This is a genomic window from Chryseobacterium flavum (assembly GCF_003385595.1).
Lineage (GTDB): Bacteria > Bacteroidota > Bacteroidia > Flavobacteriales > Weeksellaceae > Chryseobacterium > Chryseobacterium flavum.
Window position 1 is genome coordinate 1 of record NZ_QNUE01000012.1, and the last position, 115343, is coordinate 115343.

Annotated in this window: 117 protein-coding genes and 2 tRNA genes (1 of these 119 running past the window's edge); 64 read left to right on the forward strand and 55 right to left on the reverse strand. The window is 36.4% G+C overall.

Features of this window, described 5'->3' with window-relative positions; all coding sequences use genetic code 11:
• Nucleotides 1–556: 556 nt before the first annotated feature.
• The 6 genes from DRF59_RS14455 to DRF59_RS14480 all read right to left on the reverse strand — a co-directional run bounded on the left by DRF59_RS14455 (nucleotide 557) and on the right by DRF59_RS14480 (nucleotide 9331).
• Complete coding sequence (locus DRF59_RS14455; RefSeq protein WP_115961543.1) at nucleotides 557–1378, reverse strand: class I SAM-dependent methyltransferase; 822 nt, start codon at nucleotides 1376–1378, stop codon at nucleotides 557–559.
• 109 nt (nucleotides 1379–1487) lie between these two features.
• Nucleotides 1488–3350 (reverse strand): tRNA uridine-5-carboxymethylaminomethyl(34) synthesis enzyme MnmG, encoded by a 1863-nt coding sequence (gene mnmG / locus DRF59_RS14460; protein WP_115961546.1) that lies wholly within the window; start codon nucleotides 3348–3350, stop codon nucleotides 1488–1490.
• Between the two features lie 146 nt (nucleotides 3351–3496).
• A complete protein-coding gene (gene ybeY, locus DRF59_RS14465; RefSeq protein ID WP_115961549.1) occupies nucleotides 3497–3916 on the reverse strand; it encodes an rRNA maturation RNase YbeY in 420 nt (139 codons plus the stop codon).
• 4 nt (nucleotides 3917–3920) lie between these two features.
• Complete coding sequence (locus DRF59_RS14470) at nucleotides 3921–6077, reverse strand: patatin-like phospholipase family protein (protein ID WP_115961551.1); 2157 nt, start codon at nucleotides 6075–6077, stop codon at nucleotides 3921–3923.
• A 2-nt stretch (nucleotides 6078–6079) separates the two neighbouring features.
• Nucleotides 6080–8527, reverse strand: a complete 2448-nt coding sequence (locus DRF59_RS14475; RefSeq protein WP_115961554.1) for a bifunctional UDP-N-acetylmuramoyl-tripeptide:D-alanyl-D-alanine ligase/alanine racemase — start codon at nucleotides 8525–8527, stop codon at nucleotides 6080–6082.
• Nucleotides 8528–8743: 216 nt separating this feature from the next.
• Nucleotides 8744–9331 carry a thymidine kinase gene (locus DRF59_RS14480; RefSeq protein ID WP_115961557.1) on the reverse strand — a complete coding sequence of 196 codons (588 nt, stop codon included), beginning with the start codon at nucleotides 9329–9331 and terminating at the stop codon, nucleotides 8744–8746.
• A gap of 61 nt (nucleotides 9332–9392) precedes the next feature.
• On the opposite strand from DRF59_RS14480, the gene DRF59_RS14485 reads away from it, so the two are divergent.
• The 4 genes from DRF59_RS14485 to fabG all read left to right on the forward strand — a co-directional run bounded on the left by DRF59_RS14485 (nucleotide 9393) and on the right by fabG (nucleotide 13971).
• Nucleotides 9393–10868: a hypothetical protein gene (locus DRF59_RS14485; protein WP_115961560.1), complete on the forward strand. Its 1476-nt coding sequence runs from the start codon at nucleotides 9393–9395 to the stop codon at nucleotides 10866–10868.
• 2 nt (nucleotides 10869–10870) lie between these two features.
• Nucleotides 10871–11545: a 16S rRNA (cytidine(1402)-2'-O)-methyltransferase gene (gene rsmI / locus DRF59_RS14490; protein WP_115961563.1), complete on the forward strand. Its 675-nt coding sequence runs from the start codon at nucleotides 10871–10873 to the stop codon at nucleotides 11543–11545.
• Complete coding sequence (locus DRF59_RS14495) at nucleotides 11546–13057, forward strand: WG repeat-containing protein (protein WP_115961566.1); 1512 nt, start codon at nucleotides 11546–11548, stop codon at nucleotides 13055–13057.
• Nucleotides 13058–13227: 170 nt separating this feature from the next.
• Entirely contained in the window at nucleotides 13228–13971 is a 744-nt protein-coding gene (gene fabG, locus DRF59_RS14500) for a 3-oxoacyl-[acyl-carrier-protein] reductase (RefSeq protein WP_115961569.1), read from the forward strand.
• A gap of 81 nt (nucleotides 13972–14052) precedes the next feature.
• Here the strand turns inward: fabG and DRF59_RS14505 are convergent, their stop codons facing one another.
• Nucleotides 14053–15093, reverse strand: a complete 1041-nt coding sequence (locus DRF59_RS14505) for a GMP reductase (RefSeq protein ID WP_115961572.1) — start codon at nucleotides 15091–15093, stop codon at nucleotides 14053–14055.
• A gap of 61 nt (nucleotides 15094–15154) precedes the next feature.
• Between DRF59_RS14505 and DRF59_RS14510 the strand changes: the two genes are divergently transcribed.
• Genes DRF59_RS14510 through DRF59_RS14520 form a run of 3 tightly spaced genes read left to right on the forward strand, consistent with a single transcriptional unit; the run spans nucleotide 15155 to nucleotide 17553 of the window.
• Complete coding sequence (locus DRF59_RS14510; protein WP_115961575.1) at nucleotides 15155–15910, forward strand: prolipoprotein diacylglyceryl transferase; 756 nt, start codon at nucleotides 15155–15157, stop codon at nucleotides 15908–15910.
• Entirely contained in the window at nucleotides 15907–16140 is a 234-nt protein-coding gene (locus DRF59_RS14515; protein WP_115961578.1) for a hypothetical protein, read from the forward strand. Before DRF59_RS14510 ends, DRF59_RS14515 begins: the two co-directional genes overlap by 4 nt.
• A gap of 9 nt (nucleotides 16141–16149) precedes the next feature.
• Complete coding sequence (locus DRF59_RS14520) at nucleotides 16150–17553, forward strand: radical SAM protein (protein WP_115961581.1); 1404 nt, start codon at nucleotides 16150–16152, stop codon at nucleotides 17551–17553.
• Nucleotides 17554–17629: 76 nt separating this feature from the next.
• Here DRF59_RS14520 and surE read toward each other — a convergent pair whose 3' ends face one another.
• Both surE and DRF59_RS14530 read right to left on the reverse strand, forming a co-directional pair.
• The gene (gene surE, locus DRF59_RS14525; RefSeq protein ID WP_115961584.1) at nucleotides 17630–18418 is read right to left on the reverse strand and encodes a 5'/3'-nucleotidase SurE; all 789 of its coding nucleotides are present in this window, start codon (nucleotides 18416–18418) and stop codon (nucleotides 17630–17632) included.
• 296 nt (nucleotides 18419–18714) lie between these two features.
• A complete protein-coding gene (locus DRF59_RS14530) occupies nucleotides 18715–18885 on the reverse strand; it encodes a lmo0937 family membrane protein (RefSeq protein ID WP_115961587.1) in 171 nt (56 codons plus the stop codon).
• Nucleotides 18886–19210: 325 nt separating this feature from the next.
• Here DRF59_RS14530 and DRF59_RS14535 point away from each other — a divergent pair, with 325 nt between their 5' ends.
• Nucleotides 19211–21340 (forward strand): carboxy terminal-processing peptidase, encoded by a 2130-nt coding sequence (locus tag DRF59_RS14535; protein ID WP_115961590.1) that lies wholly within the window; start codon nucleotides 19211–19213, stop codon nucleotides 21338–21340.
• 69 nt (nucleotides 21341–21409) lie between these two features.
• On the opposite strand, the gene DRF59_RS14540 is transcribed toward DRF59_RS14535, so the two are convergent.
• Entirely contained in the window at nucleotides 21410–21913 is a 504-nt protein-coding gene (locus DRF59_RS14540; RefSeq protein ID WP_115961593.1) for a superoxide dismutase family protein, read from the reverse strand.
• Between the two features lie 402 nt (nucleotides 21914–22315).
• Here DRF59_RS14540 and DRF59_RS14545 point away from each other — a divergent pair, with 402 nt between their 5' ends.
• From DRF59_RS14545 to DRF59_RS14580, 9 genes are all read left to right on the forward strand, one after another.
• Nucleotides 22316–23860 (forward strand): TonB-dependent receptor, encoded by a 1545-nt coding sequence (locus tag DRF59_RS14545; protein ID WP_241505602.1) that lies wholly within the window; start codon nucleotides 22316–22318, stop codon nucleotides 23858–23860.
• Between the two features lie 25 nt (nucleotides 23861–23885).
• Nucleotides 23886–24521 carry a hypothetical protein gene (locus tag DRF59_RS21130; protein ID WP_241505603.1) on the forward strand — a complete coding sequence of 212 codons (636 nt, stop codon included), beginning with the start codon at nucleotides 23886–23888 and terminating at the stop codon, nucleotides 24519–24521.
• A gap of 48 nt (nucleotides 24522–24569) precedes the next feature.
• Nucleotides 24570–25229 carry a hypothetical protein gene (locus DRF59_RS14550; RefSeq protein WP_115961596.1) on the forward strand — a complete coding sequence of 220 codons (660 nt, stop codon included), beginning with the start codon at nucleotides 24570–24572 and terminating at the stop codon, nucleotides 25227–25229.
• 140 nt (nucleotides 25230–25369) lie between these two features.
• The gene (locus DRF59_RS14555; RefSeq protein WP_115961598.1) at nucleotides 25370–26701 is read left to right on the forward strand and encodes a histidine kinase; all 1332 of its coding nucleotides are present in this window, start codon (nucleotides 25370–25372) and stop codon (nucleotides 26699–26701) included.
• Complete coding sequence (locus DRF59_RS14560; RefSeq protein WP_115961600.1) at nucleotides 26688–26993, forward strand: 2TM domain-containing protein; 306 nt, start codon at nucleotides 26688–26690, stop codon at nucleotides 26991–26993. Before DRF59_RS14555 ends, DRF59_RS14560 begins: the two co-directional genes overlap by 14 nt.
• Before the next feature lie 86 nt (nucleotides 26994–27079).
• Entirely contained in the window at nucleotides 27080–27649 is a 570-nt protein-coding gene (locus tag DRF59_RS14565; RefSeq protein ID WP_115961604.1) for a methyltransferase family protein, read from the forward strand.
• Between the two features lie 124 nt (nucleotides 27650–27773).
• Nucleotides 27774–28070: a 2TM domain-containing protein gene (locus DRF59_RS14570; protein ID WP_115961606.1), complete on the forward strand. Its 297-nt coding sequence runs from the start codon at nucleotides 27774–27776 to the stop codon at nucleotides 28068–28070.
• Nucleotides 28071–28099: 29 nt separating this feature from the next.
• Nucleotides 28100–28375: a 2TM domain-containing protein gene (locus DRF59_RS14575; protein WP_115961609.1), complete on the forward strand. Its 276-nt coding sequence runs from the start codon at nucleotides 28100–28102 to the stop codon at nucleotides 28373–28375.
• Nucleotides 28376–28435: 60 nt separating this feature from the next.
• Complete coding sequence (locus DRF59_RS14580; RefSeq protein WP_115961612.1) at nucleotides 28436–29179, forward strand: LytR/AlgR family response regulator transcription factor; 744 nt, start codon at nucleotides 28436–28438, stop codon at nucleotides 29177–29179.
• A gap of 87 nt (nucleotides 29180–29266) precedes the next feature.
• Here the strand turns inward: DRF59_RS14580 and DRF59_RS14585 are convergent, their stop codons facing one another.
• Entirely contained in the window at nucleotides 29267–30493 is a 1227-nt protein-coding gene (locus tag DRF59_RS14585) for a DUF6051 family protein (protein ID WP_115961615.1), read from the reverse strand.
• A 165-nt stretch (nucleotides 30494–30658) separates the two neighbouring features.
• Complete coding sequence (locus DRF59_RS14590; RefSeq protein WP_115961617.1) at nucleotides 30659–31555, reverse strand: hypothetical protein; 897 nt, start codon at nucleotides 31553–31555, stop codon at nucleotides 30659–30661.
• A 112-nt stretch (nucleotides 31556–31667) separates the two neighbouring features.
• Between DRF59_RS14590 and DRF59_RS14595 the strand changes: the two genes are divergently transcribed.
• Together DRF59_RS14595 and DRF59_RS14600 are read left to right on the forward strand one after the other, a co-directional pair.
• Entirely contained in the window at nucleotides 31668–32396 is a 729-nt protein-coding gene (locus tag DRF59_RS14595; protein ID WP_115961620.1) for a glycine-rich domain-containing protein, read from the forward strand.
• 12 nt (nucleotides 32397–32408) lie between these two features.
• Nucleotides 32409–32759 (forward strand): hypothetical protein, encoded by a 351-nt coding sequence (locus tag DRF59_RS14600; protein WP_115961623.1) that lies wholly within the window; start codon nucleotides 32409–32411, stop codon nucleotides 32757–32759.
• 237 nt (nucleotides 32760–32996) lie between these two features.
• Here DRF59_RS14600 and mnmA read toward each other — a convergent pair whose 3' ends face one another.
• Complete coding sequence (mnmA, locus tag DRF59_RS14605) at nucleotides 32997–34184, reverse strand: tRNA 2-thiouridine(34) synthase MnmA (RefSeq protein ID WP_115961626.1); 1188 nt, start codon at nucleotides 34182–34184, stop codon at nucleotides 32997–32999.
• 186 nt (nucleotides 34185–34370) lie between these two features.
• On the opposite strand from mnmA, the gene DRF59_RS14610 reads away from it, so the two are divergent.
• Nucleotides 34371–34898, forward strand: a complete 528-nt coding sequence (locus DRF59_RS14610; protein ID WP_115961629.1) for a hypothetical protein — start codon at nucleotides 34371–34373, stop codon at nucleotides 34896–34898.
• A 73-nt stretch (nucleotides 34899–34971) separates the two neighbouring features.
• Here the strand turns inward: DRF59_RS14610 and DRF59_RS14615 are convergent, their stop codons facing one another.
• Entirely contained in the window at nucleotides 34972–37509 is a 2538-nt protein-coding gene (locus tag DRF59_RS14615; RefSeq protein WP_115961923.1) for an ATP-dependent Clp protease ATP-binding subunit, read from the reverse strand.
• 151 nt (nucleotides 37510–37660) lie between these two features.
• Here DRF59_RS14615 and DRF59_RS14620 point away from each other — a divergent pair, with 151 nt between their 5' ends.
• The 5 genes from DRF59_RS14620 (at nucleotide 37661) to DRF59_RS14640 (ending at nucleotide 41453) form a co-directional block, all read left to right on the forward strand.
• Nucleotides 37661–37885, forward strand: a complete 225-nt coding sequence (locus DRF59_RS14620; RefSeq protein WP_115961632.1) for a uroporphyrinogen decarboxylase — start codon at nucleotides 37661–37663, stop codon at nucleotides 37883–37885.
• Nucleotides 37885–38979, forward strand: a complete 1095-nt coding sequence (locus tag DRF59_RS14625; protein ID WP_115961635.1) for a glycosyltransferase family 4 protein — start codon at nucleotides 37885–37887, stop codon at nucleotides 38977–38979. The genes DRF59_RS14620 and DRF59_RS14625 overlap by 1 nt, the downstream gene beginning before the upstream one ends.
• A gap of 186 nt (nucleotides 38980–39165) precedes the next feature.
• Nucleotides 39166–39585: a SufE family protein gene (locus DRF59_RS14630; RefSeq protein WP_101238760.1), complete on the forward strand. Its 420-nt coding sequence runs from the start codon at nucleotides 39166–39168 to the stop codon at nucleotides 39583–39585.
• Between the two features lie 2 nt (nucleotides 39586–39587).
• Nucleotides 39588–40553, forward strand: a complete 966-nt coding sequence (locus tag DRF59_RS14635; protein WP_241505604.1) for a glycosyltransferase family 9 protein — start codon at nucleotides 39588–39590, stop codon at nucleotides 40551–40553.
• A 3-nt stretch (nucleotides 40554–40556) separates the two neighbouring features.
• The gene (locus DRF59_RS14640; RefSeq protein WP_115961638.1) at nucleotides 40557–41453 is read left to right on the forward strand and encodes a glycosyltransferase family 2 protein; all 897 of its coding nucleotides are present in this window, start codon (nucleotides 40557–40559) and stop codon (nucleotides 41451–41453) included.
• A 66-nt stretch (nucleotides 41454–41519) separates the two neighbouring features.
• Here the strand turns inward: DRF59_RS14640 and DRF59_RS14645 are convergent.
• The 3 genes from DRF59_RS14645 to DRF59_RS14655 form a co-directional block, all read right to left on the reverse strand.
• Nucleotides 41520–41594, reverse strand: a tRNA-Val gene (locus DRF59_RS14645).
• Nucleotides 41595–41627: 33 nt separating this feature from the next.
• Nucleotides 41628–41702, reverse strand: a tRNA-Val gene (locus tag DRF59_RS14650).
• A 42-nt stretch (nucleotides 41703–41744) separates the two neighbouring features.
• Nucleotides 41745–42989 (reverse strand): bifunctional folylpolyglutamate synthase/dihydrofolate synthase, encoded by a 1245-nt coding sequence (locus DRF59_RS14655; RefSeq protein WP_115961641.1) that lies wholly within the window; start codon nucleotides 42987–42989, stop codon nucleotides 41745–41747.
• A gap of 185 nt (nucleotides 42990–43174) precedes the next feature.
• Between DRF59_RS14655 and DRF59_RS14660 the strand changes: the two genes are divergently transcribed.
• The 5 genes from DRF59_RS14660 to DRF59_RS14680 are packed head-to-tail and all read left to right on the forward strand — an operon-like array spanning nucleotide 43175 to nucleotide 47371.
• On the forward strand, nucleotides 43175–44497 hold the full coding sequence (locus tag DRF59_RS14660) for a TolC family protein (protein WP_115961643.1): 1323 nt from the start codon (nucleotides 43175–43177) through the stop codon (nucleotides 44495–44497).
• Between the two features lies 1 nt (nucleotide 44498).
• Nucleotides 44499–45089, forward strand: coding sequence for a SprT-like domain-containing protein (locus DRF59_RS14665; protein ID WP_115961646.1), 591 nt, complete (start codon nucleotides 44499–44501; stop codon nucleotides 45087–45089).
• 2 nt (nucleotides 45090–45091) lie between these two features.
• Nucleotides 45092–46174 (forward strand): mannose-1-phosphate guanylyltransferase, encoded by a 1083-nt coding sequence (locus tag DRF59_RS14670; RefSeq protein ID WP_241505605.1) that lies wholly within the window; start codon nucleotides 45092–45094, stop codon nucleotides 46172–46174.
• Nucleotides 46175–46206: 32 nt separating this feature from the next.
• On the forward strand, nucleotides 46207–46869 hold the full coding sequence (locus tag DRF59_RS14675) for a hypothetical protein (protein WP_115961649.1): 663 nt from the start codon (nucleotides 46207–46209) through the stop codon (nucleotides 46867–46869).
• Nucleotides 46838–47371: a GNAT family N-acetyltransferase gene (locus DRF59_RS14680; RefSeq protein ID WP_115961652.1), complete on the forward strand. Its 534-nt coding sequence runs from the start codon at nucleotides 46838–46840 to the stop codon at nucleotides 47369–47371. Before DRF59_RS14675 ends, DRF59_RS14680 begins: the two co-directional genes overlap by 32 nt.
• Nucleotides 47372–47436: 65 nt before the next feature.
• Here the strand turns inward: DRF59_RS14680 and bcp are convergent, their stop codons facing one another.
• Nucleotides 47437–47886, reverse strand: coding sequence for a thioredoxin-dependent thiol peroxidase (gene bcp, locus DRF59_RS14685; protein WP_115961655.1), 450 nt, complete (start codon nucleotides 47884–47886; stop codon nucleotides 47437–47439).
• Nucleotides 47887–47919: 33 nt separating this feature from the next.
• On the opposite strand from bcp, the gene nth reads away from it, so the two are divergent.
• A complete protein-coding gene (gene nth / locus DRF59_RS14690) occupies nucleotides 47920–48540 on the forward strand; it encodes an endonuclease III (protein ID WP_115961659.1) in 621 nt (206 codons plus the stop codon).
• 57 nt (nucleotides 48541–48597) lie between these two features.
• Here nth and DRF59_RS14695 read toward each other — a convergent pair whose 3' ends face one another.
• Entirely contained in the window at nucleotides 48598–49044 is a 447-nt protein-coding gene (locus DRF59_RS14695; RefSeq protein WP_115961662.1) for a DinB family protein, read from the reverse strand.
• 302 nt (nucleotides 49045–49346) lie between these two features.
• On the opposite strand from DRF59_RS14695, the gene DRF59_RS14700 reads away from it, so the two are divergent.
• Nucleotides 49347–49715 carry an Arm DNA-binding domain-containing protein gene (locus DRF59_RS14700; RefSeq protein WP_157967458.1) on the forward strand — a complete coding sequence of 123 codons (369 nt, stop codon included), beginning with the start codon at nucleotides 49347–49349 and terminating at the stop codon, nucleotides 49713–49715.
• Between the two features lie 14 nt (nucleotides 49716–49729).
• A complete protein-coding gene (locus DRF59_RS14705; protein ID WP_157967459.1) occupies nucleotides 49730–49987 on the forward strand; it encodes a phage integrase SAM-like domain-containing protein in 258 nt (85 codons plus the stop codon).
• Between the two features lie 300 nt (nucleotides 49988–50287).
• Here the strand turns inward: DRF59_RS14705 and DRF59_RS14710 are convergent, their stop codons facing one another.
• Nucleotides 50288–50602, reverse strand: a complete 315-nt coding sequence (locus DRF59_RS14710) for a hypothetical protein (RefSeq protein ID WP_123873698.1) — start codon at nucleotides 50600–50602, stop codon at nucleotides 50288–50290.
• A gap of 673 nt (nucleotides 50603–51275) precedes the next feature.
• Entirely contained in the window at nucleotides 51276–53072 is a 1797-nt protein-coding gene (locus DRF59_RS14720) for a DUF885 domain-containing protein (protein ID WP_115961932.1), read from the reverse strand.
• Between the two features lie 169 nt (nucleotides 53073–53241).
• Here DRF59_RS14720 and DRF59_RS14725 point away from each other — a divergent pair, with 169 nt between their 5' ends.
• From DRF59_RS14725 to DRF59_RS14740, 4 genes are all read left to right on the forward strand, one after another.
• Nucleotides 53242–53703, forward strand: a complete 462-nt coding sequence (locus DRF59_RS14725) for a hypothetical protein (RefSeq protein ID WP_115961677.1) — start codon at nucleotides 53242–53244, stop codon at nucleotides 53701–53703.
• A 169-nt stretch (nucleotides 53704–53872) separates the two neighbouring features.
• Nucleotides 53873–54577 carry a MotA/TolQ/ExbB proton channel family protein gene (locus DRF59_RS14730; protein WP_115961679.1) on the forward strand — a complete coding sequence of 235 codons (705 nt, stop codon included), beginning with the start codon at nucleotides 53873–53875 and terminating at the stop codon, nucleotides 54575–54577.
• 11 nt (nucleotides 54578–54588) lie between these two features.
• Entirely contained in the window at nucleotides 54589–54987 is a 399-nt protein-coding gene (locus tag DRF59_RS14735; protein WP_115961681.1) for an ExbD/TolR family protein, read from the forward strand.
• A gap of 35 nt (nucleotides 54988–55022) precedes the next feature.
• Entirely contained in the window at nucleotides 55023–55904 is an 882-nt protein-coding gene (locus DRF59_RS14740; RefSeq protein ID WP_115961683.1) for a ferric siderophore ABC transporter substrate-binding protein, read from the forward strand.
• A gap of 14 nt (nucleotides 55905–55918) precedes the next feature.
• Here the strand turns inward: DRF59_RS14740 and DRF59_RS14745 are convergent, their stop codons facing one another.
• The 9 genes from DRF59_RS14745 to DRF59_RS14785 all read right to left on the reverse strand — a co-directional run bounded on the left by DRF59_RS14745 (nucleotide 55919) and on the right by DRF59_RS14785 (nucleotide 63456).
• On the reverse strand, nucleotides 55919–56311 hold the full coding sequence (locus DRF59_RS14745; protein ID WP_115961686.1) for a hypothetical protein: 393 nt from the start codon (nucleotides 56309–56311) through the stop codon (nucleotides 55919–55921).
• A gap of 64 nt (nucleotides 56312–56375) precedes the next feature.
• Entirely contained in the window at nucleotides 56376–57779 is a 1404-nt protein-coding gene (locus DRF59_RS14750; RefSeq protein WP_115961689.1) for a nucleoside recognition domain-containing protein, read from the reverse strand.
• Between the two features lie 163 nt (nucleotides 57780–57942).
• Nucleotides 57943–58452, reverse strand: coding sequence for a DUF6973 domain-containing protein (locus DRF59_RS14755; protein ID WP_115961692.1), 510 nt, complete (start codon nucleotides 58450–58452; stop codon nucleotides 57943–57945).
• A gap of 54 nt (nucleotides 58453–58506) precedes the next feature.
• Nucleotides 58507–59361, reverse strand: coding sequence for an acetyl-CoA carboxylase, carboxyltransferase subunit beta (gene accD / locus DRF59_RS14760; RefSeq protein WP_115961695.1), 855 nt, complete (start codon nucleotides 59359–59361; stop codon nucleotides 58507–58509).
• An 87-nt stretch (nucleotides 59362–59448) separates the two neighbouring features.
• The gene (fbaA, locus tag DRF59_RS14765; RefSeq protein WP_115961698.1) at nucleotides 59449–60519 is read right to left on the reverse strand and encodes a class II fructose-bisphosphate aldolase; all 1071 of its coding nucleotides are present in this window, start codon (nucleotides 60517–60519) and stop codon (nucleotides 59449–59451) included.
• Nucleotides 60520–60589: 70 nt separating this feature from the next.
• Nucleotides 60590–61456: an NAD kinase gene (locus DRF59_RS14770; protein ID WP_115961701.1), complete on the reverse strand. Its 867-nt coding sequence runs from the start codon at nucleotides 61454–61456 to the stop codon at nucleotides 60590–60592.
• A 1-nt stretch (nucleotide 61457) separates the two neighbouring features.
• Nucleotides 61458–62111 carry a CBS domain-containing protein gene (locus DRF59_RS14775; protein ID WP_115961704.1) on the reverse strand — a complete coding sequence of 218 codons (654 nt, stop codon included), beginning with the start codon at nucleotides 62109–62111 and terminating at the stop codon, nucleotides 61458–61460.
• A gap of 188 nt (nucleotides 62112–62299) precedes the next feature.
• Nucleotides 62300–62830 carry an RNA methyltransferase gene (locus DRF59_RS14780; protein WP_115961707.1) on the reverse strand — a complete coding sequence of 177 codons (531 nt, stop codon included), beginning with the start codon at nucleotides 62828–62830 and terminating at the stop codon, nucleotides 62300–62302.
• 5 nt (nucleotides 62831–62835) lie between these two features.
• Entirely contained in the window at nucleotides 62836–63456 is a 621-nt protein-coding gene (locus DRF59_RS14785) for a toxin-antitoxin system YwqK family antitoxin (RefSeq protein ID WP_115961710.1), read from the reverse strand.
• 54 nt (nucleotides 63457–63510) lie between these two features.
• Between DRF59_RS14785 and DRF59_RS14790 the strand changes: the two genes are divergently transcribed.
• A complete protein-coding gene (locus tag DRF59_RS14790) occupies nucleotides 63511–64110 on the forward strand; it encodes a hypothetical protein (RefSeq protein ID WP_115961713.1) in 600 nt (199 codons plus the stop codon).
• 11 nt (nucleotides 64111–64121) lie between these two features.
• Here DRF59_RS14790 and DRF59_RS14795 read toward each other — a convergent pair whose 3' ends face one another.
• On the reverse strand, nucleotides 64122–65000 hold the full coding sequence (locus DRF59_RS14795; protein ID WP_115961716.1) for a bestrophin family protein: 879 nt from the start codon (nucleotides 64998–65000) through the stop codon (nucleotides 64122–64124).
• 166 nt (nucleotides 65001–65166) lie between these two features.
• Here DRF59_RS14795 and DRF59_RS14800 point away from each other — a divergent pair, with 166 nt between their 5' ends.
• Complete coding sequence (locus DRF59_RS14800; RefSeq protein ID WP_115961719.1) at nucleotides 65167–66045, forward strand: cupin-like domain-containing protein; 879 nt, start codon at nucleotides 65167–65169, stop codon at nucleotides 66043–66045.
• Nucleotides 66046–66049: 4 nt separating this feature from the next.
• Here the strand turns inward: DRF59_RS14800 and DRF59_RS14805 are convergent, their stop codons facing one another.
• A complete protein-coding gene (locus DRF59_RS14805) occupies nucleotides 66050–66580 on the reverse strand; it encodes a GNAT family N-acetyltransferase (protein WP_115961722.1) in 531 nt (176 codons plus the stop codon).
• 123 nt (nucleotides 66581–66703) lie between these two features.
• On the opposite strand from DRF59_RS14805, the gene mutS reads away from it, so the two are divergent.
• Complete coding sequence (mutS, locus tag DRF59_RS14810) at nucleotides 66704–69292, forward strand: DNA mismatch repair protein MutS (RefSeq protein ID WP_115961725.1); 2589 nt, start codon at nucleotides 66704–66706, stop codon at nucleotides 69290–69292.
• A 30-nt stretch (nucleotides 69293–69322) separates the two neighbouring features.
• On the opposite strand, the gene DRF59_RS20790 is transcribed toward mutS, so the two are convergent.
• From DRF59_RS20790 to DRF59_RS14820, 3 genes are all read right to left on the reverse strand, one after another.
• The gene (locus DRF59_RS20790; protein ID WP_157967460.1) at nucleotides 69323–69481 is read right to left on the reverse strand and encodes a hypothetical protein; all 159 of its coding nucleotides are present in this window, start codon (nucleotides 69479–69481) and stop codon (nucleotides 69323–69325) included.
• Between the two features lie 24 nt (nucleotides 69482–69505).
• Complete coding sequence (locus tag DRF59_RS20795) at nucleotides 69506–69667, reverse strand: hypothetical protein (protein ID WP_157967461.1); 162 nt, start codon at nucleotides 69665–69667, stop codon at nucleotides 69506–69508.
• A 320-nt stretch (nucleotides 69668–69987) separates the two neighbouring features.
• A complete protein-coding gene (locus DRF59_RS14820) occupies nucleotides 69988–70827 on the reverse strand; it encodes a hypothetical protein (protein ID WP_115961731.1) in 840 nt (279 codons plus the stop codon).
• A gap of 144 nt (nucleotides 70828–70971) precedes the next feature.
• Between DRF59_RS14820 and DRF59_RS14825 the strand changes: the two genes are divergently transcribed.
• The 3 genes from DRF59_RS14825 (at nucleotide 70972) to DRF59_RS14835 (ending at nucleotide 72600) form a co-directional block, all read left to right on the forward strand.
• Nucleotides 70972–71457: a TlpA family protein disulfide reductase gene (locus tag DRF59_RS14825; protein ID WP_115961734.1), complete on the forward strand. Its 486-nt coding sequence runs from the start codon at nucleotides 70972–70974 to the stop codon at nucleotides 71455–71457.
• A gap of 13 nt (nucleotides 71458–71470) precedes the next feature.
• The gene (locus DRF59_RS14830) at nucleotides 71471–72127 is read left to right on the forward strand and encodes a thioredoxin family protein (RefSeq protein ID WP_115961737.1); all 657 of its coding nucleotides are present in this window, start codon (nucleotides 71471–71473) and stop codon (nucleotides 72125–72127) included.
• Nucleotides 72128–72189: 62 nt separating this feature from the next.
• Nucleotides 72190–72600: a ribosomal maturation YjgA family protein gene (locus tag DRF59_RS14835; protein ID WP_115961740.1), complete on the forward strand. Its 411-nt coding sequence runs from the start codon at nucleotides 72190–72192 to the stop codon at nucleotides 72598–72600.
• A gap of 9 nt (nucleotides 72601–72609) precedes the next feature.
• Here the strand turns inward: DRF59_RS14835 and DRF59_RS14840 are convergent, their stop codons facing one another.
• Genes DRF59_RS14840 through DRF59_RS14860 form a run of 5 tightly spaced genes read right to left on the reverse strand, consistent with a single transcriptional unit; the run spans nucleotide 72610 to nucleotide 77139 of the window.
• Nucleotides 72610–73530: a YARHG domain-containing protein gene (locus DRF59_RS14840; protein ID WP_115961743.1), complete on the reverse strand. Its 921-nt coding sequence runs from the start codon at nucleotides 73528–73530 to the stop codon at nucleotides 72610–72612.
• Nucleotides 73527–74165 (reverse strand): DUF2306 domain-containing protein, encoded by a 639-nt coding sequence (locus DRF59_RS14845; protein ID WP_115961746.1) that lies wholly within the window; start codon nucleotides 74163–74165, stop codon nucleotides 73527–73529. Before DRF59_RS14845 ends, DRF59_RS14840 begins: the two co-directional genes overlap by 4 nt.
• Nucleotides 74166–74170: 5 nt before the next feature.
• The gene (locus DRF59_RS14850; RefSeq protein WP_115961749.1) at nucleotides 74171–74584 is read right to left on the reverse strand and encodes a hypothetical protein; all 414 of its coding nucleotides are present in this window, start codon (nucleotides 74582–74584) and stop codon (nucleotides 74171–74173) included.
• A 22-nt stretch (nucleotides 74585–74606) separates the two neighbouring features.
• Nucleotides 74607–75905, reverse strand: coding sequence for an alpha/beta fold hydrolase (locus DRF59_RS14855; RefSeq protein ID WP_115961752.1), 1299 nt, complete (start codon nucleotides 75903–75905; stop codon nucleotides 74607–74609).
• A gap of 31 nt (nucleotides 75906–75936) precedes the next feature.
• Nucleotides 75937–77139: a BaiN/RdsA family NAD(P)/FAD-dependent oxidoreductase gene (locus tag DRF59_RS14860; protein WP_115961755.1), complete on the reverse strand. Its 1203-nt coding sequence runs from the start codon at nucleotides 77137–77139 to the stop codon at nucleotides 75937–75939.
• 114 nt (nucleotides 77140–77253) lie between these two features.
• Here DRF59_RS14860 and DRF59_RS14865 point away from each other — a divergent pair, with 114 nt between their 5' ends.
• The 4 genes from DRF59_RS14865 to DRF59_RS14880 all read left to right on the forward strand — a co-directional run bounded on the left by DRF59_RS14865 (nucleotide 77254) and on the right by DRF59_RS14880 (nucleotide 81162).
• Entirely contained in the window at nucleotides 77254–77748 is a 495-nt protein-coding gene (locus DRF59_RS14865; protein ID WP_066690256.1) for an acyl-CoA thioesterase, read from the forward strand.
• 70 nt (nucleotides 77749–77818) lie between these two features.
• Entirely contained in the window at nucleotides 77819–78871 is a 1053-nt protein-coding gene (gene thiL / locus DRF59_RS14870; RefSeq protein ID WP_115961758.1) for a thiamine-phosphate kinase, read from the forward strand.
• A 97-nt stretch (nucleotides 78872–78968) separates the two neighbouring features.
• Nucleotides 78969–79790, forward strand: a complete 822-nt coding sequence (locus DRF59_RS14875; RefSeq protein WP_115961761.1) for a helix-turn-helix domain-containing protein — start codon at nucleotides 78969–78971, stop codon at nucleotides 79788–79790.
• A gap of 166 nt (nucleotides 79791–79956) precedes the next feature.
• Nucleotides 79957–81162 (forward strand): multidrug effflux MFS transporter, encoded by a 1206-nt coding sequence (locus tag DRF59_RS14880; RefSeq protein ID WP_115961764.1) that lies wholly within the window; start codon nucleotides 79957–79959, stop codon nucleotides 81160–81162.
• A gap of 7 nt (nucleotides 81163–81169) precedes the next feature.
• On the opposite strand, the gene DRF59_RS14885 is transcribed toward DRF59_RS14880, so the two are convergent.
• Nucleotides 81170–82993, reverse strand: a complete 1824-nt coding sequence (locus DRF59_RS14885; protein ID WP_115961767.1) for an acyltransferase family protein — start codon at nucleotides 82991–82993, stop codon at nucleotides 81170–81172.
• 166 nt (nucleotides 82994–83159) lie between these two features.
• On the opposite strand from DRF59_RS14885, the gene DRF59_RS14890 reads away from it, so the two are divergent.
• Complete coding sequence (locus tag DRF59_RS14890; RefSeq protein ID WP_115961770.1) at nucleotides 83160–84068, forward strand: DUF6268 family outer membrane beta-barrel protein; 909 nt, start codon at nucleotides 83160–83162, stop codon at nucleotides 84066–84068.
• A gap of 42 nt (nucleotides 84069–84110) precedes the next feature.
• On the opposite strand, the gene DRF59_RS14895 is transcribed toward DRF59_RS14890, so the two are convergent.
• The 6 genes from DRF59_RS14895 to pepT all read right to left on the reverse strand — a co-directional run bounded on the left by DRF59_RS14895 (nucleotide 84111) and on the right by pepT (nucleotide 88964).
• Nucleotides 84111–84845 carry a LytR/AlgR family response regulator transcription factor gene (locus tag DRF59_RS14895; protein ID WP_115961773.1) on the reverse strand — a complete coding sequence of 245 codons (735 nt, stop codon included), beginning with the start codon at nucleotides 84843–84845 and terminating at the stop codon, nucleotides 84111–84113.
• The gene (locus tag DRF59_RS14900; RefSeq protein ID WP_115961776.1) at nucleotides 84835–85896 is read right to left on the reverse strand and encodes a sensor histidine kinase; all 1062 of its coding nucleotides are present in this window, start codon (nucleotides 85894–85896) and stop codon (nucleotides 84835–84837) included. The genes DRF59_RS14895 and DRF59_RS14900 overlap by 11 nt, the downstream gene beginning before the upstream one ends.
• A gap of 78 nt (nucleotides 85897–85974) precedes the next feature.
• The gene (locus DRF59_RS14905) at nucleotides 85975–86571 is read right to left on the reverse strand and encodes a porin family protein (RefSeq protein ID WP_115961779.1); all 597 of its coding nucleotides are present in this window, start codon (nucleotides 86569–86571) and stop codon (nucleotides 85975–85977) included.
• Between the two features lie 156 nt (nucleotides 86572–86727).
• Nucleotides 86728–86964: a hypothetical protein gene (locus DRF59_RS14910; RefSeq protein WP_123873699.1), complete on the reverse strand. Its 237-nt coding sequence runs from the start codon at nucleotides 86962–86964 to the stop codon at nucleotides 86728–86730.
• A gap of 180 nt (nucleotides 86965–87144) precedes the next feature.
• Nucleotides 87145–87711 carry an energy transducer TonB gene (locus tag DRF59_RS14915; protein ID WP_115961785.1) on the reverse strand — a complete coding sequence of 189 codons (567 nt, stop codon included), beginning with the start codon at nucleotides 87709–87711 and terminating at the stop codon, nucleotides 87145–87147.
• A 5-nt stretch (nucleotides 87712–87716) separates the two neighbouring features.
• The gene (gene pepT / locus DRF59_RS14920; RefSeq protein ID WP_115961935.1) at nucleotides 87717–88964 is read right to left on the reverse strand and encodes a peptidase T; all 1248 of its coding nucleotides are present in this window, start codon (nucleotides 88962–88964) and stop codon (nucleotides 87717–87719) included.
• A 417-nt stretch (nucleotides 88965–89381) separates the two neighbouring features.
• On the opposite strand from pepT, the gene DRF59_RS14925 reads away from it, so the two are divergent.
• Nucleotides 89382–90230, forward strand: a complete 849-nt coding sequence (locus DRF59_RS14925; protein ID WP_115961788.1) for a hydroxymethylglutaryl-CoA lyase — start codon at nucleotides 89382–89384, stop codon at nucleotides 90228–90230.
• Nucleotides 90231–90367: 137 nt separating this feature from the next.
• Nucleotides 90368–91204 (forward strand): sulfurtransferase, encoded by an 837-nt coding sequence (locus tag DRF59_RS14930; RefSeq protein WP_115961791.1) that lies wholly within the window; start codon nucleotides 90368–90370, stop codon nucleotides 91202–91204.
• 45 nt (nucleotides 91205–91249) lie between these two features.
• On the opposite strand, the gene DRF59_RS14935 is transcribed toward DRF59_RS14930, so the two are convergent.
• Nucleotides 91250–91576, reverse strand: coding sequence for an SUF system Fe-S cluster assembly protein (locus DRF59_RS14935; protein ID WP_115961794.1), 327 nt, complete (start codon nucleotides 91574–91576; stop codon nucleotides 91250–91252).
• Between the two features lie 3 nt (nucleotides 91577–91579).
• Nucleotides 91580–92281: a 3'-5' exonuclease gene (locus tag DRF59_RS14940; RefSeq protein ID WP_115961797.1), complete on the reverse strand. Its 702-nt coding sequence runs from the start codon at nucleotides 92279–92281 to the stop codon at nucleotides 91580–91582.
• Between the two features lie 81 nt (nucleotides 92282–92362).
• Here DRF59_RS14940 and DRF59_RS14945 point away from each other — a divergent pair, with 81 nt between their 5' ends.
• Nucleotides 92363–93133, forward strand: coding sequence for a DUF4382 domain-containing protein (locus DRF59_RS14945; protein ID WP_115961800.1), 771 nt, complete (start codon nucleotides 92363–92365; stop codon nucleotides 93131–93133).
• Nucleotides 93134–93194: 61 nt separating this feature from the next.
• Here the strand turns inward: DRF59_RS14945 and DRF59_RS14950 are convergent, their stop codons facing one another.
• The 3 genes from DRF59_RS14950 to DRF59_RS14960 form a co-directional block, all read right to left on the reverse strand.
• Nucleotides 93195–93542 (reverse strand): tRNA-binding protein, encoded by a 348-nt coding sequence (locus DRF59_RS14950; RefSeq protein WP_115961803.1) that lies wholly within the window; start codon nucleotides 93540–93542, stop codon nucleotides 93195–93197.
• Nucleotides 93539–94048 (reverse strand): hypothetical protein, encoded by a 510-nt coding sequence (locus DRF59_RS14955; protein ID WP_115961806.1) that lies wholly within the window; start codon nucleotides 94046–94048, stop codon nucleotides 93539–93541. The genes DRF59_RS14950 and DRF59_RS14955 overlap by 4 nt, the downstream gene beginning before the upstream one ends.
• A 78-nt stretch (nucleotides 94049–94126) precedes the next feature.
• The gene (locus DRF59_RS14960) at nucleotides 94127–94459 is read right to left on the reverse strand and encodes a winged helix-turn-helix transcriptional regulator (RefSeq protein WP_115961809.1); all 333 of its coding nucleotides are present in this window, start codon (nucleotides 94457–94459) and stop codon (nucleotides 94127–94129) included.
• 118 nt (nucleotides 94460–94577) lie between these two features.
• Between DRF59_RS14960 and DRF59_RS14965 the strand changes: the two genes are divergently transcribed.
• On the forward strand, nucleotides 94578–95525 hold the full coding sequence (locus DRF59_RS14965) for an NADP-dependent oxidoreductase (RefSeq protein WP_115961812.1): 948 nt from the start codon (nucleotides 94578–94580) through the stop codon (nucleotides 95523–95525).
• A 101-nt stretch (nucleotides 95526–95626) separates the two neighbouring features.
• Here DRF59_RS14965 and DRF59_RS14970 read toward each other — a convergent pair whose 3' ends face one another.
• Nucleotides 95627–96451, reverse strand: coding sequence for a universal stress protein (locus DRF59_RS14970; RefSeq protein ID WP_115961815.1), 825 nt, complete (start codon nucleotides 96449–96451; stop codon nucleotides 95627–95629).
• A gap of 225 nt (nucleotides 96452–96676) precedes the next feature.
• Here DRF59_RS14970 and DRF59_RS14975 point away from each other — a divergent pair, with 225 nt between their 5' ends.
• The 12 genes from DRF59_RS14975 to DRF59_RS15030 all read left to right on the forward strand — a co-directional run bounded on the left by DRF59_RS14975 (nucleotide 96677) and on the right by DRF59_RS15030 (nucleotide 114181).
• On the forward strand, nucleotides 96677–97795 hold the full coding sequence (locus tag DRF59_RS14975; protein WP_115961817.1) for a sensor histidine kinase: 1119 nt from the start codon (nucleotides 96677–96679) through the stop codon (nucleotides 97793–97795).
• Entirely contained in the window at nucleotides 97792–98556 is a 765-nt protein-coding gene (locus DRF59_RS14980; RefSeq protein ID WP_115961820.1) for a LytR/AlgR family response regulator transcription factor, read from the forward strand. The genes DRF59_RS14975 and DRF59_RS14980 overlap by 4 nt, the downstream gene beginning before the upstream one ends.
• Nucleotides 98557–98817: 261 nt before the next feature.
• Entirely contained in the window at nucleotides 98818–99933 is a 1116-nt protein-coding gene (locus DRF59_RS14985) for an efflux RND transporter periplasmic adaptor subunit (RefSeq protein ID WP_115961823.1), read from the forward strand.
• A gap of 25 nt (nucleotides 99934–99958) precedes the next feature.
• On the forward strand, nucleotides 99959–103111 hold the full coding sequence (locus tag DRF59_RS14990; protein ID WP_115961826.1) for an efflux RND transporter permease subunit: 3153 nt from the start codon (nucleotides 99959–99961) through the stop codon (nucleotides 103109–103111).
• Nucleotides 103112–103155: 44 nt separating this feature from the next.
• Nucleotides 103156–104571: an efflux transporter outer membrane subunit gene (locus DRF59_RS14995; RefSeq protein WP_115961829.1), complete on the forward strand. Its 1416-nt coding sequence runs from the start codon at nucleotides 103156–103158 to the stop codon at nucleotides 104569–104571.
• 371 nt (nucleotides 104572–104942) lie between these two features.
• Nucleotides 104943–105524: a DUF4840 domain-containing protein gene (locus DRF59_RS15000; RefSeq protein ID WP_115961938.1), complete on the forward strand. Its 582-nt coding sequence runs from the start codon at nucleotides 104943–104945 to the stop codon at nucleotides 105522–105524.
• Between the two features lie 96 nt (nucleotides 105525–105620).
• Nucleotides 105621–106184 carry an RNA polymerase sigma factor gene (locus DRF59_RS15005; protein WP_115961832.1) on the forward strand — a complete coding sequence of 188 codons (564 nt, stop codon included), beginning with the start codon at nucleotides 105621–105623 and terminating at the stop codon, nucleotides 106182–106184.
• Nucleotides 106177–107520, forward strand: a complete 1344-nt coding sequence (locus tag DRF59_RS15010; RefSeq protein ID WP_115961835.1) for an outer membrane beta-barrel protein — start codon at nucleotides 106177–106179, stop codon at nucleotides 107518–107520. The genes DRF59_RS15005 and DRF59_RS15010 overlap by 8 nt, the downstream gene beginning before the upstream one ends.
• A gap of 41 nt (nucleotides 107521–107561) precedes the next feature.
• Nucleotides 107562–108524 (forward strand): T9SS type A sorting domain-containing protein, encoded by a 963-nt coding sequence (locus DRF59_RS15015; RefSeq protein ID WP_115961838.1) that lies wholly within the window; start codon nucleotides 107562–107564, stop codon nucleotides 108522–108524.
• A 218-nt stretch (nucleotides 108525–108742) separates the two neighbouring features.
• On the forward strand, nucleotides 108743–110278 hold the full coding sequence (locus tag DRF59_RS15020) for a YifB family Mg chelatase-like AAA ATPase (RefSeq protein WP_115961841.1): 1536 nt from the start codon (nucleotides 108743–108745) through the stop codon (nucleotides 110276–110278).
• A 354-nt stretch (nucleotides 110279–110632) separates the two neighbouring features.
• Nucleotides 110633–113740 carry a non-ribosomal peptide synthetase family protein gene (locus DRF59_RS15025; RefSeq protein ID WP_115961844.1) on the forward strand — a complete coding sequence of 1036 codons (3108 nt, stop codon included), beginning with the start codon at nucleotides 110633–110635 and terminating at the stop codon, nucleotides 113738–113740.
• A gap of 147 nt (nucleotides 113741–113887) precedes the next feature.
• A complete protein-coding gene (locus DRF59_RS15030) occupies nucleotides 113888–114181 on the forward strand; it encodes a hypothetical protein (RefSeq protein ID WP_115961847.1) in 294 nt (97 codons plus the stop codon).
• Here the strand turns inward: DRF59_RS15030 and DRF59_RS15035 are convergent.
• Both DRF59_RS15035 and DRF59_RS15040 read right to left on the reverse strand, forming a co-directional pair.
• Nucleotides 114178–114654 (reverse strand): YdeI/OmpD-associated family protein, encoded by a 477-nt coding sequence (locus DRF59_RS15035; RefSeq protein WP_115961850.1) that lies wholly within the window; start codon nucleotides 114652–114654, stop codon nucleotides 114178–114180. The two genes, DRF59_RS15030 and DRF59_RS15035, sit on opposite strands and share 4 nt — an antisense overlap.
• Before the next feature lie 78 nt (nucleotides 114655–114732).
• Nucleotides 114733–115343, reverse strand: partial view of a S46 family peptidase gene (locus tag DRF59_RS15040; RefSeq protein ID WP_115961853.1) — the end only. The gene runs 1597 nt beyond the window's last position; the window shows 611 of its 2208 coding nt (coding positions 1598–2208); its start codon lies off the right edge, out of view — the gene reads right to left on this strand; it ends in the stop codon at nucleotides 114733–114735.

Consider the following 115343-nt stretch of genomic DNA (forward strand, 5'->3'; position numbering starts at 1 on the left):
CTGTTAAGACTCTGTTTTAAAAATTCAAGTAATAGTAGTAGGGGAGGAAAGTTTACATTTTTCATTGTTTTGTTTCTTCAGTTATTTTCTAATGGTCTTACATTAATAGAAGAGAATACTTATTGGTCTTTTATTTTCATTAAGACCCCTGAAAAACCGACCTTCATAAATGTGCTTTAAATTGCTTTCTGTATTTTTCCGGATTTTATATGTTAATTTATTTTTAAGAGACATTATCTTTGTTTTTGTAAGAATTTAAATTTTGAGATGCATTTTTGTTTTTTTTTAGTTTTCAAGATACATTTCAAATGGTAAGGTGAAAATTAAATGTGTTAAGAAGCTACTGTTTTCATTTTTGAATTTTGAAATGGAGTAGGGGAGATCCTTATTAAGTTTCAATGAGAGTTGGTTGAGTCAAAAATTATTTATACTTAAAAGTTGTAAAATAAAAATGGCTTCATAAAATAAAAAACTCAGGAGAAAAATTCCTGAGTTTTGTTTTTTTAGTTAAAAATGCTGAAAATTGACCTTCAGAAATAGGGTAAAAATCGATTTTCTATCTTTTTTCGATAATATATATCAAACTTGAAAATTCGTTCGAAAATAACGCCTTTATGTTAGAAATTGTTCCGTGAACCACCGCTTTTAACCAAAATAACGGAGATTTTTTGTATTTTTCGCTTAACATAGAGATGTAATATGAGTCAAGGACCAAGGGTTTTATTTTTCTAAGTTTCCAATCCGGATTTTTCGAAATAAGGTTTTCCATTCCATTTTTAGAAAAATGATAGATATGTCTCGGTACATCATAGGCAGCCCAATATTCTTTATAATGTTTTGCATCATAAGAAGTAGGGTTAGGGACAGCAATAATAAGGAGTGCTTTTTCTTTTAACTTAGTGTGAAATACATTAAGCATTTCATCTTGATTTTCAATATGTTCAAAAACATGCCATAAAGTTATGGCATCTAGGCTGTGATCTTCGATTGCATTGATATCATTCAGAATTTTAGCTTTATTTATTTTTGACTGCGCTGCTTTTCTTGCGTCAGTATCTGGCTCAAATCCATATGTTTCAAAATCATTTTCTATATACTTCACAAATTCTCCTGCACCGCATCCATAGTCTAAGATTCTTGAGCCTTTCCTGATTCTGTCTATTAGTATGTTTTTTTTATACTGTAAATTAAAAGACTGTAAAAATTTATATAGTTTTTCCTTTAAGCTTCCTGAATCCTGATGGTGTGATATATAATCTTCGCTTTCATAATATTTTGAAATATTTGATGGAATAGGAGAGGTTTTAAATACTCCTTTAGTTTCTGTTTCTTTTATTTCAAATATTTCTTGTGAAAGAAAATGATCCTTTATTTTCATTCGCATATATTTTTATTAAAAATTAAGGTATTTAAAAACGAAAAACGCTTTTAAATACCTTAATTTTCGTTTTATTTATTTATAATGTTTCACGTGAAACATTATCTTTTTAACGGCCTAAATATACCAGTAAGACGTTTATATCAGCTGGAGAAACACCACTTATTCTTCCTGCCTGTGCAATAGTTTTTGGACGTACATTCGACATCTTCTGTTTTGCTTCTGCGGAAAGACTTGATAGTTTGGTATAATCAAAATCTTCAGGGATTTTAATGTTTTCCAGACGGTTTAGCTTAGCAACGTTCTCTTTTTCTTTTTCTATGTAACCTTTATACTTAATATTAATTTCTGCCTGCTCCCTTACTTCATCGCTATATTGAGCAGAAATTTCTTTGATGAAATCTATTTCTTCCAGTTTTTCCAATGTCATATTGGGTCTGGTAAGAATTTGGGCAGCTCTGTAGGCTTGATCTACAGGATTACTTTCAATAGATTCAAGAATAGGATTGATGACACCTGGCTTTAAAGAAGTTTCTCTAAGAAACTCTTCAAGTGATTGACTTTCAGTAACTTTTGTTTCTACTCGTCTTAATCTGTCTTCTTTTGCCAATCCAAGTTGAAAAGATTTCTCTGTTAGGCGGATATCTGCATTATCCTGTCTTAAAAGAAGTCTGTATTCGGCACGTGAAGTAAACATTCTGTAGGGTTCTTCAGTTCCTTTTGTAATCAGGTCATCAATTAATACTCCAATGTATGCTTCATCACGGTTTAATATAAATTCATCTTTTTCATGAACTTTATTGTGTGCATTTATTCCTGCAATCAGACCCTGTCCTGCTGCTTCTTCATATCCTGTGGTACCATTAATCTGACCTGCAAAATATAAATTATCAATTAATTTTGTTTCTAATGTATGCTTTAATTGAGTAGGAGGGAAGTAGTCATATTCAATAGCATAACCAGGGCGGAATACTTTTACGTTTTCAAATCCGGGAATATGTTTCATGGCCTTTATTTGTACATCTTCAGGAAGAGAAGAGCTGAAACCGTTTACATATATTTCTACTGTTTTCCATCCTTCCGGTTCTACAAAGAGCTGGTGTCTGTTTCTTTCTGCAAAACGATTGATCTTATCTTCGATACTGGGGCAGTATCTTGGACCTAAACTTTGTATTGTACCATTGAACATTGGGCTTCTGTCGAAACCTTCTCTCAGAATATCGTGTACCGTTTCGTTAGTATATACGATATGACAGCTTAATTGTTTTGTTAATTTCGGAGTATCAAGATAGCTGAATTTCTGAGGATTTTCATCTCCTTTCTGTTCTTCCATTTTTGAGTAATCCAGACTTCTTCCGTCTACTCTTGGTGGAGTTCCGGTTTTCATTCTTCCTGCTTCGAAGCCTAAAGTTACCAATTGTTCTGTAATTCCGAAGGCTCTAGGTTCACCCATTCTTCCTCCGCCTAATTGTTTATCTCCGACATGAATGAGTCCGTTAAGAAAAGTTCCATTTGTAAGAACTACAGATCTTCCTTTGATTTCAATTCCTAAAGAAGTAATTACTCCGGTTACTTTATTATTTTCAACAATAAGTTGTTTCACCATATCCTGAAAGAAATCAAGATTTGGAGTATTTTCTAATGCTAGGCGCCATTCTTCAGCAAAAAGCATTCTGTCGTTCTGGGTTCTAGGGGACCACATTGCAGGACCTTTCGAAAGATTCAGCATTTTGAATTGGATGGCAGATTTGTCTGCCACAATTCCGGAATATCCTCCCATTGCATCAATTTCTCTTACGATCTGTCCTTTTGCGATTCCACCCATTGCGGGGTTGCAGCTCATCTGTCCGATGGTCTGCATATTCATTGTAATGAGTAGTGTTTTTGAACCGAGGTTGGCTGCTGCTGCGGCAGCTTCACAACCTGCGTGTCCGGCGCCTACTACTATCACATCATATATTTCTGAAATCATTTTTATTTGCTTGTTTTAAGCTTTAAACCTTATTTTATTATCCAATGTTTCACGTGAAACATTTTTGGAAAATGCACTCTAGATAAACTTACATTATCACTAAAAATGAGTACTTTAGATATGGGACTTTAAGTGATTGTTCAATTTTAAAACTTTAAATCCCTGTATTTATCCAGGTACAGATCTTCCATTCTCCGCATCTCTTTTTCTTCCTCTTCTGTCTTGTCTTTATATCCTGCAAGGTGTAAAATTCCGTGAGCTAAAACTCTTCTTAATTCTTCTTCATAATCCCGCGAAAGAGTAGAAGCATTATCAGAAATGCGCTGCAAAGATACGAAAATCTCTCCGCTTATTGTTTTCCCTTTTACATAATCAAAAGTGATGATATCAGTATAATAATCATGTTGTAAATAATCCCGGTTGATCTGTAAAAGATATTCATCATCACAGAAAATATAGTTGATTTCTCCCTGCTTTTTTCCTTCTGAAAGTATGATATCTTCCAGCCATTTTTTGTAGTCTTCACTTACTGTTTCCGGTAAGTTTTCGTAAAAGAATTGTATCATTGTTTTAAAACCAGTGTCCTAAAATAACACTGAATATGCCTTTTTGATTGTTTTTTAATGAGTGACTAAAGTTAACTTTAATCTGTCCGAAAGGGGACTTGTATCCTGCTGTTATTCCCAGTGAGCTATAATTTACTTTAACTGCATCTTCAAAATTAATATCATTTGAAAGGTTGGCAAAGCTAAAGTTACCACTGATAAAATAGTTTTTATTAAACCTGAACTGGATGTCGTTAGATGCTAAAATCACATTGTTTGTATAGAGTTGAGCAAAATAAAAGCCTCCAAAGCTTTTAAAATTAATGATGTTCTGCTCAAATATTCCACCTAACCGGTACTGATAATACTGTGGAAGATGTTCACCAATAGTAATTCCTCCAAAGAGATTGAGACGATAGGTAAATTGTTTTCCCAATGGAATATTTACTCTCAGATCTGCTTTTACCTGAACAATCCTTTTATCAATTTCAGATTTCAACAGATCTATAACCTTTCCTTCCGCAGCAAAATAAACGCCTTTTGTAGGAAATTCCTTGTCATCCTGTGTATCTGTCTTTAAGAAAATATAAGGGTTTAAAAAACGGCTGTAACGTCTGTTATCACCATTCAGTTCCGCTTTGAAATAATCATGGCTTATACCGCCTCCTATAGCGTATTTATCTTTCCATACAGATTGAATATAAGCTTCATTTCTGATCCATTCCCATTTATCAATAATATTATTATCTACATTTTTAAGATCGAAACTCATACCGGAAGAATAAATACCGAATCCCGGAATATATCCGTTATCTATAAAATAGTTCAGGTAATATCTCAGTTTATCACCAACGATCACGTCTACCGAAAGATTGGAATTTTTGAATAGAAGTCTTTTTGCTGAATAATTTAAAAGAAGTCCTGTTTTAAAAACTTCATCATAATGGAGTCCAAATTTCAGAAAATGCCTTGCGTCATCTTCTGTAACATAAAGTTTTAAATAACTGGTATCATTTTCCTGAACGATATCATAATTGATAAAACGATAGTTATTGGTGGCGACAAGTTTATCGATCATGCGGTTAACATTCCCATAGGTCTGCAGAGAGGGGAGACGTAAACCCATTTTTCCCAGAACGTAATTTTTACCATATATTCTGCCTCCTTCTATGGCAATACTATCTATCTTGTAAACATTAGAATAGATTGGATTTGCGCGTTGTCTGAGGCGGTCAAAAGAACGTTTTGGTAATTGATCTAAAACCTGAGAGTACTTCATTCCTTCAGCATAACCGCTGTCCAGTATTTTTTTCTTATCATCATAGCTGGTAGCTGTCATTCCTTTCAGGTTGGGTTTGATGTTGATGTCTGTATATTTATATTGTCTTCTTGTGTCCTTCTTAATTCCAAAATCAATAACCTGGTTCAGAATTGAAATAATATTGTTTAGATCTTCTCTTTTTGAAAGATCCTGGTTAAGATCCACACCAATGACGATATCAATTCCTTTATCCTTTAAAGGTTTTGAGGGGTAATTAACAGTCATTGCCCCGTCAATGTAAATACTGTCACCTATCTTAACAGGATCCATTAAAGACGGAAATGCCGAGCTCGCCATTATAGACTGTACCAGATCTCCCTTTTCAAAAATCTGCATGTTTCCGCTTTCGAGATTGGTTGCAACACAAAAAAACGGTATCGGTAATTTTGAAAAATCATCAATGTTAGATACATTTTTGAAAAGCTCTTTAAGTAAATATACATTTCTCTGGCCTGTACTTATTGAAGAAGGAAGATTGATCTTTCCGTTTTTCAGAGGAATTGACAAAAGATATTTATCTACAGATTTATTAAAAAAACTTGCTTCCTGCCTGGATTTCGGGTCCATAATCAAAGAATAGAAGTCTGTATCCATTACAATCTTCTCTATCTCTTTTCCGGAATATCCTGAAGCATAAAGCCCACCGACAATGGCACCCATGCTTGTTCCTCCGATATAATCTACTTTGACTCCCAATGAATCCAATACTTTAAGCACTCCAACATGTGAAAACCCTTTGGCGCCACCACCGGCAAGCGATAGTCCGATTTTCGGATTTTTAGGAATTACCAGATTCTTTTTTACCTGAGACTGGATAATAAATAACTGGAATACGAAGAGAAGGATCAGGAGTTTTCTCATAATTAATCTTTAATATATATCCGTTTCACCCGAGGTGAAATAGAGGTTAATACTTCATAGGTTATCGTCTTGCAGTAACCTGCAAATTCTTTTAAACTTGGATACGCATTGAAAACGGTGACTGTATCGCCTTCTTTTACATTTGGAATATGGTCTACATTGATCATCATCATATCCATACAAATATTCCCTACAATAGGAGCAAGGGTTTTATTTACACCTACATTCCCGATCTGGTTCCCGATTAACCTGGGGATACCATCTGCATAACCAACCGGTATGGTAGCAATTCTGGTCAGATGATCTGTTTTATATTTTCTGCTGTAACCTACAGATTCTCCGTTTTCAACCATTGATATTTGCGAAATTACGGTTTTAAAGCTTACAACTGGTTGAAGTTGTTTTTGTATTTCACTATTTGGTGATTCTCCTAGCATTCCTATCCCAATACGAACCATATCATACTGGTGTTCCGTATAGCTTGTTATTCCGGAAGAATTCAGGATGTGACGTATAGGAGTGTAGCCTAGCTTTTGTATTAAATAGGTTGAATTTTTTTCAAAAGTTTTCAATTGGTCCATAGTAAATTCTTTTTCTTCCGGTACGTCAGAAGAAGACAGATGGCTGAAAATACTTTGTACTTTAAGGTTCCTGCTGCTTAGAGTATTACTTAGCTGGTCCAGTTCAAAATCTTTAAACCCAAGACGGTGCATTCCGGTTTCAAGTTTAATATGGATAGGATATTTCTGGTCATAACCAGACTTCTGAAGGGCTTCATAGAAAAGGTCCAGTACCCTTAAACTGTAAATTTCGGGTTCAAGGTTATAATCGATTATGGTCTGATAGCTGTGTTGTTCAGGATTCATTACTACGATAGGTGTAGTGATCCCCTTTTTACGGAGCTCTGCCCCTTCATCGGCAAAAGCTACTCCAAGATAATCAATATGATGATGCTGTAAAAACTCTGATATTTCATAGCTTCCCAGTCCATAAGCATTTGCTTTTACCATGGCCATCATCTTTGTGGCAGGTTTCAGTAATGATTTGTGATAATTGATATTGTGAAGTATAGCGTTCAGATTGATTTCCAAAACAGTATCATGTTTCCTTAGTTCAAGGATATCTTTAAGTTTTTCAATCTCAAATTTCCTGGCACCTTTCAATAGAATAATCTGATTTTCTATTTCCGTAAGATGTTTGTTTTCAATAAGTTCTTTAGTATCTACGAAAGTGAAAGTTTCAGCGTGAAACAAGTCACTGAATTTTGTGATTTCATCTCCAATAAGAAATACAGAATCAAAGTGCTGCTCATTAACCAATTCTGAAACTTCCTCATATAATTCTTTTAAGTTACTGTTAACCCCTACAAAGTCTGTTAATACCAAAGACTTTTTAGATTTATTATACTCTTTCAAAAATTGAAGTGCGGTTTTTAACGAATCCAGATCCAGATTGAAGGAATCATTGATTATAATATTGCCCTTAATTCCTTCAATGGATTCAAGTCTCATTTCAACAGCCTTTAAAGCGTTGATTTTTTCGACGATCTTTTCGTTTTCAATATGTAGCTCCTTTAATACTGTGATCAGGGCCAGAGCATTGGTTAATGTAGCTTCATCTCTCTGATGGGCCGGAAAACTGATTTCTTCATCAAAATACTGAACAATAATGTTCTCTCCTTTAGAAATGTTATTTTTTATGAAGACCTGGTTCTTTTCTTTAAATCCGTAGGAAATTAATTTTTTATGAGCATACAGTCTTTTTATCTTTTGATCAGTCACTGTATTGTCACCATTATAAATTATAACTTCAGAATCTTTAAAAAGCCTGATCTTTTCGCTGATCAGTTCTTCTTCAGAAGTAAAATTGGCTGCATGGGCAGTTCCGATATGTGTTAATAAACCAATCTGAGGATGGAAAACAGATTCAAGTTTCTCCATTTCGTCGGGTTTGGATATTCCCACTTCAAAAATGCCCAACTGATGAGAGGTGTTGATCTGAAGAAGGGATAATGGTAATCCGATCTGAGAATTAAAGCTCTTTGGACTTTTTACAGTAAGGAATTCATTCCACAGACATTGATACAACCATTCTTTTAATATGGTTTTACCATTACTCCCGGTAATTCCTATTGATTTAAGATGGGAATTTTCGAAATGATATCTGGCTAATTTCTGAAGAAAATCTACAGAATTCTCAACAATGATCCAGGTTACATTCTCAAATTGTGGGTGCAGGTGCTCGGAAATAATGACATTGATACCTTTGTCAATTGCAGATTCAATAAACTTTTCACCGGAATTTTTATGGGTATTAATTGCAATGAAAGCAGTATTTTTTGTTGAATAAATTATCCTGCTGTCAAAGGCAATATTTTTGATTATGATTCCTCCTTCTCCAATTACCTGTGCATTGGTGATTTCTGCAATTTGTTGTACTGTATAGTTCATTGGTGCCTTTCTGCTTTTATTTGATCTGCTTTATTTAAATTGAAACTGCAAAAACCGCAAAAAGGTAAGGTAGAGTTTACTGTTAAGCTAATTCATCCTTCAGGATTTTACGATGCTGCTTTTTCGTTTTTCATTATTTATTTTAACTGCTGGCTGATTGCAAAGTCTTTTATGCTGATTACCTGCTTTATAATTCTGTTGTTTATTACTGCTAATTCACATTCTTTTCGAAAGTACTTCATCAATAAAAACCCTGCGGCTTACTGCTTCATAACTTTCAGTTTCTCCCAGTTCTACGAGGTTATCTCCCTGAGAAATTCTCATTGAATAATTGGCGAGATTACCTGTTCTCTTACAAATAGCATGCACTTTTGTAACATATTCTGCTGTTGCCATCAGATTAGGCATAGGACCAAAGGGACGTCCCAGAAAATCCATATCCAATCCGGCAATAACTACCCTGATGCCACTGTTGGCAAGCTGATTGGCTATATCAACAATGCTTTCATCAAAAAACTGGGCCTCATCAATTCCTACAACATCACAATTGGATGCTAATAAAAGAATTTCATTAGGATTTTCTACGGCAGTACTGCGTATTTTATTCTGGTTGTGGGAAACAACATCCTCTTCAGAATACCGGATATCCAGTTTCGGTTTAAAAATTTCTACAAGCTGCCCCGCCATTTCTGCTCTTCTCAATCTTCGGATCAACTCCTCCGTTTTACCCGAAAACATAGAGCCACAGATAACTTCCATCCAACCGCTTTGTTTGGAATGATTAATTGTATTTTCTAAAAACATTTGTTAAATTAGCCGTATATTTTTAACATCAAAAGTAAGCAATTTTAATAAGAATCTTATTATGCAAAATATCCAAGATTTAAAGGAAAAGATTTTTTTTGAATCCAAGAATATCATTGATAACCTGGACAAAATAAATAACGTAGATGAGTTACTTTCCAAGCAGGATCTTGTGGATGAGCTTGCTAACAGGATTTCTTTTTTGAAACTGCTGGAAAAAAATATTGAGTATTTTATTATTGAAAATACAGCTCAGAATATAGAAAACTACCCTGTTTCTTTTACATCTGGTGAACCGGAAAACCATGATTCCGGGAATGAGGTAACCGAAGAAGAAGCGATCTTTAATAATGAGCTGAATGAGATTGATGAAAATGAAAATGAGAACTTTTCCGGAATAATTGATGAGGAGGCAGCCTTCAATAATCAGTTGAATGAAATCATGGAAAATGAATTCCATGAAAATATTGTAAGTTTTGTAGAAGAAAGCTACGGCCATCAGGAATCTGAAAAAAATCAGGCCCATCGTTCACCCTATGAAATTACTGAAGAAGAGGCAGTTTACAATAAGCAACTTAAGGAAATAGACGAAAATGAATCCTCTTCAAATCAAGCAGTATTAAGTTTTATAGATGAAGAAAAAGTGCTTGCTGATTCTGAACCCGATTATGATGAAGACCTTGATGAAAATATGTTTGATGATGATATTACCGCAGAAGAGGTAATATTCAACAATCAGCTGAATGAAATAGACCGTACTGATGACGAGTTTTCAGATAAGAAAGTAAGCGATCAGGCTTTTGCAGATGATGTAAAAAAAGGTACAGAAAAAATTCCAAGCATATTTGATGCTGAAATGCTTGAAGATGAAATGCTCATCGAAGAAAACGAAGAACAGTATATTTCTTCCAATACTTCAATAGAGCAGGGTGAAATGGTAACAGATACTTCTAATGTAGAACACATTCTTGATGAGATTAAGAATGATCATACAAAAGATACCGGAAAGGAAGGAAATGTACTTGCTGAAGTATATGACAGAAGAAAAATCGTTGAAATCGATAAGCCTGTTCCTGAAGAAACAGAAAAACATGCTTCTGATGAAAGTTTTGAAAATTTAGAACAATACCATCAGGAGAGAAAAATAAAATTAGCCAATATCAAAGGATTAAAAGCTGTTCAGTCCCTTTTTGATGACGATCCTCTGGAAAGGGAAATTCCTAAGGAGAATCCGGCTTCTATACCCAAAGAAGATACAGGGAGTATTCTGAAATCTAATATTCCTACCAATTTTATGGAAGCTGAGAAGCAAAAACCTGAATTTAAGCTGGATTTAAATGACAGAATTGCTTTTTCAAAAATGTTATTTGATGGCAGTCAGTCTGATTTAAATGATACAGTAGCCCGTTTGAATCAATTTAAAACCATTGAAGAAGCAAAAGAGTATCTGAGTGATCTTTACTACGACAGAAAATGGAATAAGGTGGATGAATACGCTCAGAGACTTTGGATATTGGTGGAAAATAAATTCTTATAATTTTGAGCGGAATCCTTTATTTTGTTCCTACCCCCGTAGGAAATCTGGAAGATATGACTTTCAGGGCAGTAAATGTCCTGAAAGAAGTTGATTATATTTTATGTGAAGATACCAGAACTTCCGGAATATTATTAAAACATTTTGAGATTTCAAAACCTTTGAAATCCTATCACTTACATAATGAACATCAGGCAACGGAAAAAGTAATTGCCGATCTTAAAAACGGGCAGGATATTGCCATTATTACCGATGCAGGAACACCGGGAATTTCAGATCCCGGGTACTTATTGGCAAAAGCGGGTGCTGATCATGACATTGAAATGATCTGCCTTCCCGGAGCTACTGCCCTGATTCCTGCCCTTGTAGTTTCAGGGCTTCCAAACAATGAATTCCTTTTTGCAGGATTTTTACCTCAGAAAAAAGGAAGACAAACCAAACTGAAACAGCTTGCTGAAGAAAAAAAGACAGTTGTCTTATATGAAAGTCCGCACAAGATCAATACAACCCTGGAACAGATCAGAGAGTTTTTTGGCGAAGAAACAAGAGTGAGTTTAAGCCGTGAGATCTCCAAAAAATTTGAAGAAACTAAAAGAGGGACTATCAGTGAATTAATAGAATTCTCCAAGAGTAAAACTTTAAAAGGAGAAATTGTTCTTATTGTGAATAATTCCATTTAATTGAGATCTTTATTTTTTATTCTGTGCTCCACAATATGTGCTGCGCAGACTCATCAGTATACAAAAACTGTTTTATCAAAAAAAACAGGGAAGGAAGTAACTTCCTATTCAGAAGGATATGGCATATTGTATGATGCAGTTACTAAAAAACAGGGGATTGTCGATTCATTAGGAAACATTACGTTTGAATCTCCTTATAAGGGGAGTATTTATCATATTTTCAAAAATAAATTTGTTTTAAGCTCAGAAGAAGGAAACAGAACAAAGTCCGGAATTATTGATGAAAAAGGAAATGAAATCATCTCTTTAGATACACAGGATTTTAATACTCCGTGGCTGAGCAAAGAACGGATTATTTGTTCTAAAGGAGATAAAGAGGCTGTTTATGACTATAGCGGAAAGCTGATTATTCCGTTTTCGGACCGGGTACGATTGGCTGCTCCAAACCGTTTTTTTGTTCTGAAGGATAAGCAGTGGTTTTTGTATGATTTTAATGGTAACCGGCTTAATGAGCGTGGATTTAAAGAAGATTACAATTTTGAAAATGGTAAGGCCCTGATCATTAATGATGAAGATAAAAATGAGATTATAGGGCCAGAAGGGCAGACCCTGCATACTTTTACACAGTATATTGTTGACATTACAGCTTATCCTTTTCTTATTACCAAAAATAAAACTACCGGGAAATACGGGCTGATTGACACGGAGGAGAATATAATAGCTGATGAGATTTTTAGTGAAATTACGCCGGAATATTTTGGTAATAAAGAATATATCTATCTCAGGAAAAATAATAAAACAACGGTTTTCCATAAAAAAGATAAAAAACTTTATCCCGGAAACTTTAAGTATTTAAATTCATTATCAGGACAGTTTTTCAGCGTTTATAATGATAAATTAAGAAAATATGGTGTTACAGATATTGAGGGAAATTTAGTTGTTCCTCAGGAATATGATTTTATCAGGAACTTTAGCATATCCGGGCATAATTTTATTTATCTTAAAAATAGAAAAGAAGAAAAGCTTCTGGATAAAGATCTTAAAAATAGGATAGATACTGATGTAAAGATACTTGCTTTTTATCCTGATAATTTAATAGTCAATAAACAGAATAAATACTACAGATTCTCAGTTAATGACCAGTCTATGGCAGAACTGAAAAATATTACTCTGATCAAAGGGCATGATACCGGTTACTTTAATCCGCTCAACCTGTATTCAAAACCTGTCGTATGCCAGAATAATAACAGGCTGTATGGTGTTTTGGACGGAAAAGGGAAAGAAATTATACCCTTTATCTATGAAGATATTATTGTATTTGAAAATTCTGAAAATGAATTTATTGTAAAAAAAGATGGAAAATACGGAGTATTGAATTTTCAAAATGAACCGCTTAGGGAAATTATCTATGATAAATATTTCTGGCAGAAAGAAGTTTTGAGAATGGATTATAACAATACATCTGATTTTATTTATTTTACAAGATTTAAAGGGAGTGGCGCACAATTTTAGCAGAATAGGGGGATATTGATAAAATTTTGTGTAATTTAAATAAATTGAATGTATTGCATGACAATTTGTAATATCTTTGCACACCGTTTAATTCTGAATAGAATTATATATACCAATTGAGTCAGCATTCACAAGCTGAATGAGTTATAAAGAAAATAATTATCAAGAATATGAGACTATTAGAAGGAAAAGTAGCGCTAATTACCGGAGCTACACGAGGAATCGGAAAAGGGATTGCTGAAGTGTATGCACAGCATGGTGCAAAAGTAGCATTTACCTATGCCGGCTCTGTGGACAAAGCCAAAGAATTAGAAGCAGCTTTAAGTTCTGTAACCCAAATTAAAGGATATCAGTCTGATGCATCTGATTATGATGCTGCTCAGCAATTAGTAGATGAAGTGATGAAGGAGTTTGGGCAAATTGATATTTTGATAAACAACGCAGGAATTACAAAAGATAATCTGTTACTGAGAATGTCCAAGGAAGACTGGGATCAGGTGATCAAAGTAAATTTAGATTCGGTTTTTAACCTTACAAAAGCTGTAATTAAACCGATGATGAAGGCAAGATCAGGGTCAATTATCAATATGACTTCAGTTGTTGGAATTCAAGGACATGCAGGACAAGCTAACTATGCAGCATCCAAAGCCGGTGTAATTGGGTTTACCAAATCAATTGCTTTGGAACTGGGCTCCAGAAATATCAGATGTAATGCTATAGCCCCTGGATTCATTGAAACTGAAATGACCGCTGTTTTAGATGAAAAAATAGTTCAGGAATGGAGAGAAGGAATTCCTATGAAGAGAGGAGGGCAACCTGCGGATGTTGCAAATGCCTGCGTATTTTTAGGAAGTGAAATGGCTTCCTATGTTACGGGACAAACATTGAACGTTGACGGTGGAATGTTAACTTAAAATATAAACGGGCTGTACATTCATGTGCAGCCCGCTTTTTTATTACACAATTGATCAGAACGTAAAAGAATAAAAGTGTTTTTAATCTTTAAAAATCTGATTTTCCTGTTCCTGAACTCTGATAAAAGTTGTTCTTTTGGAAAGCTCTTTAAGCTTGGATGCTCCTACATAGGTACAGGTAGATCGTACTCCTCCTAAAATATCTTTAACCGTTTCCGAAACCGGTCCTTTATAGGCTACTTTTACTGTTTTTCCTTCGGAAGCCCTGTATTCAGCAACTCCACCAGAATGTTTATCCATTGCTGTTTTGGAACTCATTCCATAAAACAGACGGTATTTTTTTCCATTTTCCTCAATCATTTCTCCACCACTTTCATCATGACCGGCAAACATACCTCCCAACATAACAAAATCTGCTCCACCCCCGAAAGCTTTGGCTACATCACCCGGGACTTTACAGCCTCCGTCTGCTATGATATGACCCCCTAAGCCATGGGCAGCATCAGCACATTCGATGATGGCTGAAAGCTGAGGATATCCCACTCCTGTTTTCACTCTGGTCGTACACACTGAACCAGGCCCGATTCCCACTTTTATAATATCTGCACCTACTAAAAGGAGCTCTTCTACCATTTCTCCTGTCACAACATTTCCTGCAATAATAATTTTGTCCGGAAAACTGGCTCTTGTTTTCTTCACAAATTGAACAAAATGTTCAGAATAACCATTGGCTACATCAATACACAAAAACTCAATTTTTGGATGCTTTTCAAGGATTTGCCTTATTTTTTCTTCATCTGCCTTTCCAGTCCCCGTACTTAAGGCAATATATTGATAAATGCTCTCAGGCTGACTATGTAGAAACTGATCCCATTCTTCAGGAGTATAATGTTTGTGAATCGCAGTAATGATTTTATCTTTTGCAAGTTCAACAGCCATTTCAAATGTTCCAACGGTATCCATATTGGCTGCAATAACCGGAACTCCATTCCATTTCTTTTTGGTATGCCTGAAGGTGAATTCTCTTTCCAGGTTAACTTCTGATCTTGATTTTAATGTAGAACGTTTGGGGCGGAACATTACATCCTTAAACCCCAGTTTTATGTCATATTCTATACGCATTTTGTAATTATTTGTCTGAATAAAGGTAGTAAATTATCTGAAATGGATTATTTTTGAAGCAATGGATTTTCCTGTTACCTTTCATATTTTTGGCAAAACAATTCTGGCGCATCCCCTTTTTGAGGCTGTGGGAATGTTTTTGGGAATGCGTTACTACTTTTATCTCAAAAGGAGATCAAAAGAGAAATTGTCTTTCAATACTTCTGCAGCTGTTTTAATAGGAGCAACAGCTGGGGCATTAATAGGATCAAAGCTGGTCGGGAATCTTGAAAATCCTTATGCGTTATTTGAAGATTTCAGTTTTGGAAAGTTCTGGTCAAACAATACTATTGTCGGGGGGCTTGCTTTCGGATTAATAGGAGTAGAACTGGCTAAAAAAGTGGTGGGACATAAAGAAAGTACCGGTGATATGATTGTTTTTCCTTTGATGCTTGCAATGATCATTGGAAGAGTAGGATGTTTTCTTACAGGAATTTACGAAGAGACTTATGGTATTCCTACAGATTCTGTTTTTGGAATGTATTTGGGAGATGAATATCTGAGGCATCCCGTAGCCCTTTATGAAATTGGTTTTCTGGTGATGCTGTGGGCTGTCCTAAAATATGTCCAAAAACTGGAAAGATATCCTTCAGGATTTATATTTCAGATATTTATGCTGGGTTATTTTACCTTTAGGTTCCTGTTAGACTTTATTAAACCCAGAATAGAAATTGCAGGGCCATTGGGAACCATACAGTTTGTATGTATTTGTGTAATTATTTATTACATTTATACTCTTAAAAATACCCGATCACTATATTTAAAATATTTAAGATGAAATCTTTAACAATTTTAGAAGTTGGCAACCTGGGAGGAGTGGTCGTAATGATCATCGGAATAATTATTTTAGGTGCGTTGTTTATTTCCTTGGTAGTTGCGCTTGTTGCAAAAATAATTTATGAGTGGAAAGGAGACAGGAAATTCAGCAGAAAGCAATTTATACAGACAATGCTGATAAGTCTTTTAATCTGTGGTCTGATCAGCGGATATATTTGTGGTGGTGCTTAAAACTTAATTATGCCGGTTAGAAACTATACCTATTACGACTATACGATAAGTCTTTGTCCTGAGTGCCTTAAAAGGGTGGGAGCTAAGATTGTTATCGAAGATGAAACTGTTTTTATGACAAAGAGATGCCCTGATCATGGCTTTTTCAAAACAAAAATTGCCTCTGATGTATCTTATTATAAAAACATCAGAAATTACAATAAAGCTTCCGAAATGCCCCTTCATTTCGGAACTGAAGTGGAATATGGATGTCCGTACGACTGTGGACTTTGTGTGGACCATGAACAGCATAGCTGTCTTTCAATAGTGGAAGTGACAGACCGATGTAACCTTACCTGTCCAACCTGTTATGCAATGTCTTCCCCACACTATGGAAGCCATAGAAGTCTTGAAGAGATAGAGGCTATGCTTGATGTTATTGTTAAGAATGAAGGAGAGCCGGATGTAGTACAGATCAGTGGGGGAGAGCCTACCATTCATCCTGAATTTTTTAAAATCATGGACATTGCCAAGTCAAAGCCCATAAAACATCTGATGCTGAATACTAATGGAATCAGGATTGCCAATGATCCCGGATTTGCTGAAAAGCTGGCTACCTATGCCCCTGAGTTTGAAATATACCTTCAGTTTGATTCTTTTAAGCCGGAAGTATTGAGGGATTTCAGGGGGAAAGATTTAACAGATATCCGGATGAAGGCTCTGGAAAAACTTAATGAGCTTAATCTTTCCACCACATTGGTTGTGGTTCTGCAAAAGGGAAAAAATATAGATGAAATCGGAAAAATTATCGAATTTGCCCTGAAACAGAAATGTGTAAGAGGGATTACTTTCCAGCCGGTAGAAATTGCCGGTAGGAGCAGGGATGATTCAGCTTATGAAAAAATTACTTTAACAGAAGTCAGACAGGAAATTATTGATCAGTTTCCCCTTGTAAATTCAGATGATATAATTCCGGTCCCTTGTAATCCTGATGCTTTGGCAATGGGATACATTTTAAAACTTCAGGGCGAGACCATTCCTTTAACCCGCTATATTAATCCTGCTGATCTTCTGAATAATGAATCAAAAAACACCATTGTTTATGAGCAGGATAAAGGACTCCATATGCAATTACTGGACATATTCAGTACAGGTATTTCAGTGGACAAAGTGCAGCCGAAAGTGAATCAGTTATTGTGCTGTCTTCCGGAAGTATGTGCTCCGGAACTTGATTATGATAATCTGTTCAGAATTATTATTATGACCTTTATGGATGCCCATGACTTTGATGTAAGAGCAGTAAAGAAATCCTGTGTTCATATTGTTAATAAAGATCTGAAATTGATTCCTTTTGAGACCATGAACCTTTTTTACAGGGATGATAAGAAAAACTATCTGGAAGAGCTTAGAAGAGAAGATAAAGTATTATTTTGATTAAAGTCAATAAATAAGAGACGCGGAAAATTACTTTCCACGTCTCTTATTCATATAAAGCTGTCACTATAACCTGTTATTTGGCTTCCGGGACTTTGTCAAAAGCCATAACCTCTCCCAGTGTTTTCATATATTCATATGCCGTGAGGTCAAATTTTACCGGAACAATTGAAATATATCCGTTGGCCAGTGCTGTCTCATCAGCATCCTCAGACTCATCCATATTATTGAAATAGCCTGTAAGCCAATAATATTTTTTTCCGTGAGGGTTAATTCTTTCGTCAAAGCTTTCTTCCCATTTTGCATGAGCCTGCTTACATACTTTTACCCCCTTTATCTCTTCAGCAGGAAGTTTCGGAATATTGACATTTAAGACAATTCCTCTTGGCATTGGTCTTTCCAATGTCCTTCTTACAATGTTCTGAATATATTCTTTAGCTTGAGTAAAATCTGCCTCCCAGCTAAAATCCAGTAAGGAGAATCCGATAGCCGGAATACCTTCAACACCAGCTTCGACAGCGGCAGACATTGTTCCTGAATAAATGACATTGATTGAAGAGTTTGCTCCATGGTTAATTCCTGATACAACAATATCAGGTCTCCTTTTTAGAATTTTATCCAACGCCATTTTTACACAATCTACAGGAGTTCCACTACATGAAAAATCAGTTTGAGGACCTTCAAGGTTAACCTCCTCATAACTTAAAGTAGAGTTAATAGTAATTGCGTGACCTTTTCCGCTTTGGGGAGAATTGGGTGCTACCACCACTACTTCTCCTATTTCGTTCATAAAATTTACAAGATTTCTGATACCAGGTGCGGTAATTCCATCATCATTAGTAACCAGAATAAGTGGTCTTTCCATAAAAAATTAGATTTTGACAACAAATAGTGTGAATTTATGCACTTAATGGCAGAGAATTTCACATATCAAATGTAGGTAAAAGTTTTTGAAGATGAAAAAAGCACTATAAAATTATATACTGCAGACCAGGTCATGGTTTCAGAAAAATAGAAAAGCCGTTATAATATCAGACCTTTTACAGATGTTTATACCACTGATCTGAAAAATTTATTTACAATAAAATAGACAAGACCATTCTGTTGAACAAACATCTGTTTAAAGTCTGATAATGTTTCTGGATTAATAAATGATGTAAGTTAATCTAAAGGTTTTCTACCTGTTATAAGATTATAAAGAATAACAATAATGGCAATTACAAGCAGGATATGTATTAAATATCCGGTGCTGATTCCGGGAACAATTCCCAGCATTCCTAAAAGCCAAACAACAATACAAATGACGGCGACTAACCATAATATACTTCTCATGACTATACATTTTAAAGTTATTTGTTTAAGTATCAGCATATTTTATGCCTTTATGCTTTTAATTTAATTTTTGTGGTATCTATTTTTTGAATAAAAAAGAAAAAAATAATTCAATTTAGTCTGTTTTATATCCTGAAAATTATGCTGAAAAGCTATAATAGAAGCAAAAGTCCGGAATATTATCTGCTTACTTTTAATAAAAAAAACTAAAACTGTTCGATATTTGTAAATAAGGTATTAAATTTGATCGTTTGTAACAGTCCTAATAATTAGAGCTACTAATTACAAGACTTATTTTAAAAAATTAATAAATACGAGACAGTTTATGTGGAAAAATTTCAAACTGAATAAATTTTTACTACTAATTCCATTAACCAGTCTGATGTTTTGTTTCAACTCGCCAAAGAATGACGATGAAAAGATGCAAACAATAATGGTGAGCGTAAAAAATACACTTTCTTATCTGCATTATAGCCCAAAGCCAATTAATGATGCCTATTCGAAGGACGTTTATAAGCATTATTTTGAATTGGTAGACCCTGCAAAGAGGTATTTCCTGCAGTCTGATATGGATGAATTCAGCAAGCATGAAACAAAACTTGATGATTACATCAATCAGGGAGATCTTACTTTTTATAAACTTACCATTGACAGGCTGTATCAGAGGGTAGACGAAATTGATAAAATTACGCAGGATATCTTCAGCAAGCCTATCAACCTTCAGGAAGATGAGACCCTTACCCTTGAACCTAAGCTTAAAAAAACACCTGCCAATAAACAGGAGCAGTATAATGAATGGAAAAAATTCATCAAGTACAATATTCTTCAGGAAATTGAATCGATGAACAGTAAGGAGGAAGCACAAAAAGAAAAGAAAGACTCTGTTCAGAAATATAAGCTTAAAGATACCATCAGCCTTAAGGTATTAACTCAGGATGAAAAGATCAAAAAAGCAACTGATGAGGTAAAAGATCTGGTAAAAGATACCTTTACAAGATTCAAGAAAAGAAAAAAAATGGATTGGTTTACCGTATATATGAATGCATATACTGAAGTATTTGATCCACATACCAATTATTATTCTCCAAAGGATAAAGAAGATTTTGACAGCCAGTTTACAGGAAAAGTAATCGGTATCGGAGCTATCATTCAGGAGAAGAAAGGAAACCTTTATCTGGGGGCGCTTACTATTGGAGCTCCTGCATGGAAATCCAAGCAGCTTTCGGAAGGAGATAAAATTCTGAAGGTTAAGTCTAAGCCGAAGGATGATGCCGTAAATGTTGTAGGAATGCTTTCTGATGAAGCTGTAAGACTGATCAGAGGTGAAAAAGGAACACCAGTGACGTTGACAGTTCAGAAAAAGGACGGTAGCATCAAAGATGTAACAATGATCCGCGAAGAAGTGGCTATTGAGGATACTTTTGCAAGAAGTATTGTTGTAAACTCACCTAACGGAAAGAAATATGGTTTCATTAACCTGCCGAGTTTTAATGCTGATTTTGAAAATGCCAAAGGAAGAAACGCTTCGGATGACATTAAAAATGAAATTATAAAACTGAAAGGCCAGAATATTGAAGGAATTGTTCTTGATCTCAGAAATAATGGAGGAGGGTCTTTAACTGAAGTAGGGGATATTATGGGGCTTTTCATGGATGCAGGACCTTATGTTCAGGTAAAAGATGGAAACGGTAAAATACAAACTTTAAAAAATAAGTATGAAACTCCGATATGGACCGGTCCTCTTGTGATCATGCAAAATGAACTTTCGGCTTCAGCTTCTGAAATTTTAGCCGGAGTAATGCAGGATTATGGGAGAGCAATGATCATTGGCTCACCACAGTCGTTTGGTAAAGGAACAGTTCAGACTTTCGTAGACCTGAACAGATTCCTGAATACAGAGGATGATTTCGGATCTTTAAAACTTACGATCCAGAAATTCTATAGAATTACAGGAGAGTCAACCCAAAGAAAAGGAATTGTTTCTGATATTCAGATGAAAGATTTCTTTACGTATGCTGAGGTAGGAGAGCGTTATGATGACTTTGCGTTGGCATGGGATAAAATTCCGTCTACAAAATTCGATAAACTTAATTATTTCAATATCCAGGCTCTTGAGAAAGCCAGTGCGGAAAGAATGGCTAAAAACAGTAACTATCAGCTGTTACTTGAGTCTGCTCAATGGAGGGAAAAACTGGATAAAGAAGAAACAATTACTTTGAATATCAATAAGTTTAATGAATTGATGAAACACAGAAAATCTCAGATTGAAAAGTTCAAGGCTTTAACCAAATTTGAGAATGGGCTTCAGTTTGTTATGTATCCTGGCGAGATCGAAAGAGAGAAGAAAGATGAAGCATTCAAGAAGAAATCTGAAATGTGGATCAAGAACCTGAAAAAAGATCCGTATCTGCAGGAAGCAATGAATATTGTTTCAGATATGGGAGCTAAATCATAATGAACAGGCTTACTAATCATAAAAAAAACCGCTAATAAGAATTAGCGGTTTTTTTATGAAAACAGGTTACTATTTAATTTCTACGCATCCAACTCTTCCTCCTGCATTTCCGGTAGGCTGAGTATGGAAATCATCGGCTGCTGCGTGTACAATAAGGCCTTTGCCGATAATGTTTTTAGACTCATCTGTACAGCCCAGACACCATTTGTCTGTCTTGAACGTAAGAGTAGCATTTCCACTTTCATCCGCTACCAGGTTCCCGATATCTCCCATATGGAAGTGTTCAGCCCCCCATTTTCCATGGTCATCTTTTGCAGGGTTCCAGTGCCCGCCTGTAGATGTACCATCAGCTGCAGAGCAATCTCCTTTTTCATGAATATGTACTGCATGAATTCCGGGAGTAAGATTAGTCACATCAAGCTTCATAACTACATCATTTCCAGCTTGGGTAAACTTAACTGTTCCTCCTGTCTGTGTTCCGCTTTTGGCATTTACAGCATAGGTTTTTGTGGTTCCGCAAGAAGCGGCTAAAAATGCACAGCCTGCCAATAATGCTAATGTTTGTACTTTCATTTTTAAATGATTTATAGTGATTTTACCTATAAAAATAAAAAAGATTTTCCAATGCGCTTTATGATTCCCGTCTTTTTTCAAAAAGATACCGTGTATTACAGCTTAATCTGTTAAGTTTTTGAACCCGGATTCTACAACGTAAGATCAGAACATAAATGGCTTTAAAACAGCCCAAGAAAGCTTATTTATTTCTTCTGGATTCAAAATACTGAAATAGTAAATAATGAACAGGCATTGGAAAAATACTGTTTTATAACTAATGAATACAGGAATTTTTGACAATAACAATAATAGAAAAACGAATCATTAATTACCATTCGGTAGCAAAAGAATGCCTTTCGGTAACAATTTTTTTACAAGAAGGTGTTTACCATGCTATTTTTGATCCAGAAAACAATAAGAATGAAAACACAAGGACAAAACATACTGGTTCTTTTTTTCCTGATTGCATCCATCATGGGTTATTCGCAGCTAAAGATATCGGGGAAAGTATCTTTCAAAAACAAAGGGGTCGCTGAGGTAAATGTAACACTTAAAGATACTTACGACGGAACAACTACAGATGTTCAGGGTAATTTTACATTTGAAACTTCTGAAAAAGGAACTCATATAATTACTTTTACCCATCCTAAATATGAAAACATAGAAAGGACAATCTCTATTGAAAGTCAGGATATTTCTTTGAATGTTGACCTTAAAGAACAGATCAGTGAGATTGATGCAGTTGTTGTTTCTGCTGGGTCAATTGAAGCCAGCGATAAGAAAAGAGCAACAGCACTGCTTACTCCCATTGATATTTATACCACAGCAGGAGCGGATGGGCAGATTTCTTCGGCCTTGACTTATCTTCCAGGGGTACAAAAAGTGGGAGGAACTGAAGGTCTTTTCATCAGAGGAGGTACAGGAACGGAGTCTAAGATTTTTATGGACGGAAGTCTTATCAACAATTATTTTTCCAATTCGGTTCCGGGAATTGCAGGAAGAGACCAGTTCAATACCTCTCTTTTTAAAGGAAATATATTTTCAAGTGGTGGCTATTCTGCACTGTATGGCCAGGCTCTTTCAGGAGCGTTGATGCTGGAAAGTGTCGACCTTCCGGATGAAACGTCTTATAATGTTGGGATTTCACCTATTTTCCTGAATGCCGGTTTTCAGAAGTTATCAGATAATAAAAACTATTCCTACGGGGCTACAGCAGGATATTCTCTTTTAAGCCTGATGCAGAAAGTCTTTAATTTTAATACTGATTTCGTAGAAGCGCCTCAGGGTTTTAACGGAGATTTGAATTTCAGATTTAAAACAAAATCAGGTGGATTTTTCAAATATTACGGAATGTTCAACTCCAATAAAATGGGGGCAAAATCGGAAAGTCTTGAGCCTGGATATGATTTCAGCCTGGTAAAGCTTAATGGTAAAAACACTTTTCATAATCTGTCTTTTAAACAAAAATTTGGAAAATATCTGTTGAATGTGGGTGGTTCTTACACTTATAACAGATCGGATCTCCATTTTTCTACAGAAACCAATGATGTCGAATCCAACAGCAGCCAGCTTCTGACTGATGGAAATTACCTGAATTTTAAAGCTGTCCTTGAAAGAAAAATCAACAGGATCAGTGCAGTAAGGGGAGGTCTTGAATTTAATAATACCGATGAAAATCTGAATTTTGAAGCCGTAAATAAGCATTACAAGGATCTGATCTCATCAGCTTTTGTTGAAACAGATCTCGGCTTCAGTAATGCATTGTCAGCGAAAATAGGAGTAAGAGCAGAACATTCTTCTTTTTTAGAAAAGAACAATATTGCACCACGTTTCGCGATTGCCTACCGTCTGGCAAAAGACTGGACCACTTCATTAGCTTACGGACTTTTCTATCAGAATCCAGAAATCTCAGCATTATATTTTTCAGGTTCAGAGAGCTTCAGAGGGCAGAACATTACGTTTTGAAGCATTTTATAAAAAATATGAACAGTTGATTAAAACTTTCAATATCACCCAGGATAAAGAGCAGAATCAGCAGATCCAGACTGCATTGAACAATAATGGGTACGGATATGCAAAAGGACTGGAGTTTTTCTGGAGAGATAATAAGAAAACATTTGAAAATATTGATTACTGGATCAGTTACTCGTATCTGGATTCAAAAAGAGATTTCCTGAATTATCCTGTGAGTCTGCAGCCAGGTTTTGCAGCAGAACATACACTTTCAGCAGTGGCAAAAAGATTTATTCCGGAATGGAAGTTTGGGGTAAACTTGTCTTATACCTATGCCAAGGGGCGTCCTTACTATGACATTGCTTCTAAGGTAGATAATGGGCAAATGATTAACTATACCCGGGATGAAGGGCGGTTGAAAGATTACAATGCATTGAACTTCAGCGTCAATTATCTTCCCAATATCGGAAAAAAGGATGTGAAAGCTTTTCCTGTATTTGTACTGAGTATCAGTAATGTTTTAGGATCAAAAAATGTATATGGCTATAATTTCTCAGCGGATGGATCAAGAAGCTCTGCAATAGTGCCACCAGTCAATACTTTTGTATTCATAGGAGCATTTATAAGCTTCGGAGTGGATAAAACAGAGGATGCTATCAATAATAACTTATAAAAACATACCTTAGGAAAACAAACATAACGAACTTTTAAATTTAATATCATGAAAAAATACCTTTTAAGCTTTGCTTTAGCTCTTATGAGCTTAACATCTTTTGCTCAGGCAGATTATGAGAAAATTATGTCCGAAAAAATTGCCAGAATAGAAGTTTGCAAGACTCCGGAAGAATTTCAGGCGCTGTCTAATGATTTCCAGAGAATAGGAAGTAAGGAAAGCAATCAGTGGCTGCCTCCTTACTATGCAGCTTTCTCTCAGATTCAAAAGGGAAGAATTTTAATGAGAAACGGGAACATGCAGGAGCTTGATGGTATAGCGGCACAGGCAGAGAAATACCTGGGAACTGCCCAAAGTCTTGCCGGAGCTGATAATGCAGAGATCCACTTACTTAGAAAGATGGCTTTTTCTTTACGAATGATGGTGAACCCGGCACAACGTTTTATGACAGATGGGGCAAGAGCAGCAGAAGAACTTAATATTGCGGAAAAGCTGGATGCTGCTAACCCCAGAATAGCACTTATCAAGGCAGAGGATACATATTTTACTCCCGAGCAATACGGAGGAAGTAAAACCAAAGGACTGGAACAATTTAAAGAAGCATTGGCCAAATTCAATGCTTATAAACCTAAAACAGCATTGGATCCGAACTGGGGAAGGGCAGAGGCAGAATATTTTATCAGTTTATCAGCTGAAAAAAATAAATAGAGAAGATTATACCTTTTCTTATTTTAACCTTCATCCGTGAAGGTTTTTTTATACCATTCAGAAAAGAAAATCAGCCCTTCGGTAAGAATTAATTTTTGATACCTTTAATAAAAACTAATTTTGAGCCAAGAAAACAGATCATGAAGCGTAAATACCTTACCACATTACTTTGGACCTCATTAGGAACCACATTGTTTTTCTTTTTATTTTTTAATGATGAAAAGACATTGCGGACCTTTTTGATCACGCTGCTCCTTTCGACGATGTATTCTTTTGTTCTGGGATTTGGAAACGGATTTATCAATGAATTCCTCAACAGGAAGTTTCCCTGGTCAGAAGCTACCCGTACGAGGGCCGTCTTAAGTATTGTTTCCATTATTATCGGGAACTTTATTCTGGTCTATTTCTGTAATTATATGAACTATGTTGTCATTCAGAAAACAGCCACTGCAGAAGAGTTCTTCTCATCAAAATATGGGGTTACCAATTGGTTTATGATCAATATTGCTTTGCTGATCTCTGCTTTTCTGCATGCGAAAAGTTTTATGGAGGAGCTGAAGAAGACTTCCAGAAAGGAAGTGGTGGAGCAGAAGCTTATCGCCAAATCTGCCAATGCACAGTTTGAAAGTTTAAAGAACCAGCTGGATCCTCATTTTCTTTTTAATTCATTGAATGTTTTAAGCTCCCTGATTGATGAAAATCCCCGACAGGCACAGAAATTTACTGCTTCAATGTCAAAGATTTACCGATATGTACTTGAACAGAAGGATAAAGAGATGGTGACGGTAGAAGATGAAATAGAATTTGCAAAAACCTATTGTGAACTTTTAAAAACCAGATTTGAAGACAGTGTGTATTTTAGTTTTGATGTTCCCAGGGAAGATTATCAGAAATATGTGGTTCCGCTTTCTCTGCAGCTGCTGCTTGAAAACTGTATCAAACATAACTTTGCGACATCATCAAAACCACTTACTATCAGAATTTTTTCAGACGGGAATACCCTCTGCATTGAAAATAATCTGCAGGTAAGAGAGCAGATCAAAGAAAGCTCCGGGATTGGTCTTGCCAATATTGTACAGCGTTATTCTCTGCTTACAGAACGGAATGTGTTTATAGAAAAGTCTGAGGATCATTTTAAAGTAAAGCTTCCGATGCTTTTAGTTAAGCCACAAGTTTCCAGTGAAGAGCCTGAAGAAGAAGCTGCTGCTTATAAAAGAGCCCAAAAGAGGGTAAGGGAAATGAAAAAGTTTTATTCCAGTCTGATTACGTATTGTATTATTATTCCTTTTTTATTCTTTGTCAATCTTTTTACAAGTAAAGGGGAGTATTGGTTTTGGTATCCGGCATTAGTGTGGGGAATGGTTTTGGCTTTCAGGGCTTTCAAGATTTTCGGAATTGGGGAGTCCTGGCAGGAAAAGAAGATCAGAGAAATTATGAATCAACAAAAAAACAGAAGCAATGGAAAAATTTGATGAAAATGATATTCACTATCAGCAGGCTAAAAAGCAGGTGGAACAACTTACCGGGTTTTATGGACATTTATTCGTTTATGTGGCTGTAAACATTATTATTGTTTTTTATAATATTTCACATCTTGAACCCGGAGAAAGCTATTTTCAATTTAAAAATTTCTTTACTGCCACTTTTTGGGGTATCGGACTTCTGGCTCATGCGGCGGCTGTTTTCTTACCCAAAATAGGAGCTGTGAAAAAATGGGAGGAAGATAAAATCCGGGAGATTATAGACAAGAAGAAAGATCATTAGAAAATAAAACACCAAAATTGCATGGTGATATTCTGCAATTTAGTGTTCCCTCATTTCATCTAAACATAACTTTAAAACTCTGAAAAATGTACACTTTATCCATTCTATTTTATATTTCAATGGCAGCCTGGTTTCTTACGGAGATATTGTATAAAAACATGCTGAAATCCGGCAAAGAAGACAAAAAAGATAAGGACAGATCTACTCTTAATATCTTATGGCTGGCCATTCCTTTTTCCATCATGAGTTCAGTAATCATATCCTATAATACCCGTTTGCCGATCATTAAAGATAACTGGATTCTTTATCTTGGGGAGTTTTTCATTCTGGCCGGGATTATTTTCAGATACATTATTATCAGGTCTCTGGGAAAATACTTTACGGTAGATGTTACCATCAGACAGGATCATAAAATCAAAAAAGAAGGTTTTTATAAATACGTGAGGCATCCTTCCTATACTTTTTCCCTGCTAACATCACTTGGACTTGGCTTGTATCTCAATAACTGGCTTTCATTACTCTTTGCTTTTGTGCCTCCTTTTTTAGCTTTCGCCTACAGGATTAAAATTGAAGAACAGGTTTTGGTAGAGCAGTTTGGAGAAGAATATATCGCTTACAGAAAAAGTACTAAAAAGCTGATACCTTTTATCTATTAAGTTGAAGTTCCTACCATTCAGGTATCATTTTCTACCGTTCGGTAATATAAAATTGATTGGAGGCTTTTTTCTGAACTACCTTTGACTCAAGAAAAAAACAAATTAACCTTTAAAACAAAACATTATGGAAATTTTACCTGATAAAGAAACAATTGCTTACAGAAAAGCTACAAGAAGAGTAAAAGAACTGAAAGAGTTTTATGGAAATCTTATTTCATACTGTCTTGTAATTCCATTTTTAGCAGTATTGAATATTCTTACTGCACCCGGATATTTATGGTTTTTATGGCCTGCATTGGGCTGGGGAATCGGACTTGCATTTCATGCTGTTAATGTATATGGAATTGGTAAAGAATGGGAGGAAAGGAAAATAAAAGAACTGATGGATAAAGAAGAAAAGCCAAAAATAAAAACATTTTAGCCCATAATATCTAAAAAAATTATACAATCATGGATTATCAAACTGCGTACACAAGAACTCAAAACATCAAAAAATTCTACAGAAGCATTTTCATATTTGCGGTCGTTGCTGTGCTTATTGCTCCCGACGATATATTTGATGAAAAGATGATCAGAATTCAATTATTCGACAGGTATGCCATACTTGGAGTATGGGGACTTATCCTTCTTGTAAAAGCCTTAAAGCTGTTTCTCTTTGATTTCGAATGGGAAAGGGATATGATTGAAAAAGAACTCAGAAAAGAGAAAAAGCCCATAGACTATTAAAATCTCTGTGCTTTTATCTACCTTTATTTCCTAAAATCTGAAAACCAAAAGTAAAGCTCAATGATCAAAACTGTCATTATAGAAGACGAAAAACCAGCTTCAAGGAAATTAGAAAGAATGCTGGGTAATTTTCCTGAAATTGAAATAGTTGCCAAAATAGAATCAGTAGAAGAGGGGATTGCCTGGTTTTCTGAAAATGAACATCCCCAGCTGATCTTCTCAGATATTGTTTTAGGTGACGGTCTCTCTTTTGATATCTTTGAAAAAGTACCCACCAAAGGTTTCATCATTTATACGACAGCTTTTGATCAGTATACACTTAAAGCATTTAAACTGAACAGCATTGATTATCTTTTAAAGCCTATCCTTGATGAAGATCTGGAAGGCGCTGTAGAGAAGTTCAAATCATTCATTCCTGCCAATAATACCAATGCTTCTCAGGATATCAAACAGCTGATCAGAAAAGAAAAATCTACTCTTTCCAGAGTTCTGGTTAAAATAGGGTATAACCTTAAAATTATACAGACTCATGAAATAAGCTGTTTTTTCAGTGAAAATAAAATCGTTTACCTTCAGACGGAAGACCGTACTTATCCATCAGATTTTACGCTTGATGAGCTGGAAGATGTCCTGGATGATAAAAAGTTTTTCCGTGTCAACAGACAGTTTATTATAAGCTCAGATTACATCAGAAACATCCATACTTCTCCCTATTACAAAGTGGAACTGGAGTTTCAGCCGGAAGATGAAATTACGGTAAGCAGAGATCGCGTGAAAGATTTCAAGGACTGGTTAGTCAGTTGATAAACTAAAAACAAATACCATGGATCTTATATTATTAATTTTTAAATTATTCCTTTCTCTGTTTTATCCCTGAGATCAGATGAATAATTAGGTATTGTAAAAATCGCTGGCAGATTTTATAAACTGGTGAAAAGCTTCCGTAACATCTTTTTTATGTTTATGGGTAAGAGGAAAGGGAACCATGTGAGAATATTCATATGGAAAATCTTTGATTTCAATATCCACATTAATATTCCTGTAACCACCCTGCAGCGTATTTAAAGCTTCAATTGGTGGGGCAACACTGTCTTTCTCCAATACATAGGCTTTGATCTGTGATTGGATTTCCCGAATTCTTTCCTCCCTCTCCTTTTGAAAATAATTATAGCGGAGCATTTTTTTGAACCAGCTTTCCTGTGGATGTAAGGAATCAGTCTGATAGTGTTTCAGACGTGAATCTGACTTAAAATCTGAGCTTAGAAGTTCTGTAAAGACAGACAACATTTTGACAGTTGCCTGAGTATCCATAATGTATTTCGATATCGGAAACATCCGGTCAATGGTCATTCCTCCACAAAAACAGAAGACTTTTGATTGGACAAAATAGTGGTTCGGATCAGCCATTTTGATAATCATTGAAAGGAAAGATCCTATCGAATATCCGAATAGATCCAGGCTTGCTTCCGGAGCAATGCTTTTAATTTTACCGGATTTAATACTTTTTACAACTTCAGTAACATCAGAATAGGTTTGGAGCCCGGACCAGAATATCCTTTGAGGGTGGGCTTCCAACCGGGAGCTTATTGCTGCATTTACATAAGAAAAATTCATGTTTTCCGGATACTTTTTCTTTCTGAAACTGACTACTTCCATCATGTGATGGCGGTCGCTCCAGATAGGCTCCGCACGGTTCATATGAAAAGCGATAGGGAACAGTATAATGGCTTTTTTTGTTCTTTGGGCCAACTCATAAGCCCATGGCAAGTATTTATCCCATTTCTTCTCGTTCAGCCCGTGAAAAAAGAATATGCATCCTTCAGCTCTTTCAATATCGGCTTTTTTTAAGATGTAGTATTCAAATTTTTTATTGCATTCAATATCAAAATCTTTGATGTCTACTGTGGGATGATTGTAAATGAGATAACCTTTTTGGTTGATTTCCAAAGGTTGCTTATGTTTGCCGCAGTGTTGATGTTCCGAGCCATAGAGAAGATCAGAAACCTTGGATTCAAAAGAAATTGATTCAATGATTACATTCAGTTCCTTTATTTCAATCCTTTCTTTTCCGGAATCAAAATGACTCTTCAAAACTTCATACAATTCATAATATTCCATAACAGGAGGATTGAGGGGTTCATAATTAAACTATCAAGTTAGGAAATTATTGTTGTAATCTCTTGGTTTTGAGTAACTAAATATATTCCTGACATAAAGAAATAAATAAAATCCGGAATAATGAGCCTTAAATCGAAACTTTATTGTTATCTTTTAATGTCTTAATTATCTGTAATCAATTCTGTTAGACTCAGTGTCTTCAAGCTGTTTCACAATAGATTCAGGAATTTCATCACTGTCAATCGGAAAACTGATGGAATCCGAGATAAAGTTTTTTCTATCTGCTTTTCTGAAAATTTCAAACAGGGCAATAGGCTCCTGATTAAAACTTATACAAGTACTTATAAAGTGGATTTCGTGGAGTTTATAGTCAGGGTTCTTAAGTTTTTCTTTACTATCTTTTATTCTTGAAATAAAATGTCTCTGACGTATAAAAGTATTACTGTTCATGATGATAAAGATATAATCCGAATAGGCTGTTACTTTTCCAAAATATTTATGATGATCTCCACCGCTTCTTTCAATAAAATATTCTCCGCTTGTTTCCGACTTATAAATCTCCATAGCAGACCGCCATATACGGTTTTCTTTTGCCATCAAAGGATTATCAGGCAGATTTCTGTTATAAGAATACCAACACCCCACAAGATGGTCTAAAAGATTTGTATTCAGATTAACATTATTCATATCAATTCTCAGATCATTAAAATTAAATGCTTCTGTATTGGAATTAATAAAATCTATATAATTCGAATAGCCCAGAACTCTGACAATAAGACTCAGTTTGGCAAGGTTTGGTCTGCTCAGATTGGCATTTTCATTTTGTCTGTATTTCTTTAGCTTATTAATAATCAGATGTTCATACAGGTAATTTATACCCAGAAGGTCTGGCTTTTTTTTAATTTCTTTCTCAGAATGATCATTGATTATCAGATCGTTAATTTCGCTGCTTATATAAGACCATTCCGTTTTAGTGACATCTTCCCAATGGTTCTTCTTTAAAAACTGCCGGCTTAAAAAATTCATTAACTTCTCAAGATGCAAAATATCTTCTTTTTTCATGATGGCTTTTATGAGACTAATTTAAGATTTTTATAAAACCTAAAAAGATTTTTGAAAGACTTTTATATTGTTAAATCCATTGATATTTGAATAGAAAACAAAATGTAGAACAATGGAAACAAAAATGATACTAAAAGATGAGTCCCTTTGGGCCAGAATACAGGAATTTTCTCTGGATGCTCCCGGCATTGATTTTCCATTCTCGAAAAAGTTGGCAAAAGAAGAAAGCTGGAGCCTTGATTTTACAAGAAAAGCAATAGAAGAATATAAAAAGTTCATTTATCTCTGCTGTATTCTTCCCAATGGAGCTTCTCCAAGCAGAATAGTGGATAAAGTCTGGCATATGCATCTGATCTATACCCGGAATTATTGGGAAGAATTCTGCCCTCATATTCTAAGAAGGCCACTTCACCATCATCCTTCTAAAGGAGGTGCTGCAGAGAAAGAAAAACATCAGAGATGGTTTGAAGATACATTGACAAGCTACCGAAAAGTATTTCAGCAGGAAGCTCCTGAAGAAATATGGAAAGAATTAAAGGAAAAATCTAAAACGCAGTTCTGGATAAAAAAGATAATTTACTTTGCCTTGGGTTTTGTTTTGCTGATGCTGTTCTCATGCACAGAAGGAAAAAAATTTACGGGTTTACTCGTAACAGGAGTGGTATTTGCAATTATTTTCATTCTGGGAACGGTTGTATCCATCCTCGGAGATCGTGAGATATCAGATCCGAATAAAAAGAACAATCAGAATAATGATGGAAGTGGTTGCAGTGGATCAAGCTGTAGCGGAGGAGGGGGCTGTGGAGGAGGCTGCGGTGGTTGTGGGGGCTGTGGAGGATAAAAATTATTGGTTATGAAAAAGGTCATCATTCACTCAGTTCCTGTTTCCATAAGCTTTATGTGGCTTTGGACAGTATGTCAGACATTAAATCCTATTACGCTTAAAGGCCCCGATTTTCTAAAGTTCTACCTCTTACTGGTTTTTGGTTTCTATGCTTCAGTTTTTATGCTCAATTCCTTTAAAGGAAAAGTATCAGAAGTGACTCTTTATTTTGCCGGCTTTATTTTTTTATTGGGAATCATAAAGCTGATCAGAGGAATCGTATTGGGAAAACCTATTGGATTCCTGGCTATGATTTTAATGTCAGAATGTATTGTTACAGTGATCTTTATGTTAAGTCATATTAATGAAAAGATAAAGTAAAATGCTTCTGTAAAAAACAAACCCGAAACAAATGTTCCGGGTTTTATTATGCATTGTTGATATTAAATATCTTTCTTTTTATTGGTTGGTTTGTGGGGCATATTTTCTGATTATAACCGAAGTCAGAATTACCAGAATTATCTGTTTAGTAAGTATAACAACTTAAAAAACGTTACAGAAAAATTTAAAACTATTTTTTTAAATCATCCGTAACCCAAAAATCCGGACCTCTCGTCTTTACGAAATCACCCCGCTGCCGGTAAGCTCTTCATCAATATACCACGAAGCGAACTGACCTTCAGCAATAGCAGACTGAAGCTCGTCAAACTCAATATAAAAGGCATTTTCAAACTGATATAAAGTTGCTTTCTGCAAAGGCTGTCTGTATCGGAATCTGGCCATTACTTCCATAGATTCGCCATTCTGAAGTCTCATGTCCTCACGTACCCAGTGCAGTTCTGAATTATCAATTTTCAGGGCTTTTTTGTGTAATCCGGGGAAATGGCTTCCTTCTCCTACGAAAAGGATATTGTTTTCCATGTCTCTCGAGATGATAAAACAGCTTTCTTTGTGTCCGCCTATTCCAAGTCCTTTGCTTTGTCCGATCGTAAAAAACTGAGCTCCCTGATGTTTTCCAATAACTTTTCCGTCAGATTTTCTATAATTGATTTTTCTGGATAAATACTCAAGCTCTTCTTCTTTAGATGAAAATTCAGGTTTTTCTTCTGAAAAAAGAGGAGAATCTTTGAAAATTTCTACAATTTCCCCTTCATTAGGTTTTAACTGTTGCTGTAAAAATTGCGGAAGACTTACTTTTCCGATAAAACACAACCCCTGAGAGTCTTTTTTATCGGCTGTTACCAACCCGATTTCTTTTGCAATCTCCCTTACCTGGGGTTTGGTAAGTTCCCCAATTGGAAATAATGCCTTGGAAAGTTGATCCTGGCTCAGCTGACACAGGAAATAAGATTGATCTTTATTGTTATCTTTCCCTGCTAACAGATGGAAAATTTCTTTCCCGTTTTCATCAAAAGTAGAGTTGACTCTGGCATAATGTCCGGTTGCTACCTTATCAGCACCTAAAGACATTGCAGTCTTCATAAAAACATCAAATTTTACCTCTCTGTTACACAAAACATCAGGATTCGGAGTTCTGCCTTTCTCATATTCAGCAAACATATAATCTACAATACGTTCCTTATAAAGTTCACTCATATCAATCACCTGAAAGGGGATTCCTAATTTTTGTGCAACCATTAAGGCATCATTGCTATCCTCTATCCACGGACATTCATCTTCTAAGGTTACGGAAGCATCATTCCAGTTTCTCATAAACAAAGCCACTACTTCATGACCTTGCTGTTGCAGCAGATATGCTGTAACACTAGAGTCTACACCTCCTGAGAGGCCTACTACTATTTTCATTTATTTCAATTTTACGAAACTCTTAACGGGAGTTCTTAGTTTGACGCTGCAAAAATACAATTAATAAATTCGTAAAAAAACCATAATTTTAAACATTGATAAAAACGATATCAGTATAAAAATGTAACTAAACAGGGTTTCATACTGATAAGTCAAATGAAAGGTAATACTTAAAAATAAATACATATGAAAAAGTTTATTATCCCCGTGATGCTGATGTTTTCAGGATCAGTCTTTTCCCAGGTTTCGGTAGGCACATCAGGGCAGGAGAACAATAAATGGACTTTTGGGGGAGGTATCGGTTTAGGATTCGGAAGTAATAGTGCATTTTATCTGCAGGCTTCACCAAGGGTCGGATACAGGCTTACTAATGATCTTGAGGGAGGTGTGGTAGGAAGTGTCTCCTGGCAAACATCCGACTATTATAGATCCACCATGTTCGGTGTAGGGCCATTTATGAATTACTATTTTGCAAGGTCATTCTATTTAGGGGCTAATCTTCAGCATTATTTTATCAATTATAAAGATAAATATTACGACTATAAATTCAATAAAGAAGAAACAGCTCTCTATCTGGGCGGAGGATATATGCAAAGAATCGGAAATAATTCTTTCATGCAGATTGGTGTAATGTATAACGTATTATGGAAAGAAGATTCAAGCATATTTTCAAGCGGGCTGATTCCAAATATCGGATTTGTAGTAGGCCTATAAGATATTGATCAGGATAAAGATCAAAAAAAAAGCATCGAATTTCCCGATGCTTTTTTATGTAAAGTTGAATGTTTTATGATTGAGAAGACTTTTCAGCGGCTGATTTTTTAGGCTTTGAGGTTTTGCCGGCCAATCCGTCTTTTGCTTCATTAAGATCAAGAACTACAGTTTCACCTTCATTTAATTGCTTGTTTACCAGCATTTCGGCCAGTAAATCTTCAATATATTTCTGGATCGCCCGTTTTAATGGTCTTGCACCGAAGTCTTTATCCCATCCTTTTTCAGAAATAAAGTCTTTTGCTTCTTCAGTTAATTCCACTTTATAGCCTAGTTTTTCAAGTCTGCCATAAAGTTTGTTCAGTTCAAGATCAATGATCTTTTTAATGTCATTCTGCTCAAGAGAGTTGAAGATAATAATGTCATCAATTCTGTTCAGGAATTCAGGAGCAAATGCCTTTTTAAGAGCATTTTCAATAGTACTTCTGGCTCTTGTATCTGAACTTGACTTTTTAGCAGATGTTCCGAACCCTACACCGTCTCCGAAGTCTTTAAGATCTCTGGTTCCGATATTGGAGGTAAGGATAATAATCGTGTTTCTAAAGTCAATTTTTCGTCCCAGGCTGTCTGTAACATGTCCTTCATCAAGAATCTGCAGCAGAATATTGAATACATCAGGATGAGCCTTTTCAATCTCATCCAAAAGAACGACAGCATAAGGCTTTCTTCGTACGGCTTCAGTTAATTGACCCCCTTCTTCATATCCAACATATCCCGGAGGCGCACCTACTAATCTCGACACTGCAAATTTTTCCATGTATTCACTCATGTCAATTCTGATCAGTGCTTCATCGGAATCAAATAATTCTCTGGCCATTACTTTTGCAAGCTCAGTCTTACCAACCCCGGTAGTACCCAGGAATATAAAAGTTCCGATAGGGCGGTTCGGGTCTTTAAGGCCTGCTCTGTTTCTCTGAATAGCTTTTACTACTTTCTTCACAGCATCTTCCTGACCGATTACTTTTCCGTTCAGTTTTCCGTCCATCTGGGCAAGTTTATCAAGCTCATTTTTACCTACTTTGGTTACCGGAACGCCACTCATCATTGAAACAACTTCAGCTACATTTTCCTCTGTGACAGTTTCTTTCTTCTCTTTTACATCCTTATCCCATTTCTCCTGTGCTGCATTCAGTTCCATCTGAAGACGTTCTTCTTCATCTTTAAGCTTTCTTGCTTCAAGGTAATCCTGAGCTTTTACAGCTTTCTGTTTCAGTTCTTTAATTTCTTCAATTTTCTTTTCGAAATCAATAATCTCAGTCGGAACTTTCATGTTCTTGATATAAACACGGGATCCGGCTTCGTCCATAGCGTCTATCGCTTTATCCGGTAAGAAACGGTCCGTAATATATCTTGATGTCAAATTGACACAGGCTGCAATGGCTTCAGGAGTATAAATTACATTGTGATGTTCTTCATACTTGTCCTTGATCTGGTTGAGGATCTGGATAGTTTCATCAATGGAAGTAGGTTCTACCATTACTTTCTGGAATCTTCTTTCCAGAGCACCATCTTTTTCAATATACTGACGGTACTCATCCAGAGTAGTTGCTCCGATGCATTGAATTTCACCTCTTGCCAAAGCTGGTTTGAACATGTTTGATGCATCTAAACTTCCTGTTGAACTTCCTGCCCCTACAATCGTATGGAGCTCATCAATAAACAGGATGACATCTCTGTTCTTTTCCAGTTCGGTCATAATGGCCTTCATTCTTTCTTCAAACTGGCCACGGTACTTGGTTCCTGCAACTAAACTTGCCAGATCCAGGGTAATAACCCGTTTTCCATACAGAACTCTGGATACTTTTTTCTGTTGAATTCTTAATGCCAGCCCCTCTGCAATTGCTGATTTTCCAACTCCGGGTTCTCCTATAAGGAGCGGGTTGTTTTTCTTTCTTCGTGAAAGAATCTGAGAAACCCTCTCAATTTCTTTTTCACGACCAATTACAGGGTCTAATTTTCCATCTCTTGCCAAAGAAGTCAGGTCTCTACCAAAATTATCCAGGGTTGGTGTTTTACTTTTGGCAGAACCTAAATTTCCTGCAGGCTTTCTCATCTGCTCAAATTCCTCTCTTTCATCATCGTCATCATAAGCACTCATCTGTGGTGCCTGTCCGGAATTTTTAAGCATAGTCTGATACTCTCTTGAAACACCTTCATAATCGATGTCATAAGCGCCTAGAATATTTGAAGTAGGGTCCTCATATTTATAAAGAATGCCTAAAAGCAGGTGAACGGTATTAATTTCATTGCTTTTGTATTGTCTGCATTCTAACTCTGCACGTTTTATAGCATGATCTGCCATTTTAGTGAAAGAAATATTAGTAACCTCCTCAGAAATAGGATTAAGACTTGCTGTATTTAGAGTTTCAATTTTTCTTCTGATTTGTGTTAAATCCGCATTAAGGTTTTGAAGGATTTCTTTTGCAGAGTTTTCCGTTTTTATAATACCTAAAAGTAGATGTTCTGTATTAAGAAATTCACTTTTCAGCCTTTTAGCTTCGCTTTTGCTTTGTTTGAACACCTGGCTCAAACCTTGTGAAAACTTATAATCCATAATATATCTCATTAGAATAAAGGCAACGTTGCCATTTATTCATTATCTAAATTACAAATATTTTACCAAAAATCAATTAATGACTTTATGGCAGAAAAAATTTTATTATCTTATTGAAAATGATTAAGTTTGTTGTCCTTAAAAATTCCCCATGAATCCTGAAATTACTACATATATTGGATATTCTGCCTCAGTTTTTATTGTATTGAGTTTCATACTGAAAGATGTAAGAAAAATTAGAATAGTCAATATGATTGGCTGTATCTGCTTTGTTATTTATGGTATCTTCAATGGAATGCTCTGGCCGGTGATTATTCCGAACGGGCTTATTTGTTTTATTCAGATCTACCATTTACTGACAGGAAAGAAAGGGTAATGAGAAAAAAAATCATTATATCTGCCTTCAGTAATTTATATACCGATCAGCGTATAGAAAAAGTGTGCAGGACCTTGCATGAAAATGGTTATCAGATAGACTTGATAGGAAATAACTGGAATGGAGCCGAAAAAATGGAACGTCCTTATTCTTTTTCCAGAATTTCCCTTTCTTCTAAAACTTTAAAAACTGCTTATTTTGAATTTAACTGGAAATTGTATCATGAGCTGAAAAACAAAGCGGATCAGTATACCATTCTGCATGCTAATGATATTGATGCATTAGTTCCTAATTACCTTATCTCCAGGAAATTAAATATTCCTCTTATTTTTGACAGCCATGAGATCTTTTCAGAAATGCCTGCCATTCAGGGCAAAATGTCTCAAAAACTATGGAGATACGTTGAAAAAACGATTATTCCTAAGCTTACTTATATGATCACTGCCAGCAACAGTTACGCGCAATGGTTTCAGAATAAATATAAAATAATGCCGGTGGTTGTACAGAATGCTCCCCGAAGATTAAATTTTAATATTGAAATCCCTGAGAATCATCCTAAAATCATTTTATATCAGGGGGCGGTTAATCCGTTCCGTGGAATTGACAAAGTGATTCTGGCCATGCGTTATTTGGATCATGTAGTTCTGAAAATTGCCGGAGATGGCCCCAGGAAGCAGGAATATGAAAACCTTGTTATAAATGAAAACCTTCAGCATAAGGTACAATTTCTTGGAAAGCTAAACCCTGAAGATCTCAGGAATATGACCTTGTCGGCGGATTGTGGTATGAGTATCGAAGAAAATGAGGGAGAAAGCTATTTCTATTCACTTCCGAATAAAGTTTTGGACTGTATACAGGCACGGGTCCCTTTAATTTTGTCTGACTTTCCTGAAATGCAGAATATTAAAAAGAGGTTTGATGTGGGAGAAATAATAAAAAATCATACTCCTGAAGCCATAGCAGAGGCGATTAAAACGGTCTTAAATAATGGCAGACTGAGTTATCAGGCTGAGCTTGAAAAAGCATCAGAGATTCTCTGCTGGGAAAACGAAGAAAAAAAATTGCTGGATATCTTTCAAAAAGCAGCCCAATAAAAAATAGCTATTGTTTATAGTCTTTATATCAATCTATGATAATCCATCGTAAAAATACAGTAATTTAATAATTTCATTGATTTCTTAATTGAAAACTGTTAATACCTTTTGTTGAGATATTAAAAATTGAATAAAAAAAATAAAAGTTTAAAATTAATTATCTTTGCACAAAGAAATTTTTTTAAGATGACCATTAAGGAAAAACAGCAGGAAATAATTGACGAATTTGCATTTCTTGACGATTGGGAGCAGAAATATGAGTATATCATAGATCTTGGAAAAGAATTAAAAGGGCTTCCTGAAGACAAGAAGACAGAAGAAAACCTTATTAAAGGCTGTCAGAGTAAAGTGTGGATTGATGCTGAGTTTAAAGATGGAAAGCTTTTCTTTAATGCAGATTCAGACGGGATTTTGCCCAAAGGTATTGTTTCTCTTTTAGTAAGTATATATAGCGGTCACTCTACCCAGGAAATCCTGGACTCTGATTTTGAATTTATCTCAGAAATAGGACTGCAGGAATTTCTTTCTCCGTCAAGAGCCAACGGATTGATGGCTATGACCAAACAAATTAAATTTTATGCAGTTGCATATCAACTGAAATCATAACTGTGACCAGAATTTTAGCATATCGTTTTTCTGCATTTGGAGACGTTGCCATGACAGTTCCTGTTTTCAGGGAATTTCTGGAACAAAATCCGGATGTTGAGATCGTCATGGTTTCCAGGAAAAATTTTGAACCATTATTTGCAGGAATTCCAAATGTTACGTTCAAAGGAATTGACCTGGATGATTATAAAGGGTTTTTTGGTTTAAGAAGGCTTGCCAATGAGCTGATCAGGGAATTTAATCCTGACTTTATTGCAAATCTTCATGATGTGATCCGGACTAAGGTTTTAGACAAAATTTATGTAAGAAAAGGCTTGAAGGTCTTTAAAATAGATAAAGGAAAGGAAGAAAAAGAAAACCTCACAAATGTCTGGAACCTCAATAAAGTTCAGCTTAAAAAAACAGATGAACGTTATGCAGACGTGTTCAGGGCAATGGGGTTTAAGGTAGAGCTTTCTCAAAAATTGAGACCACAGCCGGGACCTAAGTCAGGAATTGGCTTTGCTCCTTTTGCACAGCATAAAGGGAAAATGCTTCCTTTGGAAAAATCTTTTGAACTGGCGAGGGTACTGGCGAATAAACATACGATTTATTTTTTTGGAGGAGGAAAAAAGGAAACAGAAACTCTTGAAAACTGGGAAGCGAAGATTCCAAATACAAAAAGTCTCTCAGGTAAATTAAGTCTTACAGAAGAGCTTGAGAAGATCGGACAACTGGAATTAATGATTTCTATGGACTCTGCAAATATGCATCTTGCCAGCCTTGTGGGAACAAGATGTATTTCTATCTGGGGAGCGACCCATCCGTATGCCGGATTCTTGGGGTTTGGACAAAGCGAAGATGATGTAATACAAGTGAAAGACCTTACCTGCAGGCCATGTTCGGTCTTTGGAGATAAAGAATGTTACAGGGGAGACTGGGCTTGTCTGGAGGAATTTGATATTCAAAAAGTCATTGCGAAAATCTGATTAATGGAGCTTTCAATCTGTATTCCGGTATTTAACTTTGATGTTAGTGATTTGGTTCATGACCTTAATAAAGAAATAAAGGATAATAATATTGATGCTGAAATTATCCTGATTGATGATGCTTCTGATTACTCATTTATACAAGTCAATAAATTACTTCAGGATAAAGTTCAAACACTGGTTTTTCTTGACAAAAATATAGGACGTTCCAAAATCCGTAATCTCTTCCTGAAGTACTCACACGGAAAATACCTTTTGTTTTTAGATTGTGATGTCAAAATTGACAATAAAAACTTTCTTTATAATTACATGTCTGTAATAAGAAAAGAACCAGATATAGGATTAATATACGGAAATTTTAAAATTTCCGATCAGGAAAAAACTTCTCTTAGAAACAGATATTCTTTGGAAAGAGAGATTTTTACAGGCAATCGAACGACAAACTTTTCAGTTTTTAAAACTGTAAATTTTGTGATCAGGAAGGATATTTTTGAGAAATTTCCCTTTAATGAAGAGCTGACACAATATGGATACGAGGACTTCATCTTTGCAAAACTTCTTGAACAGAATAGAGTAACCTTTCTGGCGATTAATAATCCTGTTATTCATTTTGACTGTACCAGCAACGAAGTGTTTCTGCAAAAAACAGAGATAAGTATCGACTCTTTATTAATGCTCTCAAAAAGCCCGCAAAACAGAGAGTTTATTAAAGGAATAAAAGTTTACAGGGCCGCTGCTGTATTAAAACAATTAAGGCTGGCTTCTGTCTTTCTCTTTTTCTATAATATATTTGAAAAAAGAATAAAACGTAACCTGACTTCCGGGAATCCCAACATCCGTTTTTTTGATTTATATAAACTGGCATTGCTGATCGGGAAAATAAATAGTTCAGATGAATAAAAGAAAAGGATTACGATGATCAGACATTAAAACAAAAAAATCTCCCAATTTCTTGAGAGATTTCTGTGGGTCCTGAGGGATTCGAACCCCCGACCCTCTGGGTGTAAACCAGATGCTCTGAACCAACTGAGCTAAGAACCCGAATTTTTTTTAAAGGTTTCGTTTCCTTTTTTGTGGGTCCTGAGGGATTCGAACCCCCGACCCTCTGGGTGTAAACCAGATGCTCTGAACCAACTGAGCTAAGAACCCTCTATACTTGTTTCCTCGTTTAGAGTGGTGCAAATATACAACTTATTCATGAATCTCCAAATTTTTTTCCAAAAAATCTCCCACTACAAAATTGCTTCCGCCAATAAAGATCATTTCATTATTTGTACATCGCTCTTTTGCAGATAGATATGCTTCCTGCACTGAGTTGAAAATTTTATAAATAATTTTTGCTTCCTGAAGCAGGTTTTCATAATCTTTAGGATCTCTCCCTCTGTTGATGGAAGGTTTCGCAAAATAAAATTCTGAATTTGCCGGAAGTAGGGTCATGACTTCATCTATTTTTTTATCATTTACAAAACCTAAAATGATATGCTTATGTTTGTCAATTGAGTTTAATTGTTTAAAAACATACTCCAGGCCGGCCTGGTTATGTGCAGTGTCACATATGGTAAGCGGGTTTTTTGAAAATTCAAACCATCGGCCGATAAATCCTGTATTCTGATGCACACTCAGTAACCCTTCTTTTAGGTCTTTATCTGAAATCACAACATTTAATTTTCTTAATTCTTCAACCATGGCCAGTACCACACGGATATTCTTCTGCTGATAATTTCCTTTCAAATCCGATGAAAGATCAGAATTCAAAAGGGAGGCATCTGTAAACGGAGCGTTTAACGTTAATGCTTTTTCCCGGATGATTCTTTTTACAACTTCATTTTCATCTCCTGAAATAACCGGAGTATTGTGTTTAATAATGCCGGATTTTTCATTTGCAATCTCTTCAATGGTGTTACCCAGGATATTCTGGTGATCAAGCTGAACATTAGTGATGGCAGTAAGCATAGGATGTATAATATTGGTAGAATCCAGCCGTCCTCCCAATCCAACCTCAATTATAGCAAAATCTACCTGTTGTTGATAGAAATATTCAAAAGCCATGATCGTAGTGAATTCAAAAAAAGAAGGACGTATATCCTCTGGCAGTTTTTTTAGTTTACTGATGAAATCAAATACAAATTGCTTATTACAATTCTTTCCGTTTACTTTAATCCGTTCAGTAAAATCAATAAGGTGGGGAGAATTATATAATCCGGTTTTATAACCCGCTTCCTGAAGCACAGAGGCAAGCATATTGCTTGAAGAACCCTTTCCGTTGGTTCCTCCGATATGAATGCATCTTATCTTTTCCTGTGGATTTCCAAAAAAAGCACAAAGTTTGGTAATATTATCAAGTCCTGGTTTGTAAGCTTTCTGTCCATCTACCTGATAGTTGGGCATTTGTATAAAAAGCCAGTCAATAGCTTCCTGGTATTGTTTGTGTGTCATACTGCAAAATTCCCAAAAGTTTTATTAAAATGAAACAATAATTTTTTGAATCTGTAACTTTTTTATATTTGATTCGTCTAATATGGAAAAATCTTAATATGAAATCGCTGTGATTTATAAGTTACCGTACTGATGAAGATAACACGATTCCATATGACCATTAAAAACAAAATAAACATATACATATGAAAAAAGTTTGGATCATCGTTTTTGGATTAGGTTATCTGGGTTTAAGCGCTCAGAAGAAATGGTCCTTAAAAGAATGTGTAAACTATGCAGTGGAGCATAATCTTCAGGTTATCCAAAATCAGTATAACAAACAAAATCAGGAATATAATCTTAAAGCAGCCAAAAAAGAATATTTGCCTTCTGTATCGGGGAGTATGATAAATGGGGTAAGTTTCGGGCAGGGGTCATTAGGAGCCGGAAGTTTTAGAAACGATAGATTCAATAACAGTATTGGTCTGAGTACCGATATTTTGCTCTATAACAATGGAAGATTAGAGAAGAATGTAAGAAAAGCCCAGTTTGATGTAGAAGCAAGTCAATATGACATTGAAACCATTAAAAATGATATTTCTCTTCAGATTGCTCAGCAGTATCTTACCGCCTTGTTGAATAAAGAGATCGTTAAAATCTCTCAGAGTGCTGTGGATAATGCCCAGAAACAGTTTGACAGGGCTAAAATCACGACTCAGGTTGGAACAACCGCACAGACGGTTTTGGCAGAGGCTGAAGCAGCGCTGGCAAGAGAAAAACAAAATCTTAAAACAGCAGAAGTAAACGTTGGACGTGCCTTGTTTGCTATCGCTCAGCTTTTACAACTGTCAGATTATAAGGGTTTTGATGTGGAAGACGTAAATGTTCCGGAAAAACTTGATTTACAGCTTAATTCTGTGGATGAAGTGCTTACAACAGCGTATGAAATACAACCTCAGATCAAAGCTGCTGAAAGCAGGATAAGATCTGCCGAAGCACAAACTGAGGTAACCAAAACAGCATTCTGGCCTACATTAACAGCCAGCGCGGGTCTGAATACTTTCTATAACAGGCAGTTTGATCCTATGCCAGGTACGGTGCAGGGAACTTTTTTTGAACAATATAAAGATCAGTTCGGACAAAATGTGGGGCTATCCCTTAATATTCCTATTTTTAACAAAGGGAAAACAAAATTACAGGTTGAACAGTCTAAAATAAACGAAAGTATTGCCAAAAATGCGTTGGAACAGCAGAAGCAGACAGTAAGACAGAATGTACAGAAAGCTCAGTTTGATGCTGATGCCAATTATGAAACCTATCTGGCCGCAGTAGAAGCAGAAAAAAGCTCTAAACTGGCTCTTGATTTTGCGGATAAAAGTTATGCTGCAGGACGATCCACGATCTATGATGTAAATGTTGCGAGAAATAATTATGCGAATGCACAGGGATCAGTAGCACAGGCAAAATATAATTACCTTTTTAGTCTTAAACTATTGAACTTCTATGCAGGAATTCCATTAAGTTTGTAAAATGCCAATTCAAGCACTAGAAAAATATTTACCACAAAACACGCTTAAATATTTAAGAGTCTGGTTTTCAGATTATTTTATACATATAAAAGTAACAAGAAATAGAAATTCCAAACTGGGAGATTATAGAAAGCTTCCGGACAATTCTCATGAAATTACTGTAAATTCAACGCTTACACCACAGCTTTTTTTCTTTGTACTGACTCATGAATTAGCACATTTAATTGCATTTGAAAAGTACGGGCGAAGAATTTCTCCCCATGGAAATGAGTGGAAAGAAACTTTCAGGAATATGCTCCTTGAAAGTCTGGAAGTCTATGATGAGGACCTGAAACCTGTTATCATAAAGTTTTCAAAGTCACCAAAGGCAAACTTTATGGCCAGCCCTGATCTTGTGAGGTATTTCCATACTGAAAAACAAGACGATAGATTGCTGTTTATTGAAGAACTTCAAAAAGGGGAGTTCTTTATCTATCGCAACGAAAAGTATTTATTAGAAGGTCTGGTTAAAAAAAACTATCTTTGTAAAAACCTGGCTACAGGAAGGAAGTACTCTTTCAAGCCTTTAGCAAGGGTAGAAAAATGTAGCTAAGAATGTTAAAGTCAGATAGATACTGTGTGATAATGGCAGGAGGAATCGGTAGCCGGTTCTGGCCAATGAGTACACAGAAATTTCCAAAACAATTTCAGGATATTTTAGGAGTTGGACGTACCATGATTCAGCAGACTTATGACAGAATCAGTAAAATAATTCCTAAAGAACAGATATTTGTGATTACGAATAAGGAATATGTTGCTCTATCTCAGCAACAGCTTCCTGAGATTCCTGAGGGGAATATTGTGGGTGAGCCGTTAATGAAAAATACAGCAGCCTGTAATCTGTATATGGCTAATAAAATTGCTGAAATAAATCCGGATGCTACGATGATAGTGCTTCCGGCAGATCACCTGATTCTCAAGGAAGATGTCTTTTTAGAGAAAGTGGAGCTGGCCTTCGATCTTGCTTCAAAACATGATTATCTTGTTACCCTAGGAATTACCCCGACAAGACCTGATACAGGATACGGATATATTCAGTTTGTAGAAAAAAAAGGATCAGACTATTTCAAAGTAAAAACTTTTACAGAAAAACCAATTTTGGAAATTGCCCAGAGTTTCCTGGAAAGCGGCGATTTTCTCTGGAATGCAGGAATATTTATCTGGAACATAAAGAGTATTCAACAGGCTTTTGAACTGTATCTTCCTGAAATGGTGCAGCATTTCATGTCTTGTGAATATAACTCTGAGAATGAGAACAACTGTATTGAAATTATTTACCCGAAAGTTCAGAAAATCTCTATAGATAATGGAATTCTGGAAAAGGCAAAAAATGTTTACGTAATTCCTTCCGATCTCGGATGGAGTGATTTGGGAACCTGGACATCAGTTTATGAAAATACAGAAAAAGATCAGAATGGAAATGCTGTAAAGCTAAAACATTTGCTGGCCTATAATGCAAAAGGTAATATTATCCGTCTGAAAAATAATAACAAAGCCGTAATTATTGACGGGCTTGAAAATTATATTGTTGTGGACACAGACAAGGCCCTTCTGATTTGCCCGCGCGATAATGACCAACTGATCAAAGATTATGTTCTTGATTTGAAGAACTTCAAAAAAGGAGAGAAGTTTATGTAAAAAATTGGTATATTTCTGCTGATTTTTTAATTATGATACAATTACTTATCACCCGATTTACAGTTTTAGTACTTATACTTTCCAGCTTCCTGGGATATACTCAGGAAAAGAAGAAGTTTTCAAGTATTCCCAACATTTTACAGCAGATTGATCCGGATCATAAAATAGATTCATGGGTATTGGTCTATAACAGCTACGGAAAAGGGGAAGAGATAAAAACTTCAGGAAAGGTAAATTATACGCCTCAGTTTTCCGGGTTCAATCTATTTCCTACGGAGGACAGTTTTTATTATATTGCTTATTCTTCTGGTGGAAATGTGGGTTACGTAACCAATACTGAAGATTTAAAAAAGTTTGTAGGCAAAATAAATAATGCTCAGGAGGCAGCGGTAATTTTGGCTGCAGAAGGGTATATGGTAGATGAAGAGTTTAAGGACCTTGCAGGTAATTATCATGAAGATCAGTCAAATTATTATTTAGATTTGGGAAAACTGACTTCCAGAGAGTGTCCGTATCAGAAAACTCATTACACCATAACTGTAAATAAGTCTACAGGAGAAATAGCTCATGTAAAGGACAATGGGACTTATATTGAGCTTTATAATAAAAAATGTGCTAATAACCCACGTCTTTTAAAGATTGAGAAAAAAGAAGAACCAAAAGATGAGCCTAAAAAAACAAATAAACGGAGGTAATAGTTACGAAACAGAGCGATTACTAATCCGTCCTATATCCCCGGAAGACGGTGAACTTATATTTAAGCTTTATAACAGCCCGAAATTCATTCAATATATCGGTGACCGTAATATTAAAACAATTGCTGATGCGGAAGAATATATTAAAAGCAGATTCCTTCCTCAATTTGAAAGACTTGGTTTTGGGAATTATCTTGTTATGACCAAAGATGGGAATGAAAAGATTGGTGGAGTAGGAATCTTTGAGAGGGAAGGGTTGGATATTGTAGATATAGGATACTCCCTGCTGGAAGAATTTGAAGGTAAAGGATATGCTTATGAAGCGGCTGAAAAAGTAAAATCTATAGGAATGGACGAGTTTGGGCTGACAAAAATATCTGCAATTATCTCGAAAGATAATTTGTCTTCCCAGAAACTGATAGAGAAATTAGGATTGAAGTTTCAAAAATATATCACGCTTCCCGGAGAAGATGAAGAGCTGAAATATTACGAAACTGAATAGAATGGATATTTAATTATAAAAAAGCCGCCAATAACTAAATCAAGTGTTATTAGTGGCTTTTTATCTTATCCCTCCAGGATCTGTTCTGCAGCAGTTTTTGAAGTTACCTTTTCAATAACCCTTGTACAGATTCCGTTTTCATCAAAAATAAAGGTTGTTCTTACAATTCCCATATATGTTTTTCCAAACGTCTTTTTTTCCTGCCATACGCCAAACTTCTCAATGATATCATGGGTTTCATCAGCGATGAGGTCATAAGGGAACGCAAATTTGCTATGGAAGTTTTTCTGTTTTTTTACAGAGTCCCCGCTTATTCCCAATAACTGAAATCCGGCTTTTTTAAGCTTGGCGTAATTATCACTAAGGTTACAGGCTTCCACAGTACAGGTTGGAGTATTGGCTTGCGGGTAAAAGAAAACCACCAGTTTTTTTCCAATTAATTTTGATGAGTTTACTGATTTTCCATCTTGATTTAATCCTTCAAATTCAGGTAATTTGTCTCCAACTTTCAGCATAATAATTTAATTTTGTTCAAATTTAAGGGTTACATGACAAAAAAGCAAAGAGCTGAGCTCGTTCAGAGAGAACTGGATAAATTATATCCTACCACACCGATACCGTTAGATCATACAGATCCCTATACCTTAATGGTTGCTGTAGCACTTTCAGCACAGACCACTGATAAAAAAGTAAATGAAGTTACCCCAAATCTTTTTGAGGTTGCCGGAACACCACAAAGAATGGCTAAACTGGAAGAATACCAGATTAAAGAGCTCATTAAAGAAATAGGATTATCCAATACCAAAGCCAAAAACCTGAAAAGAATGGCAGAACTTTTATTGGAAAGGCATAACGGGGTAGTTCCTCAGACTTATGAAGAATTAGAAGCTCTTCCGGGAGTAGGGCATAAGACTGCTTCAGTAGTAATGAGCCAGGGATTCGGATTTCCTGCTTTCCCCGTTGACACCCATATTCACCGCCTGATGACTCAATGGAAACTTACATCAGGTAAAAATGTGGTTGAAACAGAACGTGACGCTAAAAAACTATTTCCGGAAGAAGTCTGGAACAAGCTTCATCTTCAGATTATTTTTTATGGCAGAGAATATTCTCCGGCAAGAGGAAAAGGAGATAAGGATTTTATTACTAAAATGCTATTTGAGAAATAAGTCGTTTTTGACATGCACAAAATTTCCTGACTCAAGGGAATTCTGTGCATAAAAGATTTACAGGTCTAATAGCCTTCTGTGATAGTTAATCTGTCCCAAATGATAATCGAGATGAGCAATCAGATGAATCAGAAAATAATCTGTGGTCATTCCGCTCTCAAAAACAACAACTGGATATTCTTTTTTCAGATCCTCTTCAGATAACTGAGAAAGAGTCGAATCGATCATAGTAGCCGTGGCCTCAATTTTTGCGGTTAGTTCAGCCTGTGGAATATTTTTCAGAGAAAATTCGAGGTCACGCTGTCTTACATATCCGGTATTTCCGAGGTGTGTTCCTATGAAATGATTGAGGTTTCCTACCAGATGCAGGCACAGATTGCCCGCTGAATTAGTAATGTTTTTATCCGTCTTCCAGATATTTTCTTCATTTTGATAGGCTTCTATCTCTGTTTTTAGCTTGTTCAGATCTCTGTTATATAAAGATTTAAGACTTTCGATAATCATTGTTTTTCAAATAAAATTATAAAATAATACCCAATATGCAGACAAACCCCGACAAAAAGAGGAAAGTGTCAACATATTTATGATTTCATAAGGTGCAAATTTAGACATAAAAAGCTATAAATCGGACATCAAGAGCCAAAGTTCACGCTCGAAATCGTACCCCTTTATTATGCAGACAAAAGGGAGACAATAAAAAGGCTGAAATGGCAGTGTTTGACTTATAACCGACTGATATTGTCTACCCTGCAAACCGCTCATTTTTAGAGGTTGAATTTAATTTTACAGCAATAAAAATGAAGCGTATGAGAAGTACATTCAAAGGCCTTTTCTTTCTGAAAAGAGACAAACAGAAAAAAGATGGAAGTGTACCTGTATATTGCAGGATTACTATTGACGGAAAAGAAGCCCGTTTTGGAATGAAGAAAAACATTGACCCCAAACTCTGGAACGTCAAAGAAGGAAAAGCAACCGGAAAAAGTGCAGAATCTTCCGAAGTCAATGCGCTGCTTGAAAAAACAAAAGCAGGAATTCACAAAATTTATAGGGATATTCAGGAACGGGAAAATGCAGTTTCCGCCGAGAAAGTAAAAAATATTTTCTTGGGAATAGATAGTAAACAATATATGCTGCTGAAAGCATTTGACGAGCATGTTGAGGAAAATTTAATCTAATAGGCAAAAGAATTGTGAAATCCACCTATAATAGATATTACTATCTTCGGGTTAGGCTATCGGAATTCTTTACCGAAAAATATCATCTTTCGGATATTCCGCTTCGGGAAATAAACTATCAGTTTATCCGTGATTTTGAAATGTATTTGCTGATAGTTCGTGGAAACAAGCAAAGTACCATTGCCCAATATTTAATAAATGTGAAGAAAATAGTTGAGCTGGCTTATAAGAACGAATGGATTTTCTGGAATCCGTTTGTCATTATAAGATAGAAGACGAAAAATCCGAACGAGGCTATCTGACACAAAGAGAAGTTGAAATTTTAATGAATTGGAAACTGGATAAAAAGTTGGAACAGACAAGAGATGTTTTCATTTTTTGTTGCTTTTCCGGTTTATCCTACATTGACACCTTTAAATTAACCAAAGAGCAATTAATTTATCTATTGACGGACAGCAGTGGATTATGGGAAAACGGGAGAAAACCGATATGGATTATTTTATTCCGATAATGGAAATACCGAAGAAAATTCTGCAGTGCGAAAGCGAAGAGTAAAAGTGGGATTAGTTTTTTCATTTTTGTTTCCAAGTTTTATAATCTAATTTATCAAAGGTTTTAATTTTTTTTGATTTCGTTTTATTAATACTGATAATTGTACTTATAGAATCATTGGTCAAAGCATAATATTTTTTGTGGTCTTCTCCATACATCCACCAACCGCCTGAACCGCTATTCATTTTTGTTGCTTCAAAAGTGAAGACAGAACTTTCTTTGGGAATTTCATAACCGTTTTCTGTTACTATCGAATATAGATTCCCGAAGAAAGAGGTAAAAACAAATACGCATATAAAAACGGACAGGGCTAAAAGCAATAGTATTTTTTTCATTTTGTTTTTTAATTTATTATCCATAACAGCCAAAATTAATGCTCAACATTTTTCCGTCTTTCGATTTGCCGATTACAATAGCAGTTTTGTCTTTCAGCAAAATATTTTTGTGCTTCAGCATATCCAATGCTGTTAATTCCTTACAGTCTTTGGTTGCAATTTCGGTATAGAGTTCGATGATATAAGTTCTTATTTTAGGATTTTGTTCACGATAACTCTTTCATCAACGTTTTTGTATTGGATTTCCACAAAATCAAGGTCAACATAAACAATTTCGTTTTTTCATAAATGTTTTTTGCGTAAGCATTTATTTCCTCCACATCTTCTCCCAAAATAATTTCTTCATTCTCAATTGGTTCATCATATTTGGAAGGATGGATTTTATCGTTTTTTACGGTTTGTTGTGGTTCGTTTTTCGTTGCTTTTTTCGTTTTGTTTTCACAAGACTGCAATACAAAAGCAAGGAGTAAAAGTGTGGTTAGGTTTTCATTTATTTAAAGTTCTTTTTCTTCATTTGTTTCGTTCAATGAATTTTAAATTCCATATGCCTTTTAACAAATAATTACAATAACGTTTATTCTTGATAGCAAATATACTTTTTATCATAAAATTATTAATTTCTGGAATTGAAAAAGGTACTGTGTTTAGCAGCACCTTTTGATTTTATTGTGTATTATTTTTGTTTTTTAGCCCAAAGTTCCATTTTTCTGTTCAGGACTTCTAATGGAAGACAGCCCTGGCTTAGCACTTCATCATGGAAACTGGCCAGATTAAATTTCTTACCAAGTTCTTTCTGGTATTTTTCTCTCAATTCACGGATTCTTAAAGATCCGATTTTGTATCCCAAAGCCTGTCCTGGCATTGCCATATATCTTTCCACTTCAGCAGTAGCTGATCCTTCATCGTAGGAAATATTACTTAAAAAATATCTGATAGCTTCCTCCCGGCTCATCTTTCCGGTATGAAGACCTGTATCTATTACCAGCCTTACTGCTCTGAGCATCTGATCACTTAAATATCCCATCTTTTGATATGGATCCGTATACAACCCGAATTCGGGACCTAATGTCTCGCAGTAATGTGCCCATCCTTCACCGTAAGCACCAAACCATCCGAATCTCATGAACTTAGGAAGATTTAGGTTTTCCTGTTGCAGGGAAACCTGATAATGATGTCCAGGAATAGCCTCATGGAGAAATAAAGATTCCATTCCAGATGTTACATTGAACTTGGATGGATCAGGTAAGGGAACATAGAAAATTCCGGGTCTTTTTCCATCAGGAGTACCGGGAATATATTCTGCACTTGCACTTGCCTCCCTGAATTTCTCTGTCTGCCTTATTTCAAACTTTGTTTTTGGAGTAACATTAAACATTGTTTTTAGCTTTGGAGTTATTTTAGCTAAAATTCCGTTGAACCCATTTAAAACCTCTTTAGATGTTTTATAAGGCATTGCTTTTTGGTCTGTTTTTACGAAAGTGATAAACTCTTCCAGGGTTCCGGTAAATCCAACCTGTTGTTTCACCTTTTCCATTTCATTTCGAAGCATAGCAACTTGTTGCTGCCCGATTTTATTTATCTCTTCCGGAGACTTTTTTGTAGTGGTCCAGCTTTTTACATAATAGCCGTAAATTTCATTTCCATTAGGAAGGCTGTTATATCCGTCAGTATCTCTTGCCTTTGGAAGATATTCCTTTTCTAAGAAGGCTCCCATTTTAGTATAAGCAGGAATAATCTTTTGGATAATAGCATCTTTATAAAGTGCTGAAAATTTATCTTTCTGGGCTTGTGTGAAATCTTTAGGGAAATTTTTAACAGGACCATAAAAGATATTTTTTTCCATATCGGAAGTGATGATTTCCTGAGCTTCCATTTGAGGAATCATTTTAGCCACCAGCTTTTTAGGCAGGACAATTTTATTATTGATTCCTTCCCGGAAATTTTCCGTTGCAGCATTCATCCATTCCGGAAACTTTTCCATTCTTTTCAGCCAGTCATTATAATCTTTTTCGGTTTTGAAGGGCTGGCTTCCCTGTCCGCTCCCATATAAAGGAAAAGTCAAAGGAAGTCCCCCAAACTGAGTGAATGGAATATATTCAGGATGATAGGCGTAGGCTTCAATCTTATCTTTTAAAGTATAGTCCAGAACATCATAGATAACCTTTTTTTCATCAGAAAGGTTTTTATAATCTACATTCTCAAGCTGTTTTTGCACTGAATTATAAAACGTAATCTCACCTGAAATAAAATCTTTATCAATATTAATAGGAAGCTGATCATTGTATCTTGTATCCCCCTGAGAGGTAGCATCTAAAGGGTATAATTTAAGATACTGTTCATAGTAGTTGGAGGCGATGGAATCCAGATTGGAAGGCGTAACCTTTGTAAGAGGAGAATCAGACTTTCTGCACGAGACAAGACTGACAATTAATCCTAACCCTAAAATACTTTTTGATAAAATGTTTTTCATTTCCAGAATCTTTATGAAAACAAAAGTAAGTATTATTGGGAGATCCCGGCTCATATTCTGTCTTGATTTTAAAAAATTATTTTCAAAATCCTTTTAACTTTAAATCAATTTTTTATCTTTGTCTAAAACGTTTAACAATCATATTATTACAGTTCTTTTTTAAGGAAAAATGAAAGGGATTTTAAAAATTTACCATCCGGACGAGACTTTAAAATACAATATCAGAAATACTTATTGTAAAGCAGTCTACAGTAACCAACAGCACTTTTTAGAGGTTGAAATTATAACGGATGACAGTTTGGATCATGTTGACGATGATTCTTTACAGTACAACTTTCCACAGCTTTCACTAGAAGTTTTTGATTTCCCTATTGATTCGGCGGAAATAGAAGGCAAAACCATCAAAATCAATGATTCTGATGAGGAAACCTACACAGAAGTAGACCTTTTCGATGATGAAGATGCTTATATCTATGATAATGAGCTCCTTTTTGAAAAAAACGAGGAAGGAGAGCTTCAGGTAATCTGGAAAGGGACCATTGATGATTTCTATACAGGATCAGATACCCCGATTCCTTTCAGATTAAAATGCGAATTCAAACAGGATGATATTGAGGTAGACGAAGATTAGTCGGCCTGTAATTTTTTATATTGATTTCTTTTCAAAATTTCTTTTGGAAAGAAATTTGCTGTTTATATTTCATAACAAAATTTTAAGTTGTTTTTAAGCAATTTTTAAGAGTTCAATTCATAATATTCTACTACATTTGTCGTTGAAACTTTAATAAAATTCACATTTAATGCTGTTAACGGAACTTTCTCAGATTTTATTTGCACAAATCACTACACCTGCAGTTGCTACAGACAATTTAGAGTTCTCATTTTGGAAGATCATGTTCCACGGAGGAGCTTTTGCTAAAATAGTGATGGTCACCGTATTACTGTTAGGGGTATTTTCTCTATACTTGTTTTTTGAAAGATTTTTCTTTATCAAAAGGCTGACTTCAAAAACAGATTCCAACTTCATGAACAATATCGAAGACTTCATCAAGGCCGGAAAAATAGAGGCTGCAGCAGATTATTGCAAAACCCAAAACTCTCCGGAAGGAAGAATTTTAGAAAAAGGAATTTCAAGATTGGGGCGCCCTGTTTCTGATATTGTAAGTGCTATGGAAGCACAGGCACAGGTAGAAGTAGCCAATATGGAGAAAAACCTGAACCTTTTGGCTGTAGTGCCAAGTATTGCACCGATGCTGGGGCTTTTAGGTACGGTAATCGGGATGATTATTGCTTTCTTTAATTTGTCTCATGCAACAGGATCATTCTCCCCCAAAACACTTTCAGAAGGCATTTATACCGCTTTAGGACAGACTGCTGTAGGTTTGGCTGTGGCAATTCCTGCGAACTTCTGTTATAATATCCTTCTTACCAGGATTGATAAATTTGTACTGAAGGCTCAGAATATGTCAGGAGAATTTTTAGACCTTATCAATAAACCTTTATAAGCTTTCTTACGATGAAAATTCAAAGAAGAAATAAAGCGAATCCGGAATTCAGTTTAGCAGCGATGACAGACGTTATCCTGCTGATGCTGATCTTCTTTATGGTAACTTCTTCTGCAGCCAACCAAAGCGCAATAGACGTTAACCTGCCAAAAACCGGGGCCGTTGAAGATAATATACCCAATCCTTTGACCGTAAGCATTAAGCCGGACGGATCTTTTTTTGTAGATGATAATCCGGTAAGCAGAGGAGAATTAGAGAAGATCATCGTGGATAAACTGGCTAGTCAGACAAATAAGTCTTTCACAATCAGGGCGGATGAAAATACATTGCATAAAGATGTTGTTTTTGTTATGGAAATCGCTGAGAAGTATAAATTTAACATTGCCATCGCAACAGTTAAAGATAAATAACCCTTTAAGATTCCGGAAGGAGATTCTGTTTTAAGATGAAAAGCTATACAGCAAATAGAAACGAAGAAAATAAAGACAGGATAAAAAGCGCTCTGCTTTCTGTTCTTATCTGGGCTGCCATTTTGCTTTTTGTATTTTTATATAAGCTAAAACCCGAGCTGGATAAAGAACCTGAGGTCATTACAACAATGCTTGTCAATTTTGGTGACAACAGAAACGGAAGTGGTATTGAAGAGCCTGCAGATCAGCCTGGTAGCCTTGCTGCTGCTGAAGAGATTACTCCTGAGCCTGCAGAAACTCCGGTACCCGAGACAAAAACGGTTGTGAAGCCTGAGCCTGCTCCGGAGGCTGAAAAATCTGAAGCCAAAGAAAAAATAATATCGGGAAATAATACAAAAACAACCGTTCCTAAAAAAGAAGAATCAAGAAAAGCAGATAAAAAAGAAGCAACCAGTACGACTGCTTCAAAAAATACTAAAAAAGCAGGATCTACTACTGCAAATTCTAAAACAGGAAGTGGTGATGGTAAAGGAAATGCTGCAATCGGGAATCTGATCAGAGGAAGAGGGACAAAAGCAGGAAGCCAGGGAACTGGAACCGGAATAGGAAATGCCGGTGATCCTTTAGGAGGCGATGGAAATGGAGACAGTAAAGTAGGAATAGACAGGAAACTGATAGGATATATTCCCGGAACAATGGGAAGAGGAGGAGCACAGCCATCCCACAGCTGCACAGCAAGCGGATCGATTACCGTTGCCTATACTGTTGATAAAGCCGGAAATGTTGTCTCGGCAAGAAGAGCAGGTGGAGTTTCAGATCCTTGTATCTCTTCTACCTCTGTAGCATGGGTAAAAAAATACGTAAAAGCTGAAAAAGCCAATACTTCTTCTACCGGAACCTATAAGATTACATTCTAAAATACAAAAGCACTTTATTCAAGTGCTTTTTTTAATTCATTTATTCTGTTGATTACCGGAAGGGCAAAAATTCCGCTGGTCTGAAGATACAGCTCGTAGAATGTCTTTGCTTTATCCTGAAAATCTCTGTTGTGATCATGTTTGCTGTTAAAATAGAAAAGGTTTCCAAGCATTTCATAATAATCTTTATGATCTCTTTCCTGTCTTTCATTGACCAGGGCAATCATTTCTTGTTTTGTCATTGAAGAAACCTCTGTGAAGCTCATCTTGAAAATATCCCTCATCAAAGTATCAAAATCAAGTTCTTTCTGCATTAAGCTTTCTTCCGGTTTGTCCAGGATAAGCTTCTCAAGTGCCTGGGTTAACTGGCGGATGAGCCTTAGTGTAAATTCTTTATCGGTGATCATAAATTGTTTTAAAGTTTGGGTTTATATTAAATTTGGTTGCAAGCTGCTTGGGAATAAGCTCAATTTAAGCAAAGAACAAATATGCTAAAGCAATTGATGTGATAATACCCACTAAATCGGCCAGAAGCATCGCAATTACGGTATATCTGGTGTTCTTTACAGCTACGGCCCCGAAGTAAACTGCAATTACGTAAAATGTCGTATCTGAGCTTCCCTGCAAAACTGCGGCTAATTTTCCCTGAAAACTGTCTGCGCCAAATGTTGTCATGGTATCTACCATCATTCCTCTTGCTCCTGAACCAGATAAAGGTTTGATCAAAGCTGTTGGAAGTCCGTCCACAAATCTTGGGTCAAGACTTGCAATATTGGCCACCCATTTCATTCCGTCAATGATGACATCAAAAACTCCTGAAGTCCTTAATAACGAAATAGCAATGAGCATTCCAACGAGGTAAGGAATAATTTTTACACATGTTGTGAAGCCTTCTTTTGCCCCTTCAATAAAAGCATCAAAGACGTTGATTTTTTTATAGACAGCCCCAAGTACAATAGCCAGGAAAATAAAGAGAATGAGACCATTACTTAACACTTTGCTGAAATCGTCAAGTTCATCTTTACTCAATTGTACAAGATAAAGAACAAGTAAAGCTATAACAGCTGAAATTCCGCCAACATATGCAATGACTACCGGACGCAGCAAATTGATCTTCTGGTATAGAGAAACAATAATCATAGCGGCAAGAGTTGCTGCAAATGTTGCGATCATACATGGCAGGAAGATATCAGTAGGGGTTTTGGATCCCATTGAAGCCCTGATGGCAATGATAGAAACGGGAATTAAGGTCATTCCTCCGGCGTGAAGGCAGAGGAACATGATCTGCGAATTGCTGGCAGTGTCTTTATTTGGATTTAGTGTCTGGAGACTTTCCATAGCTTTTAATCCAAAAGGCGTAGCAGCATTGTCCAGTCCAAGGAGGTTGGCGCTGAAATTCATCAGCATATGCCCGAATGCCGGGTGGTTTTTGGGAATGTCGGGGAATAATTTCGAGAAGAAAGGCTGGATAAAACGGCTTAAAAGATTAATACCACCTGCCTTCTCAGCAATACTCATAAACCCCATAAACAGGGTCATAATGCCAATAAGTCCTAAGCATATCTTTACTGCTGTTTCTGAGGTTCCTATTACGCCGTCTGCTTCCTGGACACGATATACACTTACATTCTGTTTTAAGGAATCTGTTTTATAATGAATTCTGTTATCCGTAAAGTCATTTTTCCTCATCAGGCTGTCTCTGATAACAGGAGAGAGTTTGTTTATTGGCTGGGATGCAATCTGCACTGTATCTCCGCCTTTTCCTACGACCATATCATTGAATATAGTCTTGTAGTTACCTGATGAGATGTATTTTATACTTGCAATGGTAATGGCAATAATAATAAAAGCCGACCAAATTCTGCTGAGGACCATCTGATTGAATTAATTGTTTAAACTTATCAAAAATACTTTAAACCACAAAGCCGCAAAAGAATTAAACATGAAGTTTGTGAATTCGTATTTTTTACAGCATTTTATTCAGCTGATTATGTGTTGCGGATGTTATTGATTAACACCTTTATGACAAAGTGTGTTACTATTCTTCCAGGTATACAAGATGTCCTTCAAAATTGTCATCCAAATTCTTCAGGACTTTAGCGTTTTCCATTTTTTTTACCAGCCCGTCAATGAAAAAGCTTTTTTCAAAAAACTGACGATGGATACCGGGTAAAAGTTCCATGAAATAATCCATTCCTATTTTGTTATTATGAAGGTCCATTTTAGTTTCCAGAGGATTATTGGGGAAAAGTTCTTCGTGCAGGTCAGTCATTCTTTTACAAAAATCCAATGCTTTTTGAGGCGAAGAAACCTTACAGCAATACATCATTATAAAACAGCACCATAAAGCATGCCTGAATGCATTTCCTATACCGTTATTGGAAGCTGTCTGAGGATATTTTCTCTGTGCAATCGTGAAGGCTTGCACGGTAGCATGAAAACTTAATAAAGAAAACAGAGGGTGGGGAAGAACGAGTGATAAAAGACGCATTATCTTTTTAAAACTCATGCTCCTGATTGTATTGAAAAATATCTTGAAAGTCCTCATAAATAAAAATCTCTCCCTAATTAGAGAGAGACTGTATTGTTTTTGTTACAGTTATTATGCTTTTACAGCTAATAAATTAACTGTTTTGGCAACAGTATCCTGAATTTCAGTTCTTTTTACAATGAAATCTACAAATCCTTTTTCCTGTAGGAATTCTGATGTCTGGAATCCTTCCGGAAGATCTCTTCCGATAGTTTCACGGATTACTCTTGGCCCGGCAAACCCGATCAGCGCTCCCGGCTCAGCCATAATGATATCAGCTGTCATTGCAAATGAGGCAGTAATTCCTCCAAAAGTAGGGTCACAAAGGTATGCTATATATAAAAGTCCTGCTTCTGATAGCTGAGCTAGCTTAGCCTGTACTTTAGCCAGCTGCATCAGAGAATAGGTTGCCTCCTGCATTCTTGCTCCTCCCGACTGACAGATAATCATATATGGAAGTTTGTGCTCAATACAGTAATCTACAGCTCTTCTGATCTTTTCTCCCATTACAGAACCTAAAGAGCCACCGATAAAAGCAAAATCCATACATGAAACAACCATTTCAGTCCCTTTTACGGTTCCTACTGCATTTCTGATGGAGTCCGTAAGCTTTGTCTTCGCTTTTACTTCTTTTAGACGGTCCTTATAAGGCTTTGTATCTTTAAAATTCAAGATATCAATACTTTCTACATTGGCATCCAGTTCGGTGAATTTACCGCCGTCAAAAAGGATGTCAAAAAATTCTGCACTTCCTATTCTTACATGAAATCCGTCTTCAGGAGAAACATAATTATTTCTCTTTAGTTCATCATGTTCCACAACTTTTCCGGATGGAGTCTGATGCCACAGGCCTTTGGGAACGTCCTTTTTTTCATCAGTAGAGGTGGTAATGTTTTTTGCTTTTCTTTTAAACCAGTCGAATGCCATTTTATATTAGTATTAATGTATAAATGTAAAATGTATAAATGTAAAGGTACTCGTAAGAATCCCTTTACATTTATACAGATACAATTCTTATTTTAAAGTATTTACGTTATTTAAATCTTCAAATGCTTTCACCAATCTTGCAGAGAAGGTTTCCTCACCTTTTCTTACCCAAACTCTTGGATCATAGAATTTTTTGTTCGGTTTTTCTTCTCCTTCAGGGTTTCCGATCTGAGCTCTTAAATATTCAATATTGTTTATCATATAATCTCTGATTCCTTCTGTATATGCAAACTGAAGGTCAGTATCGATATTCATTTTAATTACTCCGTAATCAATAGCTTCTCTGATCTCTTCTAAAGTAGACCCTGAACCTCCGTGGAATACAAAGTTGATTGGCTTTGCAGCTGTTCCGAATTTCTCCTGAACATATTTCTGAGAATTGTCAAGGATTTTTGGAGTAAGAACTACGTTTCCTGGTTTGTAAACTCCGTGTACATTACCAAAAGCAGCCGCAATTGTGAAGTTATCAGAAATAGCTTTTAATTTTTCATACGTATAAGCTACATCTTCAGGCTGAGTATATAATTTAGAATTATCAACGTCTGAGTTGTCAACACCGTCTTCTTCACCACCGGTAACTCCGATTTCTACCTCAAGAGTCATCTGCAGCTTAGCCATTCTTTCGAAATATTTAGCGGAAATTTCAAGATTTTCTTCTAAAGATTCTTCAGAAAGATCTAACATGTGAGATGAATAAAGAGATTTTCCTGTCTGCTTGAAGAATTCCTCATTTGCATCCATCAGTCCGTCAATCCATGGAAGCAATTTCTTTGCACAGTGGTCTGTATGTAAAATTACAGTAGCCCCGTAAGCTTCAGCAAGAGTGTGAATATGTTTAGCTCCTGCAATAGCTCCTAAGATTGCAGACTTTTGTCCGTCATTGCTTAATCCTTTTCCTGCATTGAAAGCAGCTCCGCCATTTGAAAACTGAATAATTACAGGAGAGTTTAATTTCGCTGCAGTTTCCATCGTAGCGTTTACGTTGCTTGATCCAATTACGTTTACTGCAGGTAATGCAAATTTGTTTTCTTTAGCATACTGAAAAATATCAGTAACTAACTGACCTGTGGCAACTCCTGCCGGAAAAATTCTGCTCATGTTTTACTTTTTATTATAAATTTTATTAGGTGTTTTTGTTCCTGTAAAGGTAATCATTTTTAGGGAATTGCTAATTTCTTTTATCCCTTCCCCAAAGAAGCTTCTGGCGAATGGTTTCATAGAAGCTTAAATTATTCGGCTGTACCAGCAGAAGCTGAAAAGAAGCCTTTTTAATGATAATTTCTTTATCTGTTTCTATGTGTATCAGCCGGGAGTCTAATGAAAGGGAGTATTGAGGGACACGGCTTTCCACTTTAAATTTTATTTCTACTTTATCATTTACAACTAAAGGTCTTACATTCAGGTTGTGAGGTGCAATCGGAGTGATGACAAAGTTTTCGTTATTCGGAGAAATGATCGGCCCTCCGCAGCTTAGAGAGTAGGCTGTAGAACCTGTGGGGGTAGAAATAATGACACCATCTCCCCAAAAAACATTCAGGAATTCGTTATTGATGTAAGAATCTACTGTGATCATTGATGTGGTTTCTTTCCGGGAAACTGTAACATCATTCAAGGCATAAGGAAAGGACCCTTCCAGATCAGGTGAAACAACTTCTATTACTGAACGCCTGCTTGTTTTTACATCTCCTTTCAAAATAGAATCAAGCTCTTTAAATGCTTCTTCTTTGGTAAAAAAAGCAAGAAACCCAAGCCTTCCCGTATTTACCCCTACTACGGGGATTTCCAGATCTTCAATAAATGTCAGGGAGTTTACGATGGTTCCGTCTCCTCCAAAAGTGAAAAAAAGATCCACTTCCTTGTCCAAAAGGTCCTGTTTATTATTAAATGTTTCAAAAATCTTGGAAAATTGAAGTGCTTCAGCCATCTCATCATAAAGAACGGATTTTACCCCTCTGCTTTCCAGCTCAGAGATAAACTTGCTTAAATATAAAAAAGTATCAAGATCTTTTTTCTGAGAATATATGGCTGCCTTCATGTTATATTTCTATGAATTTTTGGAAAAAACCAAATCGGTCTTTAAAGAGATCGGTTTTCTCATCAGAATAGAATTTTTCAACAATTCTATAGTCATACCGATCAAAAGTTGAATCTATTGAGGCCAGATTTTCATTGCTGATTTTTATGGTAATATGGATTACCTCATCCGTCATAAAACTTATAAATCCGCCATAGAATTTGGAGTTATTACTTTCTACAATATTAGCAATCTCTGTCATTGAATATTTTCTGGCAGGAGTTTCTATGGTAAGTATAGCGCCTGATTCTGAAAATAACGGATAGCGGGAAAAGTCCTGAAAAATATCCTCACAGGTAATATAACCGAGATATTTTTCATTTTTATTGATCACCGGAATAACATTGGAGCTGAACGTATGAAAAAGACGAATACTGTCCATTACATTACTGTCTTCCAGAATAGCAAAACGTTCGATCTGGTGTTCAAGGTCCTTCAGCGTACCCCCGTCTTCTTCATAAAGAAAATCCTGGGCAATTGCTCCGTAAAAGTGGTGGGATTTTTTTATGAAAATATGGGAATATCCAAAATCCTCTAACATGTCTCTTGCTGACTCTATTGAATCAGACAAGCTAAAACACGGGAAGTCTTTTGAGATATAGTCCTTGATAAACATTGTGCTAATTTATAAAAAATTAAATGAAACTTTTTCTGAAAAGGAGACTTTTTTTAAGATTGATCAAAAAAAGTGCCGGCATAATTTGTTTGTAAAGAAAAAAAAAGTACCTTTGTCGCCTTTCATTTTTACTTTTTATTAGATTTATTTCAAACTGCACTGTCTATTTAAGGACATATGCAGTTTTTTTATTTTAGAGCTTTCGCAAATTCCCACATCACAATTCCACCGCATACACTTACGTTTAGGGAATGTTTTGTACCAAGCTGGGGAACCTCTAAAAAAACATCAATATTAGGGAGTGCTTCATCACTGATTCCTTCAACCTCATTTCCAAGGATCAACACATATTTCTTTGATCGGTCAATGGTAAAATCAGTAAGGAGCCGGCTATCGGTTGTCTGCTCGATTCCTATAATTTCATAATCTTTACTTTTCAGATCAGCAATAGCAGTATTAATGTCTTTTTCATGGACCCAATCCACACTTTCCGTTGCTCCCAGTGCAGCCTTATGGATTTCACGGTGAGGAGGCTGGGGAGTAATACCGCAAAGAATAATTTTTTCAACGAGGAAAGCATCTGCAGTTCTGAATGCAGCTCCTACATTATGCATGCTTCTTAAGTTGTCTAAAATGATAACCAACGGGATTTTTTCAGTTTTCTTAAATGTTTCTACATCTATCCTGTTCAGTTCTTCCAGTTTTAGTTTCTGTACCAATTGTATTATTTTGTTGAGATTAATTTTCCGTCTTTATAGACCTCTGTTTTTTCAATGCTTCCGTCTTCACGATAATAAACACGGTTTCCGTTGCGTTTATCGTTTGTCAACTCTGTTTCTCTTTCTAACTTTCCGGACTTGTAAAAGGTTTTCCATTTTCCGGTAGCAAGACCGTTTTCATAGTAGCCGATTTGTTTTATTGACTTTCCATCTTCATGGAACAGTTTTGTTTCTCCGTGAAGCTTGGCAAATTTATAATGGGAAATTTCTTCTATTTTTCCGGAAGGATAATAAAACGTTCCTGTGAAACTGTTGTCATATATATTTTTTTCCCCATTTGTAAACTCTTCTTTGGATGTCAGATCTCCGTTTTTATTATAGTAAGACCATTCTTTTACCTTAAAGTCTTTTTTAAACGTTCCCTGAGCACTTATTTTTCCGTTATCATGATAAAAAACAGCGTCACCTTCTTTTTTACCTTTTTTCCATTCAACCACATTTTTTATCTGCCCGTTATCATAAAATTCTTTACAGGTTCCTTCCTGTAATCCGTCCTTAAAACCACAGGGCTTTTGTGCAGACACCATAACAGAAGCAGAAAATAAGAATAAAAAAATGGAGTTCATGGCTATTTTATTTCAAAAATAGTAAAATAGTTATATTTGATTCAAAAATATACTATGAAAAAATTATTCAGTTTATGCATGTTAATGTTTGTTATGATGGGTTTAAGGGCCCAGAATACGTATTATCCACAAGCTTTTTTTGACAAAAAATTAGCAAGGGATATGCTTGGATTCGGAAACTCGACCATTGAAGGTGTAGCATCTACCAAGCAGAAAAATAATTGGGGAATCAAACCATTACTGGGACAGAAACATTATGCTCCTAAAGGGACTGTTGTTATGCTTTTTCCTGTAACTCCTTATTTTGAAGAGTTTTACAATATGAGAAAGAAGTATGAAAATAAAAAAACAACGGTATATATGTCAGAGGAAGCATTTAAATACAGAGTAGAAGCATTAACAGATGATCACGGCAGATTTAAATTTGAAAAACTAAAGCCCGGAAAATATTATCTGGAAACCATTGTGAATTTTACAGCGACAGCAAGCTATCAGCAGCAGACGGGAACTACAGATACCTATAACGGTTTTGGAAACTATCTGTATTCTACTCCGATTTACAGCACATTTTTTTATGGTTATGATGCTGCCAACAGGGAAAGCAAATTTGTAGAAATAAAGCAGGACGGCGAATTAAAAGAAATCAGCCTTTAGTGTTTATTTTTTTATTTCTTGCTCATGATCTGGTGAACATTCTTTTCAATATTTTGTGCTAATGTTTCCATCGGAATATCATTTTCATCATTGTTAAAAGGGTCTTCTATTTCTTCAGCAATAAGTTCAAGGCTCATCAGTACATAATAAACAAAGACCGTAAGAGGAATCATGAAGAGCCCGATAGTAATAACATAAGCTATAGGAAGAGCAAAAACATACAGAATAATAAACTTTTTAATAAAGGAGGAATAAGAATAAGGAATCGGAGTGTTTTTAATTCTTTCGCACCCTCCGCAAACCTCCAGAAAACCTGAAAGCTGATTATCTAAGTAAAGAAGCTCCACTTCCGAGATTTTTGCTTCCTTTTTTAACTGGTTCAGCTTATGAGATAAGAGAATAACAATTTCACTTGGGCCATGGTTTTTTAATGATTTTTCAATTTCAGAATAATCCTCATCCAGAGCAAGCCTGGTAGATTCCCTGGAAAGGTGTTTGGCTAAAAAGTGAGGGAAAAATTTTAAGTATCTTGAGATCTGGTCTATATCCTGTTGATTATCCCCAAGAAGAGTGTTTATTTTTATAGCCATATTCCTGGTGTCATTTACCAGTTTTCCCCACAGTTTTCTGCCTTCCCACCAGCGGTCATAAGCTGTATTTGTCCTGAAAACAAGCAAGAGAGACAGAACAAATCCTAAAAGGGAATGAATCATTCCTACATTGCTGACACCTGATTTTGAGGTAAGGTGGAAATATTCAACCTCTAAGTACTGAATGCCCCAGGAATATAACCCAACAAGAATCATACTTGGAAAAAGAATTTTAAGAGTATCACTCTTGTGAAGGCTGAAAAGGATCTTAAGGAAATGTTTGGTGTTGTAGACTCTCATAAATTACTTGTTACCACAAATATAATTTTTTTCATGTAAATGCTGAACTGAGTCTTGGATTGAATAAAGTGAAGGACATTATATTTTGCAATTCAACGATCTCTTTTTAAAATTTTTTTAGATTTCAAAAAAACACTATTTTTATTTCGCATTAAATACCAAAATAATGATCCTCCAAAACGTAGATGCAGTTAGTGATATCAGTAAAGAAGACTTTCAAAAGAATTATTTTAAAAAACAAAAGCCTCTTTTGATCAAAAATTTTGCAAGCCGATGGGATGCTTTTGATAAATGGAATCTGGCCTATATCCGTGAAAAAGCAGGGGATCAGGAAGTTCCCTTATATGATAACAAGCCGGCTGATGCAGCAAAAAGTTCTGATGCTCCTGTTACTCATATGAAAATGAAGGAGTATATTGATACGATAAAAAGCAAACCTTCAGATCTTCGCATCTTCTTTTATATTATTACAGACAGGCTCCCGGAACTGCTGAAAAACTTTACCTATCCTGATTTGGGAATGAAGTTTTTTAAAAGGTTACCTACATTATTCTTCGGAGGAAGTGAAGCCCATGTTTTAATGCATTATGATGTGGATCTGGGAGATTTTATGCATATCCATTTTGAAGGGAAAAAGCGGATTTTATTATTCGACCAGAAACAGTCTGCTTTTTTATATAAAGTGCCTTTATCGGTTCATACGATTTATGAGCTGGATTATGAAAATCCTGATTATGAGAAATTTCCGGCTTTGAAATATGCCAGGGGATATGAGATTTTTATGGAGCATGGTGATGCTCTTTTTATTCCTGGTGCATTCTGGCATTTCAACCGGTATCTTGAGCCTGGCTTCTCTCTGTCATTAAGAGCCCTTCCCAATAAACCGAAAGTTTTTGCGAACATGCTGTATCACGTTTTTATTATGAGGTATACCGATAAGCTGTTACGCAAGTTATTTAAAGCTAAATGGGTAAATTACAAACAGAAGTGGGCATATGAAAAAAGCTCTGAAGCTCTGAAACAGTATTTAAAATCCAATAAGTAGTTGATTACCTGTTGATCAGTCCGAAAATTTTAGCATCCACAAATTTTCCTTTTTCAAAGAAGAAATCTCTGAGTATTCCTTCCGCCTGGAAATTTAAAGAAGTTAGGAGCTTTTCTGATGAAATGTTTGAAGGATCGATAAAGGCATCTACCCGATGGAGCCTCATTGTTTCAAATCCAAAGGTCAATACAGGGAGGAGTGCCTCCTTCATAAAAGATTGTCTCCAGAACAGAGGATTCAGCTCATATCCGACTTCAGCTTTGAAATGCTCCCTGTACCAGTTGTGATATCCACAGGTACCGATTACCTTTTTTGAAGATTTTAACTCCAGCGCCCATCTGTATCCTTTTCCCTTTTCAAACGAACTGTTGAAATGCCGGATGATCCGCCGGGCATCTTCTTCCGTTTTAAAAGTTTCAAGATCATAATATTCCATAACCTCATCCCTGGAAAAGTATTCGAACAGGTCTTGTGTGTCATTTAGGGTTAGCTGGCGCAAAATAAGTCTTTCAGTTTCTAAAACAGGAAATTTCATGAATGGTATTTTATGGTGAAAATACAATTAAATAATGATAAGGAAAAGTCTGCTCAAAGATTAACAGACAAACACTTCCGTAACCCTAATTTATTTTTTTAAATTTGGGGCTCATTTTTTACTATGGCAAAGACGAAGAAAGAAACCCCGCTAATGACTCAGTATAATACCATCAAGGCTAAGTATCCTGATGCTCTTTTACTTTTCAGGGTAGGGGACTTTTATGAAACTTTTGGGCAGGATGCCGTGAAAACATCACAAATACTGGGAATAGTGCTTACCAAAAGAAATAATGGAGAAGGAAGTACAGAACTGGCCGGATTCCCGCATCACTCAATAGATTCTTACTTACCCAAATTAGTAAGGGCCGGGATGAGGGTTGCGATATGTGACCAGTTGGAAGATCCGAAGATGGTAAAAGGAATTGTAAAAAGAGGGGTTACAGAACTGGTAACTCCTGGAGTAACGTTCAATGACCAGGTCCTGAATTCTAAAAAGAATAACTTCCTGCTTTCCTTACATAAAGAAAAAGAAAAGTATGGAATTGCTTTAGTGGACATTTCTACCGGTGAGTTTTTGGTAAGTGAAGGAAACCTTGATAAACTGGTGCATATTGTCAATACTTTTGATCCCAGTGAAATTATCTTTCAAAGAAGTGTACCGATCCCTGAGCAATTTAAAAATAAGAATGCTTTTAAACTTGAAGACTGGGCTTTCCAGTACAATTTTGCCTATGAAAAATTAACCGGGCATTTTAAAACCAGTTCATTAAAAGGATTTGGAGTAGAGAATCTTCCATTAGCTATTACTGCTGCAGGAGCTGTTTTTGCTTATCTTGTGGAAGATACCCATCATAACCTGCTGTCTCATATTACAAAGATCCAGATTATTCCACAGGAAGACTATCTGATGATGGATAATTTCACATTAAGAAATCTTGAAATTGTTTATCCAAGTAATCCTCAGGGAAAATCATTACTGGATATTATTGATAAGACATGTACTCCAATGGGAGGACGGCTGCTAAGAAGAAGAATTATTCTTCCTTTAAAATCAGTGGAAGAAATCACGAGAAGGCTTTCCCTGATCGACTTCCTGAATGAAAATGATCCTTTGAAGTATGAAATTTGCCAGCTGTTAAAATCAATTTCAGATTTAGACAGGTTAATGGGTAAACTGGCAGCTGAAAAAATTTCACCAAAAGAATTAGGGTATCTGCGTCAAAGTCTTATCAATATTCATAAGATAAAACAACTTCTTCATCCTCATGCAGAAGTTCTTGCGTGGCTGGAACCTTTATATGATCTGGAGGAATTGATAAAATTCCTGCATTGTAATCTTAATGAAGACCTTCCGGTAAGTATTGCCAAAGGAAATATAATCAGGGAAGGTGTTTCTGATGAGCTTGACAGGTTACGAAACCTTCAGAGTAAAGGACGTGGATTTCTTGATGAGATGTGTCAGAGGGAAATTGAAAGAACAGGAATTTCAAGCCTTAAAATAGATTTTAATAATGTTTTCGGATATTATATAGAAGTAAGGAATACCCATAAAGATAAAGTTCCTGATGATTGGGTAAGAAAACAGACCCTTGTAAATGCGGAAAGATATATTACAGAAGAGCTAAAAGAGTATGAAAACCAGATCCTGGGTGCTGAAGAGAAAATAAGTGTTCTCGAAAATGAACTTTACAGGAATGTATGCTCTGAAACCATGGTGTATATTGATCAGATTCAGGGGAACTCTACTATTATTGCACAGCTTGACGTGGCTGCAGGATTATCTGAACTTGCTGTTTCCGAAAGTTATACCAGACCTGTTTTGAATGATGGGTATGCGATCGATTTAAAAGAAGCCAGACACCCGATTATTGAAAATGCGCTGCCATTAGGAGAAAAATATATCCCGAATGATATCTTCCTGGATAAAGATTCGCAGCAGATTATTATGGTAACAGGACCTAACATGGCCGGTAAATCGGCAATTCTGCGTCAGACGGCTATTGTATGTCTTTTGGCTCAGATTGGAAGTTTTGTCCCTGCAAAACACGCAGAGATCGGGATGCTGGATAGAATCTTTACAAGGGTAGGAGCTACGGATAATATTTCTGCCGGAGAATCTACTTTCATGGTAGAAATGAATGAAGCCGCGAATATTCTTAATAACATTTCTGAAAGAAGCCTTATCCTTCTGGATGAAATAGGTCGCGGAACGTCTACTTATGATGGGGTTTCTATTGCCTGGGCTATAGCGGAATACCTTCATCAGCATCCTACACAGGCTAAAACCCTGTTTGCCACCCATTATCATGAGCTTAATGAGATGACTGTGAATTTTGAACGCGTAAAAAACTTCCATGTATCCATTCAGGAAAATAAAGGGAATATCATCTTTTTAAGAAAGCTGATTCCCGGAGGAAGTGAGCATAGTTTTGGTATCCATGTTGCGAAACTTGCAGGAATGCCTGCGAAAGTAGTAAGCAGAGCCAATGAGATTCTGAAAACTCTTGAAGCAAGCAGAACCCAGGGTGGAGGAACTTCTGAAAGTATTAAAAGAGTAACAGAAGAAAATATGCAGCTTTCCTTTTTCCAGCTTGATGACCCTGTTCTGGAAAATATACGGGAGGAGCTGACAAAGATAGATATCAATACATTAACACCTATTGAAGCTTTAATGAAGCTGAATGCCATAAAAAAAATGATTGGAGGATAATCCAATCATTTTTTATTAATCGAGTCCGGTCTAACAGCAATATCCGTCACTGCCTCTCGGTCCGATGATCAGAAAATGATCAACTCCTCTGAGTTTGCATGTCCCTTCTGCACAGGCAGCAGCACCTCCATTAATCTCCTTAAGCTCACTTTTGGTCAGCTTTCTTTTTTGAATGCTTAATGTTTTCATATTCTCTGGATTTGGTATTTATAATTAACAGCACGGGCCATCCTGAATTCCATAAACTCCATACAATTCCTCTCCGGTATTCGGATCTGTGCAACTTATTACTAATGGGCAAACAGGGCCTGCACCACTAATTTTTTTCAATTCTTCTTTGGTAAGTCTCTTTTTTTGAATGTCTGAATTTTTCATAATATTTGAATTTGGTATTGTTAAATAAATAACCGGAACTCCTAAAATTTGCTAACAGCAAACTCCTTTAGCACTGCAAGGTCTTATTGATATCTCACCATCAATATTACAAAAGCAGGTAGTGACACATACCGGCCCATTACCGCCGTTAATTTCTTTTAATTCTTTTTTGGTAAGTCTCCTTTTTTGAATGTTTGAATTTTTCATGATATTTTTAATTTGATTGTAAGCTAATATACAATTTTATTAATTAATTCTATTCATTGTGAATAAATTAGTCTTTTTCAAAATAAAAAAGAGAGCCTTAAGCTCTCCGGTTATTATAAATGGTTGTATTCGTAAGTTGAGACTTCAGTAGAACTGACTGTACTTCCTGTTTTGTCATAATATTTACGGATATCTTTTGTAGGATAACCACTGGTGTTATATTCGTAAATCGATTTGAATATTGTCCATTCAGTTCCTCCACTGTTGTATTGAATTACACTTTTATAATCTGATACATTGTGGGTTGACCCGTTTTCATTTTCCTGATCGATTATTTTTAAATAACCTGTTACATTTTTAAAAGGTGCATTTTTTGAATCATATACAATAGGCTGTAATGCACCTGTTCCCGTATCCATGCCTCCTGTTGAATTTGGGCTTGAAACCGTTTCTGTCCAGCTGTTAATGGATCCGTCTGAATTCAGAGTAGCATTTCTGGTATAGGTTTTTACCGTGTTGAATCCTGCTGTTGATAGAGTAACGACCATTTTTACCGTATTGGATGAAGGATAAGTATAGTTTATCTCAGTGGTTGCGGTAAGATTGGGAGCTGTGTGCACATCTGTTTTTTTGCTCAATCTGTTATTGCTGTCATATACATAAGAAGTTGTATAAGTAGAGCTTCCCGAAGATGTTACAGATTTGGTGATCAGCTCACCGGTGTAGGTAAAGTTGGTGACACTCCCATCAGTAAGATTTTTTAACTGTGATAATTTTGTTCCATTGTAAGTGTAAGTGGAAATTTCTCCATCAACAACCATTTTAGTGACCAAAACAGGGGTGTTATTATTGTTGTTGTTATTTCCGTTATTATCTGGAATGTCAGTATCATCATTACTACCTGAACATGATGCCAAAAAGAAAATTGGCAGAAGTAAATAATTTTTTTTCATAGCTTTTATTTATAAGTCGTAAAAATATAAAAAAGAATTCATTGTTAAATAAAAATAACTGTTTGAAGCAAATTTTAGAATCATATCAAGTGCGATGATACAGAGGAAGAATGATTTGCATGCAATAATTTATTAAATTTGAATATGAAAAAAATAGTGGCTCTATTAATGCTGTTTCTGTTTTGTATGATTTTAAAAGCCCAGCAGAATCAGATTGAAGTCGTTACATACGAAGAACTTGAGAAACGTATTGAGCAGGAAAAAAGTAAAACATTGGTTGTTAATTTCTGGGCAACAACCTGTGCACCATGTGTAAAAGAACTTCCTCATTTTATGGAGGTTAATGAAAAATATGCAGATAATCCGAATTTTAAAATGCTATTGGTTTCATTGGATAGATTAGTGGATCAAGAACGGGTTTTAAAATTTATAAAGAATAAGAATCTTACTGCTGAAGTTATTCTTTTGGATGATATTAAAAGAATGAATACATGGATTTCCAGATTTGAGAAAAACTGGGACGGAAATATTCCGGTAACAATTTTTTATAAGAATGGTGATAAGGTATATTTCAATGATGGTGAAATGAGTAGGCAGGATCTGGAGACAACAATAACTGAACATTTATAAAAATAACTGAATTATGAAAAATATGAAAATTTTAATAACGGCATTTTTGTTAGCTCTGAGCCTCTTAAGTTTTACCAGAGCCGGGTATAGTAAGGATGCAGCCATAAAAGTAGAGGATTACTCTGGGAAAGGCTATGAAGTAGGGGATGCTGCCACAGATTTTAAATTAAAAAATATTGACGGGAAAATGGTTTCCTTAAGTGATTTTAAAAGCGCAAAAGGATTTATTGTCATATTTACCTGTAACCATTGTCCTTATGCTAAAAAATATGAAAACAGAATCATTGAACTGGATAAAAAATTTAAAGATCAGGGATATCCTGTGATTGCCATTAATCCCAATGACCCTAATGTTCAGCCTGAAGATGGTTATGAACAAATGATTGAAAGGGCAAAACAGAAAGGATTTGAGTTCCCATATTTAGTAGATGAAGGACAAAAAATTTATCCGCAGTATGGAGCAACAAAAACACCTCATGTATTTGTATTACAAAAAGAAGGAAGCAAAAATATTGTAAAATATATTGGAGCTATTGATAACAATTATGACAATCCGGATGATGTTTCTGAATATTATGTTCAGGATGCCGTAAATGCTCTGATTAAAGGAGAGCCGGTAAAAATGGCCAAAACAGTTGCGATCGGGTGTACAATCAAAGTAAAGAAATAGTATATATATGAAATGAAGGGCGGTATTCAGAGAGTACCGGTTTTATATATCTTGATGAATAAATGAAAAATATACAGTTTAGATTCAACCTGAGTTATTTTCTTTTTGCCCTTTTTATTTTTCTGGTGGAGGTTTTCATTGCTGTCAAGCTTGAAAATATTTTTTTTATAAGAGCATATCTGGGTGATGTTATTGTGGTAATGTTTCTATACGCTCTTGTAAAAAGCTTCTTTAAAGTAAATGATCATAAACTTATTCTCGGGATTTTAATTTTTTCCTGTGTTGTGGAGTTTGCACAGTATTTCAATATTGCAGAAAAATCAGGCTTCCGTCATGGAAGCCTGATGTATATTGTCATCGGAAACTCTTTCTCCTGGATTGATATTTTGTGTTATATAGCAGGTTGTCTGATGCTTTATTTCTTTGTACAGATTAAAGAGAAGGGTATCCTGGCTTATAAACGTAACTTGTAATTCTGTCTGCTATCTTCCGAAACTGTCATATTTATCTTCTGCATATTTAATAAAACGGTTCAGTAATGCAACATTTTCCTTTTCCATAGGAGAGAGATCATGATCAACATTACCAGAAACAGGAATATACCAATCCGTCTGTTCAAAGAAATTTCTATAGGTTTCCTTTTTGAAAGAATAGCCATGTCTCGCAAATACAGAATTCTTAATAATTTCCAAATCAAGCTTTCTTAAATTTTTCAAGTCTTTTTCAGTCAGTTTCTGTTTAGAGGCGTTGAGCTTAAAGATGGCCTCGGATGCAACCCTGTTTTTTGAAGTTTTATAGCTTTCTGTTTCTCCGGTTTGTTCATCGGTGTATTTTTCTACAAATTCTTTTGGGTTAGACCAGTCTACCAGGTCAGAATCCTGATCCAGCATAAAATTGGGGTTGTAAACAAATTCTTTCCGGATCAGCTTAAGGGTTTTAACGGGCGCTTTTACTGCCTTACTATTAAAGGCATTCCACCTTCCGGTTAAACTGTCTCCATTCATTTTTACTTCAAACCTGCCATCTGTTTTATCATTTCCCGGTTCATCCAGAACAAAAGACTTTGTAGCTTCGTTAAAAATTCCCCGGAATGGTCTTTGATTTCCATTGACGATGCTTTGACCATAGACACTGTCTTTTGTTATTCTGTTGATTTTTAGTGAGATCCTTTTGTAGTTTTCCACTTCATATTCAGAGCCGTCCATTTCGTCCATTACCTTTTCCATCCCGGCAAATTCTCCGGTATAGATACCATAATATTCTTTATGGATTTCAGGAATAACAATAGAATCTTTTTTCGCGGTTAATGAATCTTTCCCTGATTCACTGGTTTTTCCTTCTTTTTTACAGGCTATTAATGCTGCTGTCAACAAGGAAATAAGAGTGTAATTTAGAATTTTCATAGCTGTTTTTTTGTAATTAAGTATTCAATAATAAGGATATTAGGAATCCATCCCAGCCATGCAATGATCTGATAAACGTCCATTGGGTTAGGATGAAATAAATATACAATAATTACCTTCCACATTCTCAGGGTAACAGCAGATAAAGTAAAAGCAAAACTCCGCCACATCCACTGTTTGTGCTCATTAAACCTTTTCTGTCTGGCTAATTGATACGCTTTCAATGTTGAAAACCACCATAAAAATCCTAAAATAACAAAAGAAATTTTTGACAGAAGGCCTCCGTTGGCAAAAACTCCCATATAAATTCCTGAAGGTGCTGCAAAGATCAGAATGAGAAAAATATATACTTTTCCCATATTCCTGTGGAAATTTTTTACACCAAAATTCTTTCTGAGGAGGGCAAGAAAACCTGAAAAAAGTACAAAAATACTCGTATAAACATGAGTATAGAAAAACGCAAGATATTCCGGTCTTTCCGATACTTCTGTCTGTTTAATCATCAGAAAGCTGACTTCAGGATTATAAGGAATATATTCTAATGTAATCTTAAGCATCAGCCAAAAGAAATACCCGAACCCTAAAACTAAAAGGGTTTTAAAAAAGATAGATGTGTTTCTTTTAGCAGAAAGCATTCTGATTATTCAAAATTAATAACGAAAGGAAGATTAAACCAAATCATTACAGTGTTCCCTTTATATTCTCCGGGTTTCCATTGGGTTTTCATAGATTTCATCACTCTTTCTACTTCATGATTAAGGGATTCATTGTCTCCGGTTACGATAATCGTTTCAATATAACCTTTAGCATTGACAGAAAACCTTGCTTGTGAACTTGTTCTTCCTTTGGCACCTTTTATTCGGTTCGTATTTATTTTTTGAGATACCTCACGCATAAATGCTGAAAGTCCCCCGGGATATTCTGCCTGCTTACTTTGTTCAGGAATAAACTTATCTCTGGAATGATCTTCTGTGGGTGGTGTTTGGGTTTTCTGCGTTTGTGAGAAGGCGAACCCAAATCCAAGACATAAAATGAATGCTAGTGTTTTTTTCATGATTAATATTATCGTATTCAGGTTATTTATTTTCAAAGAAATCAATCACTAACTCATTGAATAATTCCGGTTTTTCTTCAGGAACATAATGATTGGCATTGGGGATAATAGCTAATTGTCCTTTTGGGATAGATTCTGCGATTTTTACCGTATGTTCTGTTTTTATAAGATCATTATCACCAGCAATGATCAATGATGGGCACTGAATTTTATTCAGGTCTTCATACTTCCATTGTGGATACTTCAAATCCAGATTCAGGAGATCAATAAAGATATCATTTTTGTGGTCTTTATTGTCTTTAGTAAGGCTTACAAGCATTTCTTTCATGGATTTTAAATCATGATCTTTCACTCCTTCCGGAAAAATATTGGCTCCTGAACAGGCAATTTTGTCTACCATTTCCGGATATTTCATGGCCATAGACAGTGCGAGAATTCCTCCGTCACTCCAGCCCAGAATCTTTGTTTTTTTGATGTTCAGCTTCTCTAAAAACTGCTTAATATCCTCTGTCTGAATATCGAAGGTAAGTTCCTTCGTTTTGTCATAAGTAGACTTTCCGCGCTCACGGCAATCTACAATGATGACTTTATATTTTTTGGAAAATGTATCCTTCTGGTTCATAAAAGCACTGATAGATTGGCCATTGCCATGAAGCATAAGAACCGGCTCGCCTTCTCCATAGGTTTCATAATATAATTTGATGCCGTTAACATCCATATATTTTCCGTGCGGCATTGTTCCGATAATACCACGACCTTTGATCAACAAAGATTTGCTGCCACTGAATGGTTTGTAATCCGAAGTTTCAATGGTAAAATGCTTTACGTGCTTTATTTTCTGAGAATGGATTCCTTCAAACCAGCCACCGGATGTGATATCTTTCTCAAAACCTGAATTTTCCAAAGGGATTTCAATCCACTTTTTTGAATTTCCATCATTGACTTCCAACTTAAAATCGTCAAAATAAAAATCCCCATTGTTTTGGGCAAACGCACCAATATTCATGGTCTTTGCAGATGGGTTGATGGTTCCCTTTATTTCGTAGGTTTTCCATTCATGGGTTACCTGGATTCCATAATATTGATTTTCAAAGAAACTGGTAGACTCATCTTTATTATTTATTCTGCACCATAACCCACAATTGGAACCATTATCCTCATTATCTTTTCTGATTTTAACTGTGATGCGAAAGTTCCAGTTGGGTTTATTTTCTACATTGACAGCCTGTGTAAAGGAAGTCCAGTCAGAGACAATTGTTTTTTCCTGGCTGTATCCTAAAAAGAACCAGAGTAAAAGAAAGAAGCCTAAATTTTTTTTCATGTATTTAGTTTTTATTAAAAGTAATAATTTTTTATAAGCTGTTGAGATCCTGTGCAATCAGCCATCCCTCACTCCAGCATGCCTGGAAATTGAATCCTCCGGTCACGGCATCTATATTCAAAACCTCTCCGGCGATATAGAAATTGGGAAGTAATTTGGAAGACATGTTTTTAAAGTTAATTTCCTTTAAATCAATGCCTCCGGCCGTTACAAACTCGTCCTTAAATGTGGATTTTCCGGTCACCTGAAATTTCTTTTGGCAGAGGTTTTCAAGTATTTTCTGGATTTCTTTTCCGGAAATATTAGCTGCCTGTTTGTTGAGATCGACCTTTGAAATTTCTAAGATTTTCTGCCAGAATCGATTGGTAATATCAAAGATCTTGGATTGCCCTATAGTCTTTTTAGGATTACTTTGTTTAAAATTATGAAAGATTTCTTCCGCTTCCTCTCTATCTATGGAAATGAAATTAACCTCAATTTCAAAGTTGTATTTCAACTTTGCCAGGCTTATCGCTTCCCACGCAGAAATTTTCAGAACAGCAGGCCCGGAAAGCCCCCAATGCGTAATAAGCAAAGGTCCGCTTTCCTCAGTTTTCAGCTTAGGAATAGAAATTCCTGCATTTTCAAAGCTTGTTCCAGGAAGATCTTTCAGCAATTCATCTTTAATATTGAAGGTGAAAAGTGAAGGGACAAGGTCTACAATCTTATGACCCAGATTTTCAACAATTTTCAATGATTTCGGTGAACTTCCGGTGGTATACACAATATAATCTGCCTCAAAATCTCCGGAATTGGTTCTGACAAGATATTGATCATTCTGTTTTTTAATCTCTTTTACCGTGCATTTTGTTTTTACGGTTACATTCTTCTTCTGGGTTTCGTTCAGAAAAGTATTAATGATAGTTTGTGAAGAATTGCTTTCAGGAAAAGTCCTGTTGTCGCTTTCAATTTTTAATGGGACGTTGCGCTGATCGAACCACTCCATAGTATCTCCCGGCTGAAATCTGGTAAAAACGCTTAACAATTCTTTGTTGCCGCGAGGATAAAACTGTACCAGCTCTCTGGGGTCAAAACATGCGTTTGTGACATTGCAACGGCCTCCTCCGGATATTTTTACTTTCTGAAGGACATCCGAGTTCTGTTCTAAAACCGTAATATGATATTTCTTTTCGTCAATGTTAGAAGCGCAGAAAAAGCCTGCAGCTCCCCCTCCGATAATAATGATATGTTTCATGTATGGGTAATCTTATGCTGAAGATTATTTTTCCAAAAGTACAATTTTTATAAACCATCTTATTTGAGTATTTTTGAAGAATATAATTTAATGATTCCAAAAACGGTTTTTCAAATGATATTTTACCATAAATTCGAAGTACGCTGGAGCGATCTTGATGCTAATAAGCACCTGGCCAATTCATCATATGTACAATACTGTGCTCAAGCCAGAATGGCCTTTATGACGAAGGAAAAAATGGGTGTTACCCAATTGAGCAGATGGGGAATAGGTCCGGTTATCCTCCATGAAAGATATTCTTTTTTCAAAGAGATCTACGCTGATCAGACGGTAATCGTAAGTGTAGAAATAGACGGTTGTTCAGAGGATTCTTCTATTTATCGTTTTGTTCACAAATTTTATACACCGGACGGAGTACATTGTGCAACTTCTGAGGCTACGGGAGTGTGGATTGATATGATGTTGAGAAAAATGACAACTCCGCCTGACGATGTGGTAGAAGCTATGAATAAATATAAAAGTCCGGAAACAGTGGTATTGTCAAAAGAAGATTTCAAGAAACTTCCATTCCATCCACATAATATTGACCCGGCGGAATTTACTAAGTAATTCAGTCTCAATGTTTAGAGTTGCAGTTTAATCATTGTTACTTTTACATTGGACATTAATACAAAAAATTATGTTTGAAGATAAATCACAGGAACTGACACCCATATCAAAGCTGGGAGAGTTTGGTCTCATTAAACATCTGACAGAACACTTTCCCTTATCCAATGCTTCTTCTGAACTTGGCGTAGGTGATGATGCGGCAGTTATTAATCCTGAAAATAAGAAAGTTGTTCTCACAACAGATGTCCTGGCGGAAGGGGTACATTTTAATCTTGGATATGTTCCGTTAAAACATTTAGGCTACAAAGCTGTTGTAGTAAATCTCAGTGACATTGCTGCAATGAATGCTGTTCCTACTCAGATTCTGGTGTCTTTAGCGGTATCAAACCGCTTTCCGGTAGAAGCTCTGGAGGAAATTTATGCCGGAATTCAAGCTGCATGTACCAGATACAAAGTTGATTTGATAGGAGGAGATACCACCAGTTCAAATTCAGGTCTGGTAATGAGTATTACTGCTGTAGGAATTGAAAATGAAGAGAATATCATAAAAAGGAGCGGGGCAAAACCAAATGATCTTCTTGTCGTAACAGGCGATTTGGGAGGTGCCTATATGGGATTGCAGATTCTGGAGCGGGAACATGCCGTATATCTGACAAACCCTAATATGCAGCCGGAAATGGAAGGATATGACTATATCCTGGAAAGACAGCTGAAACCTGAAGCGAGAACGGACATTAAACAGATTCTGGAAGAATTGGGAATAAAACCTACTTCCATGATTGATATTTCCGATGGGCTTGCCTCTGAAATTCTGCATCTTTCGGATCAGTCTAATGTAGGATTCAGATTATATGAAGAAAAAGTGCCGTTGGATAGTCTCACTATTTCTACCGCAGATGAGATGAACCTGAATCCGGTTATGACAGCATTAAGTGGAGGAGAGGATTATGAACTTTTGTTCACTATTTCTCCTGACGACTATGATAAAATTAAAAATCATCCGGATTTTACTATTATAGGGCATGCTGTAGAAAAGGAAGAAGGAAACTTTATGGTGGCAAGGGGATCTAACCAATTGGTAGCACTTACTGCTCAGGGATGGGATGCTTTTTTAAACCAATAAAAACCGAAAAATTATATTTAATTTTAAATATTGTAAGAAAACCGCAGCACTTTTTTTTGCTGTGGTTTTTGTTTCTCGTTAACTATTTTACAAGACTGTGATTACACCAGAAAAAGAAATCCCTGTTCACCATCTGACTTCTGAAGAATTTCAGATGAGTACCCTGAGCGCGGCGGGCCCTGAAAACTTTCATGATGTTCACCGGCATAATTTTTTTGAAATTATCTGGTTCAGAGAAGTCCATGAAAACAGCCGCCTGGAATTGGATTTTGAAAGTTATGAACTTGAGAACAATCACATCTGTATCATTGCACCGGGGCAGGCATTCAATATGAAATTGAAAGGAGAGGAAGGATATGCAATGGCTATAAGCAGGGAAATTTTCAACGAAGCATGTGATATAGAATCGGTGATCACAGGAGGAGAGCTTCCTTTTCTTTTAAATCCGGAAAATGAAAATACCTGCCTTACCATTATATCTTTGATAGAACGGGAGTATAAAACCACAGCAAGGACAGAACTCTTAAAGGCCTATCTGAAAGCATTTTGTATCATCATCGGAGAACAGATTATTCCTCAGGAACCTTTATTGAATGACCGTCAGCGTATTCAGGAATTGGTGGGGCTTATTGAGAGGCATTATATTGTGCATAAAGAAACAGATTTCTATGCTGCTCAGTTAAAAATAACCGGTCATCATCTTAATGATGTTGTACGCCTTTTGAGGGGAACAACTGTAAAAAAAATGATTTCCCAACGTCTTATCCTGGAAGCTAAAAGAGAACTTAGTTTTGGTGCTCTTACCGTGAAGGAAATTGCTTTTAAACTCGGTTTTAATGATGCTTCATATTTTTCAAGGTTTTTCAAGAAACATACCGGCCAAACCCCAGATTATTTTAAGAATAGTGAAAAAAGGTAATCTTCAGTATTTACTGTTATATTGAATTTAAATGCATTTTTTATTTGCTATTTGATTTTAAAACTTCATTTTGTCCTATACTTCCTTCAGTTCTTTTATTGAAAAGCGTGGCTTTTTAAAGCAAATTTGCAGCTGCAAAAAATACCTGTAAGGGTTACCGTTATTTATGAAGAAGAATTTGAATATTGTGGTGTTTATTCTGGCACTGCTTAACACGTTGGAGTCATTAAGTATAGACCTTTACCTTCCTGCCTTTCCAAGCATGTCCAAAATTTTTAACACTGATATCGGGCATATACAGATTTCAATTTCTGTTTTTTTTGCCGGATTTGCTTTCGGGCAGTTAGTATGGGGGCCATTATCTGATAAAAAGGGACGAAAGCCTATATTATACTGTGGATTGTTACTCTTTATTATCGGAGCAACTGCAATTTATTTTACATCAGATATTTATGTTTTATGGGCGATGCGTTTTCTGCAGGCTTTTGGAGGAAGTGCAGGAATTGTTATTGGGCGCGCCATTATTATTGATCTCTATGACAAACAAAAATCAGTCACTATTTTTTCGCAGCAGTCACAGATCAGTGGTATTGCTCCGATTATAGCCCCACTGCTGGGAAGTGTATTCCTGAAATTCTGGGGATGGAACAGTTCATTTGCATTTCTGGTTGTTATGGGACTCTTTACACTTTTTATGGTGTATCAATATGTTCCTGAAACCAATTCCAGAATTTATTTTCCTGATGATTCAGAAAATGATAAAAGATTAAAAGACCAGTTGAAAATGATTGTTTCCAATAGAGATTTCATTAACAGTACCATGATCGGAAGTATTGCATTTGCCTCATTAATTATCTATATTTCCAATGCTCCGTTCTTATTTATGGAGCTTCATGGATTTTCAAGCAGTGTATTCAGTTTTATTTTTGCTTTTAATTCTCTGGCTCTGATCACAGCTGCATACATTACTCCAAAACTTATAAAAAGAATAAGTAACACCAAGCTTCTGTTTATTGCTACTCTTGTATTGCTATGTGCATGTGTTCTTCACATCCTGATTGCAGCCGTAGATATTTCTGTAGGCCTGGAAATTGTAATTTTATTTATCTCATTATTAGCTATAGGAATTCTATTTCCCATTACATCAGCACATGCGTTGTCTCCTTTTAAAGAAGGACGCGGAACAGCTGCTGCATTGCTTGGGTTTATGCAGCTTATGGTTACTTTCTTAATGTCCGGACTGATTGGCTTATTAGAAGCAGATTCAATTATCCCAATGGTTGTAGCCCGTACAGGATTTGCATTGATAGCGGTTTGGTTTGGATACAGGATTTTCAGAACACAAAAAAGAGAAATTCAAAGTTCGCTGTAAACCTCACCTAATCGGTCAGAAGCGGGCTAAAAAACGACATGAAATCCTTTTCCTGCTCTTTAGCCAGAGCAACGGCACCATAAGTGTTGAGGTGAGAAGCATTGTAGTACATTAGAGTATCCTTATAAAAAGGGATATTTTTTATTGCATTTCCTTTGGACAGATTATAGAAATAAACATTTTGGCGGGTGGCAGCTAATTTTTCCAATGCCTCTTTGTTCTTTTCCTTGTATATTATTTTAAATTCTTTTGATGTTCTTCTGATATAATCACGGTTTATCTTTACAGGATCTCTGTCTATGAATGGGAAAGTATTGAAAACAATCAATTTTTGATCTGGTTTTAAAGATGCTGCCAGCTTTTCCACTGATTCATACACAGACATAGGCTCTATAAAGGAAGAACAGTTGATCAGAATGATTTTATTTTTTCTGATATTCTGTAGGGTGAATTCTACCAGTTCCTGAGAGGCATCATAAAATTTTACTTCATTATGGTTATAATCTTCCCGTCTGACTCCTTTTAAAGCAGGTACGCCATCTGTAGTCACTGTAGAGAAAGAAAAGTGATTGCGTTTTCCTATATAGTCCAGAAATGGTTTAATGGTAAGGGCATGACTATCACCGATCAGTAAGATATCTTTATTTTCAGATGTTTTATCCCCGAAAGTTTCAATAGCCTTTTTATTATGAGAATACACTCCAAAAGAAGGAGAGGTATATGTATCAGGAATTTGATACGGAGCGGCCAGTTTAGGAGCATAGAAAGCAATGAAAGTTAATATAATTCCTCCCGAAAAGGAACTGTAGATAAGAATTTTATTATTCTTTTTTCTGAAAAAATTTTCAATAAAACGGTAGGAAAACCATGCTAAAACAAAGGTCAGAATACAGACAAATATAGTTTCTTCCACATTTAAAAAGTACTCATCATTGTAATATCTGATCAGGGCAATTATGGGCCAGTGCCATAAATAAAGAGAATAAGAAAGTTCACCCAGATAAGCAGGGATCCTTTTACCAAGAAAATCAGAAACAAAATTATTGTCTGTTACCAGCAAATTAGCCGTTGTTATTGCTGGAACTAAAGCTAAAATCCCCGGAAAAAAAGAATCCTTACTGATGAAAACAGCAGATAATATCAGAATTATTAAATTCAGTGAGGCAAATAAATTATTATAACATCTATTGAAGTTGATTCTTCTTTTAAAACAAAGACTGTAAAAACCTCCGGTCAGAAACTCCGGAACTCTGGAAAGTAACGAAAAATATTCTGAAGAGCTGTTATTTTCCAAAGATATCAATGTGCTGATATATAGTGTTATAGTGATTGTCAGGAAAAGGATGACTGTAGGTAGATATTGCTTTTTTATCCATATGAGAAGCAGGGGGAGTAAAAGATAAAACTGCATTTCTATAGCCAATGACCAGGTATGAAGAAAGGGATTTTCATTAAGCTGGGCTCCAAAATAAGAATCTCCTCTTGAAAATAGCAGATTGGATAAAAAGACAACTGAAGCACCGGCAGATTTTTGGAGAGTCCAGATGTCCCTTCTCAGGTAAACAAAAGATCCTGCGAGCGTCACAATGATGATAAGCGCAAGATAAGCAGGAAATATTCTTTTTAATCGTTTCCAGTAAAAGCCGGAAAAGCTGAAGGTTTTTCTGTCTTTCTGGTCAATAATGATGGATGTCATCAGGTATCCAGAAATAACAAAAAAAACATCTACGCCGATAAAGCCTCCCTGTAGCCAAGTGTAATTTAAATGAAAAATAAATACCAAAAAGAAAGCGAGAGCTCTTATTCCCTGTATATCATTTCTAAACTGCATCCAATGGTTTTAGTAATAACAAATATAGCAGAATAAATGTACCAGATGTTATATTTGTAAATTATTGGTCCGGCTATTCTATCCTGTTGTCATAGGAAACAGACATTTAATCAAGTATTTTTTGCCAACGATAACCAAAGAAGTCTCTTTGCATAAAATTTAAATTATGAAGAGAAATCTTTTAACAGCTTTTTGCTGTTTATGGTGTATGGGATATTGGTTCAAAGCTCAATCAGGGATATCAGGAGAGCTTAAAACAGAATATATTCCACATTCCAGTTACATTCGTCCGGAAGACAGTGTGAAAACAAATTCTAAGAGTGACTTTAAACGGGTTGATCTGAATCTGAGCATTCCGTTATCAGTAAAAAAAGACAGTGACGGTAAAGTAAAGGTATGGTCTATGCTGTTAGGAGGTTCATATGCAAAGGTGTCTCATAAAAATTATGAGAATCAGTTATTTCCGGATCAAATGCTGAATGCTCAGGTGGGTATCATGCATATGAGGCCTCTGGGGAAAAAGTGGAGCATGATGATGACCGCTACTGTAGGGGTTTATACGGATATGGAGAGAATAAATTTTGATGATGTCCTTGGGCAGGGGGGAATTGTATTTATCAGGCATTTTAGCCCTAATCTTGCCTTGGGAGGAGGTCCTGTACTGACTACTGCATTTGGAGTTCCCATGATCCTTCCGTGGATCTATTTTGACTGGAAAACAAATGGAAAAATTAAATTTAATATCAACTTTCCGGAAGGAATGGAGGCAGGCTATCAGTTCTCTGACCGGTTTGCATTGAAAGCTGTTGTTAATCTCAGTGGAATGTCTGTGGAACGGAATAAGGATGGAAAATCCACACTGCTAGGATATCAGCAGATCACCGCCGGATTGAGGCCTGAAATAAAACTGAATGATAAGCTGAGCCTTCGGATTACAGGAGGTACTGCATTATTGAGAAGCTTTAGTGAAAGTGACCGGAAGATCAAAAGTATTTTTAAAGACAAAAAAATGGATGATCCGAGATTTGCCAGTACATTTTATGTTGCGTTGGCAGTACGTTGGAATCTTCCTTAAAATAAGGCTTGAAAATATTATTATTTTCAAGCCTTATCCTTATTACTTACTGATCAGCTTCTTATAAACGACCTGATTGAGGAGCTCTTCTTTTCGTGTCCGTGAAATGGGAAGCTCTGTTTTATTGATGAATAGACGCCCTCCGGAGATCATGTCAATATGGATGATGTTGATCAGGAATGATTTATGGATCCTGAAAAAATGTTCTGAAGGCAATGACTCTTCAATAGCCTTCATCGTTTGGTGGATGATCAGAAACTTATCTTTGAAATGAAGCTTGGTATAATTCTGCATACTTTCAACGTACAGGATATCCACCCATGAAACTTTGACAAAAGTATCAGACTGCCTTACATACAAAAAAGGATCATCCAGGGGAGTATTTTTTCTCAGCTTTTCGTTGGTTATAAATTGTTGCTGAGCTTTATTCACGGCCTGATAAAAACGGTTAAAGGCAATAGGTTTTAAAAGGTAATCTATAACCTGTAACCGGAATCCTTCGAGAGCATATTCGGAATATGCGGTAGTAAGAATACATAAAGGAGGGTTTTCCAGCTGTTCCAAAAACTCTAAACCAGTTAGATATGGCATATTTATATCCAGGAAAATAAGATCTATTTCTGTCTCTTTTACTCTCGAATCTGCCTCTAACGCTGTTGCGCAGGTACCTTCCACAGACAAAAAATCAATCTGGTCTGCCAGTTCTTTCAGGTGAAATCTTGCCAATGGCTCATCATCTATGATCAGGCATTTTATTTTAGGAATATTATTGCTCATTATTGTCAGATAATTTTAGAGTTAAAGTTATTTTGAATACATTATTTTCAGATTCAATTTTTAGATCATGAGCATCCGGATATTGTAATTTTAAACGCTTCTGAACATTTTGAAGCCCAATTCCCCCATTATTCTCTCTCTTTTTATAGTTGGCCAGATCCGAGTATGAATTTTCTGTATAAAAGAAAAGAAAACCGTCTTTTTCTTTACACAAAATAATAATGTAGCCTCTGTGGCCGGGAAGGCGACAGACGTATTTGAAAGCATTTTCAATAAAAGGAACAAGAAGAAGGGGAGCAATAAATGCTTGTTTGTTACCGATCTCCCAATCTGTTTTTACATCCAGTTCATTGCCCCATCTTAATTTTTCTACCTCCACGAGATTCTGGATATGTTCTACATCTTTATCCAGAGGAACCAGGTTCTGATTACAGTGATAAAGCTGATAACGGAGAATATCTGAAAATTTAAGCAATAAATAGTCCGCGAGCTTTATATCCGTCCGCATGAGGATATGGATATGGTTCAGAATATTAAATACTACATGGGGGTTAATCTGGTCCTGTAATAATTTAAGCTGATTTTCCAGATGGGCCTGCTGAAGAAGAATATGATCACGTTCTATTTTCCCATGCTCCTGATAAAATTTAATGCCACAGGCGACACCATTGATCAGGAAAGATGCAGGTAGAGCAATATAGAAACCTTTCCATAAAATAGGAATCTGATCTGAAAAACGAGGAGGCAGAGGAGCTTCAGCGCTACCTTCAATATAGGTAAATATCAGCGAATATATAATGCTTAAAATAAAAATAACCACTGTAGCCTGTATCAAAAACAGTTTCATTCTTTTTAACCTCAGAGCTTTCGGGAGAAGCCTTGTGGTAAGAAAATGGGTGAAAAAAAAAGAGGTGATTACAAGAACGGAGGTCTGCAATAAAGCTATGGAAGCACCCGATGTAGCCTGGAAATTAATCCATATGGCTACAGCAAATGTAAGCCAGAAAAGAGTGATGAAAATATACTTTCTTAAGACAAAAGAATGGATCATGCGTTTTTACAAAGTTATTTTATAAAAAAATAGAAACTGCATAGGCACAGTTTCTAGTGGTAAAGATAATTTAAGTTTTTAGAATAAGAAATAACCTATTCCAAGGCTAAAGCTATGAGGTTTTGATTTAAAATCTTTGCTGATGTTTGAAAGCCCGGTTTCGTATCTCACATCTACAGTAAAGTTTTTATAATCTACACCTATACCGCCTGTTAATCCAATATTGGATTTGTCAAATTTTTTAAAGCCTTCCCGGAGGGCTTGTGAGGTAGACAGATTGTTTTTAAAGGCATAGCTGTAAACTCCTCCGGCGAATACTCTTACATTAAAATCATCCTTTTTTATAACCTTATATCCCATTACTACCGGAATATCGATAGCGTTCCACGTCAGTTTTGATGAGGTTCCGTCTTTTGCTTCGTAAGAAGTTTTTCTTTTGTTGAATAAGGCTTCTCCTTGTACATAAAGGCTTCCAATATCCATTCTCGTCATAATTCCTCCCTGATATCCGAATCCGTATTTCCCTTCCAATGAAGAAGATTCCGTTGAGGTTTTTGTAAAATTTGCCCCTCCTTTGATCCCGATATGGAAAGCAGGTGTTTGCTGTGCCTGAACATCTGTTGAACAGATAATACATAATAGCAGTGTGCTCAATGCTAAAAATTGTTGTTTCATAAATGAATTGCTGTTAAAATCTTGTGCAAAACAACAAAGCAGAAAGATGGAACAAAACTTTATTTGATGAATGGCAGGATTGTTTTGATAAATATCCTTTTTCAAAGGAGATGTTATAATAAAAAAATCGAAAGAAGCTCTTCCGATTTAAAATCACTAATAGGGTTGTTCCTCACAAGTAGTCGAGGGGATACATCCACCTCCGCCAGGAGTTCCTCCGCCTCCTACAGCGATACATTGGCCGGGGCTTCCATCTTCATACATTTCACAAGCTTTGCCGAAGGCACACTCACAGTCGCTCTGACAATTATAGAAGTCTCCTCCCATATGGCAGTTATTTCCGATTCCGTTGCCAAGAATTGAAGATAAGTCTTTTCTTAAAAGTTTTTTCATTGTTTTCATAGTACAATTTGATGTTTAAAGCTAATAGTTTGATAGGTCTGGAGTAAATATAATGAAAAAATAAATGAATGTATGCTAAGTGATTGTAAATAAATATAATGTTGCAGGTCAATAATCGATGGACTGTTGAGTTTAAAAAATAAACCTGCCGGATAGCAGGTTTATGGTAAATTATTTTTTAAATGTCAGCTGTAAAGGGAGAATGACTGTTGAAGAAACAGGCTTCCCTTTTTCCTCTGCCGGCCTCCATTTGCCTTTTTCTCTGATGCGGTAGAAGGCCGCTTCGATAAAAGCATTTACATCTTCATTATTTCCCTTTACCTGGGCATCCAGTGCGTTTCCTTTCGAGTCTACCACAAAGGACACTGTTGCTTTATAGGAATCTGAGACATAATTCAGAAAATCAAGATCTGTTGCTTCATATAAAAGTTTCTGAAAAGACGCCTTTCCCTGGTCGTATTCTGCATCTTTGGTAACCTTACCCTTCACGGGCGGATCTAATGCAATCAATTGTTTTTCCTCTGTGGAAATTTTATCTAATGCATTTTTATATGAAGTTATTTTGTCTTCCGTAAGAAGCCACTCCTGCTTAGTTCTTAAATCATTAGGCTTAGGATATTTTTTATACAGAGCCTTTTTCTTTCTGTCATATCGGGAGTCTGCTTTTTGAAATTCAGAAATCTGGGCACTGCCGAAAACAAAAATTAAAATAAACGCTAATGCGAAGAGCCTTTTCATTATTATTAAGCTTTTACAATATTAATAATTACTTCAGTTGCCTTTTCCATACTTTCCAGAGCCACATATTCATACGGACCGTGGAAATTGATGCCTCCTGCGAAAATATTCGGACAAGGCAGCCCCATATAAGAAAGCTGCGCCCCATCAGTTCCACCTCTGATTGCTTTGATCTTTGGCTCGATGCCTGCTTCTGTCATTGCTTTAGCAGCAAGATCCACGATATGCATTTTGCCTTCAAACTGCTGCTTCATATTTCTGTATTGTTCTTTGATTTCAACTTCAGCAGTTCCTTCACCATGTTTCTGGTTGAATTCGGAAACTTTCTCTTCCAGGAATTTTTTTCTGGCTTCAAATTTATCAGCATCATGATCCCGGATGATGTATTGGAGTTTAGCTTCAGAGATATCAGCTGTAATATCCATTAAATGATAGAACCCGTCAAAGCCTTTTGTAGTAGCAGGGGTTTCATTGGCAGGGAGCATTTGCGCGAATTCGGCAGCCAAAAGTGCCGCGTTGATCATTTTTCCGTAAGCATATCCGGGATGAACACTCAAACCGTGAATTTTAACAACAGCTCCTGCGGCATTGAAGTTTTCGTATTCAAGTTCTCCCACTTCTCCGCCGTCCATGGTATATGCCCACTCAGCACCGAATTTAGCAACATCAAATTTATGTGCTCCTCTTCCAATCTCTTCATCAGGAGTAAAGCCTACTGCAATTCTTCCATGTTTGATCTCCGGGTGTGCAATCAGGTACTCTGCTGCTGTTACAATTTCTGCACAACCTGCTTTATCATCAGCACCCAGAAGTGTATTCCCGTCAGTAGTAATTAAGGTCTGTCCGATATACTTTTTTAAACTTTCAAATTTTGAAGGCGATAAGGTGAACCCTGTAGCCTGGTTCAGCAGCAGATCATTCCCATCATAGTTTTTCCAAACCTGCGGTTTTACATTCTCACCACTGAAATCAGGTGAAGTATCATAATGTGAAATGAACCCGATTGTAGGCCTGTCATCATGCTCCAGGTTGGATGGAACATAACCCATAATATATCCGTTCTCATCTATTGAAACATCCTCAAGGCCGATTGTCTTTAGCTCTTCAGTGATATAATTGGCAATATCCCACTGCCTGGAAGTAGAAGGAGTGGCCTCGCTTTCTGCATCACTGGTTGAATATATTTTTACATAGCTGAGAAAACGGTTCAGCAATTTCTCTTTCCACAATGGATTGAATTCAATTGTACTCATCAGATTAATCATAAATTTCAACAAAGTTAGCAAATTTGCGGCTGAGAACACATTATTTGGAGCTGAATATCAGCAGTTGGTGTTTTATACAGAAATAGTTATTTGAATAGTATAGGCTTGGTCATTAAACCATCATATTTTAACCATACAGGAAAAAAACTGTCTATCCATAGAGATTTTTGATGTTTCAGATTTATGCTTATTATAATAATACCTGTATGTATGGGAATTATGAAGTTAAATTTTCTCACGCAAGTAATATTTTAATGGATGGAAGGCATTATCTGTGGGTGAATATCAGTTATTGAAATTTTAAATCAAAGATAAATGTTTGAAAATCAAAATAATGTTAGATTTGTATGTGACGGATATAAAATTGTTTAGTTTTATTATATTTGAGAAAATCAAAAAGTAAAAATGTTTCTTACCGAATGTCCTAGAGATGCCATGCAGGGATGGGGGGAGTTTATCCCTACCGAAAAAAAAATTGATTATATCAACTCCTTAATGGATGTTGGATTTGATGTATTGGATTGTCTGAGTTTTGTATCTCCTAAAGCAATTCCACAGATGGCTGATTCTGATGAAGTGGCTGAACATATTGATAAATCCCGCTCCAATACAAAAGTTTCTGCTATTATCGGAAATTACAGGGGAGCAGAAAAAGCATTAAAACATCAGTCTGTAGATATTCTTGGATTTCCTTTTTCCATTTCTGAGACATTTCAGCATAGGAATACCAACAAAAGCCAGGAAGAAGCTTTTGAGGAAATTATAAAAATGCTTGAACTGGTAAGAAGTGAAGGAAAACAACTGAATATTTACTTCTCTATGGCCTTTGGGAATCCATACGGGGAAATGTGGAAGTGGGAAGATGTGGATCAATGGGCACAACGGTTTTCAGAGATCGGTATCAAAGATATTCTTCTGTCTGATACAACAGGAGTGGCAACACCTGAAACCATAGCACTTTTATTTGAAAAAATACCATCAAAATATCCTGAGATCAATTTTGGCGGACATTTTCATAACCGTTATGAAGATTCCTACTCCAAATTAAAGGCAGCTTATGATAAGGGATGCAGAAGATTTGACAGTGCTATTAAGGGAATTGGCGGATGTCCTATGGCTAAAGATGATCTTGTGGGAAATATGCCAACCGAGCAGGTGATCAATTTTATGAGTGTAGAAAAGGCAGATCACAAACTGAATCTTTTAAATTTTGAAAGCTCCTATAATAAAGCGAAGGATATCTTTCATTTTTAAAAATGAGTAATAAGCCTTAGAAATATATCATACAGATTAACGGTTCTGTAAATTTACAGGAACAAAAATATAAAGCGGGTTCATCCCGCTTTAATATTCAATGAAATAGATTATTAGTATAACCTAAAAAAATAAGAATGTCTCCAATACTCTCATCAGCGGAATTAAAAAGTTTACCAACAGAAAATCTCATTATTCTTGATGCAAGAACGGGAAAAGAGGTGTATCAGAATTATCTTGAAAAACATATCAGGGGAGCAAAATTTATAGACCTGGATAAAGATCTCGCTGATATCGGAAAAGATGCAGCTTTTGGAGGGAGGCATCCGCTTCCTTCTATCGGGAGGTTTGCTGAAACTCTCTCGGACCTTGGGATTACTCAAGACTCACACATCGTGGTGTATGATGATAAAAACGGTTCAAATGCTGCAGCGAGAGCCTGGTGGATGTTAAGAGCATTTGGATTGGGAAAGGTACAGGTTCTTGATGGAGGAATGCAGGCTGCAGAAAAAAACGGGATAGAATTTTCTGCTGGAAAAGAATCTGCTGTAAAGACTCCTGTTATTAAAAAAGAACATTGGGATCTTCCGGTTTCGAGTCTCGAAAACGTTGAAAATGAATTGAAAAACAATAATTCTGTCGTAATTGATGTCAGAGATGCGTACCGTTACAGAGGAGAGTCAGAACCTATTGACCTGATAGCAGGGCATATTCCCGGCGCAATCAATATTCCTTTCTCTGAAAACCTTGATGAAGAAGGTAATTTCCTGAAGCCTGAAATCTTAAAGAAAAAATACAGTAAACTATTAGAAAACAAACCCGGACACCTGATTGTTCATTGTGGTTCCGGAGTTACAGCATGTCATACAATCCTGGCCCTGGATTATGCCGGTTTTGAGATTCCGGATCTGTATGTAGGCTCGTGGAGTGAATGGAGCAGAAGGGAAGGGAAAGAAATTGCAAAGGAAATCTAAAACATAAACCTCAGAATTTTCTGAGGTTTTATATTTTAAAAGCAATTAAAGCATTCCCAATTCAAATTTGGCTTCTTCGCTCATCATATCCTTATTCCAGCTTGGCTCGAAGGTAAGCTCTAAATCAACACTTTTTACATTTTCTACTTCTGCCACCTTGTCTTTTACCTCCTGAGGGAGTGTTTCTGCAACGGGGCAGTTGGGAGTAGTTAGTGTCATTACAATTTTTACGTCAGCGTCATCGGAGATCTGTACATCATAAACCAGCCCTAATTCGTAAATATCTACGGGGATCTCAGGGTCGTATACGGTTTTCAGTACTTTGATGATTTCCTCACCAATGTCAGCAATTTGATCGTCTGTAAATTTCATTTTTTAATCTAGATTGATATTCCTTTTCAACAAATCTTCCTGACGCATGCGCCGGAAAATATTTGCCAAAGTTAAGACATCTTTTTCACAATAGTCAACAATTCGCTGCAAGTCTTTTTCTATGTAGTAAATTGATGAAACCATTGAGCCGTCAATATCATCCTTGGGAGTAGGAATACCAAAGACATGCGCAAGCAATTCCAGGGAAACAAAACTTTTATAATCGCCGAATTTCCATAGTTCCATAGTATCCAGATGGGGAATCTCCCATGGCTTTTTTCCAAACATCTGGAAAGGAGAGGGAGGCTGCATGCCATTGATCAGATATCTTCTGGCAATCCATGGAAAATCAAATTCTTTTCCGTTATGTGCACATAAAATAACGTCACGAAGCCTTGGGCTGTTGAAAATCTCACCGAAGTCCTGAAGTATTTTTTTCTCATCATGACCTGAGAAACTTTTTATTTTTAAAGTTTCATTCTTTTCCAGCATCCCGATAGTGATACAGATAATTTTACCAAATTCTGCCATAATTCCGGCCCTCTCATAAAATTGTTCTGCAGAAACATCTTCTTTTCTCTGAAATTTGGTTTTTTTATCCCACAGATATTGTTCTGTTTCGGATAGCTCGTTCCAGGAGCCGGATTGTGGAACAGTTTCAATGTCAAGAAATAAGATTCTTTCCAATGGTATGTTTTGGATCATTTTTTGTTTTTTATCATGGAAATATATGACATAATAAACCAATTATCCAAAACGTTTTTATAATACATAAAATTAAACCTTATGAAGAAATTATTCGTTATAGGAAGCGGTATCTGCTTGTTATTTTTAGCATCATGTAATGATTCCGATGAAAAAGGTACTGCTACAGTGAATGTAAGGCTTACAGACGGCCCTGCTGCATATAATGCTGTTAATATTGATATTCAAAGAATTGAAATTAACAGTAATGGAGAATGGACAGCACTCAACTTTCCAAATCCCGGAGTTTATAATCTTCTTAATTTTAAAAATGGGACAGATGTAGTTCTGGGGCAGGCCATACTTCCCGAGGGAAATGTTTCTCAGATGAGAATGGTATTGGGTCCTAATAATAATGTGGTTGTAAACGGAGTCACTCATCCGCTGCAAACTCCATCGGCTCAACAGAGCGGGCTAAAATTTAACTGGCATCAGACTCTCGCAGCAAATGGAGCATATACGGTATGGATTGATTTCGATGCCGGAAGGTCTATTGTCACAACCGGAAATGGATCTTATATTCTGAAACCGGTAATTCGTACTTTCTCTGAACTGACCAACGGACAGATCAAAGGATATGTACAGCCACAGGCTGCACAGACTGTAGTTCATGCCATTACAGCAGCAGATACCCTTGCTACTGCTATTCCTAATCCGGATGGATTCTTTATGTTCTCCGGTCTTCCGCAAGGAAACTATACAGTTTCTTATGATGCAGACAACAGTACAGGGTATGCTGATGAAAATGTAAGCAATGTGTCAGTTACTTTTGGGCAGATCACTGATCTTGGGACCAAGACCTTACACCAATAATCAATCAGAACAAGCTATTAAACCTTATAGGTTACTGCCTGTAAGGTTTTTTAATTAGGAGTTATCCTACCTGCATTCCGTTCTTTGTCGGTAATGAAGGAGTTAAAAGGGTGACGTCTTTTTTATCTTCACCGTATAATCCCAACACCAGGCATTCACTGAAAAAATTGGCAATCTGTTTTTTGGGAAAGTTAACCACCGCTAAAATTTGCTTTCCAATCAGTTCCTCTTTTGAGTATAATGAAGTAATCTGTGCAGAGGATTTTCTGATTCCTAAATCTCCAAAATCTATTTCCAGCTGGTAAGATGGGTTTCTTGCTTTTTCAAAGTCATTCACTGAAATGATGGTTCCGCATCGGATGTCTATTTTTTCAAAATCTGCCCAAGTGATATCTGGCTTTACGGTCATAATAATTCGTTAATTAAATGTTCTACTTCTGCTCTCTGTTCTGCATATTTTTGTTGGAGCTCTGAGCCTTCGCCCATTCTTTTGTAGTATTCAAGAGCTTTCCCTCCAAAAAATTTTTTATGAAAATCGGAAACTTCAGGCACCTGTGGAAAAACTTTATGGAAAAGCATTTCATAATACGCCTGGAATTCTCTCTCGTTTTTGTCTTCTATGACCTGTCCCGGAGCTTTTTGTCTTACATGAAGCATTTCATGGGCGATCATATTGAGTACAAGGTTCAGGTCAAAATCAAATAAATTTCTTGGGATCATTACTGTTTGAGGCCCTCCCAGCTCTCCTTCTGCTGTAAGAAGCATTGATGTAGGAGAAAGCTCTTCCCTGAAACCAAATCCTGCAAAGTTTTCATGCTCCAGATCAAAGGAATGGATCAGATATTTTGCTGCATCCAATATTTGATTATGCTTTTTATAAGCATTAAGGTGTAGATTAACCTGCTCGAAATTCATCTGAAATATATTGTTTTATAACAAATGTATTAAAATAATAGAATTTTCATATCGTTTGGAAACAGATTCAGAACCTTATTACCTTTCTTTTTCAATCTGTTTTTCTCCCCACTGTTTTAAATAGGTGATAAATGGAATAAGTTCATTGCCGGTTTCCGTTAAAGAATATTCCACCTTTGGAGGAACCTCATGGTATACCTTCCGGTGGACCAGGGCATCATCTTCAAGTTCCCGTACAGTCTGGGTAAGCATTTTAGGGGTAATATCAGATAATGCTTTTCGCAATTCACCATACCTCATAACAGAATTCATATGCAGATACCATAAAATCCGACCTTTATATTTTCCACCAATCCGCTTAAAAGCATAGTCAACAGGACATGACGGTTCATTGGATATAAATTTTTTCATTTTTAATAAATTGATAATCAATAATAGTATAAATTAAGTATGTAGCGTACAAAAAAGTACATACTTGCAGCAAATATACGTTCAGGCTACATTTGCCATACAATTTTAAAAGAAAAAAATGAAAGCTGTAATTTTAAATGAAGCCGGAGGTGTTGAAAACCTTCAGTTTACAGAAATAGAAAAACCAATGATCAGTGATAATGAAGTTTTGGTAAAAGTAATTTCCATAAGCATTAATCCTGTTGATGTAAAAGCAAGAGGGTATGAAGGTGTTTTAAACTGGATTTTTGAAGATAAACGCCCTGTAATTTTAGGATGGGATATTTCGGGAGAAGTAATAGAAACAGGAAAAAACGTAACTGAGTTTAAAACTGGGGATGAAGTTTTTGGGATGGTCAACTTTTTTGGAAACGGAAAAGCTTATGCGGAATATGTTGCTGCTCCTGCCGCTCATTTAGCATTAAAACCTGAAAATACGACCCACCAGCAAGCTGCAGCCGCGGCAATGGCAGCTTCTACAGCGTATCAGGCATTGGTACATGTAGCTAAGATCAAACAGGGAGATAAAGTGCTGATCCATGCAGCTTCAGGAGGAGTGGGGCACATGGCTGTACAGATCGCCAAACATTTCGGTGCATATGTGATAGGAGTATCCTCCGCAAAAAACAGAAATTTTGTATTGTCATCAGGCGCAGATGAACATATTGATTATACTACTGAAAACTTCAGAGATAAACTTCAGAATATAGATGTAGTGATAGATACTATTCAGGGTGAAACTTTACAGGATTCTGTAGATGTTGTACGTCAGCATGGTATTATTGTAACGCTTCCTTCTCCTGAGATTCCTGAGGAAGTAAAAACAAAAGCAGAGCAGAAAAAGGTAAATATTGAGTTTATGATGGTTGAATCTCAGACCAAAACAATAAGAGAAATTTCAGATTTACTTAAGAAAACTATCCTTAAACCGGCTGTTTACAAGACATTTTCTTTCGAAGATATCAGGAATGCACATCTGGAAGTGGAGACCAACCATGTTGTTGGGAAAGTAATAGTGAATATTTAAAAAACAAGGCCGGAAATTATTTCCGGCCTTGTTAACAAGATTAAGTGTAATTTGTCCTTAAGGGAAAGGATCATTTAATGTTTGCAGATTTTTATTGAAACTTAATCTAAATTTAAGGGAATTGATAACAATGGAACTTTATTTTTATAAGCCATAATGGCCGTCTTGCTACGGTGGAAAAGAGATTCCACAAAATTGTATTTATAGGGGATCATAGTCAGCAGATCGGAATTGGTAATCTTTACTTCTTCCTCAATCGCTTTTATTACCTCAATGGACTGAATTATTTTAAAACTGTATTTAAGATCATCGAGGTTATGACCTGAATTGAGATCAGTATCATGAACAACCTCCGTGAAATCTTCCAGTCTTTCACTGACATTGAATACCTCAATTTCAGCATTGAAGTCTTTAATAAAAGAGTATATATCATCCATGGCGGTCCAGGTCATATTTCTATGAGTGTCGTATGCAAAAAGAATTTTCCTGATCCCTGTATATTCTATATGAGACGGGATAATTAGTATAGGTTTTTTTATTCTGTGAATGGCCTTTACAACCGTATTTCCTAAAAGTCTTTGTTCAAGGGTCTTTTCTCCCATTCCCATAACAATGAAATCCCCTTTTACGGCTTGTATGCAATTATTGAGTTCTTCAATAAAATTGCCCGAAGCCAGGTAATGTCCTGTTTTTATGGTGTAGAGTCTTCCAATTTCTGTGGCTTTATCGGAGATTTTTTTTTGATTTTTAAGCGTTTGCTCATAAAAAAAATCTGCAGAAACCTGGGCATTTAAGGCATGAATGGAAATACTTTGTAAGTTGAACAGGATTACTTTATACTTATTTTCTTTAGCCATTGAAGCAGCATAATGGGTTGCATTTTCAGCTTCCTGGGAAAAATCTGTGCAAATAATTATTGTTTTCATTGTTCCGGAATTGATAATATAAAATTAAGACAGAAAAAGATAGTAATTATTAAAAAAATACTGACATAGCATAAAATGGCGTTGAAATGTATTTTTAAGGAGATGAAACGTTCCTTCATTTTAGAGCTCTGATTTAACACTTCAGAGACCGTTTTGGCAGTCTCATTGAAAATAGAAGAAATTCCTGTAAATCTATTTCTATCTTTACATTTGCAAAGACCCGATATGAATAAGATTTCCAACATCAGAAAAAAGATAGCGCGGAGTAAAAAAATTCTTTCTGCAATGAAAAGAAGGCTGGTTATCTGGACGGTAGCCATTATTACGTTTTGTGTTTTTTCTTATCTGATTGATCCGTTTGATCCGGTCTGGGAAGGATATCTGGAGACTCCGTTAAAAACAATTATTGAAGATCTTTTGTGGGTATTCTTCTTTTCAGTGATTATTTCAGAGGTTAGCATATTCATTGACCGGATCCTTAATCGATTGCTTCCCTGGAAAAACAGAACCGTAAAACGATTATTGATCCAGGGCAGCCTTCAGGTGGTAGGAAGCATACTTATTGTAATTATTGTTAATTTCATTATTGACAACACTTCAGATAGTATACCTGATATGGATGCACGTAAGGAATATACATTGCTGGGGCAATGGGTGGCAACAAATATTGTAATATCGTTGGTTATCAGTGCATTTAATACCGTGGATTATCTGCTTGAGAACTGGAAGAAAACAGCTGTTGAAGCTGCCCAGCATAAATTACGGGCATCTAAGCATAAGCAGGCTGCAATGACAGCTGAACTCCAGGCTCTTAAATTACAGATTGATCCGCATTTTATATTTAATAACCTGAGTGTATTATCCGAGCTCATTCTTGAAGATCAGCAGCTTGGCTATGAATATTCAGAAAAATTTGCAAGAGTATACCGGTATCTTCTTGTCAATTCTAAAAAAGACATCATTGTTCTGGAAGAAGAGCTGAGGTTTTTAGACTCCTACATTTTTTTAATTGAAAAAAGAATTGGAAGGGGTGTTGTATTTAAAATTGATATCGATGAAGAATACAGAACAATGTATACCCTCCCTTTGTCTCTGCAATTGCTCGTTGAAAATGCGATTAAGCATAACCAGACCTCAAAGGCAAATCCTCTGGAAATACATGTTTATACAAGTTCTGATGAAGAGCTGGTTGTTTCCAACACATTTCTGCCGCTGATTAATAAACCGGATTCTTCAGGGGTGGGGCTTACCAATGTTATTGCCAGATATGAGATTTTGGGATATACAAAGCCAATAATAGAAAAGACTGAAAATAAATTCATTGTAAAACTTCCGTTAATATGAAGATTAATAAAATTTTAATAATTGAAGATGAAAAACCCAATGCAGACCGGCTAAAAAGATTGTTGCTGAAATTAAGACCTCATATGGAAATATTATCTGTGGAGGATTCTATTATTTCAGCTGTGAACTGGCTTGAAAACAATGTTGTTCCGGATATAATTATGATGGATGTGCGTCTGGCAGATGGTTTAAGCTTTGAAATATTTAATAAATTCGATATCAGAAGCCCTGTAATTTTCACTACCGCCTATGATGAATATGCGGTACAGGCATTCAAATACAACAGTATAGATTATCTTCTCAAACCTATAGAAGAGGAAGAGCTTGATCAGGCATTAAGACGTTATGAAACATTCATTGAAACGGCTCCTTTTATAGGAACAGCCATAGAAGGATTGCTGAATTATATGCAGCCGAAAAATTACAGAAAACGTTTCCTTATCCCTCACCGGGATGGATATAAAACAGTTATGGCAGAGGATATTTTATATTTTTATACTGAATTTGGGGGCAGTAAGGCCATGCTGACCACGGGTATTGTGGAAAATATCCCTCAGACACTGGAAGAGCTCGAAAAACAAATGGATCCGAAGTTCTTTTTCAGAGCTAACAGACAATTTATTATTCATATAGATTCAGTAAAACAGATTTTTAATCATTTTAACGGTAAGCTGAAACTTGAGTTGAGAAAGCATCCTGATATGGAAGTGATTATAAGCAGAGAAAAATCTTCTGTTTTTAAATCATGGCTGGATTATTAAGTTCCTGATTCATTCTATTTATTGATTCTGACAGATCTTTACAACTGTAAAGATAGAAACAGAATCTCCGGTGATTGCTGCCTTTTGAAATATTAAAAGGCAGATTTGTTTATGATTGCGGAGATGCGGAAATATTTCCTTTTCTTTTCATTTTTCTTATCATACGGTTCATCTGCGATTAACTACACTTCATCTGATTTCTAAGCGGGCCTCCTTATGATATGGTTTTATTTTGCCCAGTAAAATTTAAAAACCAATGTTATGAATTACAGAAAAGGATATCTGGCACTTTCACTCACCGCAGCAGTATTGTATTCATGCGGCTCTGGTAACAGCCAGGAGAATACTCCCCAGGTTCAGGCATTACCTACAGACTTTATCCGGGTGGAGACAGGAAATGAAGATGTTTCTACGGGATATCCCGGAAGTATAGAAGGACAGGATAATGTAGAAATTAAAACCCAGGTTACAGGATATCTGCAGGCTGTTTATGTGAAAGAAGGTCAATATGTTAATAAAGGACAAACATTGTTCAGGATCAGCCCATCCGTATATAATGAACAGGTTAATATGAACAAAGCGGCCTTAAAGTCTGCTTTGGCGGCGCAGGAAACCGCGAGACTGGAAGTTGAAAAACTGAAACCGCTTGTAGAAGGTAAAGTAGTTTCCGATATGCAGCTGAAAACAGCTCAGGCTAGTTATAAAGCTGCTTCTGCGCAGGTAGCACAGGCTCAGTCATCGTTAGGCTCATCAAAAATTAATGCTGATTTTACTCAAATTAAGGCTCCGGTAAGTGGGTATATTGGCAGGATCCCGAACCGTGTAGGGAACCTCATCAGTCCGTCAGACCAGTCTCCGCTAACCACACTTTCTGATATCACCCGTGTAAACGTTTATTTTTCTATGAATGAAGCTGACTTTATAGCCTACAGCAGAGCTGCAGCTTCAGAACAAAATCCTGAAAATGTTGAACTCATTTTGGCCGACGGTTCCACCTATTCTTATAAAGGAAAACTGGAAAATGCCAGTGGAAATTTTGACAGAAATACGGGGAGTATTCAGATGAAAGCTGTTTTTCAGAATCCCGAAAAATTATTGAGAGCGGGAGGAACGGGTAGAGTCATGATATACAATGCCCTGAATGGAGTCATCAAACTTCCGAAAACAGCAGTAAAAGATATCCAGGATAAATTCTTTGTCTATAAGCTGGAAGGTAAGGATAAAGTAAAAATGTCCCAGATTGAAATTTCAGGAAGTACTTCTCAGGATTACTTTGTGAAAAAAGGGGTGAACCCAGGAGACAAAATAGCAGTAAACAGGATTGATGTTCTTACTGATGGGGCTCCGGTAGCTGCGAAAATCACTCCTTCAAAATAGTATATCATCATTTAGAACGTTTGAAATGTTAAAAAAAATAATTGACCGTCCGGTACTCGCGACGGTAATATCCCTCATCATCGTGATATTGGGGATCATTGGATTAAATCAGCTGGCAGTAACCAGATTTCCGGATATTTCTCCGCCCACAATTACTGTTTCAGGTTCTTATCCGGGAGGGAACAGTGAAACGGTGATTCGTTCCGTGGTAACACCATTGGAAGAACAGATTAACGGGGTGGAAGACATGCAGTACATGAAATCCACAGCCAGTAATGACGGAACATTTACGATTTCCATCATTTTTAAGCAGGGTGTAAATCCGGATCAGGCTGCTGTAAATGTACAGAACAGGGTACAGCAGGCTACTCCCATACTTCCCCAAGAAGTAATAAGAATGGGATTAACGACATCAAAGCAGCAAAATAGCATGGTGCTGATTTTTAACCTGTATACAGAAGACAACCAGAAGTATGACGAAACATTTCTGCAGAATTATGCAAATATTAATCTTATTCCTCAGGTTAAAAGAGTAAAAGGAGTAGGGCAGGCTCAGATTTTCGGGATTAAGGATTATTCAATGAGAATATGGCTGAATCCACAGAAAATGTCATCGTATGGACTGGAGCCTTCTGATATTTCCAGTGCCATTGCCGATCACAGTCTGGAATCTGCACCGGGTAAATTGGGTGAAGAATCCAATGCAGCCCTGGAATATGTCATCCGGTACAAAGGAAAAAAGAATAAACCTGAAGAGTATGAAAATATCATTGTTAAAAATGATGGAACCAGTGTGGTTAGACTAAAAGATGTAGCCCGTGTAGAATTCGGATCTATTTCTAATAGTGGGGATAACCTTTCCAATGGGAAAAATGCAGTTACCGTAGCAATCATGCAGACGACAGGATCGAATGCCAATGAAATTGAGATAGGAGTTAATAAAGCAATTGAGCAATTGTCGAAATCATTCCCGCCAGGTATAAAATATACCAAGGTGATGAGTACAAAAGAAAGACTGGATGAGGCCACAGGACAGGTAAAGTCTACTTTGATTGAAGCTTTTATTCTTGTATTTATTGTGGTGTTTATTTTCCTTCAGGACTTCAGATCTACAATTATTCCGGCTATTGCAGTTCCGGTAGCTATTATCGGAACTTTCTTCTTTCTTTTGGTATTGGGGTTTACCATTAATGTATTAACACTTTTTGCCCTTGTACTGGCGATCGGTATTGTGGTGGATGATGCTATTGTTGTTGTAGAAGCGGTTCATAGTAATATGGAGGGAACCGAACTTTCAGGGAGAGATGCTACTCATAAAGCCATGAGCGAAATTACCGGTGCTGTAATTTCCATTACCCTGGTGATGTCTGCAGTATTTATTCCGATAGGATTTATGTCAGGTTCAGCAGGATTGTTCTATAAGCAGTTTGCTTACACCCTGGCCATTGCCATTATCATTTCTGCAGTAAATGCACTTACGCTAACACCAGCTTTATGTGCTGTATTCCTGAAAAACAATCATGCGGACGAAGATGGAAAACAAAAAGGATTCGGGAAAAGATTTGCTGTTGCATTTAATGCAGGATTCAATAATATAACCAATCGTTATGCAAAAGGAGTACGGTTTCTGATAGGGCGTAAGTGGATTGCAACAGGTCTGATAGCCGGGATTATAGGATTAGCTGCATGGCTGTTGACGATAACTCCTAAGAGTTTTGTGCCTATGGAAGATGATGGTTTCTTTATCTATTCCCTAAGCATGCCTCCGGGAACCGGACTGACAAAAACAACGGAAGTATCAGATAAGATCAATACGATTTTAAAAAGTATTGATGCCGTTCAGGAAAATACTTCCATTACAGGATATAATCTTTTAAGCAATAGCGCAGGGCCTGCCTATGCAATGGGATTTGTAAAACTGAAACCCAAAAAAGAAAGAGGAAAGGTTCAGGATATTGATGAAATCATGAATATTGTAAATGGGAAACTTGCTGTCATTAAAGAAGGAACTGTGATGAGTTTCAGAATGCCTCCGGTAGAAGGATATGGAGTAACCAATGATGCGGAAATTGTACTGCAGGACCGTATGGGCAGGGACCCACAGGTTCTTAAAACAAAGGCGGATGATGTGATCGGACAATTAATGCAGGTGCCGGAAGTAGCATATGCGTATACCATGTTCAGAGCAGATTACCCTCAGCTGGAACTTGAAGTAAATGAAGATAAAGCTAAACAGCTGGGCGTGAGTATTTCTAATCTGCTCGGAACAGTACAGACCTATTTTTCAGGAGACCAGTCCCAGAATTTCTCAAGGTTTGGAAAGTTTTATAGAGTGAATATAAAGGCAGATGGAGTTTTCAGAATGGATGAGAAGGCATTCAATGATATTTTTGTTAAGAATAATACTGGAGAAATGGTTCCGGTAAATACATTGGTTACCTTGAAAAAAGTATATGGGCCAGAGTCTGTAAACCGGTATAACCTTTATAATTCATTGAATATTAATGTGGTTCCTAAGCCGGGGATCAGTAACGGAGAGCTGATGGACAAGATAGAAACTACACTGAACAAGCTTCCTTCTGATTATAGTTACGAATGGACGGGATTAAGCCTGGAAGAAAAGTCAGCAGGAAACCAAACCATAGTAATTTTGGGGCTGTGTTTACTGTTTGTTTATCTTCTTCTTGCTGCACAATATGAAAGCTATATTCTCCCACTGGCTGTAATGCTTTCAATACCAACAGGAGTTGTGGGGGCGTTTCTGGGAATTAAAGCAATAGGATTTGATAACAATATCTATGTACAGGTAGGGCTCATCATGCTTATCGGATTACTGGCGAAGAATGCAATTCTTATTGTAGAATTTGCCATACAAAGGCGTAAAGCAGGGCTTTCAATTCTTGATTCTGCACTGGAAGGGGCTAAAGCACGGTTACGTCCGATTATTATGACCTCATTGGCTTTTATAGTAGGGATGATTCCATTGATGGTTTCTACCGGAGGAATGGCGTCCGGGAATAAGTCAATCAGTGTAAGTGCAGCAATAGGGATGTTAAGTGGAGTTGTGCTGGGGGTTTTTGTGATTCCTGTACTGTATATGGCATTTCAGTATCTGGATGAGAAATTTTCAGCCGGAAAGAAATATGTTGCCACTGAAGTCTCTGTAGCTCAGGAATAATCGGATTATAGAGAATAAATAGAAAATCTGAAAATAACGATAAAATGAAAATATTTAATATAAAGGATTTCCTTATTTCAGGTGCAATCATATCAGCTTTGGTGTCCTGCAACGTGGGAAAACCCTATACAAGGACTGATTTGCAGTTACCTGAACGTTACAAAGAAGTTGCTCAGGTAACAGGAGATACGGTAGTACTTCCCTGGAAAACCTTTTTTAAGGATTCTAAACTGATTGGTTTGATAAATAAAGCACTGACCAGGAATAATGAAGTGAAAGTAGCACTGAAGAATATGGAGCAGCTTGACCTTGTGTATAAGCAGGCTAAGTTATCTCTGATGCCAACATTGGATTTCAATGCCGGAGCGAACAGAAGCTGGGCCTCTAAAAACAGTCTTAACGGATCCCTTAATGAACAGTTTCTTGGCACGAAATATATAGATGATTTTAACGCAACTCTCAGACTTTCCTGGGAAGTAGATATCTGGGGAAAATCCAAAATGCAGAAAGAAGCTGCTGCTGCGGAATATTTTGCCCAAAAGGAAAATTTACATGCAATAAAAAGCAGGATTGTGGTTCAGGTAGCGCAGGCTTATTATAATTTAATAGCTCTGGACGAACAGCTAAAGATTGCAGAGCAAAATATAGAATTAAGTAACAGTACGCTGAAGATGATGGAACTTCAGTTTAAGGCGGGACAAATTAATTCATTAGCAGTTCAGCAATCAGAAGCACAGAAGAAAACGGCTGAATTACTGATTCCTCTTGCGAAACAAAATATTTCTATTCAGGAGAATGCATTGAGTATTCTTTGTGGGGAGTATCCTGATACTGTAGAAAGAACAGGCAATCTGCAGACGATGATTCCGGATAATAAACTATCAGATGGGCTGCCTGCCCAATTGCTAAGCAGAAGGCCGGATATAAAGGCTGCAGAACTTAATGTTGTCAGCCTCAATTCGAAAACAGGACTGGCAAAAGCAGTTATGTATCCCAGTATCAGTTTATCGCCGCAAATAGGACTGAACTCTAATAAGTTTAATACCTGGTTCGATATTCCGGGATCTGTTACTAAAGCCATTGCTGCTAACCTTGCTGCTCCTGTTTTTCAGAAGAAAGAATTGAGAACCGCCTATGAAACAGCACTAATAGAACAGGAAAAAGCAGCAGTACAATTTAAGCAGTCAGTCATGACAGCTGTAGGAGAAGTTTCTGATGCAATGGCAAAATCCAAAGGGTCAACAGAAAGGTTACAACTTCTTGGACAGAGAACAAACATTTTGGATAAAGGAATTGATGATGCCCTCAAGCTATATAAAAGCGGAATGGCAACCTATCTGGAAGTGATCACTGCTCAGAATAATAAACTTCAGAATGACCTTGAAACAATTAATGTGACTCTTGAAAAATTAAATGCTGAGGTGGAATTGTATCGGGCATTAGGAGGAGGAGTAGAATAAAAATAAAAAAGAGGCTGCACATTGCAGCTTCTTTCATTTACAAAATATTGATATGATTTAAAATTAAATAGTTTTCCTCTATCTGGCCTGATTTATCCACCGGCAAATGTAGGACATGGCTGACGGTATGTACAATACATAAAAATCATGTTTTTTCTTTACCTGAAATCCGGTATGTTTCTGATCAGATTTTTATACATGGTCATTTTTTTGAAAAATAAAACTCATACAGATACATATTTTATTGCTTAAAATCAATTGTTTATGAAAATGATTGATTTTTTTATAAAAAGCCATGCAAGATTTTTATAAAACAGGATTTATATAATGAGTACTCGAATTAATTAATGTTTAATGTAAAAAATAATGTAATGAAGAAATTTACAGTACCAAGAATTTTTATGACTGTTTTAGTTGTATTGGCAGGCCTTACCCTGTTTTCATGCCTTAATGATGACGGACCGGATATACCACCGGTAAAGCTGGAAGATGTTAAAGGAAATTATAAAGGAAGACTCATCACGATCCAGGGTAATTATAAGAAAGAGAAAATCATAGATTTTAAAGTAAAACAGGATACCATGCAGTTTGATGAATTTCCAATCAAAGAAATTGTGGAGTCTGTTGTAAAAGACCCTGAAAAAGCAGAAGCAGCGTTGAAACAAATGGCGAAAGTGAAATATAATCTTGATTATAAAGCAACGGTTAACGCGGAAAATAATGTATTGGAGCTGGCTTTTACTCCTAAAGTACTGGAGCTTAAAATTCCGGTAGACGGGATAAATAAAAATACCACAGTTTTGCTGGCCGCCAAGCAAAAAGGCTTTTTTGTAGGAATGGATCATTCATTGAGATTTGCTATAGTGGCAGAAAAGATTACAGTAGACGGGGCTGTTCTTGAACCTTATGAAACAATTAATTATAATTTTCCATTCTGTGTAAAGACTAATTAGTAGAGAAATTGTCATAAATGGATTGCATCTGATCAAATGCAATCTATTTTTGTAGAGAAAATTTAATCAATATTCAATCGGATACGATAACTGTACATGGATGAAAGTAAAGAACAGATTTTGGTAAAGCGCCTTCTGATGAAGGAGGAGGCAGCCTGGAAAGAGCTTTTCGGAGCCTATTCCGGAAATCTGTCCTATGTATGCTCCCGTTATATGACCGAAAAAGAAGATGTTCATGATGTACTTCAGAACAGTTTTATTAAAATGTTTCGTTCGATAGATTCTTTTGAGTACCGTGGAAAAGGATCGTTGAAGGCATGGATGACAAGAATCACAGTGAATGAATCATTGAAGCACATAAAAAAAAGAACAGACTTTACAGTAGTTGAGGTGAATGAACTACCCGACTTTCCTGATGAAGACGATCCGGATTTCGAGGAAATTCCCAAAGATGTTATTATGGAGATGATCAGAGCTCTTCCGGATGGCTATAGGACCGTTTTTAACTTGTATGTATTTGAGAAAAAAAGCCATAAAGAAATCTCAGGGCTTTTAGGTATTGCAGAAAATTCTTCTGCTTCACAGTTTCATCGGGCAAAAGGACTGCTTGCCCAGAAGATAAACGAATTTAAAATGTCAAAAAAAGCACAATATGAATAATGAATGGTTAAATAAACTGCGTAGCAGAATGGAAGACCATGAAGAGGATGTTCCGGAGGGGTTGTGGGATGACATCAGAGAAGATCTGTTTTCTGAAGAAGAGACAGATAAGTTCATTGCAGGAGCTGCTTCTCAGGAACGGAATGTTATGAAAGGCCCAGGGAAAAGTAATGATCACCTGTTATATCGTATTGGAGGCCTTGCAGCAGCTGTTGCGGTATTATTATTTTTTCTGATGAGAATTCTTCCTCAGGATAAAAAAGATAATATCATATCATTGAATTCATCGGGAGCTAAAAAAGATAACAGAAAAAATCCGGTTATTCAGAAAGAGCAGTTCACTGAAGAAAAATTCGATTCGGGAAGCTTAATGGTAAAAGAGCAAGGCAAAGATGTTTTAAAAGAAAAAAATACTACGGATTCACCAGTTGACAGAGTTGGGTTTAATGAACTATTTATTGAAAGGGTTTTTAAAGGGCAGAAAACAGCAGGAATAATCCCACAGGACCTTCAGATTGCTCAGGGATTATTTCAGCTTAAGGATCCGGTAATTGTTCCGGAAAAGGGTGCCAATGATATTCTTTTTAAACAGGAAGATGATGAAGATAAGTTTGCGGATAACACAAAGAATCCGGCAAAAAAGCCCTGGATGTTAAGTATGCTTACAGGAAATGCATCCTCAAATGCCGAACAACAATTTCCCGGTTATGTTTCAATGAATGGAAAGCCGATGGGAGTGGAAGAAGTATGGAGCACATCCACTTACGAAGATAATCCTCTAACGGCAGTACTGCTAGCCAACCAGAGCCAGCAGGTGGAAGCCAGGATAAGACATAAAGTTCCGGTTACGTTCGGATTATCTGTTTATCGAAGCCTGGGTAAAAGATGGGGAATAGGTACAGGATTGAATTATACGAAACTGACCTCAGAGCTGCATTCCGGAAGTGATAATAACTATATAAAAGGAGAGCAGTCTGTTCATTATATAGGAGTTCCTGTACAGATCAATTATAATGTTATTCAGAAAGGACGGGTTACCGGATATATTACCGGAGGAGCGTTAGTAGAAAAACCTGTTTCAGGCAGTCTTACGACTACATATGTGGTAAATGATCAGATAAAGGAAACTTCAAAAGAGAAGCTGGAAAATAAATCTGTACAGCTTTCGGTAAATACAGGAGTTGGGGTCCAGCTGAAAGTCATTGATAAGTTTGGGATTTATGCAGAACCCGGTATTGGGTATCATTTTAAGGCTAATAACGACCTTAATACGGTCTATAAGGAAAAACCACTTCAGTTCAACATAAAATTTGGTATCAGGTTACTGCTTGACTGATATAGCTGTTAAACACCAGAAACAATCTAAAATGTATATATATGAAAACAAAACTAATTTTTTTAACATGCCTGTTACTGGGTATTCTGACGATCAAGGCACAGTGTAATCCTACAATTACCAGCCCAAGGCTAGGTGCCATATTTCCGGACAAAGTCCTGTTTTGCACTACAGAGAATGAAGTACTTTCTACACAGGCTTATGACTCTTACCAATGGTATAAGCAGGAATGGACCTGGCAGACTCCCAATAACAATCCGTGGGTAGCAATTTCCGGAGCAACATCCCAGCAGTTAACAATCAATGGTAATGACCAGTTGTATTATTTTAAAGTAAAGGTTACTCAGGGGGACTGTACAGCAGAAAGCCCGGCAATTATGGCAGACGGTTATGTTTACGGGCTTCCGGCTATGATGTCTACCTATACACCGGGAACTTATGAAGAAATTGATATGGGGGTAGTAAATGTCTGCAATGGAGCTTCTGTTAAGTTTGAAAATGTATTCCCTGTAGTCTATGGTACACATACCTGGTTTAAATGTGTTCCTGGAAGCAATCCACCAACCGCAGGTGATCCGTGTATCATTGCAGGAGTGACAGGGGATGCATATACTGCAACAGAATCTGGAAAATATGGGTTCTATGCCTGTACGGAGTATTGTCCGGAACAATGTGAGATGTTAGATCCGTTTTCATTTGTTCAGCTGAATTTCGGAAACTGGCAGTTCTGTGAAAATTTGGGAACCGGCGAAGCCAGTCCTAAAGACAGCAATATGAGTATTTATCCGAATCCTACAGCTCAGTTCCTTTATATAGGAAAAGCATCAGATAAAACATACAGCGAAATCACAATTATTGATATGTCAGGAAAGCTGGTTCTTAAAAAGTCTGACCATCAATATAACCAGGGGATTGATGTGAGTCACCTGGTTCCCGGAAATTATATGATTGTTTCCAAAAACAAGGACGGGAAAGTATATAAGAACAAGTTCATTAAGAAATAAAAGATTACATAATCTTTTTTGTTAGTTTTAATAGTGGTTAACCGGTACAAAGTAATTTGTGCCGGTTTTTTAATTAAACGGGTTTATAGACATCAGTTTTGGACATCTGATTTTTGTTTAAATATTCATATTTATAGTTTTTATTATAGAATTTTATCAATGTAACTAACTGTTTTCTAAAATAGTATATTAATTATATTTACTCCAAAAACACGTCCATGCTGATAAAAATTTACGGAAGTGCAATCCACGGAGTTGCAGCACAAACCATTACGATAGAAGTTAATATTGATACAGGCGGAGTAGGATATCATTTGGTGGGTCTTCCTGATAACGCAATCAAAGAAAGCAGTTACAGGATTTCAGCAGCTTTAAAAAATGTGGGGTACAAAATTCCCGGAAAAAAAATAACGATTAATATGGCTCCTGCGGACCTCAGGAAAGAAGGTTCAGCTTATGATCTGAGTATTGCTATCGGTATTTTGGCTGCATCAGACCAGATTTTTGCTGAAAAGGTTTGTGATTATATTATTATGGGGGAACTTTCTCTGGACGGAAGTCTGCAGCCTATCCGGGGAGTCCTTCCTATTGCAATTCAGGCCAGGGAAGAGGGCTTCAAAGGAATTATCCTTCCTCTGCAAAATGCACGGGAAGCGGCTATTGTTAATGATCTTGATGTATATGGCGTTGAAAATATTAAAGAAGTTATTGATTTTTTTAATGAAGGAAAACCTATTGAAAAAATTATTTTGGATACCAGAAAGGAGTTCCAGGAAAAGATCAATGAATTTCCGTTTGACTTTTCTGAAGTTAAGGGACAGGAGACCGCTAAAAGAGCGATGGAAGTAGCGGCAGCAGGAGGACATAATATTATTTTGATAGGACCGCCGGGAAGTGGAAAAACAATGCTGGCCAAAAGAGTTCCCGGTATTTTACCTCCATTAACTTTAAAAGAAGCACTTGAAACAACAAAGATACATTCTGTCGCAGGTAAAATGGGAGCAGAAGCTTCTTTAATGACCGTCCGGCCTTTCAGATCTCCTCATCATACAATTTCTGATGTGGCCCTGGTAGGAGGAGGAAGCTATCCTCAGCCGGGAGAGATTTCCCTGGCACACAACGGAGTGTTGTTTCTTGATGAAATGCCTGAATTTAAGCGGACTGTTCTTGAAGTTATGAGACAGCCTCTGGAAGACCGTGAAGTGACTATTTCCAGAGCCAGATTTACGGTGAACTATCCTGCAAGCTTTATGCTGGTTGCTTCAATGAATCCCAGTCCCAGCGGTTTCTTTCCTGATGATCCGAACAATACTTCCTCTGCTTATGAAATGCAGCGATATATGAACAGGCTTTCCGGACCACTTTTAGATAGGATTGATATTCATATAGAGGTTCAGAAAGTTGAATTTGAACAACTTTCTGAAAAAAGAAAAGGAGAAAAAAGCGAGGTGATCAGGGAGCGGGTACTGAAGGCCCGGGATATTCAGAATGAACGCTATAAAACTCTTAATATAAGCTGCAATGCACAGATTGGCCCTAAAGAACTTGAAGCTTTTTGTGAGTTGGATGAAACATCCTTCAGTCTTATAAAGCGCGCAATGGAAAAGCTCAACCTTTCAGCAAGGGCTTATGACCGGATCCTTAAAGTTGCACGGACCATAGCTGACCTTGAAGGATCTGAAAAAATTCTTTCCCATCATATTTCTGAGGCAATACAATACAGAAGCTTAGACAGAGAATTCTGGAATGCCTGATTTTTTTATTTAAATATCAGTGCAACAGGGATTTAAGGCTTGTTGTTTTATAAGTTTAATTCATTATTGTGGGATCTGTATTGTAATTATGTAACGCATAGCTAAAATTATTATGTTAAATTTGATTACCAAATTGATAAAAATATTTAATTATGAAAAATTAATTTATTTAATTACCCTTAATTGGGTAGTTTTATAACACATTCTGTTATGTTTCTTTTAGATTGTAATAAATAATGTGAATAGCATTGTTTATAGTTCTGCATGGAAAAATGTAGATCTCCTGATAATATATCGTACAATTAATCAGGTCTGTGAAAACAAAAAACTTTTAACCCAAAAACTTTTATTGAAATGTCAACCCAAACAACAACATTAGAGGGACAGCCATTTGGTCCTGCAGTATTACTGTCTGCTGAAGACAGAGAAAAACTTTTGCATAGATTTAATAAGACAGGATGGGATTATCATGAAGAAGAAACGCTGGTCTCCCTTTTCCGGAAACAGGCTGGCCTTCATCCTGAAAATATTGCAGTAGTGTGTCAGGATCAGTCTATAACTTATGAAGAATTAGATAAAAAAAGCAATCAGCTGGCCAACGCTTTAATAGCAAAGGGAGTAAAGGAAGGAATGTATATTCCGGTATGGCTTGACCGTTCACTGGAGTGGACAATAGCAATATTGGGAATATTGAAAGCCGGAGCCGCATATGTTCCTATAGACCCTGCTTATCCGGTAAAAAGAGTTGAATATATCCTTACGGATACCTCTTCTGAAATTATAGTTACCAATCAGTTGCTGGGAGCCCTGTTGACAACCAATGAAAGCATTAAAGTTCTTGTTCTGGACCCTATGGATGTTTTGGATCATCTGCCGGATCAGGTAGATATTAAAATTTCTCATAATGCATTGGCTTATACGATTTATACTTCAGGCTCTACGGGAAAGCCTAAGGGAGTAATGATTACCCATCATGCTATTCAGCATCTTGTGACATGGCATAATCATCATTTTCATGTAGATCATACTTCGAAACTAACTGTAGTTGCAGGATTGGCTTTTGATATTTCTGTCTGGGAAGTATGGTCTGCCCTTACTTCGGGCGGAACAGTATTTATTGCAGATCATGAAGAAAGAACAAATTCTTCGGCGCTGGTAAATTTTTACCGTAAAAATCAGATTACCCATGGGTTTGTACCAACTGTTTTAGCACCGGCTGTTGTAGAAGAAACTCAAAACTATAATGATCTCACATTAAAATACCTCTTTACGGGAGGAGAAAAACTTAAACCAGTACTTACTTCTGAACTGAATTATGAACTGGTTGATTATTATGGGCCTACAGAATGTACGGTATTTGCAACCTTCAAGAAAGTAAAAGATGTAAACGGACAGTATTTTTCTTCAATAGGTAAGCCGATAGCAAACGCTAAGGCATATATTCTGGGAGAAAAGCTGGAACTCCTTCCGGTGGGTGCTATTGGAGAACTATACATTGGTGGGAAGCTGCTGGCTAAGGGCTATCTCAATAACGAAGAACTTACAGCTGAAAAGTTTATTACCAATCCGTTTAACGAAAGTGAAAAATTATATCGTACCGGTGATTTGGCCCGATGGCATCCGGATGGAGATATTGAGTTTTTAGGACGAATTGATAATCAGGTGAAGATCCGGGGGTTTCGGGTGGAACTGGGAGAAATAGAACGTACGCTTGCCCAGCAGGAAAATATAAGGGAAGCAGTAGTGATTACAAAAGATTCATCAGGAAGTAATAATAAATATCTTGTTGCTTTTATCGTACAGGAATCCTGTGCAGAAAAAAATGTTGCTCTGGTCAGGAACCGCTTAAAAGAAGAACTGCCAGGGTATATGGTCCCTGCACAAATTATATTCATTGATAAAATACCAATAACGGCAAACGGTAAAACAGATACGCATATTCTGAAAGACCTCGCCGACAGAGAGGCCCGTGAGCTTGTTTCATTTGAGCCGCCGACTAATGAAACAGAGAGAGTTATTGCTGATATCTGGTCCGAGGAACTGGAAAGACCGGTTATTAATATTACCGATAATTTTTTTGATATCGGAGGAAATTCCCTGTTGGTAGCTATAGTGGCTGTTGCGTTAGAAGCCAGACTTGGGATAAAGGTATATCTGAGGGATATTTATCAATACCCTGTGTTGCAGCAGCTTTCAGAAACTTTAATAACCAGGTCCAAAGCAGCCCGGGAGGCCATTGCAGCAGAAGATATGGAACCTTATGTAGAATTACAGAAAGATGTTTACCTGGCACCGGGAACGGTATTCGCCGGAGATTTTAATCCAAAACAGCTGGAAAACCCTTCAGCAATATTTTTAACAGGGGTCACCGGATTTGTGGGAATACATTTATTGCAGGAGTTGCTTGATACCACAAATGCAGATATTTACTGCCTGGTCAGGGCACAGGATGAGTTTCATGCTATGGAAAAGATAGACCGTTGTTACAAGCAGTATCATATTTCACAGAAAAATATACAGAAACCAAGAATTATTCCTGTTATAGGAGATCTTTCTTTACCTTCATTAGGTTTGTCTGGTGAAACATTTACCATGTTAGCTGAAAAAACTGATTTAATCTATCACTCCGGAAGCTCCGTGAATTTTATTGAACCGTATTCTTATATGAAGGCTCCCAATGTAGAAGGATTAAGAGAAATAATCAGATTGGCCGGAGCAGAAAGAACGAAGTGTCTGGCTCTATTGTCAACGATCTCAGTGTACAGTTGGGGGCACAGATTCACAGGAAAAAAAGAGATGCTGGAGTCAGATGATATTTCCCAAAACCTGATGTCGGTCAGCAAAGATATAGGATATGTCAGAAGTAAATGGGTGATGGAGGCAATAGCAGATCTTGCGGCACAAAAAGGATTACCATTAATAACTTATCGTCTCGGTTATGCAATGTGCCATAGCGAGACAGGAGCAAGTGCTCCTTATCAATGGTGGTCAGGCCTTGTGAAGAATTGTGTTGAATTCAGGTCCTATCCGGCACTTACAGAGTTAAGAGAAGGGCTTATTACAGTAGATTATATGACCAGATCAATGGCCTATATCACTAAAAACAGACAGGCTATAGGAAAGAAATTTAACTTGATTGCCAGTCCAAAAACCAACCTGACATTGGAAGACTTCTTTAATCTGATCAATCAATATTATCCTTTTGCATTAAAATCGCTTCCGTATAAAGAGTGGAGAAAGCAATGGGAAAATGACAGTAAAAACCGTCTTTATCCACTTACCAGCCTGTTCAGGGATAATATGCATGAAGGGCTTTCAACGGTAGAACTTTACCAGAATACCTATGTATGGGATTGCACAAATGTCATCCGATTTCTTGAGGGGTCGGGAATTAATGAACCTGTATTTGATAAGAAAATACTGGATGCCTATTTAAATTATCTTGGAATACCGATTTCTTAACCATTATTCCATATTAAAGCCGGACAATCTATCATGTTGTCCGGCTTTTCTTTGCCTTTCATAAAATACGTCGAGTTTTGTCGCTATACAGGGTAATATTTGCATCAGAATAAGAGGTTACCTCTATTTTTAATAAAATAATAACCTATGGAGAATTTTACAATATTAACCAAAGATTTTGTTGCAAATGAAAGTGCTGTAGTAGATATTAAGTCTTTGGGTTCCGAAAGACCTTTGAGATCTTTGTTATTCCGGAATAAAACGGGGCAGTCAGCCAATTTTATATGGCAGGAGAATATAGTATCTGATACAGGATATTTTAAAGAAATAATTAATGAGCTGGGTGTGAAAGTTGCTCATTATGATGGATTCATTACGATTACGAATGGTGGAGGTATCCAGCATCTGAAGGCTGAACTGAGTGATTATGCCCCAGTCTAAATTCCTTTTTTCCCATCCAGAATCATCTGAATCATTTTAATTTTTCTGTTTTCTCTTGTTTCCGGTTTTTTTGCTTCTTCGATCCAGCGGATATATTCTTTTTTATGGGTGTAGCTCATTTTGTAGAAAAGTTCCTTTGCTTTTGAATTTTTTTCAAATATGATAGCAATATCCTGTGCAATTTCAATAATTCTTTCTTCTTTATCTTCAACAAGAGAAATGAATACTTCATCTCCGAAAGTTTTTCCAAGTTGTTTTCTAACATCCTGTGTTAATCCTAAAACGTGGCAGCTGGATTTCATTTTGGCAAGACTTCCGCGGTATTGCACCGTATTGTCAAACAATACCTGTACTTTTACCTGTCCTTTTTTGTTGAAAAGTTCTTCAGTAGAAAAGGGAAACTCTACATAGGCAGCATTTATTTCTCCGTTTTGCTTTATAACAGCTGTAAATTCTATCGTTTGAGGGCTCATAATCCGGAATATTTAGAATTCAAAAATAAAAAAACCGTGAAACTTGATTTCACGGTTTTAAAAATATATCTGAAAAGATTATTTTTTCTTTGTTTTCTTAGGTGTTGCAGTCGTTCCTGAATTCTTGGTTTTTGTATCGGCCGGAGTGTTTTCTCCTCTTACAAGTTTTAATTCGTCAATTAATCTTCTTGCACCTGCAAATTTATCAATGGTCCAAAGAACGAAACGTACATCTACGTTAATGGTTTTCTGCCATTCAGGCTCAAATACAATATCTCCGCTTAATGCTTCGCTGTTACCGTCAAAAGCAATACCAATAAGGTTTCCGTCTCCGTCGATTACCGGAGAACCGGAGTTCCCTCCTGTAATATCATTGTTGGAAAGGAAGTTTACCGGCATATAACCGGCAGCATCAGCATATTGCCCGAAATCTTTAAGGTTGTAAAGGTCGATCACTCTTTGAGGAAGATCAAATTCTTCATCACCTTTTTTATATTTTCCTACAAGACCTGTCATATCTGTATAGTAGTTATCAGTAACGCCAAAGTAGTTTCTGTCATCTCTGATAGGAAGTTTATCTACTGTACCGTATGTTAATCTCATGGTAGAATTAGCATCCGGATAGAATTTTTTCTCAGGCATAGCTTTCATTAATCCAGCCAGGAATAAACGGTTGTTTTTTGCAAAAT

Coding starts and splice junctions, on each gene's coding strand:
- DRF59_RS14455 (WP_115961543.1), bottom strand. CDS start 1,378: ATGAAAATAAAGGATCATTTTCTTTCACAAGAAATATTTGAAATAAAA.
- mnmG (WP_115961546.1), bottom strand. CDS start 3,350: ATGATTTCAGAAATATATGATGTGATAGTAGTAGGCGCCGGACACGCA.
- ybeY (WP_115961549.1), bottom strand. CDS start 3,916: ATGATACAATTCTTTTACGAAAACTTACCGGAAACAGTAAGTGAAGAC.
- DRF59_RS14470 (WP_115961551.1), bottom strand. CDS start 6,077: ATGAGAAAACTCCTGATCCTTCTCTTCGTATTCCAGTTATTTATTATC.
- DRF59_RS14475 (WP_115961554.1), bottom strand. CDS start 8,527: ATGAACTATACAGTACAACAAATTGCAGAAATCACCAATGCACAGGTA.
- DRF59_RS14480 (WP_115961557.1), bottom strand. CDS start 9,331: ATGTTTTTAGAAAATACAATTAATCATTCCAAACAAAGCGGTTGGATG.
- DRF59_RS14485 (WP_115961560.1), top strand. CDS start 9,393: ATGCAAAATATCCAAGATTTAAAGGAAAAGATTTTTTTTGAATCCAAG.
- fabG (WP_115961569.1), top strand. CDS start 13,228: ATGAGACTATTAGAAGGAAAAGTAGCGCTAATTACCGGAGCTACACGA.
- DRF59_RS14505 (WP_115961572.1), bottom strand. CDS start 15,093: ATGCGTATAGAATATGACATAAAACTGGGGTTTAAGGATGTAATGTTC.
- DRF59_RS14510 (WP_115961575.1), top strand. CDS start 15,155: ATGGATTTTCCTGTTACCTTTCATATTTTTGGCAAAACAATTCTGGCG.
- DRF59_RS14515 (WP_115961578.1), top strand. CDS start 15,907: ATGAAATCTTTAACAATTTTAGAAGTTGGCAACCTGGGAGGAGTGGTC.
- DRF59_RS14520 (WP_115961581.1), top strand. CDS start 16,150: ATGCCGGTTAGAAACTATACCTATTACGACTATACGATAAGTCTTTGT.
- surE (WP_115961584.1), bottom strand. CDS start 18,418: ATGGAAAGACCACTTATTCTGGTTACTAATGATGATGGAATTACCGCA.
- DRF59_RS14530 (WP_115961587.1), bottom strand. CDS start 18,885: ATGAGAAGTATATTATGGTTAGTCGCCGTCATTTGTATTGTTGTTTGG.
- DRF59_RS14535 (WP_115961590.1), top strand. CDS start 19,211: ATGTGGAAAAATTTCAAACTGAATAAATTTTTACTACTAATTCCATTA.
- DRF59_RS14540 (WP_115961593.1), bottom strand. CDS start 21,913: ATGAAAGTACAAACATTAGCATTATTGGCAGGCTGTGCATTTTTAGCC.
- DRF59_RS14545 (WP_241505602.1), top strand. CDS start 22,316: ATGAAAACACAAGGACAAAACATACTGGTTCTTTTTTTCCTGATTGCA.
- DRF59_RS14550 (WP_115961596.1), top strand. CDS start 24,570: ATGAAAAAATACCTTTTAAGCTTTGCTTTAGCTCTTATGAGCTTAACA.
- DRF59_RS14555 (WP_115961598.1), top strand. CDS start 25,370: ATGAAGCGTAAATACCTTACCACATTACTTTGGACCTCATTAGGAACC.
- DRF59_RS14560 (WP_115961600.1), top strand. CDS start 26,688: ATGGAAAAATTTGATGAAAATGATATTCACTATCAGCAGGCTAAAAAG.
- DRF59_RS14565 (WP_115961604.1), top strand. CDS start 27,080: ATGTACACTTTATCCATTCTATTTTATATTTCAATGGCAGCCTGGTTT.
- DRF59_RS14570 (WP_115961606.1), top strand. CDS start 27,774: ATGGAAATTTTACCTGATAAAGAAACAATTGCTTACAGAAAAGCTACA.
- DRF59_RS14575 (WP_115961609.1), top strand. CDS start 28,100: ATGGATTATCAAACTGCGTACACAAGAACTCAAAACATCAAAAAATTC.
- DRF59_RS14580 (WP_115961612.1), top strand. CDS start 28,436: ATGATCAAAACTGTCATTATAGAAGACGAAAAACCAGCTTCAAGGAAA.
- DRF59_RS14585 (WP_115961615.1), bottom strand. CDS start 30,493: ATGGAATATTATGAATTGTATGAAGTTTTGAAGAGTCATTTTGATTCC.
- DRF59_RS14590 (WP_115961617.1), bottom strand. CDS start 31,555: ATGAAAAAAGAAGATATTTTGCATCTTGAGAAGTTAATGAATTTTTTA.
- DRF59_RS14595 (WP_115961620.1), top strand. CDS start 31,668: ATGGAAACAAAAATGATACTAAAAGATGAGTCCCTTTGGGCCAGAATA.
- DRF59_RS14600 (WP_115961623.1), top strand. CDS start 32,409: ATGAAAAAGGTCATCATTCACTCAGTTCCTGTTTCCATAAGCTTTATG.
- mnmA (WP_115961626.1), bottom strand. CDS start 34,184: ATGAAAATAGTAGTAGGCCTCTCAGGAGGTGTAGACTCTAGTGTTACA.
- DRF59_RS14610 (WP_115961629.1), top strand. CDS start 34,371: ATGAAAAAGTTTATTATCCCCGTGATGCTGATGTTTTCAGGATCAGTC.
- DRF59_RS14615 (WP_115961923.1), bottom strand. CDS start 37,509: ATGGATTATAAGTTTTCACAAGGTTTGAGCCAGGTGTTCAAACAAAGC.
- DRF59_RS14620 (WP_115961632.1), top strand. CDS start 37,661: ATGAATCCTGAAATTACTACATATATTGGATATTCTGCCTCAGTTTTT.
- DRF59_RS14625 (WP_115961635.1), top strand. CDS start 37,885: ATGAGAAAAAAAATCATTATATCTGCCTTCAGTAATTTATATACCGAT.
- DRF59_RS14630 (WP_101238760.1), top strand. CDS start 39,166: ATGACCATTAAGGAAAAACAGCAGGAAATAATTGACGAATTTGCATTT.
- DRF59_RS14640 (WP_115961638.1), top strand. CDS start 40,557: ATGGAGCTTTCAATCTGTATTCCGGTATTTAACTTTGATGTTAGTGAT.
- DRF59_RS14655 (WP_115961641.1), bottom strand. CDS start 42,989: ATGACACACAAACAATACCAGGAAGCTATTGACTGGCTTTTTATACAA.
- DRF59_RS14660 (WP_115961643.1), top strand. CDS start 43,175: ATGAAAAAAGTTTGGATCATCGTTTTTGGATTAGGTTATCTGGGTTTA.
- DRF59_RS14665 (WP_115961646.1), top strand. CDS start 44,499: ATGCCAATTCAAGCACTAGAAAAATATTTACCACAAAACACGCTTAAA.
- DRF59_RS14670 (WP_241505605.1), top strand. CDS start 45,092: ATGTTAAAGTCAGATAGATACTGTGTGATAATGGCAGGAGGAATCGGT.
- DRF59_RS14675 (WP_115961649.1), top strand. CDS start 46,207: ATGATACAATTACTTATCACCCGATTTACAGTTTTAGTACTTATACTT.
- DRF59_RS14680 (WP_115961652.1), top strand. CDS start 46,838: ATGAGCCTAAAAAAACAAATAAACGGAGGTAATAGTTACGAAACAGAG.
- bcp (WP_115961655.1), bottom strand. CDS start 47,886: ATGCTGAAAGTTGGAGACAAATTACCTGAATTTGAAGGATTAAATCAA.
- nth (WP_115961659.1), top strand. CDS start 47,920: ATGACAAAAAAGCAAAGAGCTGAGCTCGTTCAGAGAGAACTGGATAAA.
- DRF59_RS14695 (WP_115961662.1), bottom strand. CDS start 49,044: ATGATTATCGAAAGTCTTAAATCTTTATATAACAGAGATCTGAACAAG.
- DRF59_RS14700 (WP_157967458.1), top strand. CDS start 49,347: ATGAGAAGTACATTCAAAGGCCTTTTCTTTCTGAAAAGAGACAAACAG.
- DRF59_RS14710 (WP_123873698.1), bottom strand. CDS start 50,602: ATGAAAAAAATACTATTGCTTTTAGCCCTGTCCGTTTTTATATGCGTA.
- DRF59_RS14720 (WP_115961932.1), bottom strand. CDS start 53,072: ATGAAAAACATTTTATCAAAAAGTATTTTAGGGTTAGGATTAATTGTC.
- DRF59_RS14725 (WP_115961677.1), top strand. CDS start 53,242: ATGAAAGGGATTTTAAAAATTTACCATCCGGACGAGACTTTAAAATAC.
- DRF59_RS14730 (WP_115961679.1), top strand. CDS start 53,873: ATGCTGTTAACGGAACTTTCTCAGATTTTATTTGCACAAATCACTACA.
- DRF59_RS14735 (WP_115961681.1), top strand. CDS start 54,589: ATGAAAATTCAAAGAAGAAATAAAGCGAATCCGGAATTCAGTTTAGCA.
- DRF59_RS14740 (WP_115961683.1), top strand. CDS start 55,023: ATGAAAAGCTATACAGCAAATAGAAACGAAGAAAATAAAGACAGGATA.
- DRF59_RS14745 (WP_115961686.1), bottom strand. CDS start 56,311: ATGATCACCGATAAAGAATTTACACTAAGGCTCATCCGCCAGTTAACC.
- DRF59_RS14750 (WP_115961689.1), bottom strand. CDS start 57,779: ATGGTCCTCAGCAGAATTTGGTCGGCTTTTATTATTATTGCCATTACC.
- DRF59_RS14755 (WP_115961692.1), bottom strand. CDS start 58,452: ATGAGGACTTTCAAGATATTTTTCAATACAATCAGGAGCATGAGTTTT.
- accD (WP_115961695.1), bottom strand. CDS start 59,361: ATGGCATTCGACTGGTTTAAAAGAAAAGCAAAAAACATTACCACCTCT.
- fbaA (WP_115961698.1), bottom strand. CDS start 60,519: ATGAGCAGAATTTTTCCGGCAGGAGTTGCCACAGGTCAGTTAGTTACT.
- DRF59_RS14770 (WP_115961701.1), bottom strand. CDS start 61,456: ATGAAGGCAGCCATATATTCTCAGAAAAAAGATCTTGATACTTTTTTA.
- DRF59_RS14775 (WP_115961704.1), bottom strand. CDS start 62,111: ATGTTTATCAAGGACTATATCTCAAAAGACTTCCCGTGTTTTAGCTTG.
- DRF59_RS14785 (WP_115961710.1), bottom strand. CDS start 63,456: ATGAACTCCATTTTTTTATTCTTATTTTCTGCTTCTGTTATGGTGTCT.
- DRF59_RS14790 (WP_115961713.1), top strand. CDS start 63,511: ATGAAAAAATTATTCAGTTTATGCATGTTAATGTTTGTTATGATGGGT.
- DRF59_RS14795 (WP_115961716.1), bottom strand. CDS start 65,000: ATGAGAGTCTACAACACCAAACATTTCCTTAAGATCCTTTTCAGCCTT.
- DRF59_RS14800 (WP_115961719.1), top strand. CDS start 65,167: ATGATCCTCCAAAACGTAGATGCAGTTAGTGATATCAGTAAAGAAGAC.
- DRF59_RS14805 (WP_115961722.1), bottom strand. CDS start 66,580: ATGAAATTTCCTGTTTTAGAAACTGAAAGACTTATTTTGCGCCAGCTA.
- mutS (WP_115961725.1), top strand. CDS start 66,704: ATGGCAAAGACGAAGAAAGAAACCCCGCTAATGACTCAGTATAATACC.
- DRF59_RS20790 (WP_157967460.1), bottom strand. CDS start 69,481: ATGAAAACATTAAGCATTCAAAAAAGAAAGCTGACCAAAAGTGAGCTT.
- DRF59_RS20795 (WP_157967461.1), bottom strand. CDS start 69,667: ATGAAAAATTCAGACATTCAAAAAAAGAGACTTACCAAAGAAGAATTG.
- DRF59_RS14820 (WP_115961731.1), bottom strand. CDS start 70,827: ATGAAAAAAAATTATTTACTTCTGCCAATTTTCTTTTTGGCATCATGT.
- DRF59_RS14825 (WP_115961734.1), top strand. CDS start 70,972: ATGAAAAAAATAGTGGCTCTATTAATGCTGTTTCTGTTTTGTATGATT.
- DRF59_RS14830 (WP_115961737.1), top strand. CDS start 71,471: ATGAAAAATATGAAAATTTTAATAACGGCATTTTTGTTAGCTCTGAGC.
- DRF59_RS14835 (WP_115961740.1), top strand. CDS start 72,190: ATGAAAAATATACAGTTTAGATTCAACCTGAGTTATTTTCTTTTTGCC.
- DRF59_RS14840 (WP_115961743.1), bottom strand. CDS start 73,530: ATGAAAATTCTAAATTACACTCTTATTTCCTTGTTGACAGCAGCATTA.
- DRF59_RS14845 (WP_115961746.1), bottom strand. CDS start 74,165: ATGCTTTCTGCTAAAAGAAACACATCTATCTTTTTTAAAACCCTTTTA.
- DRF59_RS14850 (WP_115961749.1), bottom strand. CDS start 74,584: ATGAAAAAAACACTAGCATTCATTTTATGTCTTGGATTTGGGTTCGCC.
- DRF59_RS14855 (WP_115961752.1), bottom strand. CDS start 75,905: ATGAAAAAAAATTTAGGCTTCTTTCTTTTACTCTGGTTCTTTTTAGGA.
- DRF59_RS14860 (WP_115961755.1), bottom strand. CDS start 77,139: ATGAAACATATCATTATTATCGGAGGGGGAGCTGCAGGCTTTTTCTGC.
- DRF59_RS14865 (WP_066690256.1), top strand. CDS start 77,254: ATGATATTTTACCATAAATTCGAAGTACGCTGGAGCGATCTTGATGCT.
- thiL (WP_115961758.1), top strand. CDS start 77,819: ATGTTTGAAGATAAATCACAGGAACTGACACCCATATCAAAGCTGGGA.
- DRF59_RS14880 (WP_115961764.1), top strand. CDS start 79,957: ATGAAGAAGAATTTGAATATTGTGGTGTTTATTCTGGCACTGCTTAAC.
- DRF59_RS14885 (WP_115961767.1), bottom strand. CDS start 82,993: ATGCAGTTTAGAAATGATATACAGGGAATAAGAGCTCTCGCTTTCTTT.
- DRF59_RS14890 (WP_115961770.1), top strand. CDS start 83,160: ATGAAGAGAAATCTTTTAACAGCTTTTTGCTGTTTATGGTGTATGGGA.
- DRF59_RS14895 (WP_115961773.1), bottom strand. CDS start 84,845: ATGAGCAATAATATTCCTAAAATAAAATGCCTGATCATAGATGATGAG.
- DRF59_RS14900 (WP_115961776.1), bottom strand. CDS start 85,896: ATGATCCATTCTTTTGTCTTAAGAAAGTATATTTTCATCACTCTTTTC.
- DRF59_RS14905 (WP_115961779.1), bottom strand. CDS start 86,571: ATGAAACAACAATTTTTAGCATTGAGCACACTGCTATTATGTATTATC.
- DRF59_RS14910 (WP_123873699.1), bottom strand. CDS start 86,964: ATGAAAAAACTTTTAAGAAAAGACTTATCTTCAATTCTTGGCAACGGA.
- DRF59_RS14915 (WP_115961785.1), bottom strand. CDS start 87,711: ATGAAAAGGCTCTTCGCATTAGCGTTTATTTTAATTTTTGTTTTCGGC.
- pepT (WP_115961935.1), bottom strand. CDS start 88,964: ATGAGTACAATTGAATTCAATCCATTGTGGAAAGAGAAATTGCTGAAC.
- DRF59_RS14925 (WP_115961788.1), top strand. CDS start 89,382: ATGTTTCTTACCGAATGTCCTAGAGATGCCATGCAGGGATGGGGGGAG.
- DRF59_RS14930 (WP_115961791.1), top strand. CDS start 90,368: ATGTCTCCAATACTCTCATCAGCGGAATTAAAAAGTTTACCAACAGAA.
- DRF59_RS14935 (WP_115961794.1), bottom strand. CDS start 91,576: ATGAAATTTACAGACGATCAAATTGCTGACATTGGTGAGGAAATCATC.
- DRF59_RS14940 (WP_115961797.1), bottom strand. CDS start 92,281: ATGATCCAAAACATACCATTGGAAAGAATCTTATTTCTTGACATTGAA.
- DRF59_RS14945 (WP_115961800.1), top strand. CDS start 92,363: ATGAAGAAATTATTCGTTATAGGAAGCGGTATCTGCTTGTTATTTTTA.
- DRF59_RS14950 (WP_115961803.1), bottom strand. CDS start 93,542: ATGACCGTAAAGCCAGATATCACTTGGGCAGATTTTGAAAAAATAGAC.
- DRF59_RS14955 (WP_115961806.1), bottom strand. CDS start 94,048: ATGAATTTCGAGCAGGTTAATCTACACCTTAATGCTTATAAAAAGCAT.
- DRF59_RS14960 (WP_115961809.1), bottom strand. CDS start 94,459: ATGAAAAAATTTATATCCAATGAACCGTCATGTCCTGTTGACTATGCT.
- DRF59_RS14965 (WP_115961812.1), top strand. CDS start 94,578: ATGAAAGCTGTAATTTTAAATGAAGCCGGAGGTGTTGAAAACCTTCAG.
- DRF59_RS14970 (WP_115961815.1), bottom strand. CDS start 96,451: ATGAAAACAATAATTATTTGCACAGATTTTTCCCAGGAAGCTGAAAAT.
- DRF59_RS14975 (WP_115961817.1), top strand. CDS start 96,677: ATGAATAAGATTTCCAACATCAGAAAAAAGATAGCGCGGAGTAAAAAA.
- DRF59_RS14980 (WP_115961820.1), top strand. CDS start 97,792: ATGAAGATTAATAAAATTTTAATAATTGAAGATGAAAAACCCAATGCA.
- DRF59_RS14985 (WP_115961823.1), top strand. CDS start 98,818: ATGAATTACAGAAAAGGATATCTGGCACTTTCACTCACCGCAGCAGTA.
- DRF59_RS14990 (WP_115961826.1), top strand. CDS start 99,959: ATGTTAAAAAAAATAATTGACCGTCCGGTACTCGCGACGGTAATATCC.
- DRF59_RS14995 (WP_115961829.1), top strand. CDS start 103,156: ATGAAAATATTTAATATAAAGGATTTCCTTATTTCAGGTGCAATCATA.
- DRF59_RS15000 (WP_115961938.1), top strand. CDS start 104,943: ATGAAGAAATTTACAGTACCAAGAATTTTTATGACTGTTTTAGTTGTA.
- DRF59_RS15005 (WP_115961832.1), top strand. CDS start 105,621: ATGGATGAAAGTAAAGAACAGATTTTGGTAAAGCGCCTTCTGATGAAG.
- DRF59_RS15010 (WP_115961835.1), top strand. CDS start 106,177: ATGAATAATGAATGGTTAAATAAACTGCGTAGCAGAATGGAAGACCAT.
- DRF59_RS15015 (WP_115961838.1), top strand. CDS start 107,562: ATGAAAACAAAACTAATTTTTTTAACATGCCTGTTACTGGGTATTCTG.
- DRF59_RS15020 (WP_115961841.1), top strand. CDS start 108,743: ATGCTGATAAAAATTTACGGAAGTGCAATCCACGGAGTTGCAGCACAA.
- DRF59_RS15025 (WP_115961844.1), top strand. CDS start 110,633: ATGTCAACCCAAACAACAACATTAGAGGGACAGCCATTTGGTCCTGCA.
- DRF59_RS15030 (WP_115961847.1), top strand. CDS start 113,888: ATGGAGAATTTTACAATATTAACCAAAGATTTTGTTGCAAATGAAAGT.
- DRF59_RS15035 (WP_115961850.1), bottom strand. CDS start 114,654: ATGAGCCCTCAAACGATAGAATTTACAGCTGTTATAAAGCAAAACGGA.